Annotated in this window: 107 protein-coding genes, 2 tRNA genes, 1 pseudogene and 1 riboswitch (1 of these 111 cut by a window edge); of the genes and pseudogenes, 56 read left to right on the forward strand and 54 right to left on the reverse strand. The window is 67.2% G+C overall.

Features of this window, described 5'->3' with window-relative positions; genetic code table 11:
- The first annotated feature begins 388 nt into the window (after positions 1-388).
- From CY652_RS17280 to CY652_RS17295, 4 genes are all read left to right on the forward strand, one after another.
- A complete protein-coding gene (locus CY652_RS17280; protein WP_102131943.1) occupies positions 389-1,603 on the forward strand; it encodes a DUF2863 family protein in 1,215 nt (404 codons plus the stop codon).
- A 179-nt stretch (positions 1,604-1,782) separates the two neighbouring features.
- A complete protein-coding gene (locus tag CY652_RS17285; protein ID WP_102131944.1) occupies positions 1,783-2,658 on the forward strand; it encodes a helix-turn-helix transcriptional regulator in 876 nt (291 codons plus the stop codon).
- A 49-nt stretch (positions 2,659-2,707) separates the two neighbouring features.
- On the forward strand, positions 2,708-3,382 hold the full coding sequence (locus tag CY652_RS17290) for an energy-coupling factor ABC transporter permease (protein ID WP_102131945.1): 675 nt from the start codon (positions 2,708-2,710) through the stop codon (positions 3,380-3,382).
- Between the two features lie 180 nt (positions 3,383-3,562).
- On the forward strand, positions 3,563-4,222 hold the full coding sequence (locus tag CY652_RS17295) for a BspC domain-containing protein (RefSeq protein ID WP_102131946.1): 660 nt from the start codon (positions 3,563-3,565) through the stop codon (positions 4,220-4,222).
- A gap of 110 nt (positions 4,223-4,332) precedes the next feature.
- Here the strand turns inward: CY652_RS17295 and CY652_RS17300 are convergent, their stop codons facing one another.
- Both CY652_RS17300 and yaaA read right to left on the reverse strand, forming a co-directional pair.
- Positions 4,333-5,499, reverse strand: a complete 1,167-nt coding sequence (locus tag CY652_RS17300) for a M14 family metallopeptidase (RefSeq protein WP_102131947.1) — start codon at positions 5,497-5,499, stop codon at positions 4,333-4,335.
- Between the two features lie 30 nt (positions 5,500-5,529).
- Positions 5,530-6,321: a peroxide stress protein YaaA gene (yaaA, locus tag CY652_RS17305; protein ID WP_102131948.1), complete on the reverse strand. Its 792-nt coding sequence runs from the start codon at positions 6,319-6,321 to the stop codon at positions 5,530-5,532.
- Between the two features lie 67 nt (positions 6,322-6,388).
- Here yaaA and CY652_RS17310 point away from each other — a divergent pair, with 67 nt between their 5' ends.
- The 3 genes from CY652_RS17310 (at position 6,389) to CY652_RS17320 (ending at position 8,856) form a co-directional block, all read left to right on the forward strand.
- Positions 6,389-6,886 (forward strand): putative toxin-antitoxin system toxin component, PIN family, encoded by a 498-nt coding sequence (locus CY652_RS17310; RefSeq protein ID WP_102131949.1) that lies wholly within the window; start codon positions 6,389-6,391, stop codon positions 6,884-6,886.
- A 64-nt stretch (positions 6,887-6,950) separates the two neighbouring features.
- Entirely contained in the window at positions 6,951-8,123 is a 1,173-nt protein-coding gene (locus CY652_RS17315; protein WP_102131950.1) for a pyridoxal phosphate-dependent aminotransferase, read from the forward strand.
- A 31-nt stretch (positions 8,124-8,154) separates the two neighbouring features.
- Entirely contained in the window at positions 8,155-8,856 is a 702-nt protein-coding gene (locus tag CY652_RS17320; protein WP_102131951.1) for a glutathione binding-like protein, read from the forward strand.
- Between the two features lie 13 nt (positions 8,857-8,869).
- Here CY652_RS17320 and CY652_RS17325 read toward each other — a convergent pair whose 3' ends face one another.
- From CY652_RS17325 to rpsO, 24 genes are all read right to left on the reverse strand, one after another.
- Positions 8,870-9,340 carry a MaoC family dehydratase gene (locus tag CY652_RS17325; protein ID WP_102131952.1) on the reverse strand — a complete coding sequence of 157 codons (471 nt, stop codon included), beginning with the start codon at positions 9,338-9,340 and terminating at the stop codon, positions 8,870-8,872.
- 86 nt (positions 9,341-9,426) lie between these two features.
- A complete protein-coding gene (locus tag CY652_RS17330; RefSeq protein ID WP_102131953.1) occupies positions 9,427-9,852 on the reverse strand; it encodes a DUF1178 family protein in 426 nt (141 codons plus the stop codon).
- Between the two features lie 246 nt (positions 9,853-10,098).
- The gene (locus CY652_RS17335) at positions 10,099-10,692 is read right to left on the reverse strand and encodes an NUDIX domain-containing protein (protein ID WP_102131954.1); all 594 of its coding nucleotides are present in this window, start codon (positions 10,690-10,692) and stop codon (positions 10,099-10,101) included.
- 49 nt (positions 10,693-10,741) lie between these two features.
- The gene (locus CY652_RS17340; RefSeq protein WP_102131955.1) at positions 10,742-11,038 is read right to left on the reverse strand and encodes a DUF2818 family protein; all 297 of its coding nucleotides are present in this window, start codon (positions 11,036-11,038) and stop codon (positions 10,742-10,744) included.
- 2 nt (positions 11,039-11,040) lie between these two features.
- The gene (gene nuoN, locus CY652_RS17345; protein ID WP_102131956.1) at positions 11,041-12,525 is read right to left on the reverse strand and encodes an NADH-quinone oxidoreductase subunit NuoN; all 1,485 of its coding nucleotides are present in this window, start codon (positions 12,523-12,525) and stop codon (positions 11,041-11,043) included.
- Between the two features lie 25 nt (positions 12,526-12,550).
- The gene (locus CY652_RS17350) at positions 12,551-14,041 is read right to left on the reverse strand and encodes an NADH-quinone oxidoreductase subunit M (RefSeq protein ID WP_102131957.1); all 1,491 of its coding nucleotides are present in this window, start codon (positions 14,039-14,041) and stop codon (positions 12,551-12,553) included.
- Positions 14,042-14,057: 16 nt separating this feature from the next.
- Positions 14,058-16,097 (reverse strand): NADH-quinone oxidoreductase subunit L, encoded by a 2,040-nt coding sequence (nuoL, locus tag CY652_RS17355; protein ID WP_102132057.1) that lies wholly within the window; start codon positions 16,095-16,097, stop codon positions 14,058-14,060.
- 19 nt (positions 16,098-16,116) lie between these two features.
- A complete protein-coding gene (gene nuoK, locus CY652_RS17360) occupies positions 16,117-16,422 on the reverse strand; it encodes an NADH-quinone oxidoreductase subunit NuoK (protein ID WP_102131958.1) in 306 nt (101 codons plus the stop codon).
- 17 nt (positions 16,423-16,439) lie between these two features.
- Positions 16,440-17,114: an NADH-quinone oxidoreductase subunit J gene (locus tag CY652_RS17365; protein ID WP_102131959.1), complete on the reverse strand. Its 675-nt coding sequence runs from the start codon at positions 17,112-17,114 to the stop codon at positions 16,440-16,442.
- Positions 17,115-17,260: 146 nt separating this feature from the next.
- Positions 17,261-17,749: an NADH-quinone oxidoreductase subunit NuoI gene (gene nuoI, locus CY652_RS17370; protein ID WP_102131960.1), complete on the reverse strand. Its 489-nt coding sequence runs from the start codon at positions 17,747-17,749 to the stop codon at positions 17,261-17,263.
- A 13-nt stretch (positions 17,750-17,762) separates the two neighbouring features.
- Positions 17,763-18,827: an NADH-quinone oxidoreductase subunit NuoH gene (nuoH, locus tag CY652_RS17375; RefSeq protein ID WP_102131961.1), complete on the reverse strand. Its 1,065-nt coding sequence runs from the start codon at positions 18,825-18,827 to the stop codon at positions 17,763-17,765.
- Entirely contained in the window at positions 18,828-21,164 is a 2,337-nt protein-coding gene (gene nuoG / locus CY652_RS17380; protein ID WP_102131962.1) for an NADH-quinone oxidoreductase subunit NuoG, read from the reverse strand.
- Positions 21,165-21,291: 127 nt separating this feature from the next.
- On the reverse strand, positions 21,292-22,620 hold the full coding sequence (gene nuoF / locus CY652_RS17385; protein WP_102131963.1) for an NADH-quinone oxidoreductase subunit NuoF: 1,329 nt from the start codon (positions 22,618-22,620) through the stop codon (positions 21,292-21,294).
- Entirely contained in the window at positions 22,617-23,102 is a 486-nt protein-coding gene (gene nuoE, locus CY652_RS17390; protein ID WP_102132058.1) for an NADH-quinone oxidoreductase subunit NuoE, read from the reverse strand. Before nuoE ends, nuoF begins: the two co-directional genes overlap by 4 nt.
- 125 nt (positions 23,103-23,227) lie before the next feature.
- Positions 23,228-24,481, reverse strand: a complete 1,254-nt coding sequence (locus CY652_RS17395; protein ID WP_102131964.1) for an NADH-quinone oxidoreductase subunit D — start codon at positions 24,479-24,481, stop codon at positions 23,228-23,230.
- Between the two features lie 9 nt (positions 24,482-24,490).
- Positions 24,491-25,093: an NADH-quinone oxidoreductase subunit C gene (locus CY652_RS17400; RefSeq protein ID WP_102131965.1), complete on the reverse strand. Its 603-nt coding sequence runs from the start codon at positions 25,091-25,093 to the stop codon at positions 24,491-24,493.
- Positions 25,094-25,114: 21 nt separating this feature from the next.
- Entirely contained in the window at positions 25,115-25,594 is a 480-nt protein-coding gene (locus tag CY652_RS17405; RefSeq protein ID WP_027819582.1) for a NuoB/complex I 20 kDa subunit family protein, read from the reverse strand.
- Positions 25,595-25,655: 61 nt separating this feature from the next.
- Positions 25,656-26,015 carry an NADH-quinone oxidoreductase subunit A gene (locus CY652_RS17410; RefSeq protein ID WP_102131966.1) on the reverse strand — a complete coding sequence of 120 codons (360 nt, stop codon included), beginning with the start codon at positions 26,013-26,015 and terminating at the stop codon, positions 25,656-25,658.
- A gap of 154 nt (positions 26,016-26,169) precedes the next feature.
- A tRNA-Leu gene (locus tag CY652_RS17415) sits at positions 26,170-26,254 on the reverse strand.
- Between the two features lie 116 nt (positions 26,255-26,370).
- A complete protein-coding gene (secG, locus tag CY652_RS17420) occupies positions 26,371-26,754 on the reverse strand; it encodes a preprotein translocase subunit SecG (protein ID WP_102131967.1) in 384 nt (127 codons plus the stop codon).
- A gap of 69 nt (positions 26,755-26,823) precedes the next feature.
- On the reverse strand, positions 26,824-27,606 hold the full coding sequence (gene tpiA, locus CY652_RS17425) for a triose-phosphate isomerase (RefSeq protein WP_102131968.1): 783 nt from the start codon (positions 27,604-27,606) through the stop codon (positions 26,824-26,826).
- A gap of 113 nt (positions 27,607-27,719) precedes the next feature.
- A complete protein-coding gene (locus CY652_RS17430) occupies positions 27,720-28,739 on the reverse strand; it encodes an NAD(P)H-quinone oxidoreductase (RefSeq protein ID WP_102131969.1) in 1,020 nt (339 codons plus the stop codon).
- 118 nt (positions 28,740-28,857) lie between these two features.
- Positions 28,858-31,017, reverse strand: a complete 2,160-nt coding sequence (gene pnp / locus CY652_RS17435) for a polyribonucleotide nucleotidyltransferase (RefSeq protein ID WP_102131970.1) — start codon at positions 31,015-31,017, stop codon at positions 28,858-28,860.
- Positions 31,018-31,296: 279 nt separating this feature from the next.
- Positions 31,297-31,566, reverse strand: coding sequence for a 30S ribosomal protein S15 (gene rpsO / locus CY652_RS17440; RefSeq protein ID WP_102131971.1), 270 nt, complete (start codon positions 31,564-31,566; stop codon positions 31,297-31,299).
- 233 nt (positions 31,567-31,799) lie between these two features.
- Here rpsO and CY652_RS17445 point away from each other — a divergent pair, with 233 nt between their 5' ends.
- Positions 31,800-32,357: a hypothetical protein gene (locus CY652_RS17445; RefSeq protein WP_258002348.1), complete on the forward strand. Its 558-nt coding sequence runs from the start codon at positions 31,800-31,802 to the stop codon at positions 32,355-32,357.
- 132 nt (positions 32,358-32,489) lie between these two features.
- Here CY652_RS17445 and CY652_RS17450 read toward each other — a convergent pair whose 3' ends face one another.
- From CY652_RS17450 to CY652_RS17475, 6 genes are all read right to left on the reverse strand, one after another.
- Positions 32,490-34,034, reverse strand: a complete 1,545-nt coding sequence (locus CY652_RS17450; RefSeq protein WP_102131972.1) for a 2-isopropylmalate synthase — start codon at positions 34,032-34,034, stop codon at positions 32,490-32,492.
- Positions 34,035-34,342: 308 nt separating this feature from the next.
- A complete protein-coding gene (gene pssA, locus CY652_RS17455) occupies positions 34,343-35,221 on the reverse strand; it encodes a CDP-diacylglycerol--serine O-phosphatidyltransferase (protein ID WP_102131973.1) in 879 nt (292 codons plus the stop codon).
- A gap of 21 nt (positions 35,222-35,242) precedes the next feature.
- Positions 35,243-35,881: a phosphatidylserine decarboxylase gene (locus CY652_RS17460; RefSeq protein WP_102131974.1), complete on the reverse strand. Its 639-nt coding sequence runs from the start codon at positions 35,879-35,881 to the stop codon at positions 35,243-35,245.
- Positions 35,882-36,027: 146 nt separating this feature from the next.
- The gene (gene ilvC / locus CY652_RS17465) at positions 36,028-37,044 is read right to left on the reverse strand and encodes a ketol-acid reductoisomerase (RefSeq protein WP_102131975.1); all 1,017 of its coding nucleotides are present in this window, start codon (positions 37,042-37,044) and stop codon (positions 36,028-36,030) included.
- Positions 37,045-37,136: 92 nt separating this feature from the next.
- On the reverse strand, positions 37,137-37,628 hold the full coding sequence (gene ilvN, locus CY652_RS17470; RefSeq protein WP_102131976.1) for an acetolactate synthase small subunit: 492 nt from the start codon (positions 37,626-37,628) through the stop codon (positions 37,137-37,139).
- Positions 37,629-37,732: 104 nt separating this feature from the next.
- A complete protein-coding gene (locus tag CY652_RS17475) occupies positions 37,733-39,508 on the reverse strand; it encodes an acetolactate synthase 3 catalytic subunit (protein ID WP_102131977.1) in 1,776 nt (591 codons plus the stop codon).
- Positions 39,509-39,850: 342 nt separating this feature from the next.
- Here CY652_RS17475 and CY652_RS17480 point away from each other — a divergent pair, with 342 nt between their 5' ends.
- From CY652_RS17480 to CY652_RS17525, 10 genes are all read left to right on the forward strand, one after another.
- A complete protein-coding gene (locus CY652_RS17480) occupies positions 39,851-40,414 on the forward strand; it encodes an RNA polymerase sigma factor (protein WP_102131978.1) in 564 nt (187 codons plus the stop codon).
- Positions 40,411-40,836 carry a DUF3619 family protein gene (locus tag CY652_RS17485; protein WP_102131979.1) on the forward strand — a complete coding sequence of 142 codons (426 nt, stop codon included), beginning with the start codon at positions 40,411-40,413 and terminating at the stop codon, positions 40,834-40,836. Before CY652_RS17480 ends, CY652_RS17485 begins: the two co-directional genes overlap by 4 nt.
- Positions 40,837-40,852: 16 nt before the next feature.
- Complete coding sequence (locus CY652_RS17490) at positions 40,853-41,587, forward strand: DUF3106 domain-containing protein (protein WP_102131980.1); 735 nt, start codon at positions 40,853-40,855, stop codon at positions 41,585-41,587.
- A gap of 65 nt (positions 41,588-41,652) precedes the next feature.
- Entirely contained in the window at positions 41,653-42,171 is a 519-nt protein-coding gene (locus CY652_RS17495; protein ID WP_102132060.1) for an RDD family protein, read from the forward strand.
- A 251-nt stretch (positions 42,172-42,422) separates the two neighbouring features.
- On the forward strand, positions 42,423-43,367 hold the full coding sequence (locus tag CY652_RS17500; protein WP_102131981.1) for a UDP-2,3-diacylglucosamine diphosphatase: 945 nt from the start codon (positions 42,423-42,425) through the stop codon (positions 43,365-43,367).
- Positions 43,368-43,474: 107 nt separating this feature from the next.
- Positions 43,475-44,506, forward strand: coding sequence for a glycosyltransferase family 4 protein (locus tag CY652_RS17505; RefSeq protein ID WP_102131982.1), 1,032 nt, complete (start codon positions 43,475-43,477; stop codon positions 44,504-44,506).
- 174 nt (positions 44,507-44,680) lie between these two features.
- Entirely contained in the window at positions 44,681-45,223 is a 543-nt protein-coding gene (locus tag CY652_RS17510; RefSeq protein WP_102131983.1) for a diacylglycerol kinase, read from the forward strand.
- A 198-nt stretch (positions 45,224-45,421) separates the two neighbouring features.
- On the forward strand, positions 45,422-46,162 hold the full coding sequence (locus tag CY652_RS17515) for a TetR/AcrR family transcriptional regulator (RefSeq protein WP_102131984.1): 741 nt from the start codon (positions 45,422-45,424) through the stop codon (positions 46,160-46,162).
- Positions 46,159-46,743: a TIGR00730 family Rossman fold protein gene (locus CY652_RS17520; RefSeq protein ID WP_102131985.1), complete on the forward strand. Its 585-nt coding sequence runs from the start codon at positions 46,159-46,161 to the stop codon at positions 46,741-46,743. The genes CY652_RS17515 and CY652_RS17520 overlap by 4 nt, the downstream gene beginning before the upstream one ends.
- A gap of 48 nt (positions 46,744-46,791) precedes the next feature.
- Positions 46,792-47,538 carry an SDR family oxidoreductase gene (locus CY652_RS17525; protein WP_102131986.1) on the forward strand — a complete coding sequence of 249 codons (747 nt, stop codon included), beginning with the start codon at positions 46,792-46,794 and terminating at the stop codon, positions 47,536-47,538.
- A 40-nt stretch (positions 47,539-47,578) separates the two neighbouring features.
- On the opposite strand, the gene CY652_RS17530 is transcribed toward CY652_RS17525, so the two are convergent.
- The 8 genes and pseudogenes from CY652_RS17530 to CY652_RS17565 form a co-directional block, all read right to left on the reverse strand.
- On the reverse strand, positions 47,579-47,989 hold the full coding sequence (locus CY652_RS17530; RefSeq protein ID WP_102131987.1) for a group II truncated hemoglobin: 411 nt from the start codon (positions 47,987-47,989) through the stop codon (positions 47,579-47,581).
- 96 nt (positions 47,990-48,085) lie between these two features.
- On the reverse strand, positions 48,086-50,596 hold the full coding sequence (locus tag CY652_RS17535) for an ABC transporter permease (protein ID WP_102132061.1): 2,511 nt from the start codon (positions 50,594-50,596) through the stop codon (positions 48,086-48,088).
- Between the two features lie 92 nt (positions 50,597-50,688).
- Positions 50,689-51,306 (reverse strand): DUF4126 domain-containing protein, encoded by a 618-nt coding sequence (locus tag CY652_RS17540; protein WP_102131988.1) that lies wholly within the window; start codon positions 51,304-51,306, stop codon positions 50,689-50,691.
- Between the two features lie 347 nt (positions 51,307-51,653).
- Entirely contained in the window at positions 51,654-52,352 is a 699-nt protein-coding gene (gene kdpE / locus CY652_RS17545) for a two-component system response regulator KdpE (protein ID WP_102131989.1), read from the reverse strand.
- Positions 52,349-54,097: pseudogene (locus tag CY652_RS17550) on the reverse strand (DUF4118 domain-containing protein); the annotation flags it as partial. The gene kdpE and the pseudogene CY652_RS17550, both read right to left, overlap by 4 nt.
- Positions 54,098-54,404: 307 nt before the next feature.
- Positions 54,405-55,379, reverse strand: a complete 975-nt coding sequence (locus CY652_RS17555) for a quinone oxidoreductase family protein (protein ID WP_102131991.1) — start codon at positions 55,377-55,379, stop codon at positions 54,405-54,407.
- Between the two features lie 75 nt (positions 55,380-55,454).
- Entirely contained in the window at positions 55,455-55,877 is a 423-nt protein-coding gene (locus CY652_RS17560) for a methylglyoxal synthase (RefSeq protein WP_102131992.1), read from the reverse strand.
- Between the two features lie 3 nt (positions 55,878-55,880).
- The gene (locus CY652_RS17565; protein ID WP_102131993.1) at positions 55,881-56,660 is read right to left on the reverse strand and encodes an SDR family oxidoreductase; all 780 of its coding nucleotides are present in this window, start codon (positions 56,658-56,660) and stop codon (positions 55,881-55,883) included.
- Positions 56,661-56,842: 182 nt separating this feature from the next.
- Here CY652_RS17565 and upp point away from each other — a divergent pair, with 182 nt between their 5' ends.
- From upp to rng, 9 genes are all read left to right on the forward strand, one after another.
- A complete protein-coding gene (upp, locus tag CY652_RS17570; protein WP_102131994.1) occupies positions 56,843-57,493 on the forward strand; it encodes a uracil phosphoribosyltransferase in 651 nt (216 codons plus the stop codon).
- Positions 57,494-58,024: 531 nt separating this feature from the next.
- The gene (locus tag CY652_RS17575) at positions 58,025-58,753 is read left to right on the forward strand and encodes a YebC/PmpR family DNA-binding transcriptional regulator (protein ID WP_102131995.1); all 729 of its coding nucleotides are present in this window, start codon (positions 58,025-58,027) and stop codon (positions 58,751-58,753) included.
- Positions 58,754-58,968: 215 nt separating this feature from the next.
- Positions 58,969-60,249 (forward strand): phosphoribosylamine--glycine ligase, encoded by a 1,281-nt coding sequence (gene purD / locus CY652_RS17580; RefSeq protein ID WP_102131996.1) that lies wholly within the window; start codon positions 58,969-58,971, stop codon positions 60,247-60,249.
- A gap of 275 nt (positions 60,250-60,524) precedes the next feature.
- Positions 60,525-61,448, forward strand: a complete 924-nt coding sequence (gene hemF / locus CY652_RS17585) for an oxygen-dependent coproporphyrinogen oxidase (protein ID WP_102131997.1) — start codon at positions 60,525-60,527, stop codon at positions 61,446-61,448.
- Between the two features lie 4 nt (positions 61,449-61,452).
- Positions 61,453-62,166: a nicotinate-nucleotide adenylyltransferase gene (locus CY652_RS17590; RefSeq protein WP_102131998.1), complete on the forward strand. Its 714-nt coding sequence runs from the start codon at positions 61,453-61,455 to the stop codon at positions 62,164-62,166.
- A gap of 3 nt (positions 62,167-62,169) precedes the next feature.
- Complete coding sequence (gene rsfS, locus CY652_RS17595; RefSeq protein WP_102131999.1) at positions 62,170-62,631, forward strand: ribosome silencing factor; 462 nt, start codon at positions 62,170-62,172, stop codon at positions 62,629-62,631.
- Between the two features lie 17 nt (positions 62,632-62,648).
- A complete protein-coding gene (gene rlmH / locus CY652_RS17600) occupies positions 62,649-63,119 on the forward strand; it encodes a 23S rRNA (pseudouridine(1915)-N(3))-methyltransferase RlmH (RefSeq protein WP_102132000.1) in 471 nt (156 codons plus the stop codon).
- Between the two features lie 127 nt (positions 63,120-63,246).
- Positions 63,247-63,900: a Maf family protein gene (locus tag CY652_RS17605; protein ID WP_180970651.1), complete on the forward strand. Its 654-nt coding sequence runs from the start codon at positions 63,247-63,249 to the stop codon at positions 63,898-63,900.
- Positions 63,901-63,929: 29 nt separating this feature from the next.
- Positions 63,930-65,399, forward strand: a complete 1,470-nt coding sequence (rng, locus tag CY652_RS17610; RefSeq protein WP_102132001.1) for a ribonuclease G — start codon at positions 63,930-63,932, stop codon at positions 65,397-65,399.
- 15 nt (positions 65,400-65,414) lie between these two features.
- Here the strand turns inward: rng and CY652_RS17615 are convergent, their stop codons facing one another.
- Positions 65,415-66,218: a GntR family transcriptional regulator gene (locus CY652_RS17615; protein ID WP_219723753.1), complete on the reverse strand. Its 804-nt coding sequence runs from the start codon at positions 66,216-66,218 to the stop codon at positions 65,415-65,417.
- 62 nt (positions 66,219-66,280) lie between these two features.
- Between CY652_RS17615 and CY652_RS24900 the strand changes: the two genes are divergently transcribed.
- From CY652_RS24900 to CY652_RS17635, 5 genes are all read left to right on the forward strand, one after another.
- Positions 66,281-66,415: a hypothetical protein gene (locus CY652_RS24900; RefSeq protein ID WP_258002349.1), complete on the forward strand. Its 135-nt coding sequence runs from the start codon at positions 66,281-66,283 to the stop codon at positions 66,413-66,415.
- A 15-nt stretch (positions 66,416-66,430) separates the two neighbouring features.
- A complete protein-coding gene (locus CY652_RS17620; protein WP_102132003.1) occupies positions 66,431-67,858 on the forward strand; it encodes an aldehyde dehydrogenase in 1,428 nt (475 codons plus the stop codon).
- 89 nt (positions 67,859-67,947) lie between these two features.
- Positions 67,948-69,273 (forward strand): MFS transporter, encoded by a 1,326-nt coding sequence (locus tag CY652_RS17625; RefSeq protein ID WP_102132004.1) that lies wholly within the window; start codon positions 67,948-67,950, stop codon positions 69,271-69,273.
- Between the two features lie 49 nt (positions 69,274-69,322).
- The gene (locus tag CY652_RS17630; protein ID WP_102132005.1) at positions 69,323-70,126 is read left to right on the forward strand and encodes an N-acyl homoserine lactonase family protein; all 804 of its coding nucleotides are present in this window, start codon (positions 69,323-69,325) and stop codon (positions 70,124-70,126) included.
- A gap of 122 nt (positions 70,127-70,248) precedes the next feature.
- Positions 70,249-71,142: an NAD(P)-dependent oxidoreductase gene (locus CY652_RS17635; protein WP_102132006.1), complete on the forward strand. Its 894-nt coding sequence runs from the start codon at positions 70,249-70,251 to the stop codon at positions 71,140-71,142.
- A gap of 109 nt (positions 71,143-71,251) precedes the next feature.
- On the opposite strand, the gene CY652_RS17640 is transcribed toward CY652_RS17635, so the two are convergent.
- From CY652_RS17640 to CY652_RS17655, 4 genes are all read right to left on the reverse strand, one after another.
- Positions 71,252-72,073, reverse strand: a complete 822-nt coding sequence (locus CY652_RS17640; RefSeq protein ID WP_374703672.1) for an aldo/keto reductase — start codon at positions 72,071-72,073, stop codon at positions 71,252-71,254.
- A gap of 297 nt (positions 72,074-72,370) precedes the next feature.
- Positions 72,371-73,180: a DeoR/GlpR family DNA-binding transcription regulator gene (locus CY652_RS17645; RefSeq protein WP_102132008.1), complete on the reverse strand. Its 810-nt coding sequence runs from the start codon at positions 73,178-73,180 to the stop codon at positions 72,371-72,373.
- A 60-nt stretch (positions 73,181-73,240) separates the two neighbouring features.
- Positions 73,241-74,590 (reverse strand): GntT/GntP/DsdX family permease, encoded by a 1,350-nt coding sequence (locus CY652_RS17650; protein WP_102132009.1) that lies wholly within the window; start codon positions 74,588-74,590, stop codon positions 73,241-73,243.
- An 84-nt stretch (positions 74,591-74,674) separates the two neighbouring features.
- Positions 74,675-76,078: a homoserine dehydrogenase gene (locus tag CY652_RS17655; RefSeq protein WP_102132010.1), complete on the reverse strand. Its 1,404-nt coding sequence runs from the start codon at positions 76,076-76,078 to the stop codon at positions 74,675-74,677.
- Positions 76,079-76,344: 266 nt separating this feature from the next.
- Between CY652_RS17655 and otnK the strand changes: the two genes are divergently transcribed.
- The 6 genes from otnK to CY652_RS17685 are packed head-to-tail and all read left to right on the forward strand — an operon-like array spanning position 76,345 to position 82,819.
- Positions 76,345-77,649 carry a 3-oxo-tetronate kinase gene (otnK, locus tag CY652_RS17660; RefSeq protein WP_102132011.1) on the forward strand — a complete coding sequence of 435 codons (1,305 nt, stop codon included), beginning with the start codon at positions 76,345-76,347 and terminating at the stop codon, positions 77,647-77,649.
- An 11-nt stretch (positions 77,650-77,660) separates the two neighbouring features.
- Positions 77,661-78,308, forward strand: coding sequence for a 3-oxo-tetronate 4-phosphate decarboxylase (gene otnC, locus CY652_RS17665; RefSeq protein ID WP_102132012.1), 648 nt, complete (start codon positions 77,661-77,663; stop codon positions 78,306-78,308).
- Between the two features lie 32 nt (positions 78,309-78,340).
- On the forward strand, positions 78,341-79,642 hold the full coding sequence (locus tag CY652_RS17670) for an MFS transporter (protein ID WP_102132013.1): 1,302 nt from the start codon (positions 78,341-78,343) through the stop codon (positions 79,640-79,642).
- Complete coding sequence (locus CY652_RS17675; RefSeq protein WP_102132014.1) at positions 79,639-80,562, forward strand: amidohydrolase family protein; 924 nt, start codon at positions 79,639-79,641, stop codon at positions 80,560-80,562. The genes CY652_RS17670 and CY652_RS17675 overlap by 4 nt, the downstream gene beginning before the upstream one ends.
- A complete protein-coding gene (locus CY652_RS17680) occupies positions 80,559-81,488 on the forward strand; it encodes an amidohydrolase family protein (RefSeq protein ID WP_102132015.1) in 930 nt (309 codons plus the stop codon). The genes CY652_RS17675 and CY652_RS17680 overlap by 4 nt, the downstream gene beginning before the upstream one ends.
- Positions 81,489-81,526: 38 nt before the next feature.
- The gene (locus CY652_RS17685; protein WP_102132016.1) at positions 81,527-82,819 is read left to right on the forward strand and encodes an MFS transporter; all 1,293 of its coding nucleotides are present in this window, start codon (positions 81,527-81,529) and stop codon (positions 82,817-82,819) included.
- Between the two features lie 201 nt (positions 82,820-83,020).
- On the opposite strand, the gene CY652_RS17690 is transcribed toward CY652_RS17685, so the two are convergent.
- A complete protein-coding gene (locus tag CY652_RS17690) occupies positions 83,021-83,311 on the reverse strand; it encodes a hypothetical protein (RefSeq protein ID WP_102132017.1) in 291 nt (96 codons plus the stop codon).
- 243 nt (positions 83,312-83,554) lie between these two features.
- Complete coding sequence (locus CY652_RS17695) at positions 83,555-83,827, reverse strand: hypothetical protein (protein ID WP_102132018.1); 273 nt, start codon at positions 83,825-83,827, stop codon at positions 83,555-83,557.
- 14 nt (positions 83,828-83,841) lie between these two features.
- Here CY652_RS17695 and CY652_RS25140 point away from each other — a divergent pair, with 14 nt between their 5' ends.
- A complete protein-coding gene (locus CY652_RS25140; protein WP_374703671.1) occupies positions 83,842-84,150 on the forward strand; it encodes a formate dehydrogenase subunit delta in 309 nt (102 codons plus the stop codon).
- 58 nt (positions 84,151-84,208) lie between these two features.
- Here CY652_RS25140 and CY652_RS17705 read toward each other — a convergent pair whose 3' ends face one another.
- The 3 genes from CY652_RS17705 to CY652_RS17715 form a co-directional block, all read right to left on the reverse strand.
- The gene (locus tag CY652_RS17705; protein ID WP_102132063.1) at positions 84,209-85,927 is read right to left on the reverse strand and encodes an FAD-dependent monooxygenase; all 1,719 of its coding nucleotides are present in this window, start codon (positions 85,925-85,927) and stop codon (positions 84,209-84,211) included.
- Between the two features lie 77 nt (positions 85,928-86,004).
- A complete protein-coding gene (locus CY652_RS17710) occupies positions 86,005-87,141 on the reverse strand; it encodes a cation diffusion facilitator family transporter (protein WP_102132019.1) in 1,137 nt (378 codons plus the stop codon).
- Positions 87,138-87,458 (reverse strand): ArsR/SmtB family transcription factor, encoded by a 321-nt coding sequence (locus CY652_RS17715; protein ID WP_258002350.1) that lies wholly within the window; start codon positions 87,456-87,458, stop codon positions 87,138-87,140. Before CY652_RS17715 ends, CY652_RS17710 begins: the two co-directional genes overlap by 4 nt.
- A 127-nt stretch (positions 87,459-87,585) precedes the next feature.
- Between CY652_RS17715 and CY652_RS17720 the strand changes: the two genes are divergently transcribed.
- Positions 87,586-89,475, forward strand: a complete 1,890-nt coding sequence (locus CY652_RS17720) for a tetratricopeptide repeat protein (protein ID WP_102132021.1) — start codon at positions 87,586-87,588, stop codon at positions 89,473-89,475.
- A 105-nt stretch (positions 89,476-89,580) separates the two neighbouring features.
- On the opposite strand, the gene CY652_RS17725 is transcribed toward CY652_RS17720, so the two are convergent.
- Positions 89,581-90,876 carry an MFS transporter gene (locus CY652_RS17725; RefSeq protein ID WP_102132022.1) on the reverse strand — a complete coding sequence of 432 codons (1,296 nt, stop codon included), beginning with the start codon at positions 90,874-90,876 and terminating at the stop codon, positions 89,581-89,583.
- A 566-nt stretch (positions 90,877-91,442) separates the two neighbouring features.
- Between CY652_RS17725 and CY652_RS17730 the strand changes: the two genes are divergently transcribed.
- Positions 91,443-92,393, forward strand: coding sequence for a hypothetical protein (locus CY652_RS17730; protein WP_146010131.1), 951 nt, complete (start codon positions 91,443-91,445; stop codon positions 92,391-92,393).
- Positions 92,394-92,491: 98 nt separating this feature from the next.
- Here the strand turns inward: CY652_RS17730 and CY652_RS17735 are convergent, their stop codons facing one another.
- The 3 genes from CY652_RS17735 to CY652_RS17745 all read right to left on the reverse strand — a co-directional run bounded on the left by CY652_RS17735 (position 92,492) and on the right by CY652_RS17745 (position 96,485).
- On the reverse strand, positions 92,492-93,142 hold the full coding sequence (locus CY652_RS17735; protein ID WP_102132064.1) for a DUF2968 domain-containing protein: 651 nt from the start codon (positions 93,140-93,142) through the stop codon (positions 92,492-92,494).
- 92 nt (positions 93,143-93,234) lie between these two features.
- Positions 93,235-94,617 (reverse strand): gamma-glutamyl-gamma-aminobutyrate hydrolase family protein, encoded by a 1,383-nt coding sequence (locus CY652_RS17740; RefSeq protein ID WP_102132024.1) that lies wholly within the window; start codon positions 94,615-94,617, stop codon positions 93,235-93,237.
- Between the two features lie 110 nt (positions 94,618-94,727).
- Positions 94,728-96,485 (reverse strand): cation:proton antiporter, encoded by a 1,758-nt coding sequence (locus tag CY652_RS17745; RefSeq protein ID WP_102132025.1) that lies wholly within the window; start codon positions 96,483-96,485, stop codon positions 94,728-94,730.
- A gap of 142 nt (positions 96,486-96,627) precedes the next feature.
- On the opposite strand from CY652_RS17745, the gene CY652_RS17750 reads away from it, so the two are divergent.
- From CY652_RS17750 to CY652_RS17820, 15 genes are all read left to right on the forward strand, one after another.
- Positions 96,628-98,010: an amidase gene (locus CY652_RS17750; RefSeq protein WP_102132026.1), complete on the forward strand. Its 1,383-nt coding sequence runs from the start codon at positions 96,628-96,630 to the stop codon at positions 98,008-98,010.
- Between the two features lie 154 nt (positions 98,011-98,164).
- On the forward strand, positions 98,165-98,695 hold the full coding sequence (locus CY652_RS17755; protein WP_102132027.1) for a disulfide bond formation protein B: 531 nt from the start codon (positions 98,165-98,167) through the stop codon (positions 98,693-98,695).
- Positions 98,696-98,902: 207 nt separating this feature from the next.
- A complete protein-coding gene (xdhC, locus tag CY652_RS17760) occupies positions 98,903-99,934 on the forward strand; it encodes a xanthine dehydrogenase accessory protein XdhC (protein WP_102132028.1) in 1,032 nt (343 codons plus the stop codon).
- Between the two features lie 69 nt (positions 99,935-100,003).
- Complete coding sequence (locus CY652_RS17765; RefSeq protein WP_102132029.1) at positions 100,004-101,131, forward strand: adenosine deaminase; 1,128 nt, start codon at positions 100,004-100,006, stop codon at positions 101,129-101,131.
- 48 nt (positions 101,132-101,179) lie between these two features.
- Entirely contained in the window at positions 101,180-102,493 is a 1,314-nt protein-coding gene (guaD, locus tag CY652_RS17770) for a guanine deaminase (protein WP_102132030.1), read from the forward strand.
- Positions 102,494-102,583: 90 nt separating this feature from the next.
- Positions 102,584-102,759, forward strand: a riboswitch (yybP-ykoY riboswitch).
- A gap of 52 nt (positions 102,760-102,811) precedes the next feature.
- Positions 102,812-103,384, forward strand: a complete 573-nt coding sequence (locus tag CY652_RS17775) for a TMEM165/GDT1 family protein (protein WP_102132031.1) — start codon at positions 102,812-102,814, stop codon at positions 103,382-103,384.
- Positions 103,385-103,584: 200 nt separating this feature from the next.
- The gene (gene pepN, locus CY652_RS17780; RefSeq protein WP_102132032.1) at positions 103,585-106,275 is read left to right on the forward strand and encodes an aminopeptidase N; all 2,691 of its coding nucleotides are present in this window, start codon (positions 103,585-103,587) and stop codon (positions 106,273-106,275) included.
- Between the two features lie 255 nt (positions 106,276-106,530).
- A complete protein-coding gene (locus CY652_RS17785) occupies positions 106,531-107,547 on the forward strand; it encodes a class 1 fructose-bisphosphatase (RefSeq protein WP_102132033.1) in 1,017 nt (338 codons plus the stop codon).
- A gap of 175 nt (positions 107,548-107,722) precedes the next feature.
- Positions 107,723-107,798: transfer RNA gene (locus CY652_RS17790), tRNA-Thr, on the forward strand.
- Positions 107,799-108,094: 296 nt separating this feature from the next.
- Positions 108,095-108,835 carry a HipA family kinase gene (locus tag CY652_RS17795; protein WP_102132034.1) on the forward strand — a complete coding sequence of 247 codons (741 nt, stop codon included), beginning with the start codon at positions 108,095-108,097 and terminating at the stop codon, positions 108,833-108,835.
- Positions 108,832-109,665 (forward strand): DUF3037 domain-containing protein, encoded by an 834-nt coding sequence (locus tag CY652_RS17800; protein WP_102132035.1) that lies wholly within the window; start codon positions 108,832-108,834, stop codon positions 109,663-109,665. The genes CY652_RS17795 and CY652_RS17800 overlap by 4 nt, the downstream gene beginning before the upstream one ends.
- A gap of 160 nt (positions 109,666-109,825) precedes the next feature.
- Complete coding sequence (locus tag CY652_RS17805; RefSeq protein WP_102132036.1) at positions 109,826-110,311, forward strand: hypothetical protein; 486 nt, start codon at positions 109,826-109,828, stop codon at positions 110,309-110,311.
- A gap of 71 nt (positions 110,312-110,382) precedes the next feature.
- Positions 110,383-111,581, forward strand: a protein-coding gene (locus tag CY652_RS17810) for an IS3 family transposase (protein WP_180970656.1) whose coding sequence is annotated in 2 segments (ribosomal slippage) — positions 110,383-110,698 and positions 110,698-111,581 — 1,200 coding nt in all. Because the reading frame shifts where the segments join, the coding sequence is not laid out codon by codon here.
- A gap of 219 nt (positions 111,582-111,800) precedes the next feature.
- Positions 111,801-112,397, forward strand: coding sequence for a hypothetical protein (locus CY652_RS17815; RefSeq protein ID WP_102132038.1), 597 nt, complete (start codon positions 111,801-111,803; stop codon positions 112,395-112,397).
- Between the two features lie 52 nt (positions 112,398-112,449).
- A protein-coding gene (locus CY652_RS17820) for an ATP-binding protein (protein ID WP_146010132.1) crosses the window boundary here: on the forward strand, positions 112,450-114,565 show its start. 2,840 nt of this gene lie beyond the right edge of the window; only the first 2,116 of its 4,956 coding nucleotides appear in the window; the start codon lies at positions 112,450-112,452; its stop codon lies off the right edge, out of view.

Consider the following 114,565-nt stretch of genomic DNA (forward strand, 5'->3'; position numbering starts at 1 on the left):
GACCCGGCCTCTTTCCTCCGGGTCCGCCGCCGCGTCTGCAGCAGAGAAGCGAGATTATGCGCACCAAACCAGAACCCGTCAACCCCCTTCTGATATCCCTCTCCATCCCCCCGCCCCTCTCCGCCTCACCCTCGGCTCCACACATCATCCGGCCACTACACGCTCCATCAGCAAACCAGCGCACAACGGCAAAACTACGCAGCCCGATGCCCGACAGAAAACCGGACAACCCGCTTTCCACCTCAACCCCGTAAAGCCGCGGCCGACCGCATTGCGTCGCTGCTACCCACCCCCGACCGCCGACAGGCCTGGTAGATTCCTCCTGCCCCGCACCACCGAACCGACTAGAATGAGGGATTCTTTGCATCCCAAATTCCCCGATTTATTTATGCGCTCGCGAATCGCCAAACGCCTTCCCCCCGATGCCGACAAACTGGTCGGTCTCTCGCTCGCCCTGTTTGCCTCGGGTAGCCGCACCGAAGACCGCTTCTGGGAAGCCAAGCTCGATACGCTACTCGCGAAGATCGTGCGCAACGGCAATCAGACCACGCTCGACGCGGCGCTCGACCATCTTCAGCAAAACCACCCCGACGCTTACGGCGCGCTCGCCGACATGGCCGAAACGCATAGCGAGTCGTTCAGCATCGAGCACGAAGGAACGACATACGAAGCACTGCTGATCGCTGCGCCCGTGCTTGCCTGGACCCGCTACCTCATCCCGTCCGGCCCGCTGAAGACGGACGCGGCGGAAGCCCTGCGCACGCATCTGCAGGCTCATGTGCTGGCGAACGGCGCGCGCGTCGCCATGGCGCCATACCTGTACAGCATCGACCAGTTGCCCCGCCATCACGTCGAGACCTGGCGTCTCGCGCAGCAACTCGCGCAATCGGCCATCAGCGGCGGCACCGCCCGGATCAACACCGGCGAGTTGCCGGAAACCTCCCCGATTCTCGCCGACCCGCGCTTTCTGCTGGCCGTCGCAGCCGCGCCCGTGGGCGCGCCGCTCTTTCGCTGGCAGGAAGAAGAGCACGGCACGCGCATCGAACGCGGCCAGTGCCTCGAGCAATGGACGGCCCAGGGCGGCGCCAACCTGGCTGTCGTCATGCCCGGCTGCGAATTCGAATGCCTGCTACCGGACGCCTACTATTCGGCCTGCCGCGACGCGGACGAGCGCGTGCGTCCGCACACGGTCCGCACCGCCGTGCGCTATCTGCTGGACACGCTCAGCACGACGGCCGACGATCTGCGCGCCGTCGTGGGGGGATTCGGCGAGCGGCGTATCGACGAATATCGGATCGGCTTCACCCGCCGGGGCAGCAACGACGTACTGTACGGCGTGGTCTGGCCGCTCTACGGCCGCGAAAACGGCGACGTGGACATCGACGAGGAGCCGACCGGGGAAAGTGTCGGAGAAGGTCCGCTAGAAGAGATCGTCATGCTCCTGAAAGATGCCGGCATCGTCGACATACGCCGCCACGCCGGCCGCTTCGAGCCCGAATATTGCGACGACTGCGGCGTTCCGCTTTATGCCGACCCGCTGGGCGAGATCGTTCACGCCGAAATGCCCGAGGACGCCGAGCCCGCCCAACCTCACTTCCATTGACCTCCCTCACCCTGGCCGCAAGGTTCGCGCTCTCAGGCGCGTTTTAAGCAGACTCCTATACCTTCCGGACAGGCGCCCTCCCGAAAGCTTTTTGTCATCATTCAGGCGGAGTACCCGGCGCAGACCGTCATCCCGTGCGCCGGGACCCACTTGAGACAGGCCAATCAGGAGGGCATGCCATGCGGTTTTCAGTTTTCAATCCGGACGCCGAGCGTCGCGAAGGACTCAAAGCCCTGCTGAGGCAAATTGACCGGCGCGCACGCTTCAACGACGCCCCGGACTGGCGCGCCGCCGATCGCGTCATGCAGCGCTTCATGCCCAACCTGTTCGTGATCGACTGGCACGACAGCATTCGCGTCGGCGAACTGCAGGCATTCACGTCCCGTTACCCGGATTTGCCGGTCGCCGCGCTGATCGACGAGGCATCGTCCCCCGTCGTGCTCGATCTGCTCGCCGAAGGCGCTCGCGGCGTCATCCCGCGCACGGCGGACGCGTGCCTGATCGTGCGGGTATTCGAAATCGTGCTACTCGGCGGCAACCATGTGCCGGCCGACGCGCTCCGCCCTATAGCCGCACCGCCGCGACGGGCTGCCGTACCCAGCCTCCCGCCACCGCAGACAAAACTGACCGGCAGTCTTTCGCCGCGTCAGCAGCAGATCATGCGTTGCGTCCACATGGGCAGCACGAACAAGATGATCGCCCGCACCCTCGGCATCAGCGAGGGAACCGTGAAAATTCATCTGGCAAGCATATTCCAGCAGCTCGGCGCGCCTAACCGCGCGGCGGCCGTCGCCATCTACAACGGGTGGCTCGCCAGCCAGCTACAGGTACTGCGCACTCGCGACGAACTGGCACCCAGGCCCGTTCCCGGCCAGCCTGGCCCGGTACCGCTGCGTGCCCGCAACGGTGCGACCTTCCGCTACCCGTTGTTGACAGACGACACCGCGGGCGCACTGCCGCTCGCCGCGGAACCCGCCACGCCGTTCGGCGAAGCCGCCCAAACGGAACAGGACACTGCCGAACCGATCGGCTCGCCGCTGCCGGACGATTGCTGATATGGCACATGCCCACACGTTTCGTTGCCCAACGAGTAATATTAAGCACATGGGATTCCTGTATACGCCGCTTCCATTCTGGATCGCCGTCGGTGGCTGGATCGTCGCCGCGGGGCTGATCGCGCTCGCCCTCTGGCGCAGCCCGTTCAGGCGCCTGCAGGATTCGACGCTGCAGCACGTCTGGCTCGCCATCATCGTGGCAATCTCCGTGCTGTGGGCAACCAACGCCTGGCTCGAAGACGGCACGGTGCTGCATCTGCTTGGCGCCACGCTGGTGGTCACGCTGTTCGACTGGGAGCTCGCGCTCGTGGCCATGGCCGTCGTCGCCATGCTGGCGGCGATGGTTTTCGATGCGCCCTGGGACGGCGTAGCCTTCACCTTCCTCGTGTTCGGGGCTTTTCCGGTGGGAATTTCAGCGTTGCTGCAGCGGGCGATCATCGCGTGGCTGCCTCGCAACCTGCTCATGTTTATCGTAGGCCAGGGCTTCCTGTCGCCCGCCATCGTCGTAGTTGCCGTCGCCTATCTCGCACTCGGCACGCACATCGCGCTGACGGGCAGATCGGCTCTCGTAATACCCGCCGGCTACGCATTCAGCGTATTTCTGCTGGCCTCGGGCGAGGTGTGGTTCACCGGCATGGCGACCGCACTGATCGCCGTCTACCGGCCAGCCTGGGTGACGACCTACGACGTGCGCCGCTACCGGCTCGGCGGTCCACGCACTTGAATCGGAAAGCGGCACCGCTATCCGCGCCGCGCTTCATCCCGCCTTTACGCGACTCGCCACCCTTCATCCAATCCTGCATTCTGTCCTAACGCCTGCACAGGCGAAATAATTCCGGTGGAATTGAACTCGTGCCGTCTACAGGCATCTTACGATGCCAGATGTCACCTGCTTTCAAATCCGATGGATTCCAACCAGGCATCCCGCCGGCTGCTGAAGGTGATCAGCCGACTGGCGGCATGCGTCGCGGGCGTCACGCTCGCCTGTACCCTACCCGCCCACGCCGATCAGCTCGAGCAGCACAACGAACTCGTCAGCAAATTCATCAACGAACTGCATGCCGATCCGCTAGTTGCCGATTGCGCCGCGCATGGCGACTTCGTGGCCAGCACGGTCAACATGTTCGACCACGTGGAGTTTCCGCCCGACTCGTTCGACAGCCCCCATGCGTCGGTCACGCCCTGGAACGACTCGTTCAACGAGAATAAGCAGCGCATCAAGGTCGATACCATCGTATCGGTCGACGGCATAGGCATCCCGTCGAACAGCAGCAACGCGCCGATCGATCTGAAATTCCGCTGCGGCTACGTCGGCAACCAGATGCTCGCCTTTAGCTGGAACGATCCCCAGCCTTCGGTGCGGGCTGTCAGCGAACGCGGTCCGGCCGCTCACGGCGCCCGCCGTCACCGGCGCGGCAAGCAGCCGGCGGCCAGCAAGCGAACCGGGAAAGGCAAACCGACGGGCAAGATCGGAAAGAGGCACGCGCCCGGCAAGGCCGCTGCGAACGGCAAAACCGGCACGAAAAAAGCGGCCCGAAAAAAGAAGGCCGCGTCCCACGACTGACGGCATACGGCAGATCGGCCCTATCACGCCGGGCGACATAGGCGATCTCAACAAGAACGGCGAAACCGCGAAAATGCCGGACGTCGTGCCTGCGAACGCGCGATCGCCTTTTAAGCGAACGTCTCGACGTGATGCAGGATCGCCTGCAACATCGCGGCTCCCAGCGCCGCGCTACGCTCACCGTTCCAGCCAACCCGCTCATCGGGCAGATTGGCATTGTCCTTGAACGGCATTTCGAGCGTCAGCGACAGACAGCCGAGCCGGTGACTCACGTATTTCGAGGCCAGCTTCAGCGCATCTTCACGATAGCGTCCGACCGGATAGCCGTGACGGTCCTGAAAATCCGGACTGGCCTGCTTGAATGCCTCGATGAAGACATGCTGTTCGCGCACCTGCTGCTCCGTGAACCCCGGCAGCATTTCCGAACCGGCGACGAACACGTACGGCAGCCCCTCGTCGCCGTGAATATCGAAGAAAAGATCGCAGCCCGTTTCGAGGATCGCGTTGCGCACGCCGAGAACCTCGGGGCTACGCTGCGCATCGGGCTCCATCCATTCCCGGTTCAGGTTGGCCCCTACGGCATTGGTGCGCAGGTTGCCGCGCACGCCGCCGTCCGGGTTCATGTTGGGCACGATGTAGAACACGGCCCGCTCGCCAAGCTTGCGCGCAACCGGATCGCCGGCCCAATCGCCCCAACCGGCCAGTCGCTTGACGAGCCCTTCGACGAACCACTCGGCCATCGTCTCGCCCGGATGCTGGCGCGCGATGACCCAGACTTTTCTCGCCGGCGCCGCGCCCGACGACCCGTCGTCGGGCAACATGCCGAGCCTCAGCATCGATACCGGTCGCCCTTCGACGGTCTGCGCGAGTTCGGTCACCGTCGCGTGCGGCATCTGCTGCACGGCGCCGAGAAACGCCGCGTGACGCTCCTCGCTATAAGGTTCGAAATACGCGTAGTAGATGCCGTCGAATTCCGGCGTGTGATCGATCGTCAGCACCTTGCCGTCATACGTGGTCGGCACGCGGAACCAGTTCACCCGGTCGTAGCTGGCCATCGCGCGGTAATCGCGCCAGCCGTCCGGAAATGCGCAGGCAGACGCGTTCTCGAAAGTCATGACGCAGCGCGCGCCGCGAGCGCCGGCCAGCCTGTAGTAGAACCACTGCGCGAATTCCGAGCGATTGTCGCTGCGTATGCGCAGCCGGATGTCGTCGGGATGCTCGCACGATACGATCTCGATCGCGCCCGCGTCGAAATTGCTTGTGATGGAAAGCGTCATGGCAGAGCCTCCGCGGCGGCGAGTGGCCGGCTAGTCGGCCACTCGCCGACGAAAAACGTAGGTGGAATCGTCCGAGGCGGCGGCATCGAACGCGTACGCTTCGGCATCGAAGCCCTTGAGCGCCTCGGGCGAGTCGATCCGGTTCGTCACCGCGTAACGCGCCATCAGCCCGCGCGCCCGTTTGGCGTGAAAGCTGATGATCCGGTAGCGGCCGCCCTTCCAGTCCTCGAAGACGGGCGTGACGACCGGCGCAATCAACCGCTTCGGCCTCACCGACCGGAAGTATTCGGTCGACGCGCAATTCACGAGCACGCGCGATGCCGCGCCGTCCCGCTCCAGTTGCTCGAACTGACCGTTCAGCGCGTCCGTGATGCGATCGCCCCAGAACGCGTACAGATCCTTGCCGCGCGCATTGCCGAAGCGCGTGCCCATTTCGAGCCGGTACGGCTGCAGCAGATCGAGCGGACGCAGCACGCCGTACAGGCCGGAGAGCACGCGCACATGCTGCTGGGCGTAGTCGAGATCGGCGGCCGACAGCGACTTCGCGTCGAACCCCTCGTAGACGTCGCCGTTGAACGCGAGCATCGCCTGCTTCGCGTTGCGCGTGTCGAAGCGCGGCGACCAGTCCGCGTAGCGCTGGAAATTCAGCCGCGCGAGCGGGTCGGAAATCCCCATCAGCGTGGCGATCTGCTGCGGCGACAGACGACGCAGGCCGTCGATCAGCTCGGTCGCATCGTCCACGAAGTCGGGCACCGTATGCCGCTCGATATGAGGCGGCGTTTCGTAGTCGAGCGATTTGGCCGGCGACAGAACGATTATCATAAGGGCTCGCAGGCACGTCCGTGCCCGATCTGCAAAAGCAAAAGCCCGATTGTAGCGAATGTAAAGAATGCCCGGCTCCCTGATCCCGCAAGCCCCGCTACCCGTCGTGCTCGACTCGAACGTATGGATCGACATTCTTGTGTTCGACGATCCCCATGCGCGCCCGATCCGCGCCGCGCTCGAAAACGGCGCGCTGCGCGCGCTGATCGACGCGCGGTGTCTGGCCGAACTCGCGCACGTGCTCGATTATCCGCAGTTCGTGCCGCGCGGCGTCGACAAGTCGGCCGCGCTGGCGATCGTGGCAAAGCTCACGCAGCAGATCGCGCCGCCCGAACCGGCCGCCGACGCGAGACCGCTGCCCCAATGCAAGGACCGCGACGACCAGAAGTTTCTCGAACTCGCGCACGCGGGCGGCGCGGCCTGGCTCGTGTCGAAGGATCGCGCGGTGCTGCGTCTGGCAAAGCGCGTCGCGCGCGACTTCGGCTTCCGGATCGCCGAGCCCGCGCCGTTCGTCTCCGCCTGCGGCCTCGACGCGCCCGCCTCGCCATCAAGCGAGACGATGTAAGAATCCGCCGATTTCCCTACAATCAGACTTTCGCCCTCAACCCGCACACTGCCGAATCCGCACCATGAATGCCCCGCACCCCACGCCTGTCGCGCCCACCGTCCTGTCCCGTCTGCCGAACGTCGGCACGACGATCTTCTCTGTGATGAGCGCGCTGGCCGCGGAAAAAGGCGCGGTAAACCTGGGCCAGGGTTTTCCCGATTTCGACTGCGACCCGCGCATCGCGGACGCGGTTTCCCAGGCCATGCGCGACGGCCACAACCAGTATCCGCCGATGCCGGGCGTGGCCGCGCTGCGCGAAGCCATCGCGGACAAGATAGCGAACCTGTACGGCCGCCGCTACGACGCCCATGCGGAAATCACCGTCACCGCCGGCGCGACCCAGGCGCTGCTGACGGCCATCCTTGCTACCGTGCATCCCGGCGACGAGGTCGTCGTCGTCGAGCCGACCTACGACAGCTACCTGCCGTCGATCGGGCTGGCCGGCGGCAAGCCCGTGTTCGTCACGCTCGAAGCGCCGGACTACGCCATTCCGTTCGACCGCCTCGCCGCCGCGATCACGCCGAAAACGCGGCTATTGCTGATCAACACGCCGCACAATCCGACCGGCACGGTATGGCGCGCCGCCGACATGGAGCGCCTCCAGGAGATCGTCCGCAACACCAACGTCCTCATCCTCTCCGACGAGGTGTACGAGCACATGGTCTACGACGGCGCGCGTCACGAGAGCATCGCGCGCTATCCCGAACTGGCCGCGCGCAGCTTCATCGTGTCGAGCTTCGGCAAGACCTATCACGTCACGGGCTGGAAGGTCGGCTACGTGGCCGCACCCGCCCCGCTGATGGCCGAATTCCGCAAGGTGCATCAGTTCAACGTGTTCACCGTGAACACGCCGATGCAGGTCGGCCTCGCGCAGTATCTGCGCGACCCGGCGCCCTATCTCGAACTGCCGGCGTTCTATCAGCGCAAGCGCGATTTCTTCCGCGCCGGGCTCGCGAATACGCGCTTCAAGCTGCTGCCCTGCGACGGCACCTATTTCCAGTGCGTCGATTACTCGGCCATCAGCGATTTGCCCGAGGCAGAGTTCTCGAAATGGCTGACGGCCGAGATCGGCGTCGCGGCCATTCCGGTGTCCGCGTTCTATCACGAGTCGCACGAATCCGGCGTCGTGCGCTTTTGCTTCGCCAAGCGCGAAAGCACGCTCGCGACCGCGCTCGAACGGCTCGCGCGCCTCTGAGCGCCGCCGGCCATCACGTCAAGGAGCCACGATGATCGACGTCTATAGCTGGGCCACGCCCAACGGCCACAAGGTTCACGTCATGCTCGAGGAAACGGGCCTCGAGTACGTTGCTCACGCCGTCGATATCGGTGCCGGCGACCAGTTCAAGCCCGAGTTTCTCGCCATCAGCCCGAACAACAAGATTCCCGCCATCGTCGATTCCGACGGCCCTCGGCGCGCGGACGGCAAGCCGTTCTCGCTGTTCGAGTCGGGGGCGATCCTGATCTATCTCGCGGAAAAGACCGGCCGCTTTCTGCCGGCCGATCCGGCCGCGCGTTATGAGACGCTGCAATGGGTGATGTTCCAGATGGGCGGTCTCGGGCCGATGCTGGGCCAGGCCCACCATTTCCGCATATACGCGCCGGAAAAGATCGACTACGCGATCAACCGCTATACCAACGAAGCGCGCCGGCTCTATGCGGTCATGGATACGCAGCTCGCGAAGACCGCTTACCTCGCCGGCGACGACTATACGATTGCCGACATCGCCGCGTTCCCATGGACGCGTTCGTGGCAAAACCAGGGAGTCGACTTCGACGCGCTGCCCAACGTGAAGCGCTGGCATGAAGCCATTGCCGCACGGCCCGCCGTGCAGCGCGGCGTGGAAGTGCTCGCATCGGCCCGCAAGCCGGTGATGGACGACAAGGCGAAGGAAATCCTGTTCGGCGCGACGCAATACGCGAAGCACTGAAGCCCGGTCGCCGTCACTGCGCGCGGGGCAAAGCGGCTCCCGGATGACGCAGCCCGAATATCACCGTCGAGCGCACCGTAACGACGGTTTCGCCGTGCTGGTTGATGCCGTCCCACTGCAGTTGGACGATCCCGCGATCGGGACGGCTCGTCGACACGCGCTTGTCGAGCACGGTGTTCTTCACCGTGAGCGTATCGCCGACCCTGACGGGTTTGATCCAGCGAATGTCGTCGATGCCGGGCGAACCCATCGACGTCGACTCGCCCATCACGCTGCGCACGAGCATCCCCATCATGACCGAGCAGGTGTGCCAGCCGCTCGCGATCAGGCCGCCGAACGGCGAGGCCTCGCCGCCGGCCTCGCTCAAATGGAAGGGCTGCGGGTCGAACTCCCGGGCGAAACGCACGATTTCCTCGCGCGTGAACGTGTGCGAACCGATTTCGTCGGTCTTCCCGACCTCCAGATCCTCGTAGCTGATTCTCATGATTTTGTGTCCCTCCATCGGTCTTGCGGCAGGTGTCTGCGCACCCGCTCACCGGTTGCCCGCGCGCCTCTCATGACGCGCGGCGGCTATTGAAGCGGCCCTTTCAGCGCGGCCGGAATCGGTAACGGCAGGACGTCGATGCCTTCTTCGACGAGCGAGCGCGTGTCCTCGGCCGACGCGACTCCACGGATGCCGCGGGCCGGCGCTTCGTTGTAGTGGATGCGCCGCGCCTCCTCGGCAAAGCGATCGCCCACGTTCTCGGTCTTCTCGATCACTTCGCGCACGGCCCGCATGACACGCGCCTGCCAATCGCCCGCATCGGGAATCGCCGGCGTCCCGGTCGCTCCCGAAAGATTCAGCCGGGGAGCGGAAGGCAGACGGCTGATTTGCGTCGCGCCGCAAATCGGGCATTCGACAAGCCTGCGGGACAACTGCGACTCGAACTCATCGGCGGAGGCAAACCAGCCTTCGAAACGATGGCCGTCCGGGCACTGTAAATCGAGGACCTTCATCTGGAGTCGGGCCTATGCGCATCAGCGGCGCAAGTGGGTAATTTATAAACGATCGTTCGGAATCGATCGGCAACCTGCCGGCCGACCGGCGTGTCAGCGATTCTAGCGTTCCGTGCGCGAAGCCGCTGAAACCGCCAGAATTCCCCGTTCGCCCGTGGCCCGTGTGGCCCGTGGCCGCCGGAGTTTCCAACGAAAACGGCGGCCGCAGGCCGCCGTTCCGGGAACATCCCCGGCCTTTGCGGCCAACTATTCCCGCACCGGCGCGCCCAGGGACCATGCGCCGGAGAGCACCTTCTCGAGCCAGAACGTGCCGATGATCGTCTTCACGTCCGTGATCCGCCCCGTCCTGACCCACTCGGACAAATCGGCCAGCGACGCCGTGAAAAGTTCGAGAAACTCGCCCTCGTCGAGCTTGCGCTCGCCCGAGGTCAGCCCTTTCGCCAGATAGAGGTCGATGAACTCGGTCGAATACGAAATGACCGGATGAATTCGCGTCAGGTAGAAGTATTCGCGCGCCGTATAGCCCGTCTCTTCGAGCAACTCGCGCTTCGCGCAAGCCAGCGCGCCCTCGTCCGGATCGAGCTTGCCCGCGGGAAACTCCGCCATCACGCGCGCGATCGGATAGCGGTACTGGCTTTCCATCAGCACGCGCCCGTCGTCGAAGAGCGGGATCACCATGACGGCGCCGGGGTGCTCCACGAACTCGCGCGTCGCATGCTTGCCGTCCGGCAGCGCGACGGTGTCGCTCTTCAAGGTCAGGAACGAGCCCGCGTAGATCGTCCTGCTCTCTACGCGCGTCTCGACCAGCGCAGCTTCGTGATCGGGAAGTTCGGCAGCCATCTTCAACCTCTGCAAAAAGGGGTCATGCGGCACGGCCCACGCCTTGCCGCTACCGGCGCTTGACGAGATATTGCCAGGTAAAGCCGGGAAAAGCGAACACGACGAAAAGGCTGAACGTAATCGCGTAGAACTGCCAGCCCTGCTCGAAGCGATTGCCGGCCCGCGCTTCGAGCAGAAAGCCGAACCCGCCCACCACGAAATACAGGGCGATCAGTTCGGCGATCCGCCACCACGCGCTTTTCCTGTCGGCTCGCAGGGGAACGAGGCCGAGCAGCCGCTGGTTCAGGAAAGGCAGGTTGGCGCACGCAAGCGCCAACAGCACGATAAACCAGCCGGCAGACGACATTATTACAGCGGCAGCGTAAACGGCAGCGTATGCGCGACAGCCTGCAGGCAGAGGGTCATCAAGGGACCGGGGATGATGCCGAGAATCAGCACGGCCACGCCGTTGAGCGCGAGCAGCGCCCGGTTGCAGGCATCGCCGCGTATCGGCGTCGTGTCCAGCGGCGCATCGAAGTACATGAGCTTCACGATGCGCAAATAGTAGAACGCGCCGAACAGCGACGTGATGACCGCGAGCACCGCGAGCCAGGTCAGCCCGGCGTTCATCGTCGCCTCGAGCACGGCGAGCTTCGAGTAGAAGCCGACCGTCGGCGGAATGCCGGCGAGCGAGAACATCATCAGCATCATCACGAACGCGAATACGGGACTGCGCTGGTTCAGGCCCTTGAAGTCGTCGAGCGTTTCCGCCTCGAAATCGCGGCGCGCGAGCAGCATGATGACGCCGAACGAGCCGAGCGTCGTGATCAGGTAGACGATGCTGTAGAACATCGCCGAGCTGTAGGCGCTCGCCGCGCCGCTCGCCTTGCCGTCGACGATGCCGGCGAGCAGCCCGAGCAGCACGAAGCCCATGTTCGAGATCGCCGAATACGCGAGCATCCGCTTGACGTTGCGCTGGACGAGACCGGTGATGTTGCCGACGATCATCGACAGGGCCGCGAGGATGATCAGCATCTCCTGCCAATCGGCGGCCAGCGGCAGCAGGCCCATCACAAGAAAGCGCACGGCCCAGGCGAACGCGGCCACCTTCGGGCCGCCGCCCGTGAGCAGCGTCATCGCGGTCGGCGCGCCCTGGTAGACGTCGGGCACCCACATGTGGAACGGCACGGCGCCCATCTTGAACGCGACGCCCGCGACGACGAACACGACGCCGAACAGCAGCACCACGTCGTTGATCTGCCCCGACGCGACGGCATGCAGCACGTCGTCGAGCTCCAGCGAGCCCGTCGCGCCGTACAGCATCGAAATGCCGTACAGCAGGAAGCCGGAAGCCAGCGCGCCGAGCACGTAGTACTTCATCGCCGCCTCGGTCGACGAGGTCACGTCACGGCGCAGCGCGATGACCGCATAGAGCGACAGCGACATCAGCTCGAGGCCGAGATAGAGCGTCAGGAAGTTGTTGCCCGAGATCATCACGAACTGGCCGAGCAACGCGAACATCCCGAGCAGGAAGAACTCGCCGCGGAACAGGTCCCGATCCTCGAGATACCGGCGCGAATAGACGATCGACACCGCGTACCCCAACGAAACCACCGCCTTCATCGCGCTCGCGAACGCGTCCACCACGTACATGCGGGAGAAAAAATAGTACGTGTGCGGATCGAACGCGTTCACCGCGAACCAGATGCCGGCCACGATTGTGGCGAGCAACGCGATGAAATAGGTCGTGCGCCGGCCGGCCTGGCCGACGAACGTATCGTTGAGCCACGCGACGACGACGGCGAGCATCACCAGCGCATCGGGCAGCAGAGCGTTCATAGGAGCGTTTTGCATGATTTTTGAGTCTTCCGCTCAGGCGTCACTGCGACAGCGGCAGCTTCGACTGCGCAACGTGGGTAAGAAGATTGTCCACGGAAACGTGCATCACATCGGTGAAGGGCTTCGGATAGATGCCCATGAACAGCGTCAATAGCGCCAGCATGGCCAGGATCAGGTACTCGCGGTGGTCGATGTCCTTGAGCAACTTCACATGGTCGTTGACGATCGCGCCGAAATAAACGCGCTTGTACATCCACAGCGTGTAACCCGCGCCGAGGATCAGCGTGAACGCCGCCCCGAACGCGATCCAGAAATTGAACCGCACGGCGGCCAGAATCACCATGAACTCGCCGACGAAGCCCGAGGTACCCGGCAAACCGCAATTGGCCATCGAAAACAGCATCGCGAGCGCGGCGAACTTCGGCATCACGTTGACGACGCCACCGTAATCCGCGATCTGGCGCGAGTGCATGCGATCATAAAGCACGCCGATGCAAAGGAACATCGCGCCCGACACGAAGCCGTGCGAAAGCATCTGGACGATCGCCCCTTCCACGCCGAGCTGGCTGAAGATGAAGAACCCGAGCGTCGCGAAGCCCATGTGGGCGATCGACGAATACGCGACCAGCTTCTTCATGTCCGCCTGCACCATCGCGACGAGCCCGATGTAGATCACGGCGATCAACGAGAGCGTGATGATCACCGGCGCAAGATAGCGGCTCGCGTCGGGCGTGACCGGCAGCGAAAAGCGCAGGAAGCCGTACGCGCCGAGCTTCAGCATGATCGCCGCGAGCACCACCGAGCCGCCCGTCGGCGCTTCCACGTGCGCGTCGGGCAGCCACGTGTGAACGGGCCACATCGGCACCTTCACGGCGAACGCGACGAAGAACGCGATGAACAGCAGGATCTGCGGCAGCATCGCCAGCTTCACGTCCTGCCATGCGGCGAGATCGAACGTGCCGGTCTGGTGATACAGATAAATCAGCGCGACCAGCATCAGCAGCGAACCGGCCAGCGTGTAAAGGAAGAACTTGAACGCCGCATACACGCGGTTCGGCCCGCCCCAGACGCCGATGATGATGTACATCGGGATCAGCGTGGCCTCGAAGAACACGTAGAACAGCAGCCCGTCCGCCGCGCAGAACACGCCCACCATGATCCCCGAAAGGATCAGGAACGCCGCCAGATACTGCGCGACGTTCTTCGTGACGACCTGCCAGCCCGCGATCACGACGATGACCGTGATCAGCGAGGTCAACACGACGAACCACATCGAAATGCCGTCCACGCCGAGGTGGTACGAGATGTGGAAGCGCTCGATCCACGTCGCCTGCTCGACGAACTGCAGCGCCGCCGTGCTGGAGTCGAAACCCGTGATGAGCGCGAGCGTGACCAGAAAGCTGAGCACGGCCCCGCCCAGCGACAGCCACCGGGCCGCCGCCGGGTGTCGGTCGGAACCCGTCGCGAGGACGAGGAGGCCAGATGCGATAGGCAGCCAGATGGCCGTGCTGAGTATCGGGTACGTGTTCATTCGGGGGTCCCCCGCCTTATTTGCCGCTCAGCGTGACAAATAGGGTTAGGAGCCCCAGCATCCCGATGATCATCGCGAATGCGTAATGGTAGATATAACCGGACTGCAGGAAGCGGATCACGCTCGCGAACCAGCCCACGAAGCGCGCGCTGCCGTTCACGATGCCGTCGATCACGACCTCGTCGCCCTCCTTCCAGAGGCCACGGCCGAGCGCCACCGCGCCGCGCGCGAACACCACGTCGTTGAACTTGTCGATGTAGTAGGCGTTGACCAGCAGCTTGTAGATCGGGGAGAACGTCTTCCGGATCGAAGCCGGCAGCTCCGGACGCTTCAGATACAGGAACCAGGCCACGACGACGCCGGCCAGCGCCAGCCAGACCGGCAGGCTTTCCACCGACTGCAGGCCCATCGCGCTCCAGCCGTGGAATTCGCCGGCCATGTCGGCCAGTGCCGGATGGTTCGCGCCGATGAAGATGACCTTGTCGAACACCACGCCGCTCTGGAAGAAGTTGCCGTACAGCAGCGGACCGATGGCGATCGCGCCGATCACGACGGACGGAATCGCCAGCAGCACGAGCGGCACCCAGACGACCCACGGCGACTCGTGCGGAACGTGGACTTGATGCGCCTCGTCATGAACGTGATGGCTGGCCGCCTCGGCGCCCATCGGCGACTCCGGATGCTTCGGCTTGCGGAAGCGCTCCTCGCCGTGGAACACGAGGAAGTACATGCGGAACGAGTAGAGCGCCGTCACGAACACGCTCGCCACCACGGCGAAAGACGCGAAGCCCGAACCCGGCAGTGTCGAAAGCCGGACCGCGTCGATGATCGAGTCCTTCGAGTAGAAGCCCGAGAAGAACGGCGTGCCGATCAGCGCCAGCGCGCCGACGAGCGTCGTGATCCAGGTGATCGGCATGTACTTGCGCAGGCCGCCCATGTTGCGCATGTCCTGGTCGTGGTGCATGCCGATGATGACCGAGCCCGCGCCGAGAAACAGCAGCGCCTTGAAGAACGCGTGCGTCATCAGGTGGAAGATCGCGACCGGATAGACCGACACGCCGAGCGCGACCGTCATGTAACCGAGCTGCGAGAGCGTCGAATAGGCGATCACGCGCTTGATGTCGTTCTGCACGACGCCGAGGAAGCCCATGAACAGCGCGGTGATGGCGCCGATCACGGTGATGAACGACAGCGCCGCATCGGAGAGTTCGAAGAGCGGCGACATGCGCGCCACCATGAAGACGCCGGCCGTCACCATCGTCGCCGCGTGGATCAGCGCCGAGATCGGCGTCGGGCCTTCCATCGAGTCGGGCAACCAGACGTGCAGCGGAAACTGCGCCGATTTGCCCATCGCGCCGATGAAGAGACAGATGCAGGCCACCGTCAGGAGGCCCCATTGCGTGCCGGGGAACGTCAGCCCGGCCAGCTCGTGGCTCTTCGCGAACACGTCGGTGTAGTCCAGCGAGCCGGCGTAGGCGAGCAGCAGGCCGATGCCGAGCAGGAAGCCGAAGTCGCCGACGCGGTTCACGATGAACGCCTTCAGGTTGGCGTAGATCGCGCTTTGCCGCTGGAAGTAGAAACCGATCAGCAGGTACGAGACGAGCCCCACCGCTTCCCAGCCGAAGAACAGTTGCAGGAAGTTGTTGCTCATCACGAGCATCAGCATCGAGAACGTGAAGAGCGCGATGTACGAGAAGAATCGCTGATAGCCGTCTTCGTCGGCCATGTAACCGATCGTGTAGATGTGCACCATCAGCGACACGAAGGTCACGACGCACATCATCAGCGCGGTCAGCGAGTCGACGAGGAAACCGATCTCGAACTTCAGGCCGCCCACCGACATCCACTCGTAGACGGTCGAGTTGAAGCTGGCGCCGCCGAGCACGTCGACGAGCACGATGACGGAAAGCACGAACGAGATCGCCACGCCGAGGATCGTGACCGTGTGCGCGCCGACGCGGCCCACGGTCTTGCCGAACAGCCCGGCGATCAGGGAGCCGACCAGCGGGGCGAGCGGTATCGCCACCAGCATGTTTTCGTTGAGTGTCGTTGACATCATTCAGTCTCCCCTGAAATTAGCCCTTGAGCTGATCGAGATCCTCGACGTTGATCGTATCGAGGTTGCGGAACAGGGTCACCAGAATCGCCAGGCCGATCGCCGCTTCCGCTGCGGCGACGGTCAACACGAAGAACACGAAAATCTGGCCATGCACATCGCCGAGGTAATGCGAGAACGCGACGAAATTGGTATTGACCGCCAGCAGCATCAATTCGATCGCCATCAGGATAATGATGACGTTGCGACGGTTCAGGAAGATGCCGACGATCGAAATGGCAAACAGGATCGCGCCGAGCACAAGGTAGTGGGCAAGGGTCAACATGGGTTCTTCTCCTTCGCTCAGCCGTTGCCGCCGGGCGCCGTTTGTGCTGCTCCGTCCGCCGTCACCGGTTCTTCCGGCGCGGGCTTTTCGGTCGGCATCTTCACGATGCGCACGCGATCCTCGCGGCGCACCCTGACCTGCTTCGACACGGACTGACGCTTGCGATCCTTGGGCTCGCGCACCGTCAGGCCGATCGCCGCGATGATCGCCACGAGCAGCACGAGGCCGGCGACTTCGAATGCGAAGATGTAATTCGTGTAGATGATGCGGCCGATCAACTGCGTGTTCGAGATCGCCGCGGACGGCGCGGCGCCGGCCGTCGCGTCGCGCACGGGGGAGGTGGTCGCGCCGTAGCCGTGCCAGAGGATCAGGGCCGTCTCGACCACGATGATCGCGCCAACCACGCTCGCCATCGGCACGAAGCGCCTGAAGTCGCGCCGCAGGATGTCGACGTTGATATCGAGCATCATCACGACGAACAGGAACAGCACCATCACCGCGCCCACGTAGACGAGCACGAGCAGGATGGCGAGGAACTCCGCCTCGAGCAGCATCCAGATCGCCGCGGCGTTGAAGAACGCGAGCACGAGGAAGAGCGCAGCCGTGACGGGGTTGCGCGACGTGATCACCTTCAGCCCCGACAGCGTCAGAAGCAGCGCGAAGATGTAGAACAGTACGGTCGTGAATTCCATGGTTACCAGTTCATCGTTAGGCCATCGTGAGGCCGTTGCGCGGCGTGCCCCGGTACAGGCTCGCCACGCCCTGACAGTCGGACTGCGGCCTCCCCTTCCCCCGCAGCCGGCCCGGACCGCGGGCCCATGCGGCGTCAAACCGAAAATCAGCGATACGGGGCATCCGCCGCCTTATTCGCCGCGATCTGCACTTCGTAGCGATCGCCGACGGCCAGCAGCATTTCCTTCGTGAAATACAGGTCGCCGCGCTTCTCGCCGTGATACTCGAGGATGTGCGTCTCGACGATCGAATCGACCGGGCAGCTCTCTTCGCAGAAACCGCAGAAGATGCACTTGGTCAGGTCGATGTCGTAGCGCGTCGTGCGGCGCGTGTTGTCGGCGCGCTTCTGCGACTCGATCGTGATCGCGAGCGCGGGGCACACGGCCTCGCAGAGCTTGCAGGCGATGCAGCGCTCCTCGCCGTTCTCGTAGCGGCGCAACGCGTGCAGCCCGCGAAAGCGCGGCGACATCGGGGTTTTTTCTTCGGGGAACTGCACCGTGACCTTGCGCTTGAACGTATAACGCCCCGTCAGCGCGAGCCCCTTGAGCAGCTCGGTCAGAAAAAACGTCTTGAAGAAATTCTGGATTGCGTTCATTCCCTTACGCCCCTTATTTCCAGATGTTCAGCGGCGACATGATCCAGAAGCCGACCAGCACCAGCCACACCACACAGACAGGTATGAACACCTTCCAGCCGAGGCGCATGATCTGGTCGTAGCGATAACGCGGGAACGTCGCGCGCGCCCAGATGAACACCGACAGCAGGAAGAACACTTTCACGAGCAGCCAGACGACGCCCGGCACGAACGACAGGAAGCCGAACGGCGCGCTCCAGCCGCCGAGGAAGAGCGTCGCCGCCAGCGCCGAGATCACGATCATGTTGATGTACTCGGCGAGGAAGAAGAGCGCGAACGCCATGCCCGAGTAATCGATCATGTGACCGGCGACGATCTCAGACTCGCCTTCCACCACGTCGAACGGATGGCGGTTCGTTTCGGCGATGCCCGAGACGAAGTAGACGACGAACATCGGCAAAAGCGGCAGCCAGTTCCAGGACAGGAAGTTCAGCCCCCAGCTCGCGAAGATGCCGCGCTCCTGCGAAGCGACGATGTCCGAGAGGTTCAGGCTGCCCGAGACCATCAGCACGACGACGAGCGCGAAGCCCATCGCGATTTCGTACGACACCATCTGCGCTGCCGCGCGCATCGCGCCGAGGAACGCGTACTTCGAGTTCGACGCCCAGCCGGCGAGAATCACGCCGTACACGCCGATCGACGAGATCGCCATCACGTACAGCAGCCCGGCGTTGATGTTGCCGAGCACCGCGCCCGCCTGGAACGGGATCACGGCCCACACGGCGAACGCCGGCACGACCACCATGATCGGCGCGACCATGTAGATCCAGCGGCTTGCCTGGGTCGGCTGGATCACCTCCTTGAGCAGCAGCTTCAGCACGTCGGCGATCGGCTGCAGCAGGCCGGCCGGGCCGACGCGGTTCGGGCCGAGCCGCACGTGCATCCAGCCGATCAGCTTGCGCTCCCAGAGGATCAGGTACGCCACGCACAGCAGGACCGCCACCGAGACCACGAGAATGCGCACCAGCGCCCAGACGGTGGGCCACGCCACGCCGAGCAACTGGCTGCCGCCTGCATTGATCGAATCGAACAAGCTCATTTACGCCTTCTCCACCCGCAGTTCACCGAACAGGCCGCCGAGCGCCGCGCCGGCAGGCGTGGCCGCCGACACCCGCACCACCGTCGGCGCCAGCCCCGCATCGCGCGCGGCCGGCGCCGTCACCGTCAGATCGCCCTGGCTCACGCGCACGGCGTCGCCGTCCTTCAGACCGAGCACATCGAAAAGACCGGCCGGCAGTCCGACCGTATGGGCCGCGCGCGCCGCCACCGTCAGATGCAGCGCGCCCGCGCGCCGCACGATCGGATCGGCGTGATAGATCGGCACGTCCGCGACGCGTTCGAAGCGGCCGTCCGACGCTTTCGCCGCGGCGTTGCCCCGCGCGAGCGCAACGCCCGCGACGTTGGACAGGCGCCCTTCGAGGCTGCCGTAGCCGAGCGCCTTGTTGCGCACTTCTTCCGCCGTCTCGAACGAGAAATCGGGCGCGCCGACCAGCGTGCCCAGCACGCGCAGCACCTTCCACGCGGGCCGCGTCTCGCCGAGCGGCCGCACGACGCCGTTGAACGTCTGCACCGTCGCTTCCGCGTTGACGAACGTGCCCGACGTTTCCGTGAACGGCGCGATCGGCAGCAACACGTCGGCGTAGTCGAGCCCGGTACGGTACGGCGAGAGCACGACGACCATTTCCGCCTGGGAGAGCGCGGCACGCGCCGCGGCCGGGTTCGCCGTGTCGAATTCCGGCTCGACGTTGAGCAGCAGATAACCCTTGCGCGGCTGCTCGAACATCTCGCGCGCGTTCAGTCCGTCGCGGCCCGGCACGACGCCCGCGAGCCATGCGCCGACGGTGTTCGCCGCCTCGGTCAGGAAGCCCAGCGTCGCGCCCGTCGTTTCGGCGATCCATTGCGCGGCCGCATGCAAGCTCGAAAAGTCCGGATGCTGGACGGCGCTGTTGCCCAGCAGCACGAAACGGCGTTCGCCGCTTTCGAGCGAGGCGGCCACCTGCTTCGCGGCTTCCGTGGCCTGGGCCGACGCGAACGCGTCGGGCAGTGCCACGCCCTTCGATTCGGCCACGGCGGCGGCGATCGCCGCCAGCTCGTCGAACCAGGCCGACGGCGCAGCGACGAGACGCTGTGCGGACGGAATCAATGCGTTGTCGTCGCTCGCCTGCAGCAGCGTCAGCGCGGCGCCGCCCTTGGCCGCCTGGCGCAGACGCGCGGCGAAGAGCGGATGGTCGCGGCGCAGGAACGAGCCGACGACGAGCGCGGCATCGGTCGCCGAGAGATCGGCGATCTTCGCTCCGAGCCACGGTGCGCCGGCCGGGGTTGCCCGGAAGTCGCTCTGGCGCAGCCGGAAATCGACGTTCGGCGTGCCGATCGCGTTGGCGAACTGCTTGAACAGAAACAGTTCTTCGACGGTGCTGTGCGGGCTCGCGAGCGCGCCGATCGCATTCTCGCCGTGCTGCTGGCCGATGCCCTTGATGCCCTTCACGACGTAATCGAGCGCCGTTTGCCAGTCCGTCTCGATCCACTCGCCGCCCTGCTTGAGCATCGGCTTCGTGAGGCGCTCCGCGCTGTTGAGGCCTTCGTACGAGAAACGGTCCTTATCCGAGATCCAGCATTCGTTGATCTCCTCGTTCTCGAACGGCAGCACGCGCATCACACGATTGTTCTTCACCTGCACGACGAGGTTCGCGCCGACCGAGTCGTGCGGGCTCACCGACTTGCGGCGCGACAGCTCCCAGGTCCGCGCGCTGAAGCGGAACGGCTTGCTCGTGAGCGCGCCGACCGGGCACAGGTCGATCATGTTGCCCGAGAGCTCGGAGTCGACGGTCTTGCCGACGAACGTCGTGATTTCCGAATGCTCGCCGCGGCCCAGCATGCCGAACTCCATCACGCCGGCGATTTCCTCGCCGAAACGCACGCAGCGCGTACAGTGGATGCAGCGCGACATCTCTTCCATGGAGATCAGCGGGCCGACGCTCTTGTGGAACACGACGCGCTTTTCCTCGTTGTAGCGCGAGGCCGACTTGCCGTAGCCGACGGCCAGATCCTGCAACTGGCATTCGCCGCCCTGATCGCAGATCGGGCAGTCGAGCGGGTGATTGATCAGCAGGAACTCCATCACGGCTTGCTGGCCCTTCACCGCCTTCTCGGACGACGTGCGCACGATCATGCCGGCCGACACGGGCGTCGCGCAGGCCGGCACGGCCTTCGGCATCTTCTCGACGTCGACGAGGCACATACGGCAGTTGGCCGCGATGGACAGCTTTTTGTGATAGCAGAAGTGAGGAATGTACGTATCGACCTTGTGCGCAGCCTGGATCACCATGCTGCCTTCGGGCACCTCGACCTTCTTGCCGTCTATTTCAAGTTCAACCATGATGGTCAATCATCCTTAACCTGTTACCGCCCAACCGTTCGCCCCCGACCCATCGCGCGACTGCGCGATGGGTTGCGCGGTGCCTGCCCCGTGATTCGCGATTCCCGCGCGAGGCCGGAACCGGCGGTTACGCGGCCACCGTTTCCGCCGCGGCATGCGCGCCGGCGGGAGCGTCGACGAGACAACGCTTGTTGGTCACGTGATATTCGAATTCGTCCCAGTAGTGCTTGAGCATGCCGCGCACCGGCATGGCCGCCGCGTCGCCGAGCGCGCAGATCGTGCGGCCCATGATGTTCTCGGCGACCGAGTTCAGCAGGTCGAGGTCTTCCTTGCGCCCGAGCCCGTGCTCGATGCGGTTGACCACGCGGTACAGCCAGCCCGTGCCTTCGCGACACGGCGAGCACTGGCCGCACGATTCCTCGTGATAGAAGTACGACAGGCGCAGCAGCGAGCGCACCATGCAGCGCGTCTCGTTCATGACGATCACGGCGCCGGAGCCGAGCATCGAACCCGCCTTCGCGATCGAGTCGTAGTCCATGTCGATCTGCATCATCATGTCGCCCGGAATCACCGGCGCGGAAGAACCGCCCGGAATCACGGCCTTCAGCTTCACGCCGCCGCGCATGCCGCCGGCCAGTTCGAGCAGCTTCGCGAACGGCGTGCCGAGCGGCACTTCGTAGTTGCCCGGCAGCTCGACGTCGCCCGACACCGAGAAGATCTTCGTGCCGCCGTTGTTCGGCTTACCGAGTTCGAGATAATTCTGCGGGCCGACCGTGAGCAGGAACGGCACGGCCGCGAACGTCTCAGCGTTGTTGATCGTGGTCGGCTTGCCGTACACGCCGAAGCTGGCCGGGAACGGCGGCTTGAAGCGCGGCTGGCCCTTCTTGCCCTCGAGCGATTCGAGCAGCGCGGTTTCCTCGCCGCAGATGTAGGCGCCGTAGCCGTGGTGCGCGTTGAGCTCGAACGAAAAGTCGGTGCCGAGAATGTTCCGGCCGAGCAGGCCGGCGGCGCGCGCTTCGTCGAGTGCCGCCTCGAAGCGCCTGTAGACTTCCCAGATTTCGCCGTGGATATAGTTGTAGCCGGCCGTGATGCCCATCGCGTAGGCGCCGATCGTCATCCCCTCGATCAGCGCGTGGGGATTCAGGCGCAGGATATCGCGATCCTTGAACGTGCCGGGCTCGCCTTCGTCCGAATTGCAGATGAGGTACTTCTGCCCCGGAAACTGGCGAGGCATGAAGCTCCACTTGAGACCGGTCGGAAAACCCGCGCCGCCGCGGCCGCGCAACCCCGACGCCTTGACGTCGGCGATGACCTGCTCGGGCGGAATCTTTTCCTCGACGATGCGGCGCAGCTGCTTGTAGCCGCCGCGCGCGACGTAGTCTTCGAGATGCCAGTTCTCGCCGTTCAGGCCGGCCAGAATCAGCGGTTTGATGTGACGATCGTGCAGGGCTGTCATTTCGAAAGCTCCTCGAGCAGCTGGTCGATCTTTTCGCGGCTCATGAAACTGCACATGCGGTGATTGTTCACGAGCAGCACGGGCGCGTCGCCGCAGGCCCCCATGCACTCGCCCTCTTTCAGGGTGAAGCGGCCGTCGGGCGTCGTCTCGCCGAAGTCGATGCCGAGCTTCTGCTTCAGATATGCGGCCGTGCTTTCGGCGCCGCCGTGCGGGCCCAATTGGCAGGGCAGATTCGTGCAGAGCGTAATCTTGTGTTTGCCGACCGGCCGCGTCTCGTACATCGTATAGAAGGTCGCCACCTCCTGCACCGCGACGTCCGGCATGCCCAGATAGCTGGCGACGAACTGCATGAGCTCGGGCGAGAGCCAGCCGTGCTCCTCCTGGGCCACGGCCAACGCCGTCATCACGGCGGACTGTTTCTGATCGACGGGATACTTCGCGATCGCGCGATCAATTTCTTTCAGGCCTTCAGCTGAGATCATTTTCAGACACGACTCTTTCAATTCCTGCTGAACGAAAACCTGCCGCATGCTGCATGCCGCGACAGACGTGGCGTTCCGTGCAATGCGCGACGCGCCCCGACGCGCCCTGTTCCAGCCGGTGCCGCCTAGCGGTCGATTTCCCCGAACACGATGTCCTGCGTGCCGATGATGGTCACCGCATCGGCAATCATGTGACCCCGCGCCATTTCGTCGAGCGCCGACAGGTGCGCATAGCCCGGCGCGCGAATCTTGAGCCGGTACGGCTTGTTCGCGCCGTCCGACACGAGATAGATGCCGAACTCGCCCTTCGGATGCTCGACGGCCGCGTAGGTTTCGCCTTCGGGCACGTGAAAGCCTTCGGTGAAGAGCTTGAAGTGGTGAATCAGCTCTTCCATGTTCGACTTCATGTTCACGCGCGAGGGCGGCACCACCTTGTGGTTGGCGACCATCACCGGCCCCGGATTCTTGCGCAGCCATTCGATGCACTGCTTCGCGATCCGCGTGGACTGGCGCATCTCCTCGATGCGCACGAGATAGCGGTCGTAGCAGTCGCCGTTCACGCCGACCGGGATGTCGAAATCGACCTGGTCGTACACCTCGTACGGCTGCTTCTTGCGCAGATCCCATTCGACGCCCGAGCCGCGCAACATCGCGCCCGTCAGACCCAACTGCAGCGCGCGCTCGGGACTCACCACGCCGATGCCCACGAGCCGTTGCTTCCAGATCCGGTTGTCGGTGAGCAGCGTCTCGTATTCGTCGACGCAGCCCGGAAAACGCGTGAAGAAGTCGTCGATGAAGTCGAGTACCGAGCCCTGGCGCGCCTCGTTCATCTTCGCGAGCGCCTTCTCGTTGTGAATCTTCGACGCCTTGTATTGCGGCATTGCGTCAGGCAGGTCGCGATAGACGCCGCCCGGACGGTAGTAGGCTGCGTGCATGCGCGCGCCCGAGACCGCCTCGTAGATGTCCATCAGGTCTTCGCGCTCGCGGAACGCGTAGAGGAACACGGCCATCGCGCCGACGTCGAGCCCGTGCGAACCGATCCACATGAGGTGGTTCAGCACCCGCGTGATCTCGTCGAACAGCACGCGGATGTATTTCGCGCGGATGGGCACGTCGATGCCGAGCAGCTTTTCGATGGCGAGCACGTAGCCGTGCTCGTTGACCATCATCGACACGTAGTCGAGCCGGTCCATGTACGGCACGGACTGAATGAACGTCTTGTTCTCGGCCAGCTTTTCGGTGCCGCGGTGCAGCAGGCCGATGTGCGGATCGGCGCGCTGGATCACTTCGCCGTCGAGTTCGAGCACGAGGCGCAGCACGCCGTGCGCGGCCGGGTGCTGCGGTCCGAAATTGAGCGTGTAGTTTTTGATCTCTGACATGCGACCCTCTCAGTGTTTCAGACCGCCGTACCGATCTTCCCGGATGACGCGAGGCGTAATCTCTCTGGGCTCGATCGTCACCGGCTGGTAGACAACACGCTTTTGCTCCGGGTCGTAGCGCATCTCGACGTAGCCCGAAATCGGAAAGTCCTTGCGGAACGGATGGCCGATGAACCCGTAGTCGGTCAGGATCCGCCGCAGGTCCGGATGGCCCTCGAACACGATGCCGAACAGGTCGAACGCCTCGCGCTCGTACCAGTTCGCCGAACTCCAGACGTCGACGACCGACGGGATGATCGGCACGTCGTCGTCGGGCGCGAACACGCGCACGCGCAGGCGCCAGTTGTGCGTGATCGACAGCAGATGCAGCACCGCAGCAAAACGCGGCCCCTCGTAGGCACCGTCGCCGTAGGTCTGGTAGTCGATACCGCACAGGTCGCTTAGCTGCTCGAAACGCAGCGACGGATTGTCGCGCAGCTCGCCTGCAATCTTGAGAAATTCGCCCGATTTGACGACAATCGTCAAATCGCCGAGAGATTCCGTTAGGCTCGTGAGGCGCTCGCCGAACACCGCTTCGAGGTTCGCTTTCAGGGTCTCGAGTTTGCTTGCCATATTGTGGGGAACGCTGTGGCCTTATTGACGGGCGATGGTGCTGGTTCGGCGGATCTTCGCCTGTAGCTGGATCACCCCGTAGACCAGGGCCTCCGCTGTGGGCGGACAACCGGGCACGTAGACGTCGACGGGCACGATGCGATCGCAGCCGCGCACGACCGAGTACGAGTAGTGGTAGTAACCGCCCCCGTTCGCGCACGACCCCATCGAGATCACCCAGCGCGGCTCGGCCATCTGGTCATACACCTTGCGCAGCGCGGGCGCCATCTTGTTGCACAGCGTTCCGGCGACGATCATCACGTCGGACTGGCGCGGGCTCGGACGAAACACCACGCCGAAACGGTCGAGGTCGTAGCGGGCGGCGCCCGCGTGCATCATCTCGACAGCACAGCATGCAAGGCCGAACGTCATGGGCCAGAGCGACCCTGTGCGCGTCCAGTTGATCAGTTTGTCGGCCGTGGTGGTGACAAACCCTTCCTTCAAGACCCCTTCGATACTCATGTGCTTTCCACTCCAGACGGACGGCAGACGGCGCCGCCCATGCTAACCGGCGATTGACCCGTCATTCCCAGTCGAGGCCACCTTTCTTCCAGATATAGGCAAAGCCCAGCAGAAATTCGAGCAGGAAAACCATCATTGCCAAGAAGCCGGGCCAACCGATGCTGCGCAGGGCGACACCCCACGGAAACAGGAAGGCGGTTTCAAGATCGAAAATGATGAAGAGAATGGCGACGAGATAGTAGCGCACGTCGAACTTCATGCGCGCGTCTTCGAACGCCTCGAAGCCGCACTCGTAAGGTGAATTCTTTTCGCCGTAGGGGCGATTGGGACCGAGGATTCTGCCGATGCTGACCAGCGCTATGCCCAGACCAACACCCACGATGAGGAACAGCAAGACGGGGAAATAGGCTGCGAGGTTCAAGACTATCCTCTATCGGTTGGTTCCGGGCTCCGCAGGAACGCTCGCGCTCCGCGGGAATCACTTCAATACTTCGCGCTGCGAACAACCCCGATGCACGGCGCCAGAAGCAAAAATGCCAGCCGAAGCGAAGCAAGCGGCTGGCATATCGAATCATTGGTGCCGACGGCGAGACTCGAACTCGCACAGCTTTCGCCACTACCCCCTCAAGATAGCGTGTCTACCAATTTCACCACGTCGGCACTACTGTATGCAATCCGGGAAACAGTTCGTTAAAACACCCGCGAATCGCTTCAAGACTTGAATTCTAACCCGATCCATCGGATTGTTCAACGCACAATAACGTGCGCTCCCAAATTTATTTCGGCACGTCCGCGCCTGCGCCCGAGGCCGGTGCGACGGTCGAAGCACCTGCAGCAGGCGTCGACGCGGCGCCGGCCGACGAAGCCGCCACGACGGGCGCCGATGCCAGCGAGCCCAGCACGCCGGCCGATGGCTTCGAATGATACGAGCCGAGGTAGGTCAAAGCGAGCGTCGATGCGAAAAACACTGTTGCCAGAATGGCGGTCGAGCGCGAAAGGAAGTTGGCCGAACCGCTTGCGCCGAACAGGCTGCCCGATGCACCGCTGCCGAACGCGGCCCCCATGTCGGCGCCCTTGCCGTGCTGCAGCAACACGAGGCCGATCACCCCGAGAGCCGACAGCAACTGGACTACGATAATCAACGTCTTCAAATACAGCATCACACTCACCTGAATTCCTGTTAAGCGCGACCCGAAGGTCGCCTGCACGACGCCGGCCCGCGGCCGGATTTATTTCGTCGCGCGCCCGGCTTGCGCCGCGGCATTGCAAATCGCAAGAAAATCCGCGCTCTTGAGCGAAGCGCCGCCGATCAGCCCGCCGTCGATATCGGCCTGACCGAAGAGCTCCGCCGCATTATCCGGCTTTACGCTGCCGCCATAAAGCAACGGCACGTCCGCCACGCCGGCGCCCTTGCCCGCGAGACGCGCGCGTAGCAGCGCGTGCACCTGCTGCGCCTGCTCCGCCGTCGCGCTGCGGCCCGTGCCGATCGCCCAGACCGGCTCGTAAGCCACGACGATGCGCGCCGCCTGCTCCGGCGACAGAGAAGCCAGCACCGCGTCGAGCTGCCCGGCTACGACCACATCGGTCGAGCCCGACTCGCGCTGTTCGAGCGTTTCGCCGACGCAGACGATCGGCGTGAGGCCCGCCGCCAGCGCGCGCTGCGTCTTGATCGCAACCAGCCCGGAGCTCTCGGCGTGCCCGGCGCGCCGCTCGGAGTGGCCCACGATCGCCAGCGCCGCGCCGAAGTCGGCCACCATCGCGGCGGCCACTTCACCGGTGTAGGCTCCTTGCTCATGGGCCGAAACGTCCTGCGCTCCCCACGCGACAAGGCTTTCCGCCAGCAGCGCCTGCGCCTGCGGCAAATACGGATACGGCACGCACACGCCGACCCGCACGTCGGCCGGCAACGCCCGGCTGCCGTCGGCAACGGCCCGCAGCAACGCGGCGTTCTCCGCAAGACGGCCGTGCATTTTCCAGTTTCCGACTACCAGTTTGGCTCGTTGTTTCGACATTGTTCCGATTCGCAGAGTCGCGGTTTTAAAAACGGGAGCAAAACGCGCAATTTTACCGCGGCGAGTCCGGCCCGGTCAAACCGACCCGGCAAAAACGCTCGCGCATCAAGCGCTTAAGCGCCGGTTGCGCCCCAGTCCAGCACGATCTTGCCGATGTGGGCGCTGCTCTCCATCAACGCGTGCGCCTCGGCGGCCTGCGCGGCCGGAAACACGCGAAACACGACGGGCCGGATGCGGCCCTCTTCAAGCAGCGGCCAGACGCGCGCCTTCAACTGCGCCGCGATCTTCGCCTTGAACTCGACAGGCCGCGCACGCAGCGTCGAACCCGTGATCGTCAGCCGGCGGCGCATGATCTGGTTCAGGCTCACCTCGGCCTTCGACCCGCCCAGCATCGCAATCAGCACGAGACGGCCGCCATCGGCGAGCGCCGACAGTTCGCGCGGCACGTAGTTGCCGCCGACCATGTCGAGAATCACGTCGACGCCTCGGTCGTTCGTCAGCGCCTTCACGACCTCGACGAAATCCTCGCGGCGATAGTCGATCGCGCGCTCCGCGCCGAGCGCCTCGCACGCGCGGCACTTTTCTTCGGAGCCCGCGGTCGCGAACACGCGAAAGCCCAGCGCGTGCGCGATCTGGATCGCCGTCACGCCGATTCCGCTCGAGCCGCCCTGCACGAGCAGCGTCTCGTTCGCCCCGCCCTCGCCCGCACCGAGTTGCGCACGGTCGAACACGTTGCTCCAGACCGTGAAAAAAGTCTCGGGCAGCGACGCCGCCTCGACGTCGGACAGCCCTTTCGGCACAGGCAGGCACTGCGCGAGCGGCGCAGCGACGTATTCGGCGTAGCCGCCGCCCGCGATCAGCGCACAGACACGATCGCCGAGCTCAAGACCGAACGGATTGTGCTTCGCGTCGAGCGCGCCGCCGACGATCTCGCCCGCCACCTCGAGCCCCGGCAGATCGGAGATGCCCGGCGGCGGCGCATACGCGCCCTTGCGCTGAAACACGTCGGGCCGGTTGACGCCTGCGGCCGCCACCCGGATCAGCACCTCGCCCGCCTTCGGTTCGGGTGTCGGCCGCTCGGCCAGCGCCAGCACCTCGGGCGCGCCGAATTCGGTAATCTCGATCGCTCTCATCCGCGCCTCCCCAAGTCCGGATTGCGTTGCGCCCGCCTTCGGCACGCGCAACGCAATCCATCCTCCATGAAAAACGGCCGGCACGCGTCTCGCGTTGCCGGCCGTCGTGCCTGCCACGTTACTGCTGCGGCGTCGGCTCGCCCTGCGGGGCGCCGCCTTCACCGCCGGCCGCCTCGTTCAGCAACGCCTTGGCGGACAGACGCACACGACCCTTCTCGTCCGTCTGGATGACCTTCACCTTCACCTGCTGGCCTTCCTTCAGGTAGTCGTTGATGTCCTTGATGCGCTCGTTCACGATTTCCGAGATGTGCAGCAGGCCGTCCTTGCCCGGCAGCAGGTTCACGATCGCGCCGAAGTCCAGCAGCTTGAGCACCGTGCCCTCGTAGACCTGGCCCACCTCGACATCGGCCGTGATGTTCTCGATGCGCTTCTTCGCCTCGGCCATCCCTTCGCTCGACGTGCTCGCGATCGTCACGACGCCGTCGTCGGAAATGTCGATGGTCGTGCCGGTTTCCTCGGTCAGCGCGCGGATCACCGAACCGCCCTTGCCGATCACGTCGCGGATCTTCTCCGGGTTGATCTTGATGGTGATCATGCGCGGAGCGAACGCCGACAGCTCCGTGCTCGCGCCCGACACCGCGCCCTTCATCTTGCCGAGAATATGCAGGCGGCCTTCCTTCGCCTGCTCGAGCGCGACCTGCATGATTTCCTTCGTGATGCCCTGGATCTTGATGTCCATTTGCAGCGCCGTCACGCCGTCAGCCGTGCCGGCCACCTTGAAGTCCATATCGCCGAGGTGATCCTCGTCGCCGAGGATGTCGGTCAGCACGGCGAACTTGTTGCCGTCGAGGATCAGGCCCATCGCGATGCCCGCGACGTGCGCCTTCATCGGCACGCCGGCGTCCATCAGCGCGAGACAGCCGCCGCAGACCGACGCCATCGACGACGAACCGTTCGACTCGGTGATTTCCGATACGACGCGGATCGAGTAGCCGAATTCGTCGGCGCCGGGCAGGCACGCGACGAGCGCGCGCTTGGCGAGGCGGCCATGGCCGATCTCGCGGCGCTTCGGCGAGCCGACGCGGCCCGTTTCGCCGGTCGCGAACGGCGGCATGTTGTAGTGGAGCATGAAGCGGTCGCGGTATTCGCCTTCGAGCGCGTCGATGATCTGCTCGTCGCCCTTCGTGCCGAGCGTCGCGACGACGAGCGCCTGCGTCTCGCCGCGCGTGAAGAGCGCGGAGCCGTGCGTGCGCGGCAGCACGCCCGTGCGAATCTCGATCGGACGCACGGTGCGCGTGTCGCGGCCGTCGATGCGCGGCTCGCCGTTCAGGATCTGCGAACGGACGATCTTCGCCTCGAGGTCGAACAGCACGTTGCCGACGGTCGCCTTGTCGGCGGCCGTGGTGCCCGCCGTCGCCGCTTCGGCTTCGAGCTTCGCGGACGTCGTCGAGTAGACTTCCTTGAGCTTCGTCGAGCGGGCCTGCTTGTCGCGCAGTTGGTAGGCGGCAAGCAGTTCGTTGTAGGCGATGTCGGTGATGCGCGCGATCAGCGCCTCGTCCTTCGGCGCCGGCTGCCAGTCCCACTCGGGCTTGCCGCCCTCGCGCACGAGTTCGTGGATCGCGTCGATCGCGGTCTGCATCTGCGCGTGACCGAACACCACGGCGCCGAGCATCACGTCCTCGGGCAACTGGTCCGCTTCCGATTCCACCATCAGCACCGCGCGCTCCGTGCCGGCGACGACGAGGTCAAGACGCGACGCCTTGATCTGCGCGCGCGTCGGATTGAGCACGTACTCGTTGTCGATGTAGGCGACGCGCGCGGCGCCCACGGGACCGTTGAACGGCAGGCCCGACACGGCGAGCGCGGCCGACGCGCCGATCAGCGCGGGGATGTCGGCCGGGATATCCGGGTTGATCGACAGCACGTGCACGACGACCTGCACTTCGTTATAGAAGCCTTCCGGGAAGAGCGGGCGCAGCGGACGGTCGATGAGGCGCGAGATCAGCGTCTCGCCTTCGGACGGACGGCCTTCGCGGCGGAAGAAGCCGCCCGGGATCTTGCCGGCCGAGTAGGTCTTCTCGATGTAGTCGACGGTAAGCGGGAAGAAATCCTGGCCGGGCTTGGCCGTCTTCGCGCCGACGACGGTCGCGAGCACGACGGTGTCCTCGACGTCGACGAGCACGGCGCCACCCGCCTGACGGGCGATCTCACCCGTCTCGAGCCGCACCGTGTGCTGGCCCCATTTGAATTCCTTCACGACTTTGTTGAACATGGACATGGTCACTCCTTCATTCTCGTTCATTGATTGTCACGCCGTGCCCCGCCGGGGCGGCACGGCCGGTCGTGACCGGACGTCGCGGGAAGAGGAGTGTTATGCCATTCCAGAGGATCGCCCCGTTTCGACGACCCGCTGGAATGACACAAAGCTCTGCCCCGAAATCCGGCCAGCCTGCGTACTGCATGCCCGGCGCGCACCACATGAAGCGCACCGTTCAAAAACAAAATGCCTGCATCAGTGATTGACTGACACAGGCATCTTGTTGAGACGACCGTCCGGTTACTTGCGCAGACCCAGTTTCTCGATCAGCGAGCGGTAACGATCAGCGTCCTTGCCCTTCAGGTAGTCGAGCAGCTTGCGGCGGCGGCTCACCATGCGCAGCAGGCCGCGGCGGCTGTGGTGATCCTTCGCGTGGGACTTGAAGTGAACGGTCAGTTCGTTGATGCGGGACGTCAGCAACGCCACCTGGACTTCGGGCGAACCCGTATCGTTGGTGCCACGCGCGAATTGCGCGACGACGTCGGACTTCTTGATATCTGCTACGGACATTTAAGTTTCCTTTGAATCGACAGGCGGTCACGGAAGAAAGGCCGTGCCGTGGGTTACGACAAGACGCGCATTGTAGCACAGGGCGCGAGGGCCGCGAACAGGGGCGTAAGCCCGGCTCCGGAAGCCGCCCGGCCCGTCCGCCGGCAGCATTGCGTGGGCGTTTGGCGCCGGCCGTGTCAAAATGGGGGCCAACCATGACGGCGCCCGCCGGATTCTCGCCTTCAGGAGCATTCATGACCCGCTTATCCGCCGCCGCCCGCGCCCTGCGCTCGCTGTCCGTGCGCCGCGGCACGAAGACCTGCGCGGCCCTGCTGGCCTGCGCCGCCACGCTGGCGCTCACGGGCTGCGCCCAGCCATGGCAGGAGTTCCACGCCGGCGACGACGCTTCGGCGGTCGTCGCCCGCTTCGGCCCGCCGCACGAAACCTACGACCTGCCCGACGGCGGCCGGCGCCTGATGTGGCCGACGCAGCCGATGGGCGAGACCACGGTCGCGGCCGACATCGACGCGGCCGGCAAGGTGATCAACGTGCGCCAGGTGCTGCAGCCGAACGAGTTCTACCGTGCCGATATCGGCAAGTGGACGCGCACCGACGTGCTCGTGAACTTCGGCCGCCCCGAGGAAACGTCCTACTTCCCGCTGATGCACCGCGACGTCTGGACCTACCGGTACGAGGAAGCCGGCATCTGGTACATGCTCTACAGCTTCTACTTCGACGAGAACGGCATCCTGCGCATCACGCAGAAGACGCCGGACCCGCTGCACGACCAGGAAGACCGCAACCTGCGCTGAACGGCCCGGTTAACGCCGGCATAAAGCCAGGCCCCGAGCCCGACTCCGCGTCTGCCCGGACCCGGGGCTGGTATGACGCGGAACCCGGCGAGGCCTGCCCGCGGCATAGCGCGGCGGGCCTCGCCGGCGCGATTACGGACGTTGCGGATTGAGCTTGTCGGCGTTCGAATGGAGCTTGTTCAACGCCGAGATGTACGCCTTCGCCGATGCCGCGACGATGTCCGGATCGGTGCCGACGCCGTTCACGATGCGCCCGGCCTTCGAGAGCCGCACCGTCACCTCGCCCTGCGCCTGGGTGCCCGTCGTGATCGCGTTCACCGAGTAGAGCAGCAGCTCGGAGCCGCTGCCCACCTCGGTTTCGATCGCGTTCAGCGTCGCATCGACGGGCCCGTTGCCGGCCGCCTCGCCCGTCACTTCCCGGCCCGCCACCGAGAACACGATCCGCGCGTGCGGACGTTCGCCGGTCTCCGAATGCTGTGCGAGCGACACGAACTTGTAGTGCTCGTGATCCTGCGCCTCGGCCGACTCTTCGCCGACGATGGCGATGATGTCCTCGTCGAAAATCTCCGCCTTGCGGTCGGCCAGTTCCTTGAAGCGCGCGAACGCGTTGTTCAGGTCGTGCTCGCTGTCGAGCGTGATGCCGAGTTCCTGGAGACGCTGCTTGAACGCGTTTCGCCCCGACAGCTTGCCGAGCACGATCTTGTTCGCGGTCCAGCCCACGTCTTCCGCGCGCATGATTTCATAGGTGTCGCGCGCCTTCAGCACGCCGTCCTGGTGGATGCCCGACGCGTGCGCGAACGCGTTGGCGCCGACCACTGCCTTGTTCGGCTGCACGACGAAGCCGGTGATCTGCGAGACGAGCTTCGAGGCCGACACGATCTGCGTCGCGTCGATGCCGAGTTCGAGACCGAAATAGTCCTTGCGCGTCTTCACGGCCATCACGATTTCCTCGAGCGACGTGTTGCCCGCGCGCTCGCCGAGACCGTTGATCGTGCACTCCACCTGGCGTGCGCCGCCGATCTGCACGCCGGCCAGCGAATTGGCGACCGCCATGCCGAGGTCGTTGTGACAGTGCACCGAGAAGACGGCCTTGTCCGAGTTCGGAATGCGCTCGCGCAGCGTCTTCACGAGGTTGCCGTAGAGCTCGGGCACGCCGTAGCCGACCGTGTCGGCGATGTTGATCGTGGTCGCGCCTTCGGCGATCACGGCCTCGAGCACGCGGCACAGAAAGTCGATGTCCGAGCGGCTGCCGTCCTCGGGCGAGAACTCGACGTCGTCGGTGAACTGGCGCGCGAAGCGCACCGCGAGCTTCGCCTGCTCGAACACCTGGTCCGGCGTCATGCGCAGCTTCTTCTCCATGTGCAGCGGCGAGGTCGCGATGAACGTGTGGATCCGCGAGCGTGCGGCCGGCTTGAGCGCGTCGGCGGCCCGCTGGATGTCCTTGTCGTTCGCGCGGGCAAGCGAGCAGACCGTGCTTTCCCTGATCTGCGAGGCGATCGTCTGGATGGCGTCGAAGTCGCCGTTCGAGCTGGCCGCGAAGCCCGCCTCGATCACGTCGACGCGCAGCCGTTCGAGCTGCTTCGCGATGCGGATTTTTTCTTCCTTCGTCATCGACGCGCCGGGCGATTGTTCGCCGTCACGCAGCGTCGTGTCGAAAATGATCAGTTTGTCTGCCATTTCTGGTCTCCAGGGGGACTCGTTCAATGTCGGGAAGATACCAACGGAATTCGGGTATTCGCGCCACCGCTGGCGACGCTGAACAACGAACGAGGCAGACGCGGAGGGCGAAAACGGTCAGCGCGGCAGGCGCGCTAGCGCTAGCACGCGTAGCGGCGCGCCGGCTTGCGGGAGAAGGAGGGAGAGCGTGAAAGTCACCATGCCGGCGAATATAGCGGGATTCGGCCGAACGCGCAATCGGGGGCGCTCCGCGCCGGGGAACCCGGCGCGCGCCACCGCAACGACGGCGTGCACCGGCCGCGCCGCACCTACCGCTCTCGCGGCGAGGTCCGCGCCGGGTTGCCGCGTCCGCGCAGCACCTGGTAAGCCCAGAACACGTAGCCCGACAGCCCGTACAGCACGAACAGCCCAAACAGCATCAGCGGCGGATCGGAGGACACCAGCACGAAGGCCACCACGACGAGCAGGATCGCCGCGAACGGCACGCGATGGCGCACGTCGAGCGCCTTACCGCTGTAGAACGGCGCGTTCGACACCATCGTGACGCCCGCATAGATGGTCAGCACGAACGCGACCCACGGCAGCCAGACCAGCCTGACGGGCACGCGGTTGTCGGTCGCGAGCCAGACGAAGCCCGAAATGAGCGCCGCCGCGGCCGGGCTCGGCAGCCCCTGGAAGAAACGCTTGTCCACGACGCCGATGTTCGTGTTGAAGCGCGCGAGCCGCAGCGCCGCGCCCGAGCAATAGACGAACGCCGCGAGCCAGCCCCAGCGGCCGAGGTCCTTGAGCACCCATTCGTACATCACGAGCGCGGGCGCGACGCCGAACGACACCATGTCGGAAAGGCTGTCGAACTGCTCGCCGAACGCGCTCTGCGTATGCGTCATGCGCGCGACGCGGCCGTCCATGCCGTCGAGCACCATCGCGACGAAAATCGCGATCGCGGCAATCTCGAAGCGCACGTTCATCGCCTGTACGACGGCGAAGAAGCCGCAGAAGAGCGCGGCGGTCGTGAACGCGTTGGGCAGCAGATAGATGCCGCGCCGCTTGAGAAACTGCTGGCGGACCGCGCGGCGACTCGCGTCGACGGCCACCGCCTCCTGCACGACGGACTTGTTGCGCCGGAACGGCCGCGGCAGTTGAGCGCCGGCGGGACTACGGGGACGACGCGATTTCAGGCCGGCCATCGAAATACCTCCTGTACCGGGTTACAGCTCAGCGAGGATCGTCGACGATGCGGAGACCTTCTCTCCGATCGACACGCGCGGCCGGCTGCCAACGGGCAGATACACGTCGACGCGCGACCCGAAACGGATGAAGCCGTAGCGCTGCCCGCGCGAAAGCGGCTCGCCCGAGCGCACGTAGCAGAGGATGCGGCGCGCGACGAGCCCGGCGATCTGCACCGACGTGACCGTGGCGCCGCCCGTCGTCGTGATGACGAGCGCGTTGCGCTCGTTTTCGAGCGAGGCCTTCTCGAGCGACGCGTTCAGATAGGCGCCCGGAAAATACTCGACCTTCGAGACGACGCCGTCCACGGGCGAGCGCTGCGAGTGGACGTTGAACACGTTCATGAACACGCTGATCTTCAGCGCCTCGCGATCGGCATACGGATCCCTCGTCGTTTCCACCGCCACGATGCGGCCGTCGGCCGGGCAGAGCACCGCGTTGGCCTGCTGCGGAATGGGACGCGGCGGATCGCGGAAGAACTGCACGACGAAAATCAGGAGCAGCCAGAACGGCCAGGCAAGACCCAACCCCGCGACGGCATGGATCAACAGCGCCACGACGGCCGCAATGGCGATGAACGGCCAGCCTTCGCGCGCGATGATCGGATGAGGGTAATTCATGGTGATTTGGGTATTCTTGTAAAACCGTAGGATAGCAAAAGCCGCCCAGGGTTCATCACGCCTGGGCGGCTTCTGTCATGCGACACGGCGCACCGAACGGCCCGCGGCGAACGCGGGCCAGGCGCCGTCGGCACGGTGTGCCGGCCTCAGTTCTTCGACTGGTCGACGAGCTTGTTCTTCGCGATCCACGGCATCATCGCGCGCAGCTTCGCGCCGACCTGTTCGATCTGGTGGTCGGCCGTCAGGCGGCGGCGCGATTGCAGCGTCGGCGCGCCCGCGCGGTTTTCGAGGATGAAGCTCTTCGCGTACTCGCCGGTCTGGATGTCCTTGAGGACTTCCTTCATCACTTTCTTCGTCTCTTCGGTGATGACGCGCGGACCCGTCACGTATTCGCCATATTCGGCGTTGTTCGAGATCGAGTAGTTCATGTTCGCGATGCCGCCTTCGTAGATCAGGTCGACAATCAGCTTCAGCTCGTGCAGGCACTCGAAGTACGCCATTTCCGGCGCATAGCCCGCTTCGACCAGCGTTTCGAACCCGGCCTTGATCAGGTCGACGGTGCCGCCGCACAGCACGGCCTGCTCGCCGAACAGGTCGGTCTCGGTTTCTTCGCGGAAGTTCGTCTCGATGATGCCGGCACGGCCACCGCCGTTGGCCGCCGCGTACGAGAGCGCGATGTCGCGCGCCGCGCCCGACTTGTCCTGCGCGACCGCGATCAGGTGGGGCACGCCGCCGCCCTGCGCGTAGGTGCTGCGCACTGTGTGGCCCGGCGCCTTCGGCGCGATCATGATGACGTCGAGATCGGCGCGCGGGATCACCTGGCCGTAGTGCACGTTGAAGCCGTGCGCGAACGCGAGCGCCGCGCCCTGCTTGATGTTGGCCTGCACTTCCTTCGCGTAGACCTCGGCGATCTGTTCGTCGGGCAGGAGCAGCATCACGACGTCGGCGCCCTTCACCGCTTCCGCGACTTCCTTGACCGTCAGACCGGCATTCTCGGCCTTGCTCCACGATGCGCCGCCGCGGCGCAGGCCGACGGTGACCTTCACGCCGCTTTCTTTCAGGTTCAGCGCGTGCGCGTGGCCCTGCGAACCGTAACCGATGATGGTGACCTGCTTGCCCTTGATGAGAGAGAGGTCGGCGTCCTTGTCATAGAAAACTTTCATGTCTGTTCCCTGGCGAGATTCAAAAAAGGTTCAAAATTCGCTGCTGCACTTCGTACGGCAAAACCGGGCGCTAGGCAGCCCGGCGCCGGGCGTTACACTTTCAGGATGCGTTCGCCGCGCCCGATCCCCGAACTGCCCGTGCGGACGGTCTCGAGAATGGCCGTGGCGTCGAGCGCCTCGATAAATGCGTCGAGCTTGTTGCTCGCCCCCGTCAGTTCGATCGTGTAGGTCTTTTCCGTGACGTCGATGATGCGGCCGCGGAAAATGTCCGCCATCCGCTTCATCTCCTCCCTTTCCTTGCCGACCGCCCTTACCTTGATGAGCATCAGCTCGCGCTCCGTGTGGGCGCCCTCGGTCAGGTCGACCACTTTGACCACCTCGATCAGGCGGTTCAGGTGCTTCGTGATCTGTTCGATCACTTCGTCGGAGCCGATGGTGACGATAGTCATGCGCGAGAGCGAATGGTCTTCGGTCGGCGCCACCGTCAAGGTTTCGATGTTGTAGCCGCGTGCCGAAAAGAGGCCGACCACGCGCGAGAGCGCGCCGGGCTCGTTTTCCAGCAGAACGGAAATGATGTGTCTCATGGTGTTTCCCGCAGATTTATCCAGATAGGGTCGTGGCGACGGACCGCCCCGCGCCGGCTACGCCCTTCGTGAGGACGCGCGCCGCGAAGCCGTCCGGCCGCCGCTCACAGGTCTTCCGAGCCGAGCAGCATCTCCGTGATGCCCTTGCCGGCCTGGACCATCGGCCAGACGTTTTCGGTCGGGTCGGTCTGGAAGTCGAGAAACACCGTGCGATCCTTCAGACGCAGCGCCTCCTTGAGCGCCGGCTCCACGTCCGCCGTCTTTTCGATGCGCATGCCGACGTGGCCGTAGGCCTCGGCAAGCTTCACGAAGTCGGGCAGCGCGTCCATGTACGAATGCGAATAGCGCTTGCTGTACTCGATCTGCTGCCACTGGCGCACCATGCCCAGATAGCGGTTGTTCAGCGAAATGATCTTGACCGGCGTGTTGAACTGCTTGCAGGTCGACAGCTCCTGAATGCACATCTGGATCGAGCCTTCGCCCGTGATGCAGACGACGTCGTCGTCCGGATGCGCCATCTTCACGCCCATCGCGGCCGGCAGGCCGAAGCCCATCGTGCCGAGCCCGCCCGAGTTGATCCAGCGGCGCGGCTTGTCGAAGCGGTAGAACTGTGCGGCCCACATCTGGTGCTGGCCGACGTCCGAGCAGACGAACGCGTTACCGCCCGTCAGCTCCCAGAGCTTCTCGACCACGTACTGCGGCTTGATGATCTCGCTGCCGCGGTCGAATTTCAGGCAGTTCTTCTCGCGCCAGCCCTCGATCTCCTTCCACCAGCCCTCGAGCGCCGGCGCATCCGGGCCATGCTCGGCGTGCTGGAGCTGCTCGATCATTTCGCGGAGCACTTCCTTCACGTCGCCGACGATCGGGATGTCCACCTTCACGCGCTTGCTGATCGAGGACGGGTCGATGTCGATGTGGATGATCTTGCGCGGGTTCGAGGCGAAGTGCTCCGGCGAGCCGATCACGCGGTCGTCGAAGCGCGCACCGATGGCGATCAGCACGTCGCAGTGCTGCATCGCCATGTTCGCCTCGTAGGTGCCGTGCATGCCGAGCATGCCGAGGAACTTGCGGTCGCTCGCGCGATAGCCGCCGAGCCCCATCAGCGTGTTCGTGACCGGATAGCCGAGCAGGTCGGCGAACTGGTTCAGCTCGCGCGCGGCGTCGGCGAGGATGATGCCGCCGCCGGTATAGATATAGGGGCGCTTCGCCGAGAGCAGCAGCGACACGGCCTTGCGGATCTGCCCCGAATGGCCCTTCGTGACCGGGTTGTAGGAGCGCAGCGAGACGCTCTGCACCGGCTCGTATTCGCACGGCGCCTTCGAGACGTCCTTCGGAATGTCGATCAGGACGGGACCGGGCCGGCCGGTGCGGGCGATATAGAACGCCTTCTTGACGGTGGCCGCGAGATCGCGCACGTCGCTCACGAGGAAATTGTGCTTGACGCACGGGCGCGTGATGCCAACCGTGTCGCACTCCTGGAACGCGTCCTGGCCGATCGCCGCTGTGGGCACCTGGCCGCTGATGATGACGAGCGGGATCGAGTCCATGTACGCAGTCGCGATGCCCGTCACCGCATTGGTGACGCCGGGACCGGAGGTGACGAGACAGACGCCGACGTTGCCCGTCGAGCGCGCGTAGGCGTCGGCGGCATGCACGGCGGCCTGTTCGTGGCGCACGAGCACGTGCTGGATCTTGTCCTGCTTGTAGAGCTCGTCGTAGATGTACAGCACCGATCCGCCGGGATAACCCCAGATGAATTCGACGTCCTCGTCGGCCAGTGCCTTCATGAGCACGGTGCCGCCGATCGAGCCGGTTTCAGGAACGGATTCGGGAGAAAGAGGGGGAACCGACGTGGAGAATTCCGCGCTGGGCATGTTCATCACTCACCTTTCGAATTTTCGGCAAAAAATTGATCGGGTGCTCTCTGCCGGACTTGTGGCCCGGGTTCAAGCGGCGCGTCCAGTTGACAGGCGAGCTTCATGGGCTGCGCCTCAATCGAGACAGGTCACTTATGTTGCGAACCCGTGACGATAGTCGCTTGCGCTCGCCGGGTCAAGTAAATATTGCCCCATCGCTCCTTTTCTGGGCACGGGCGGAAAAAATACACGAGGGACGCTCCGGCCCGATTCGTTCCCTGGCTGGACCCAAAATTTGTTAGCATCCGCGAGTTTTACGACACTTTTCAAACGATTACGCGCACTGGCTGCGCCGACCCGCAACGGATGGCTTCAGACAAGGAACTCGCCGATTTTCTGGCGGGCGTCGAAAGACGCGCGTTCAAGCAGACGGTCTACGCCGTACGGGACGACGACGCTTCGCTCGACATCGTGCAGGACGCGATGATCAAGCTGGCGGAAAAATACGGGGACCGCCCCGCCGCCGAGCTGCCGCTGCTGTTCCAGCGCATCCTCCAGAACGCGACGCACGACTATTTCCGCCGGCAAAAGGTGCGCAACACCTGGGTCAGCCTGTTCTCGTCGCTCGGCAATACCGACGACGACGAATTCGACCCCCTCGAGACGCTCAGCGCCGAAGCGGGCGGGGCCGGCGTGGAAAGCGGCGAGGAACAGCTCGAACGCGAACAGATCCTCCAGCTCATCGACGACGAGATCCGGAAATTGCCGGCGCGTCAACGAGAGGCGTTTCTGATGCGTTACTGGGAAGACATGGATGTCGCCGAGACTGCCGCCGCGATGGGCTGCTCCGAAGGCAGCGTGAAAACGCACTGCTCGAGAGCCACCCATACGCTGGCCCAAGCGCTCAAGGCCAAAGGAATCACGCTATGAGCTCCGCTCTCGAAACCAAAGAACTCGAGTTTGCGCGGGAGCTGCGCCGTGCGCTCGACGAGAACGCCGCCCGCATCGCTCCCGCAGCCGCTGCCCGCCTCGCCGCCGCGCGCCAGGTCGCGCTGACGCGCAAGAAAACCGCACCGGAAAGCGTGCGCGTCGCCGCGCCCGTTTTCGTCATGGCCGGCGTCCCGGCGGGCCTGCCGGCGCAACTGCCACGCCGCCGGTCGCCGCTCGCGCGCTTCGTGCTGGCGTGGCCGCTCGTCGCCCTCGTCGCGGGCATTTTCTTTATCGCCTATTGGGAAAACCAGCAACGCGCCGCGGAACTCGCCGATATCGACGCCGCCATGCTGAGCGACGACCTGCCGCTCACCGCGTATCTCGACCACGGTTTCAACGCGTACCTGTCGCGCACGCACTGACCGGGAGACCTGCCGGGTGAATTACAAGCGAGGGCTCGCCGTGGTCGTGGGATGCGTGACTGCCGCGCTCGTCTCGTTTGCGGCCACCTATCCGCGCTTCCATCCCGCCGCGCCGGCGGGCGTCGTCGCACCCACGCCGGCCGCCTCCGACGCGTCCGCCGGCAAGACCGCCACGCCGTCGGAACCGTCGCTCGTGGCCGGCCTGAATCCGCTGCGGCACAACGGTAGTCCGCTCGCCTGGGCGCGCCTGACCGACGCCCAGCGCGCGGCGCTCGCGCCGTTCGCCGGCCAGTGGGACCGATTCAGCGAGGCTCGCCGGCGCAAATGGCTGAGGATCGCGGCGCGTTACCCGAGGATGTCGCCCGATGCGCAAAAGCGGCTCCACGATCGCATGAACGAGTGGGTCCGCATGACGCCCGATCAGCGGCGCATCGCGCGGGAGAACTATCAGGCCTCGAAGTCGCTGCCGCCGCAGGCGCGCCAGAAGGCGTGGAAGGCCTACCAGCAGTTGCCCGAGGACCAGAAGGAACGACTCGCCGCCAGCGAGCGCCGGCGCCGGACCGTCGTCAGCGCGCCGCCGACGGGCAAGCCCGAGATTCGCGACATCGAGCGCCTCGTCGACGGACGCGAGCACCGCGCCGGGCACGCGCCCGTCGCCCTTTCGCCTGCCACGGCGAGCGTTCCGGCGTCGGGCGTCGCCCCCGCTGCGCCGTTGCCGCCGGCCACGCCGACCGGCGCCCGTCCGGGCTGAGCCAGCTCCCGGGCGCCCGCGGACCATCGTCATCGTTGGACGACGCCGACACGCCCGGAACCGCCGTGCCAGACCGTCGGCCTTCCGCCCCCGTCCACCGTTCCGAACCGGCAAGCCTCCGGCGCCGGCTTGCCGCGCTCGCCTACGAGACCGTGCTGCTATGCGGCGTCGTCTTCATCGCAGGTCTCGCCTTCAGCCTGCTGGCGCACCCGCACAACGGGTTCGTCCATCGCCGGCTCATGTCGGTCTGGCTTGCCCTCGTGATCGGGCTCTATTTCGTCGGCTTCTGGCATCACGGCGGCCAGACGCTGCCGATGAAAACGTGGCGGCTGCGCGTGGCCGGCCCGGACGATGCCTCCCCATCGACCGGCCGCGCGACGCTGCGCTACCTGGCCGCCTGGCTGTGGTTCCTGCCCCCGCTCGCGCTGCACCCGCTGCTGCGCCTGCCGCTGCCGGCCACGCTCGCGCTCGAAGCCGTCTGGATCGCACTCTGGGCCGCCGCCGCGCGCCTTGACCGCGACCGGCAATTCCCGCACGACCGGCTTGCGGGCACGCGAATCGTCGTCGTGCCACACTTGCGCTAAAGCGAGCGGCCCGACCGCGCCCGACTCTCGCAACACCCCCGACAGTGTGGCAATCACACAACGCCGGCCTGTCATACCGACGTCACATCGACCTCGCTCAAAGTCGGCTCCGGCCGGCAACCCGCGCCGCACCAGGGCCTGCCGGCGCAGGCTCGCGATCCGAAACGCCGTAACAAGAACTTCTCGTGACTGTCATGGCTCCGTCACGCCCGAATGGCGGAATGCGCCTATCGCAACCTGCCGCGCGAGCCATGGCACCCAAAACGTCCGTGACCTCATTCTTCCGACAGACGACTGGCCAGGACACCGACCCCGTCGCGTTCCACCCGAGTCCGCCGGCCGGTTCACCGCCTTCTCCGCCTTTCGTGCAACAGGACCCGTCCCCCCCCGCCCAGGACGACGATCACCCCACCCCGAATCGCTACCGCACCATCTGGCTGTCCGACATCCATCTGGGTTCGGGCGGTTGCCAGGCCAACTACCTGCTCGACTTCCTCCGCCACAACGAATCCGAGTACCTCTACCTCGTCGGCGACATCATCGACGGCTGGCAGTTGAGGAAAGGCTGGTACTGGCCGCAGGCCCACAACGACGTCGTGCAGAAAATTCTGCGCAAGGCGCGCAAGGGCACCCAGGTCGTCTACATTCCGGGCAATCACGACGAGGTCGTGCGCCAGTTCTGCAACCTCGCGTTCGGCGACATCCACGTGCGCGAGGAGGCGTTCCACACGACGCTGACGGGCAAGCGCCTGTGGGTCGTGCACGGCGACCTGTTCGACGGCGTGATCCAGCATGCCAAGTGGCTCGCCTACCTCGGCGACTCCGCCTACACGCTGATCCTGCTGCTCAACCGCTGGTTCAACCGCATCCGCAGCCGGCTCGGCTTCCAGTACTGGTCGCTCTCGCAGTACCTCAAGCATCAGGTCAAGAACGCCGTGAACTTCATCTCGTCGTTCGAGCGGGTCATGACCGACGAGGCGCGCCGCCGCGGCTGCGACGGCGTGGTCTGCGGGCACATCCACAAGGCCGAGATCCGCGACATCGACGGGCTGCTCTACTGCAACGACGGCGACTGGGTCGAAAGCCTCTCGGCGCTCGTCGAAACCTTCGAGGGCGAGCTGCGCATCGTCTACTGGACCGTCATGCAGTCGCCGGCGGAGAGCGCGAAGCGCGGCAAGACGAAGGTCAATGCCTAGCCGAACGACAGTCGCTCCGCCGGCGCCCGTTTCGCGCGCCGATGCCATCGACGCTTGACCGCCGATTAATTAATCAATCAACTGACCGATCAGAGGACCGACGCGCAATGAAAGTAATGATCGTGACCGATGCATGGGAGCCGCAGGTCAACGGCGTGGTACGCACCCTCAAGAGCACGATCCGCGAACTGACCGCGCTCGGCCATCAGGTGGATCTGCTCACGCCGCTCGAATTCCGCACCATACCGTGCCCGACCTACCCGGAAATCCGTCTGTCGCTGTTGCCGAAACGGCATCTGCGCGAGCGCATCGACAAATTCGCGCCCGACGCGCTGCACATCGCGACCGAAGGGCCGCTCGGTCTCGCCGCGCGCGCCTATGCGATCGAGCACAAGCTGCCGTTCACGACGGCCTACCACACGCGCTTTCCCGAGTACGTGCAGGCACGCTTCGGCATCCCGCTCTCGGCCACCTACCGCTTCCTGCACTGGTTCCACAAGCGCTCGCTCGCGGTGATGGCGCCCACGCCCGTCGTGAAGCACGATCTCGAACAGTTCGGCTTCACCAACGTCGTGCTGTGGACGCGCGGCGTCGATCTCGACATCTTTCATCCGATGGAATCGAAGGTGCTCAACACGGCGCGGCCGATCTTCCTCTACGTGGGACGCGTCGCTGTGGAGAAGAACGTCGAGGCGTTCCTGAAGCTCGACCTGCCCGGCTCGAAGTGGGTGGCCGGCGAAGGCCCCGCGCTCGCCGAGCTGAAGTCGCGCTATCCCCAGGCCAACTACCTGGGCGTGCTGAACCAGGCCGAGCTCGCGAAGGTCTACGCGGCCGCCGACGTGTTCGTGTTCCCGAGCCGCACCGACACCTTCGGGCTCGTGCTGCTCGAGGCGCTGGCCTGCGGCACGCCGGTCGCCGCCTACCCGGTGACGGGGCCCATCGACGTGCTCGGCACGGGCACCGCCGGCGCGATGAACGAGGATCTGCAGGAGGCCTGCCTCGAAGCGCTGAAGATCGACCGCGCGACCGCACGCGCCTGGGCCGAGCGCTTCTCGTGGCGCGCCGCGTCCGAGCAGTTCGTCTCGCATCTGAAACCGCGCCCGCGTCCGGCGATGCAGGAATCGGGCGCCACGGCCTGAGCCCTCTACCCCCTCGCCGATTTTCCGCAGGCTCCGATGACACAGCCCTCGACGGCGCGCCGCGCCGACGGCGACGCGGCGCGCGACGAAGCGGTTCTATCGCGCCCGGGTGACACCTCCGGTTCATCCGTCCCCGCCGCGTGCGATACTGTGCGCTCAACGCGCACCGCCGCCATGTCACATCGACTGCCCTCCTCCCCTCCTTCGCCGGGCAACCCGCCGCCGGACGCCCGGGCGCGCGCGGCCGAGGCCGCCGACGCGCCCGAGCCGCTCGGGCCCGACGATCCGCTCGCGCCGCTGCCGTTCAATCCCTACAAGGGCAACCGCGGGCTGACCCGCGCCTGGCACGCGCTGAAGTATTCGCTGGCCGGCCTGCGCGTCGCCATCCGCGAGGAAAGCGCCTTTCGCCAGGAGCTGACGCTCGCCGCGATCCTGCTGCCGATCGGCGCCATCGTGCCCGTCGAGCCCGTCTCGCACGTGCTGCTGCTCGGCTCGGTGTTGCTCGTGCTGATCGTCGAGCTGCTCAATTCGAGCGTCGAGGCCGCCATCGACCGCATCTCGCTCGAGCGGCACGAGCTGTCGCGCCGCGCGAAGGATCTCGGCAGCGCGGCCGTGACGATCGCGCTGCTCGCCTGCGTGATGACGTGGGTGCTGCTGCTCGTGCCGGTGTTCGGTCCGCCGTTCGTCAACTGGTTGCGCACGCTCTCCTCGCACTGACCGCCCTCGCTGCCCCGCCCCGTCGTCCCCGGGACGATCCCCGACTCCCGGACAATCCCGTGCGCGCCGCGCCGATTGCGCAAAAAAGGCCGGTTTATAATCGGACGACACCTTCAGAAGAAAACCAACCGCATCCGGGCAGCTCACGCAGCAGCAGTGCCGCCGCGCGGACCGCCCAGCATTTCAGGGCCGGACGACATGGAAGCCAAACCTCCCCGACGCACCCGCGAACGGATCCTTGAACTGTCGTTGAAACTGTTCAACGAAATCGGCGAGCCGAACGTCACGACGACGACGATCGCCGAGGAAATGGAAATCAGCCCAGGCAACCTGTACTACCACTTCCGCAACAAGGACGACATCATCAACAGCATCTTCGGCCAGTTCGAGCAGGAGATCAGCAAACGATTGCGCTTCCCGGACGATCACCGCGCGACGATCGACGAGATGTGGTCCTATCTGCAGTACATGATCGACTTCACCTGGCGTTACCGCTTCCTCTACCGCGACCTGAACGATCTGCTCGCGCGCAACCGCACCCTCGAAACGCAGTTCAAGCAGATCATCAGCCACAAGGTGCGCTTCGCCGGGCAGTTCTGCGAGCAGCTCGTCGCCGACGGGGAAATGGTCGCGACGCCGGAGGAAATCGGCGTGATCGGGACCAACATCGGCGTGATCGCGACCTACTGGCTCTCGTACCAATACGTGATGAACCCGCGCAAGTACAACGAGCAGGAGACGATCCGCGCCGAGCTGCACCAGGTGAGCGTGCAGATCGTCTCGCTGATGGCGCCGTACCTGCGCGGCCGCTCGCGGCAGTTGTTCGACGACCTCGTCTCGGGCCGGCTGCCGGGACGCGCGTTCCACGACTACCTGCCGCCGCGCGAGAACGCCGACGGCGCGCTCCGCTCAACCGGCACGAAGGACATCCGCGAATGAAGGCAGTGTGCGTTTACTGCGGCTCCGCCCGCGGCGCCAATCCCGTCTACGCGCAGGCCGCGAAGGCGTTCGGCCGCGCGCTCGTCGGCGCCGGGCTCGCGCTCGTCTACGGCGGCGGCAAGGTCGGCCTGATGGGCGCGATCGCCGACGAGGTCATGGCGGGCGGCGGCCGCGCGATCGGCGTGATCCCCGAGCTGCTCGTCGACCGGGAAGTGGGACACGACGGCCTCACCGAGCTCCACGTCGTGCCCGACATGCATCACCGCAAGAAGATGATGGCCGACCTCTCGGACGCGTTCGTCGCGCTGCCGGGCGGCGCGGGCACGCTCGAGGAACTGTTCGAGGTCTACACGTGGGCGCAGCTCGGCTATCACCGCAAGCCGATCGCCGTGCTCAACATCGACGGCTACTACGACCCGCTCGTCGCGATGCTGCGGCACACCGTGGACGAGGGCTTCATGCGTCCGGACTGCCTCGACCTGCTGCAATTCGCTGCCGATCCCGACGCGCTGATCGCGACGCTGCACGATTACCGGCCGGCCATGCAGGACAAGTGGTCCGGAATGCGCGACGCGGTATAGACCGGCACGGCGGCAGGTCTCGACAAACGACGAACGGAGGAGACGACGATGAGCAAGGTGGTCCTGATCACGGGCGCGAGCCGCGGCATCGGCCGCGCCAGCGCGAAACTGCTCGGCGAACGCGGCTGGACCGTGGGCGTCAACTATCGGCACAACGCGCGCGCGGCCGAAGAAACGGCCGACGAAGTCGCCCGCGCCGGCGGCACGGCGCATCTGCTGCCCGGCGACGTCGCGAACGAGACCGACGTGATCGCCATGTTCGAGGCGCTCGAAAAAATCCACGGCCGGATCGACGCGCTAGTCAACAACGCGGGCATCGTCGCGCCCTCGGTCCCGCTCGCCGAAATGAGCGCCGAACGGCTCAGGCGAATGTTCGACGTGAACGTCTACGGCGCCTTCCTCTGCGCGCGCGAAGCCGCCCGGCGAATGTCGAAGGATCGCGGCGGCAGCGGCGGCGCGATCGTGAACATTTCGTCGGCGGCCTCGCGCCTCGGCTCGCCGAACGAATACGTGGACTATGCGAGTTCGAAAGGCGCGATCGACACGATGACGATCGGCCTCGCCAAGGAGCTCGGCCCCCAGGGCGTGCGCGTGAATGCCGTGCGGCCCGGCCTGATCGACACCGAAATCCACGCGAGCGGCGGCCGTCCCGACCGGGCGGCGGCGCTCGGCGCGCAGACGCCGCTCGGCCGCGCGGGCGACGCGGTGGAAGTCGCGCAGGCCGTCGTCTGGTTGCTCGGCGACGCGGCCTCGTACGTGACGGGCGCGCTGCTCGACGTCAGCGGCGGGCGCTGAGGTCTGCCCGCGCGTCCCGGCGCTCTACGCTCTACGCCGCCTAACCGGCGCGATTGCGCATCCAGTCGGCCGTCTCGAAGAACGAGGTCAGCAAGCGCTCGCGCAACGGTTCGGCGAGCCCGACGTCCTCCATCGCCCACGCCATGCAGCGCAGCCACTGGTCGCGCTCGCCCGAAGCGATCGCGAACGGCAGATGCCGCGCCCGCAGCCGGGGATGGCCGAAGCGGCTGATGTAGTGATCCGGGCCGCCGAGCCAGCCGCAAAGAAACCAGAACAGCTTGTCGCGCGAGCCGTCGAGGCTCGGCGGATGCAGCGCCCGAATGCCGGCGAAGTCGGCTTCGAGATCCATGAGATCGTAGAAACGGTCGATGAGCTCGCGCACGCGCGCCTCGCCGCCCACGAGCTCGAAGGCCGTCGGCTCGGCGGACGCTTCGTCGGTCGGGTCGGTCATGCTGTCGATGCAAAAGGGAAAAAACGGAAAACGGGAACGCCGCGCCGGCCTGCTCCGGCCGGCGCCAGGCAGCAAAACCCGGGCGAAGCGCGCATTCTACGCGTCGCGCAGCGACTGCAGCGCCGGCCGGGCCAGCACGTGCCGCAGGCCCAGCCAGCCGCCGATGCCCGCGCACGCGACGCCGGCCGCGATGCCGGCGGGAACGAGCCACGGGTCGAAGGCGAGATAGAAATCGAAAACCTCGGTGGCCAGCACCCAGCCGACCGCCTGCGCGCCGACCGCGGCCATGAGCCCGGCAAGCGCGCCGACCGCGATGAACTCGGCCACCTGCACCGCGCGCACCTGCTGATGCGACGCGCCGAGCGCGCGCAGCAGCGCGGACTCGCGCATGCGTTCGTCGCGCGTGCCCGCCAGCGCCGCGTAAAGCACCAGCACGCCGGCCGCGAGCGTGAAGATGAACAGGAACTGCACGGCGTCGATCACCTGCTCGAGCACGTGCTCGATCTGCGCGAGGATCGGCCCGACGTCGATGGCCGTCACGTTCGGCCAGGCGCCGACGAGGCCATCCACGACGCTGCGCTGCGAGGCCGGCAAATGGAAGCTCGTGATGAACGTCGCCGGGAAGTCGTGCAGCAGCGCGGGCGGCATCAGCACGAAGAAGTTGACCCTGAACGAGCCCCAGTCGAGCTTGCGCACGCTCGTCACGGGCGCCTCGACCTCGAGCCCGGTCACGTCGAAGCGCAGCACGTCGCCGGGCTTCACACCGATCAGCTTCGCGAGCCCCGCCTCGATCGACAGCGCCGGCGCGCTCGCGTCGCCGTACCAGCTACCCGCCGTGATCCGGTTGTCGTCGGGCAAATGCGTCGTGTACGACAGGTTGAACTCGCGGTCCACGAGGCGGCGCGCCTGACTGCTCGTGTAGTCGTCGGGATTGACCGGCTTGCCGTTGATCGCGATAAGCCGGCCGCGCACCATCGGCTCCAGGTCGACGTTCGCGATGCCGTGCGCGTGCAGCCAGGCGGCCACCGCGTCGCGCTGGTCGGGCTGGATGTCGATCAGGAACTCGTTGGGCGCGTCGGGCGGCGTCGACTGGCGCCAGCCCGCGATCAGGTCGTTGCGCGTCATCGCGATCAGCAGCAGACACATGAGGCCGATGGCGAGCGCCGTGATCTGCAGCGCACTCGCGCCGGGGCGCCGTTCGAGCGAGGCGAGCGCGTAGCGCCAGCCGATGCCCGCGTTGACGCCGCCGCCGAGCCGTCCGCGCGCGGTGCGCGCCGCCGCCCAGAGCGCGAGCCGCGCGAGGCCCGCGAAGAGGAGCAGCCCGGCCGCGAAGCCGCCCGCGACGATGCCGCCGAGCTTGAGCTCGCCGGCCGCCGCCACGAGCAGCGCGGCGAACAGTACGATGCCGACGGCATAGGCAAGCCAGGCGGTGCGGCCCGCCTCGCCCCACTCGCGCCGCAGCACGCGCACCGGCGGCACGCGTGTGAGCGGCAACAGCGGCGGCAGGGCGAAGCCGACGAGCAGCACGAGCCCCGTCGCGATCCCTTCCAGCGCGGGCAGCACGCCCGGCCGCGGCAGTTCGACGTCGATCAGGCTGCCGAGCCCGTCGAGCAGCAACAGATGCCCGCCGTACCCGAGCACGACGCCGATCGCGCCGCCCACGAGGCCCAGTGCCGCGAACTCGAGCACGAACAGCGCGCGCAGCGTGCGCTGGCTCGCGCCGAGGCAGCGCATCGCCGCGCAGCCGTCGAGGTGGCGCCGCGTATAGCGGTGCGCGGCCATCGCGATCGCCACGGCCGCAAGCAGCGCGGTCAGAAGCGAGACGAGCGTGAGGAAATGATGGGCGCGGTCGAGCGTCTGCCGGACCTGCGGCTGGCCGTCCTGCATCGATTCGAGTCCGACGCCGCGCATCTTGCCGCCGTCGACGCGCGCGTGCGCCCAGGCGGCAAAGCGCGCGACGGTGGGGTCCGAGCCGGCCACGAGGAGCCGGTAGGTCACGCGGCTGCCGTAGGTGACGAGGCCCGTGGAGGGCAGATCGTCGGCGCGCATCATGACGCGCGGAGAGAAGCTCACGAAGGCGAAGCCGCGGTCGAGCTCCCGCGTGATGATCGCGCCGATCCGGAAGCCGTGCGTGCCGACCTGCACCGTGTCGCCGACGTGCAGCTTCAGCGCGTCGAGCAGTTGGCTATCGACCCAGACCGTGCCGGACGGCGGAATGCCGTCGGCCGCGTGGTCCGGCGCGCCGGGCGCCGGCGCGATCCGCAGCGCGCCGCGCAGCGGGTAGCCCGGCGAAACGGCCTTGATCGCCGCGAGACGCGATACGTTCTGCGCGGCCTGGCCCGGCGCGGCCGTGCCGACCATGCTCGGGAAGATCGCCGTCGTCGCGGTGCGCAGGCCGAGCAGGCGGGCCTCGTCGCCAAATTCCGCCTCGACCGGATGGTCGGCCCGCACGATGAAATCGGCGCCGATCATCTGCCGCGAATCGCGATCGAGCCCGCGCTGCAGGCGGTCGGCGAGGAAGCTGACGCTCGCGAGCGCCGCCACGGCCAGCACCAGCGCAAGCAGCAGCATCGTGAGCTCGCCCGCGCGCCAGTCGCGCAAGGTCATGCGGGCGGCCTGCCCGACGAGATCGCCCCAGCGCATGCGGCGCGACGGCGGAACGGCGGGGGCGGACGCCCCGGCGGGCAAAGTGCGCGGATTCAATCGTGCCGGCTCCTCAACGAACCAAAACGCGAGACCATGTGGGTCGCCATGCCCCGGAAGCCGCCCTGCACCCCGCGCCAGAGAAGCGGCAGCGCCCAGGCCGCGAGCAGCAGGAAGCCCGCGAGCAGCACGAGGAACAGCAACGGGACGAACATCGCGAGCAGCAGGCCGACGAACGTCAGGCCGTCCTCGGCGCCCGAGGCCACGACGTTCGACACCGGCTCGGGCGAAAGGTTGATGAGCGCGCGCGTGCCGGCCTTCGCGAGATGCGCGGTGCCGGCGAGCGTGCCGCCCGCCAGCGCGGCGACGGCGAGCAGCACGGGGTCGGCATGACCCAGGGCGCCCGCGGCGAGCACGGCGCCGGCAGGAATGCGGATGAAGGTGTGCAGCGCGTCCCAGAGCGAATCGAAGGCGGGGACCTTGTCGGCAAGGAACTCGAGCACCGTGAGCGCGGCGGCGAGGCCGATCACCCAGGGCGAGGCGAGGCCCGACAGCGTGTCGGGCAGATGGATCAGGCCAAGCCGCTCGAGCACGCCGGCCATCAGGACGGTGAGATAGAGCCGCAGGCCGCTGCCCCAAGACAGGCCGGCTGCAACCGATAGGGATTCGAGCATGGCTGCCTCCTCGCGCGACGCGGGCCGCCCTGGCGGGGATCGTGCCGCGCGCGGCGCGAATCGGCGCCGCGGCCGCCGGCCCCGTCGTGCCAGCGGCGCGGAGTGAGTGTGACGATGATGGTGATGCGCTCCATTATAGCCACGCCCTGCGATGGGCCGCAGCCGCATGCACCGGCAAAGGCGGCCCGTGCGGCCGCCGGGACGGAACGTGGTCGTTACGGGGGATTACCGGCTGCCGTCGGCGCGGCCGGTCGCGGCCCGCTTAGCGGCTCGCTTCCTGCGCTCGTCCCTGCCCCGTTTCCCGTCCTTTACGGTCATTTCGCGGCCCTTCCCCGCCGCCATGCCCTTCACAATGCCCCGACGAGCCGGTATCCGACGCCCGTTTCGGTCACGATGTGCTCGGGCTGGGCCGGATCGTGCTCGAGCTTCTGCCGCAGGTGGGCCATGTAGATGCGCAGATAGTGGCTGCTCTCGACGTGCGACGGCCCCCACACCTCGCGCAGCAACTGCCGGTGCGTAAGCACGCGGCCGGCGTCGCGGACCAGCGTGGCGAGCAGCCGGTACTCGATCGGCGTCAGATGGACGGGCTCGCCGTCGCAGGTGACAAGGCGCTGCGCCAGGTCGACGCTCACGGCGCCGAAGCGCACCACCGGGGTCGCGTCGGCGCCGCCCCGGTTGCGGCGGCGCAAATGCGCCCGAATCCGCGCGAGCAGTTCCGAGACGCCGAACGGCTTGGTCAGATAGTCGTCGGCGCCGGCGTCGAGCGCGGCCACCTTCTCGCTCTCCTGGGTGCGCGCGGACAGCACGATCACCGGCACGTCGCTCCAGCCGCGCAGTTCGCGAATCACGTCGAGGCCGTCGGTGTCGGGCAGGCCGAGATCGACGATCACGAGGTCGGGCTTGCGCGTCGCCGCCTCGACGAGCCCCGCCTTGCCGGTTTCCGCGTCGAACACGTCGATCCCCTCGCGCTCGAGCGACACGCGCACGAAGCGGCGAATCTGCTTCTCGTCTTCGATCAGCACGACGGCAAGGCCTGGATCACTCATGGGCGGATTTCCGGGTCATGGGGCAAAGGGACGCGCGGCGGCGCGCCGGCGGGAAGCGTTTGCGCTTCGGCAGCTTCGGCAGCAAGGCCCGGCCCGACGTTCAGCCCGGCCGATTCCTCCGGGTCCTCCGCGCCGTCGGGCGACGGCGGCTCGGCCGCGGCGGGCAGCGTGAACCAGAACGTCGCCCCCTCCACCCGGCCGTCGGCGGCCGTGCGATTGACGGCGCCGATCGCCCCGCCATGCGCCTCGACGATCGCCCGGCAGATCGCGAGCCCGAGGCCGATGCCGGGTGTCGCCGATTCCCGTTCGCCGCGCGTGAATTTCTCGAACAGGTGCCCGCTCATGCCCGGCGGCAACCCCGGCCCGCTGTCCTCGAGGCTCACGCGCACGAAACCGCCGGTCGCCGTGCCCTGCGCCGCAACGCCATCGGCCGTGCCGGCGTAATACGCGCGGATCACGAGCGGCGAGCCCTCGGGCGTATATTTCGCCGCGTTTTCGAGCAGGTTCGCGAAGAGCCGCTCCATCAGCACGGCGTCGAGCTGCAGCAGCGGCAGCCCCGCGTCGAGCCTGACCTGCACCGGATGCCGCGCGAGCACGCGCCGGCAGGCGCGCAACGCGGCGCCGACGGTCTCCTCGACGAGCGTCCACTGGCGGTTCAACTGCAGCGTGCCCGACTGCAGGCGCGCCATGTCGAGCAGGTTCGTGACGATGCCGGTCATGCGCAGCGCCTCGTCGTGGATCGCCTCGGCCAGCTCGTCGCCGGGCTGCGGCTCGGGGGCGCCCGCGCGCGACTGGGCCAGCGTCGAGGCGAGCCCGACGATGGCCGTGAGCGGCGTGCGCAGATCGTGCGAGATCGCCGACAGCAGCGAATTGCGCAGCCGTTCGGACTCCATGTCGACGAGCGCGTCGCGCGCGACCTCGACGTAATGCACGCGTTCGAGCGCCAGCGCGATCTGCGCGGCGAAGGTCTCGAGCATGCGCAGTTGCTCGGGCACCTGCAGCTCGACCGGATCGCGCACGGCCACGGCCAGCACGCCGCGCGTGCGCATCGGCGCCTTCAGCGGCAGATAGCGCGCCGCGGCGCCCGGCAGCGTATCGGTGCCGCGCCCGGCCGGCTTTTGCTGGTCGTACACCCACTGGCCGACGTCGAGGTCGAGCGCCGCGTCGTCGAGCATCGTCCGCGGATCGGCCTCGCCGGACCCGCCGGTTCCGCGCCCAGCGCGCCCGACACGCCCCGCGCCGTCCGGCAGAAGGATCGCGACGCGCGCGCCGAACACCGCGCCGACGTGGCGGCTGCCGGTCGCGACGATCTCCCCGACGGCGAGCGCCGCCGCCAGCTCGCGCGCCATCGCGTACATCGCGCTCGTGCGCTGCTCGCGACACCGCGCGGCGCCCGCCTCGCGGCGCAGGCTCGAGGTCAGGTGGCTGATGACAAGCGAAGTCAGCAGCATGACGGCGAAAGTCAGCAGATACTGCGTATCCGACACCGACAGCGACAGGCGCGGCGGCACGAAGAAGAAATCGAACGCCGCGACGCTCGCGAACGAGAGCACCACGCCGGGCCCCCGGCCGAGCTTCGCCGCGGCGAACACGACGCCACCCAGATAGAGCATGACGAGGTTCGCGAGGTCGATCCGGCCGAGCAGCGCATCGGCGAGCAGCGTGATGGCCGCGCCGATGCCGAGCGCGAACGCGTAGGCGCGCGGCGGCGAACGGCGGGCGAGCGCCGTCAGCGCGCCGCGCCGGCGCTTCGCGTCGTCGCCCTGCCGGCGGTCGGGCAGGGCGTCAGGATCGGGTCGGTTCATGCCTCGTCTGGGGGTTGGATCGCGCGCGTCGGCAAACACGTACCGGATCGTCGCACCGGAACCCGCCGATGGCAACCGCACCGGGCGCGGCCGGCCGGCGCGATAGCCGCAACGGTAAGCGCTCGCGCATCAAGAACGGATTAAAGGAGCCGGGCCCGGCATAAAAAAATCGTAAACGGGCACGGTGCGTGCCGATCGGGCAAGGCCGTCCGCCTGGCGAAACGCCCCGAAGCGGAGCGGGAAAACGCTACGGCACGAGGATGGTCGAGCCCGTCGTGCGGCGCGCCTCGAGGTCGGCATGCGCCTTCGCCGCGTCGGCGAGCGCGTAGCGCTGGTTGATCGCCGTCTTCACCTTGCCCGACGCGACGACCTCGAACAGCTCGGCCGACATCGCCTCGTAGTCGCCGCGCTTCGCGATGTAGGTGAACGCCGTCGGCCGCGTGAAGAACAGCGAGCCGCGCCCGGCGAGTTCCGACGCGTCGATCGGCGGCAGCGGTCCCGACGCGGCGCCGAACGAGACGAACATCCCGAGCGGCGCGAGGCAGTCCAGCGAAGCCGTGAAGGTGTCCTTGCCGATCGAGTCGTAGACGACGAGCACGCCGGCGCCGTTCGTGATCTCGCGCACGCGCGCCGCGAGGTCCTCGCGCGTGTAGACGACCGGGTAATCGCAGCCGTGCGCCTGCGCGATCCGCGCCTTCTCGTCGGAGCCGACCGTGCCGATCACGGTCGCGCCGAGCGCCTTCGCCCACTGGCAGACGAGCAGGCCGACGCCGCCCGCGGCCGCGTGGATCACGATCGTGTCGCCGGCCTTCACGCGATAGGTGCGGCGCAGCAGGTATTGCGCCGTGAGCCCCTGCAGCATGATCGAGGCGGCCGCCTCGTCGCTCAACGCGTCGGGCACCTTCACGACCTTCTCCGCGGCCAGCACGCGCGCCTGCGCATAAGCGCCCGGCGGCCGCGCGACGTAGGCGACGCGGTCGCCCGCGCGCAGGCCGGCAACGTCCGGCCCCACCGCCGTCACCTCGCCGGCCGCCTCCACGCCGAGCCCGCCCGGCAGCGGCTGCGGATAGAATCCGTTGCGGAAATAAACGTCGATGTAATTGAGCCCGACGGCGGTCTGCCGGATGCGGACCTCGCCCTCGCCCGGCTCGCCCACCTCGACGTCGACCCACTTCATGACCTCCGGGCCGCCGGCCCGGTCGTAACGGATTGCCTTGCTCACGACGTCTCCTCCCGTATTGGAATCGGTGAAATCGGGCCGGCCGCACGCCGCGCCCGTCGTGCCCCATGCCCGGCGTCAGATCGAGCCGGCAAGCCTCAGCGCCAGCACGTCCAGAATCATCCGTGCGGTCGAGACGTTCGTCGCGCACGGCACGTTGTGCACGTCGCAGGCGCGCACGAGCGCGTTGATGTCGGGCTCGTGCGGCTGCGGCGTCATCGGATCGCGCAGGAAGATCACCATGTCCACCTTGCCCTCGGCGAGCTGCGCGCCGATCTGCAGGTCGCCGCCGTGCGGCCCCGACAGCATGCGCTCCACGACGAGGCCGTGCGCCGCGGCCACGCGCGCGCCCGTCGTGCCCGTGGCGACGAGCCGGCAGCGGCGCAGCGTGTCGAGATACCCGCCCGCGAGCGCCACGATCTCGTCCTTCATGCGGTCGTGGGCGATCAGCGCGATGCGCGCGTTCGCGGCCTGCTGCCGCGCCGTGTCGTTGCCGCTCATGGCTCAGTACGTCCCCGGGTAGGTGCCGCCGTCGATGAGCCAGTTCTGCCCCGTGATGTAGCCCGCGTGGACGCTGCAAAGAAACGCGCAGGCGCGGCCGAACTCGTCCGGCGTGCCGAAGCGGCCGGCAGGAATGCCGGAGAGCCGCCGCCGGCGGGCCTCCTCGACGGGAATGTTCTGCGCCTTCGCCTGGGCGGCGAGCGTGCCGACGACCCGGTCGGTCTCGAACGAGCCCGGCAGCAGGTTGTTGATCGTCACGCCGGTCGCGGCGACCTTGCGCGCGATGCCGGCGACGAAGCCGGTCAGCCCCGAGCGCGCGCCGTTCGAAAGGCCGAGCACGTCGATGGGCGCCTTCACCGACGAACTCGTGATGTTGACGATGCGCCCGAAGCCGCGCGCGATCATGCCGTCGAGCGTCGCGCGGATCAGCTCGATCGGCGTGAGCATGTTCGCGTCGAGCGCGCGGATCCAGTCGTCGCGCGAGAACTCGCGGAAGTCGCCCGGCGGCGGACCGCCCGCGTTGTTCACGAGAATGTCGGGCTGCGGACAGGCGGCGAGCGCCGTGGCCCGGCCTTCGGGCGTGGTGATGTCGCAGGCCAGCGTACGCACCTCGACGCCCGTTTTCGCGCGAATCTGCGCGGCGCACTCCTCGAGCGTCTGCGCCGTGCGCGCGACGATCGTCAGGTTCACCCCTTCCGCCGCGAGCGCCTCGGCACAGCCGCGTCCGAGCCCCTTGCTGGCCGCGCACACGAGCGCGGTCCGTCCTGCGATACCCATGTCCATCGATTCAGGCTCCTCTCCAGTCTGTGTCGTGCGCGTCGATCGCGCCGCCGGTCTTTCCCGATTCTAGAAGAATCGGCGCCGCCGCGCCCGCCGACGTTTTTGGCGCCCGGCCTTCGGCTTCCTCTCGCTTCCCTTATACTCGGTCTCGAGCCGCCGCCTCGCATCCGGTCCCCCGCCCCGCCATGAAACAGGACAGCCGCTTCCCGAACCTCGTCATCCTCGATCACCCGCTCATCCAGCACAAGCTCACGCACATGCGCGACAAGGACACGTCCACCCGGGCGTTCCGCGACCTGCTGCGGGAGATTACGCTGCTCATGGGCTACGAGATCACGCGCGCGCTGCCGATGACGACGCGGCGCGTGCAGACTCCGCTCGTCGAGTTCGACGCGCCCGTGATCGCCGGCAAGAAGCTCGCGATCGTGCCGGTGCTGCGCGCGGGCGTGGGCATGTCCGACGGGCTGCTCGAGCTGATTCCGTCGGCGCGCGTCGGGCACATCGGCGTCTATCGCGACGCCGACCACCGCCCCGTCGAATATCTCGTGCGCCTGCCCGACGTCGAGGACCGCACGTTCATCATCTGCGACCCGATGGTGGCGACGGGCAACTCAGCCGTGCATGCCGTCGACGTGCTCAAGCGGCGCAACGTGCCCGGCTCGCGCATCCTGTTCCTCGCGCTCGTCGCGGCGCCCGAGGGCGTCGAGGTGTTCAGCCGCGCGCACCCGGACGTGAAGCTCTACGTCGCGGCGCTCGATTCGCACCTGAACGGGCACGCCTATATCGTGCCGGGTCTCGGCGACGCCGGCGACCGGCTGTTCGGCACCAAGAACTGAGGCCAGCAGACCGGCAAACGGCATCATGACCCCGACCCGCCTTGCGCTGCGCGGCCGCCCGGGAAAATGCCCGCCGAAAACCGTCCCGACCATACAGGGGGCGCAGTCGCCGGGTCCCGGCGTGATAAAATTCGAATCCACCTGAAAAATCGCGCCGAGGCCGGCATGGCTCCCGTCATGGAACCGTAGCGAGAGAAGTGGTAGCGGGACAAGGACGTGGCAACAGCCGGGACAACGGCGTGGGCAACGGCGCCGGCCGCTCTCCCCCGCCGCGGTTCGGGCCGGTCCTGGGCCCGACGGCGCCGGCACGGAACCCCGATCGGTCGCGAACCGCCGGCCAGCATGGGTCGCACAGGGGCGATCCGCGCGACGGGCGCGCAGGCGGATACACGGACGAAACCACGCGGACGGCACCCCGAACGGAACCGAGGCCGGCATTGCCTGCGCGCGGCGCGTTCGCGACGGCGGCGACAATCGCAACGATACTTGCACTATGCGTGCGCCCCGCTGGCGCATGCGACGGAGAAAGGTATGGCGGGTCATAGCAAATGGGCCAACATCAAGCACAAGAAAGCAGCCGCTGACGCGAAGCGCGGCAAAGTCTGGACCCGGCTCATCAAGGAAATCCAGGTGGCGGCGCGCCTCGGCGGCGGCGACATCGACACGAATCCGCGCCTGCGCCTCGCCGTGGACAAGGCGACCGACGCGAACATGCCCAAGGACAACATCAACCGCGCGATCCAGCGCGGCGTGGGCGGCGTGGACGGCGCGAGCTACGAGGAAATCCGCTACGAGGGCTACGGCATCGGCGGCGCCGCGATCATCGTCGACACGATGACCGACAACCGCACGCGCACCGTCGCCGAAGTGCGGCACGCGTTCTCGAAGTTCGGCGGCAACATGGGCACGGACGGCTCGGTGTCGTTCATGTTCGATCACGTCGGCCAGTTCCTGTTCGCGCCCGGCACGCCGGAAGACACGCTGATGGATGCCGCGCTCGAGGCCGGCGCCGACGACGTCGTGACCCACGACGACGGCAGCATCGAGGTGGTCTGCCCGCCCAACGACTTTCCGAAGGTGAAGGCCGCGCTCGAAGCCGCCGGCTTCAAGGCCGAAGTGGCCGAGGTCACGATGAAGCCGCAGACCGAAGTCGAATTCAGCGGCGAGGATGCGATCAGGATGCAGAAGCTGCTCGACGCGCTGGAAAATCTCGACGACGTGCAGGAAGTGTTCACGAACGCGTCGATCGACGACGAGTGAAGGGCCGGATGCCGCGAGACGCGACGGGCACGGAAGGCCCGGCGCGGAACACCGCGACGCGGCGCGCGCGGGACTGCGCCGCGCGCACGGCCTGAACGCCGCGCCGGGTCGCGCACACGCCGGGGTCGGGCTTTGCGCGCATCATGCACAATTGCGCGGCCGATACGCTCGCTGAGCCGTCGGCCGTCACTGTTTTCAAGTCTTCGGGGAATCACATGAAGTTACTCGTCGTCGGTTCTGGCGGCCGTGAACATGCGCTCGCGTGGAAGCTCGCGCAGTCGCCGCGCGTGCAGCTCGTCTACGTCGCGCCGGGCAACGGCGGCACCGCGCTGGACGAGCGGCTCGCCAACGTCGAAATCACCGATCCGGACGCGCTCGCCGACTTCGCCGAGCGCGAGCAGGTGGCGTTCACGCTCGTCGGGCCGGAAGCGCCGCTTGCCGCCGGCCTCGTCAACCGCTTCCGCGCGCGCGGCCTGAAGGTCTTCGGGCCGACGAAGGAAGCGGCGCAACTCGAAAGCTCGAAGGACTTCGCCAAGGCGTTCATGAAGCGCCACGGCATTCCGACCGCCGCCTACGAGACGTTCTCGGACGTCGCCGCCGCGCACGCCTACGTCGACGCGCAGGGCGCGCCGATCGTCGTCAAGGCCGACGGCCTCGCGGCCGGCAAGGGCGTCGTCGTCGCGACGACGGCCGACGAGGCGCACGCGGCCATCGACATGATGCTCGCCGACAACAGGCTCGGCGACGCCGGCGCGCGCGTCGTGATCGAGGAGTTCCTCGCGGGCGAAGAAGCCAGCTTCATCGTGATGGTCGACGGCATGCACGTGCTGCCGCTCGCGTCGAGCCAGGACCACAAGCGTCTCGCCGACGGCGACCAGGGCCCGAACACGGGCGGCATGGGCGCCTACTCGCCCGCGCCCGTCGTCACGCCGCAACTGCACGCGCGCGTGATGCGCGAGATCATCCTGCCGACCGTCAACGGCATGGAGAAGGAAGGCATCCGCTACACCGGCTTCCTTTACGCGGGCCTGATGATCGACGCGCAGGGCAACCCGAGGACGCTCGAATTCAACTGCCGGATGGGCGACCCCGAAACGCAGCCGATCATGGCGCGGCTCAAGGGCGACTTCTCGAAGGTGGTCGAGCAGGCCATCGCGGGCACGCTGAACACGGTCGAGCTCGACTGGGACCGGCGCACGGCGCTCGGCGTCGTGCTTGCCGCGCACAATTACCCCGACACGCCGCGCAAGGGCGACCGCATCAGCGAGATTCCGGCCGAAACCGCCGACTCGGTGACGTTCCACGCGGGCACGACGCTCACGGACGGCAAGCTCGTCACCTCGGGCGGCCGCGTGCTCTGCGTGGTCGGGCTCGCCGACTCGGTGCGCAGCGCCCAGTCCGTCGCCTACGAAACGGTCAACCAGATTTCGTTCGACGGCATGCAGTACCGTCACGACATCGGCTACCGCGCGGCGAACCGCAAGCAGCAGGGTTGACGGGGCTCCGCGCGCCCGGCGGCGACCCGTTCGCGCCGCCGGGCGCGCGTCCGGACACCCTCCTGCGCTACGCGCCCTCGCCCGGAACGATAGGCAAGCCTGAAAAGGCGCGTCCGGCGCCGGCTCCCGGTGCGAGCCCGACATGCGACTCCGCCCCCGGCCGGGGTCCGATCGGCGCTACACTGCCGCTGTCGGCGCGCCCTCGCAGGCGGACAGTCTCCCGCCGGCGATCCGAACGATTCCGCGACGCTCAAGGCGCCGCCCCCTTCTCACCGATGACCGACTCGACTCACGACAGCGCAGCCGTGCGCACCTGGCTGCAGGGCCTGCAAACGCAGATCGCCGACACGCTCGGCGCGTTCGACGGCACCACGTTCGCCGCCGACGCCTGGCAGCGCCCCGACGGCGGCGCGCTGCGCGGCGGCGGCTGCACGCGGATTCTCGAGGGCGGCCAGTTCTTCGAGCGCGCCGGCATCGGCTTCTCCGACGTGTCCGGCGCCGCGCTGCCGCCGTCCGCGAGCGCCGCGCGGCCGCAGTTGGCCGGCCGCGGTTTCGAGGCGATGGGCGTGTCGCTCGTGCTGCACCCGCGCAACCCGTACTGCCCGACCGTGCACATGAACGTGCGCCTCTTCGCGGCGACGCGCGAGGGCGAGGCGCCCGTCTTCTGGTTCGGCGGCGGCATGGATCTCACGCCCTACTACGGCTTCGAGGACGACGCGCAGCATTTCCACCGCGTCTGCCGCGACGCGCTCGCGCCGCACGGCGCGGACCTGTACCCGCGCTTCAAGCGCGGATGCGACGAATACTTCTTCCTCAAACATCGCAACGAAGCGCGCGGCATCGGCGGGATTTTCTTCGACGACTTCTCCGAGCCCGGTTTCGAGCGCGCGTTCGCGACGACGAAAAGCGTCGGCGAGGCGTTTCTCGACGCGTATCTGCCGATCGTCGAGAAGCGCCGTGCGCTGCCGTACGGCGAGGCCGAGCGCGCGTTCCAGGCCTACCGGCGCGGGCGCTACGTCGAATTCAACCTCGTCTGGGATCGCGGCACGCTGTTCGGTCTGCAGAGCGGCGGACGCGCCGAGTCGATCCTGATGTCGATGCCGCCCGGCGCGAGCTGGCGCTACGACTGGCAGCCGCAGCCGGGCTCGCCCGAGGCGCGGCTCTACACCGACTTCCTGCCCCCGCGCGACTGGGTCTGACGCCGTGACGACGCCCTCCGCTCGCGCCCTCCCGCCCCGCGCCCGCCGCATCGGCCTGCTCGGCGGCACCTTCGACCCGATCCACGAAGGCCACCTCGCGCTCGCGCGGCGCTTCGCCGACGTGCTCGAGCTGACCGAGCTCGTGCTGCTGCCGGCCGGCCAGCCCTGGCAGAAGCCCGACGTGTCGGCGGCCGAACACCGGCTCGCGATGACGCGCGCCGCGGCCGCCTCGCTCGCGCTGCCGGGCGTCACGGTCAGCGTCGACACCGACGAGATCGAGCACGACGGGCCGACCTACACAGTGGACACGCTGCGCCGCTGGCGGGAACGCGAAGGCGACGACGCCTCGCTCACGCTGCTGATCGGCGCCGACCAGCTCCTGCATCTCGATTCGTGGAACGACTGGCGGCGGCTCTTCGACTACGCGCACATCGGCGCCTCCACCCGCCCCGGCTTCGAACTGGCCTCAGTGCCGCCGGCCGTCGCGGCCGAGGCCGCCGCACGCGGCGCCGCCGCCGACGTGCTGCGCTCGAGCGCGCACGGCCATCTGCTGATCGACACCGCGCTCGCGCTCGACGTCTCGGCCACCGACATCCGCCGGCAATTGCGCGAACGCGTCGCCGAGCATCATCGCGGCGGCCCGGGCGCGAGCGCCGCCGACCATATTCCCGCGGCGGTGTGGGACTATATTCTTCAACATCATCTGTACCACGGGTAATTCATGGACATCCGCAAACTGCAGCGCGTCATCATCGACGGCCTCGAAGACGTCAAGGCACAGGACATCAAGGTGTTCAACACGAGCCACCTGACCGAACTGTTCGACCGCGTCATCGTCGCGAGCGGCACCTCGAACCGGCAAACCAAGGCGCTCGCCTCGCACGTGCGCGAGAAGGTCAAGGAAGCCGGCGGCGAGATCGTCAGCACCGAGGGCGAGGACACCGGCGAATGGGTGCTCGTGGATTGCGGCGACGCGGTCGTCCACATCCTGCAGCCGGCGCTGCGCCAGTACTACAACCTCGAGGAAATCTGGGGCGACAAGCCGGTGCGCGTGAAGCTCTCGGGCCCCGGCGGCTTCAGGCTCGCGCAGCCGGCCGAGCCGCTCGACGACGACGAGGACGACGAAGCCGCAGCCGCGCCGGCCGCGAAGCCCGCGCGCAAGAGCGCGGCGCGGCGCCGCTAAGGGACGCGCTGCTCGCCATGAAGCTCCACGTCGTCGCCGTCGGCCACCGGATGCCGGACTGGATCGCGGCGGGCTTCGACGAATACGCGAAGCGCATGCCGCCCGAGCTGCGCATCGAGCTACGCGAGATCAAACCCGAACTGCGCTCGTCGGGCCGGTCCGCCGAGAGCGTGATGGCCGCCGAGCGGCAACGCATCGAGGCGGCGCTGCCGAAGCAGGCGCGCATCGTCGCGCTCGACGAGCGCGGCAAGGACTGGACCACCCTGCAGCTCGCGACCGCCCTGCCCGAGTGGCAGCAAGACGGACGAGACGTCGCGTTCCTGATCGGCGGCGCCGACGGGCTCGACCCGCCGTTGAAGGCGCGCGCCGACCTGCTGCTGCGCCTCTCGAGCCTCACGCTGCCGCATGCGATGGTGCGCGTGCTGCTCGCCGAGCAGCTTTATCGCGCCTGGACCATCACGCAGAACCATCCGTACCACCGCGTATGAGCGTACCGCGCGCCCGGTCCCGTCCCGCCGCCGACGACGTCGTCGGCACCGCGCAACGCCGCGCGACCGCGGCCGGGCCGACGCGCTCCTTTCGTCCGCTTTCATCCGCTTCCGCCGAGACCGACTGATGCCCCTGCCCCTGGCTCCCGCCGCGACCTTCCCCTTCGTCTATCTCGCCTCGCAAAGCCCGCGCCGCCGCGAACTGCTGCAGCAGATCGGCGTGCGCTTCGAACTGCTGCTGCCGCGGCCCGACGAAGATGCCGAGGCACTCGAAGCCGTGCTGCCCGGCGAAGCCGCAGCCGACTACGTGGTACGCGTTTGCGTGGCGAAAGCGCAGGCCGCGCGCCGCCGGCATGCCGAGGCCGCCGTGCTCGACGGCGCCGCGCGGCCGGACGCGCCGATCCTCTGCGCCGATACCACCGTGACGATCGACGGCGCCATTCTCGGCAAACCCGCCGACGCCGACGACGCGCTCGCCATGCTCGCGCGCCTCGCCGGCCGTGAGCACGAAGTACTCACGGCCGTCGCCGTGATCGACGCGCGGGGCACGCTGCTGCCGGGCGCGCTCTCGCGCTCGCGCGTGCGTTTCGCCGCCGCGAAAGCCGAGGCGCTCGCGCGCTACGTGGCGAGCGGCGAGCCGTTCGGCAAGGCCGGCGCCTACGGCATCCAGGGCCGCGCCGCCGAATTCGTCGAGCGGATCGACGGGTCCTATTCGGGTATCATGGGTTTGCCCCTTTTCGAAACGGCCGCCCTGCTGCGCGCGGCCGGCATCGACTTCTAGTCCCGCCTGGACCCGCCAAGAACGACACCATGAACGAAGAAATCCTGATCAACGTCACCCCGCAGGAGACGCGCGTCGCGCTCGTCCAGCAAGGCGCAGTCCAGGAGCTTCACGTCGAGCGCACGCTTTCGCGCGGACGCGTCGGCAACGTCTATCTCGGCAAGGTCGTGCGCGTGCTGCCCGGCATGCAGTCCGCCTTCATCGACATCGGGCTCGAACGCGCGGCCTTTCTGCACGTCGCCGACATCTGGCATCCGCGCATCGGCGAGGACACGCATCATCCGGTCGCCCATCAGCCCATCGAAAAGACCGTCTTCGAAGGACAGTCGCTGATGGTGCAGGTCATCAAGGATCCGATCGGCACCAAGGGCGCGCGGCTGTCCACCCAGGTCAGCATCGCGGGACGCACGCTCGTCTATTTGCCGCAGGAGCCGCACATCGGCATCTCGCAGAAGATCGAAAGCGAGGCCGGACGCGAGGCGCTGCGCGCGCGGCTCACGGCCTTGCTGCCGCCCGACGAGAAAGGCGGCTACATCGTGCGCACCATCGCCGAGGACGCGACGGTCGACGAGCTCGCGGCCGACGTCGCCTATCTGCGCAAGACCTGGTCGACGATCATCGCGCAGGCCCAGCGCCTGCCCGCCACGAGCCTGCTCTACCAGGACCTCAACCTCGCGCAGCGCGTGCTGCGCGACTTCGTCAACGACGAGACGATGCGCATCCAGGTGGATTCGCGCGAGACGTTCCAGAAGCTCGGCGAATTCGCCGCCGAGTTCACGCCGGCCGTCTCGTCGAAGCTGCACCACTACAGCGGCGAGCGGCCGCTCTTCGAGCTCTACAGCATCGAGGCCGAACTCCAGCGCGCGCTGTCGCGCCGGGTCGACCTGAAGTCGGGCGGCTACCTCGTGATCGACCAGACCGAGGCGATGACGACGATCGACGTGAACACGGGCGGCTACGTCGGCGCGCGCAACTTCGACGACACGATCTTCAAGACCAACCTCGAAGCCGCTCACACGATCGCGCGGCAGTTGCGGCTGCGCAACCTCGGCGGCGTGATCATCATCGATTTCATCGACATGGAGAACGCCGAGCATCGCGACCAGGTGCTCGGCGAACTGAAGAAGGCGCTCTCGCGCGACCGCACGCGCGTGACGGTCAACGGTTTTTCGCAGCTAGGGCTCGTCGAGATGACGCGCAAGCGCACGCGCGAATCGCTCGCGCACGTGCTCTGCGAACCCTGCCCGATTTGCCAGGGCAAGGGCCAGGTGAAGACGGCGCGCACCGTCTGCTACGACATCCTGCGCGAGGTGCTGCGCGAGTCGCGCCAGTTCAATCCGCGCGAATTCCGCGTGATCGCCTCGCAGCAGGTCGTCGATCTGTTCCTCGAGGAAGAGTCGCAGCATCTGGCGATGCTGATCGACTTTATCGGCAAGCCCGTGTCGCTGCAGGTGGAGTCGAATTTGAGTCAGGAGCAGTACGACATCGTGCTGATGTAACGCCCGCCCGATCAATCACCGCACCAGAAACTTCTTCACGTAGATCGACCTGGCCCGCTCCATGTGAGCCTGGGACAGCCAGTCGAGGCGTTCGCGATCCGCGTTGCGCACCGCCTCGACCATGTCCGCGTGCTCGCGGCAAGCCTGTTCGAGCGCGCCGGCGTCGGCGACGCCGTACGCGCGCACGGGAAAGCTGATCCAGTCGTGCAGGCGGATCGAATCCGCCAGATAAGGGTTATCGCAAAGCCCGTACAGTTCGCGGTGAAACGCCATATTGGTACGGTGAATCGCGATCAGGTCGCCGGACGCGGCGGCATCGGCATGCGCACGCATCGTCGCTTCCAGCAGCGCGAAACGCCCGGGCGGCAACGGCAGCCGGATCATCGCGACCGCGGCGTGATGCAGCACGCTGCGCATCCGGTACAGATCGTCGAGTTCCTGTTCATCGAACCGGCGAATCTGCGCGCCCACGTGCGGCGGCTTGACGACCACGCCGAGCCGCTGCAACTCCAGCAACGCCGCGCGAACCACATGGCGCTTCGCGTTGTAGTCCTCCATCAGATGATCTTCGATCAACCGGGTGCGCGGCAGGATCCGGCTGCGAATGACGTCGGTTTCGATCGCCTCGATGACCGCCTGTACCTGCTCCGGCAAGCCGTCCTCGAAAACGGAGCGCGGTCCGTTGGCGAAAGGATTTCTACTCATCTGGAAGGGGGCATCCGGTCCTCCGCGAACGGATAGCCGGCAGCGCGGCGGTTCGCGTGAGATCACAAAAACGCCATTGTACCGCCGCATCGACATCGTTCCCGACCCGCTCACGCACATCGCCGCCCGATCAGGGGAAACCCTGTATCGCCCACATCGCTGCGGAATCGACGCCGATGGCACGTCCTTCTGCGCCGATTTCGCGCCGATCCGGCCGCTTCGTTATCGATAATCTTATTGCCATTAATGCCGACAACGCGCTGGTTGCCAGCGGCGAAGCCGCGGATACAGACTGGCGATCTGTCATCTGAAATGAGGATCGCTTCATGACCGCGAACGACTATCTTGTCAGCATCAATCCGGCAACCGGCGAAGAAGTCGGCCGGGTCCGCACGACTACGCTGCCCGAGCTCGATGCCGTCGTGGAGCGGGCGTGGCACGCCTTCCGTCACTCGGGCTGGAAATCCCTGTTGCCACATCGCCGCGCCGCGGTGCTGCACGCGATCGCCGACGGCCTCGCCGCCGAGAAGGAATCGCTCGCGCACCTGCAGATGCGAGACAACGGCAAGCCGCTCGGCGAATGCCGCGGCATGGTCGACTCGGCGATCGGCACGTTCCGCTACTACGCGTCGGTCTGCGAAACGATCGAAACCGACGTCACGCCGCGCCGCGGCGACTACGTGTCGTTCACCGTGCTCGAACCGTTCGGCGTCGTCGCGGCCATCACGCCGTGGAACTCGCCGATCATGAACGACGCGACCAAGGTCGCGCCCGCGCTCGCGGCCGGCAACGCGGTGCTGCTCAAGCCGTCCGAGGATTCGCCGCTGCTCGCGCCCGAGCTCGCGCGCATCGCGCTCGCGGCCGGTTTGCCAGAAGACCTGCTGCAGGTCGTGCAGGGCCGCGGCGCCGAAATCGGCGCGGCCCTCGTCGCCCACCCCGGCGTGCGGATGATCTCGTTTACCGGCGGCACGGTGTCCGGCCGCGCGATCGGCCGCATTGCCGGCGAACGGCTCGTGCCGGCCGCGCTCGAACTCGGCGGCAAGTCGCCCCACGTCGTGTTCGCCGACGCGGATCTCGATCACGCGGTGGCCGCGGTCGTCGCCGGCATCTTCGGTTCGGCCGGGCAATCGTGCGTGGCCGGCTCGCGTCTGTTCATCGAACAACCCATCTACGACGAGGTGCTCGGGCGCGTGGTCGAGCGCGCGAAGCGCCTGCGCGTCGCGCCGCCCGACGCAGACGGCGTCGAAATGGGTCCGCTCGCCTCGCTCCACCATCGCGAACGGGTCGTCCGCTTCGTCGAGCGCGCGCGCGCCGAGGGCGGCCGCATCCTGTGCGGCGGCGGCATTCCCGAAGGCGCCGAATACGCGCGCGGCGCGTTCTTCCAGCCGACGGTGATCGACGGCCTCGGCCCGCACGCCGCGTCGTGCCAGGAAGAGGCGTTCGGGCCGGTGCTGGTCGCGCTGCCGTTTCGCGACGAAGCCGATCTCGTCGAGCAGGCCAACGGCACCGCGTTCGGCCTCGCGTGCGGAATCTGGACCGAGAGCTTCAAGCGCGCCTGGCGGATCGGCCGCGCGATCGAAGCCGGTTCGGTATGGATCAACACGTACAAACAGTCCGTCACCAGCACGCCGTTCGGCGGCTTCAAGAACAGCGGCATCGGCCGCGAAAAGGGCATCGACGGGCTGCGCCTCTACGCGCAGGTGAAGAGCCTGTACTTCGGCCTGCACGACGCGCCGCTCGCGGTCGCGAAGTAACCCGCCACGCCGCCTGCCGCGAGCCATCGCGGACCGATGCGCCGCGCTCGGCGCAACAGAACAACGACGCAGTTTCCAGGAGATACCCAATGTCCACCCAGAGCGACGCGCTCGAACGCCGGACGATGACGCGCGTGATGCTGCGCGTCGTGCCCTTGTTGATGGTCTGCTACATCGTGTCGTACCTCGACCGCGTCAACGTCGGCTTCGCGGCGCTGACGATGAACCGCGAACTCGGCCTGTCCGAGCAGATGTACGGGCTCGGCGCCGGCATTTTCTTCGTCACCTACTTCCTGTTCGAATTGCCGTCGAACCTGATGCTGCACCGGTTCGGCGCGCGACTGTGGATCGCGCGGATCATGCTGAGCTGGGGAATCGTCTCCGGCGCGATGGGCTTCATCCCGCAGATCGCCGCGCTGACGGGCCTGTCGAACGTGACCGTGTTCTACGGCCTGCGTCTGCTGCTCGGCGCCGCGGAAGCCGGCTTCTTTCCGGGCGTGATCTTCTACCTGACGCTGTGGTTCCCGAACGCGTACCGGGCGCGCGTGGTCGGTTATTTCATGACGGCGCTGCCGCTCGCCAGCGTGATCGGCGGGCCGCTGTGCGGCTGGCTGCTCGGTGTCGGCGGCACCCACGGCATGTCCGGCTGGCAATGGCTGTTCGTGATCCAGGCTGTCCCGGCCATCGTGCTGTCGGTCGTACTGCTCGTCTGGCTCACCGACCAGCCGGCAAAGGCCGCGTGGCTCGCCGACGACGAACGCCGCTGGCTGACCGTCCAGCTCGCGCGCGAGGCGGCGGCCCTACCCGCCGACGCGCACGCGAGCGTCTGGCGCACGCTGGCGAATCCGCTCGTCATCGCGCTGGGGCTCGTCTACTTCAGCGTCGTCTACATGAACTACACGGTCGGCTATTTCCTGCCGCAGATCATTCACGCGTTCGGGCTCGGCAATTTCGAAACCGGCTGTCTCGCGGCGCTGCCGTCGGCCGTCGGCGCGCTCAGCATGGTCCTGTGGGGTCGCCGCTCCGATCGCCTCGGCGAACGCAAGTGGCATCTGGTGTTCCCGCTCGCGGTCGGCGCGGCGAGCTTCGGCGCGGTTTCGCTCATGCATGCGCCGCTCTTCGTCGTACTGACGTTCTCGTTCGCGGCATTCGGCATCTACGGCTGCCAGCCCGTGTTCTGGACGCTGCCCGGCGCGTTCCTCACGGGCGGATCGGCCGCGGCGGGCATCGCCGTCATCAACGCGGTGGCGAACCTCTCGGGCTTCGCCGGTCCCTACCTGATGGGCTGGATCAAGTCCGCCACCGGCAGCTACACGCCGGGCCTGCTGATCGCGTCCGCGATGGCGGCAATCGCGACGCTGCTCGTCGCCGGCGTGAGCCAGCGCCGCTTCCCCATGAAGACGCGCGCGGCCTGAACCGACGCGCTCGCGGCGCCGGGCAAGGACATCGAAAAAGGAAAGCATCATGCAATGGGAAATCTACGCGCTCCGCTACGGCATCCAGGAACGGCGGGTGCGCGACAACTTCATCCATCCGCCCGGACCGCGCGACGCCCACGACGCGCCGATGCCGCTCGACTACTTCGTGTGGCTGCTGCGCGCCGGCTCGCGGCAGATTCTCGTCGATACGGGCTTCGGCCGCGAAGTCGCCGAGCGGCGGATCCGGACCATCCTGCGTCCGGTCGAAGACGCGCTGCGCGCGCTCGGCTGCGAGCCGGCCGCCGTCGAGGACGTCGTGATCACGCACCTGCATTACGACCATGCGGGCAACCTCGATCTGTTCCCGAACGCGCGCATCCACGTCCAGGACCGCGAGGTCAGCTTCGCGACCGGCCGGCAGATGTGCTTCGCCTGTACGCGCGCGGCGTTCGAAGTCGAGGACGTCGTGCGGATGGTGCGCGCGGTCTACGCGGAGCGCGTCGTGTTCCACGACGGCGACGGCGAAGTCGCGCCGGGCGTCAGCGTGCATCACGTCGGCGGACACACGGCCGGGCTGCAGGTCGTGCGGGTCGAGACGGCGCGCGGCCCGGTCGTGCTCGCGAGCGACGCGAGCCACTACTACGCGAACATGGAGCGTCGGGAACCGTTCCCGATCTGCTTCAACCTCGGCGAGATGACCGCCGGCTGGCTCGCGGCGCAGCGGCTCGCCGGCGGCGACGCAAACCGCGTGGTGCCCGGCCACGACCCCGAAGTGCGGCGCCGCTATCCGGCGCTGCCGGGCTCGGACGGCGAAACGGTACTGCTGCACGTCGCCCCGCTCACGCGCTGAGCGCCCGACACCGCCGGCCGCTGAGGCGCCGGCCCGTTTTCGAGGGCGGCCCGCGTTCGCGGCGGCCGCCCCGGCTTCACCGGACAGCGCTCGCCGCGCCGTCCGCTCATCAAGGAGCAGCCATGCAAAACCATCAGGATGTGGCCGTCTACGGCCTCGGCAACATGGGTTATCTGGTCGCGCAGCGCATCGCGAAGGCCTTTCCGGTGCGCGCGTTCGATCCGGACGAGACGCAACTGGCCCGCGCGAAGCAGGCGTTCGACGCGACCCCGATCGGCCGGCCGGAGGATCTGAAGAATACGAAGATCGTCGTGCTGTCGCTGCCGAGCCCCGCGGTCTCGCAGGCAGTGATGCGGCAAATCGCGCCGGTGCTGCCAAAGGGCAGCGTCGTCGTCGAAACGAGCACGGTGAACCCCGCCGACATGCACGCGAGCGAGAAACTGCTCGCGCCGTACGGCATCGGCCTCATCGACGCGTCGGTGATGGCCGGCGTCAGCCAGATGGCCGCGGGCACCGCGGCGCTGCTGATCGGCGGCGCCGAGGAGCACGTCGCGGCCTGCCGGCCGGTGCTCGACGCCATCGCGGGGAAGCAGGTCTATTTCGGCGCGCTCGGCGCGGGCGCGGCCGCCAAGGTCATCAACAACGCGGTCGCGCACGCGGTGATGGTGGTCGTCGCCGAAGCCGGCTCGATGGCGACCGCGACCGGCGTCAGCCACGAAAAGCTGGTCGCGCTGCTGGCCGACCCGCAGATGGGCCTGCACCGACCGCTTACGCACCGGTACGCAGAACGCATCGTGAGCGGCAACTACGCCGGCGGGATGCCGCTCGACGCGGCCCGGAAAGACTCGGTGCTCGCGCTGCAGCTCGCGCAGACGGCCGGCGTGCCGATCTTCGCGATCCAGGCGTCGCACAGCGTGTACGAGATGGCGGCCGCCGCCGGCCACGGCCGCGACGACTACGCGGCCATCGCGAAGCTGTGGGCCGATTGGGGGCGCCCGGCGGCACCGGCGGCATAACGATCGGCAATGCGGCGGCACGCGGCACGTCGCCCGGCGCCGACGAACAGTCGGGTCGGCTCGCTCCGGGCAAACACCCGCCCACACGCGCCCGGCCGAAGGCCTGCCGTCACCCGCCCACCGCCGCCGCGATCCGGCCGAGCAGCGCTGCATCGGGATACGGCCCGACGCCCGCCCGCACGTTCTCGAGCATGTAATCGGGCCGCCCCGTGCCCGGAATCACGGCGGTCACGGCCGGATGCGCAAGCACGAACTTCAGCAGGATCTGCGCCCAGCTCGTGCAGCCCAGTTCGGCGGCCCAACCCGGCAGCGGCTGCCGGCTCACCCGCGCGAGCAGTCCGCCGCCGCCGAACGGCTGGTTGATCAGCACGGCGATGCCGAGGTCCTGCGCGAGCGGCAGGATGCGCGCGGCGGCCTCGCGGTCGTCGGCCGCGTAATCGACCTGCACGAAGTCCGGCCGCTCGGCACGCATCACTGCCTCGACCTCGGCGAACGCGCTCGACGTGTAATGCGTGATGCCGATATAGCGAATCCGTCCGGAGGCCTTCCATTCGCGCAGCGTCGCAAGCTGCGTGCGCCAGTCGAGCAGGTTGTGCACCTGCATCAGGTCGATGCGGCCGGTCCGCAACCGCTGCATCGACTGTTCCATCTGCGCGATGCCGGCCTCGCGTCCCTCCGTCCACACCTTGGTCGCGACGAATGCCTTGTCGCGCGCGTCGAGACGCGCGAGCAGCGTGCCGACGACGGCCTCCGACGAGCCGTACATCGGCGACGAATCGATCACCGAGCCGCCCGCCGCGAACAGTGCGCGCAGCACGTCGGCGAGGCGGTCGAGCGCGGCCGCGTCGGTGCCGACGTCGAACGTGCGCCATGTGCCGCAGCCGACGACGGGCAACCGTTCGCCGGTCGCGGGAATGCGGCGGCGGTCGATTGCGACCGGCAACGACGCGTCAGCGGACGAATCGGCGGACGCGGCCGTCGCCGCGCCGGCGCCGGGCGCGCGCGGCTGCGCGCGCAACGGACCCGAAAACGGCGCGAACGCGGCAACGCCCGCCAGCAGCAAACGCCGACGCGTGCGCCGCGACGCATCCGAAAGAGACGGGCGGTCGGGACGATGAAAGCGCATGGTCGATCCGGGGCAACGAGAAAGGACGCCCGTCACGATAGCGCATCGGCCCGTTTCGCGTGCCGCCGGACGGGCGCCCGCCTCCGCCCATGCCCCAGCGCGTCAGCCGGCCGTCGCCAGCGCCAGTTCGACGCCCGACTGCCTGATCGCGACCGCGGCGCCCGGCGTCAGGGCGCTGTCGGTGATGACCAGGTCGAACGATTCGAGCCCCGCGACCTTGTACAGTCCCACGGTCCCGTACTTCGAGCTGGCCGCCGCGAGCACGGTGCGCGAGGCGGCGTCCATGGCCGCGCGCTTCACCTCGACTTTCGGCGCCGACGGCGTGGTGACGCCGCGGCGCAAATCCCACGAACTCGCCGAGATGAACGCAATGTCGAGCACGACGTGGCGCAGCGTGGCCGCAGCAAGTGCGCCCACGCTCGACAGGTTCGCGTGATCGAGCTGGCCGCCCGTATGGACCACGTTGACGTGCGTCGCGCCCGCAAGCTCGCGCACGATTTCGAAGTCGTTGGTCACGACCGTCATGTCGCTGAGCGCAACGACGTACGGCACGATCGACAGCATCGTCGTGCCCGCGTCGAGATAGATGGACATGCCCGCGCGCAGATCCCCGGCCGCGCGCTGCGCGATGGCCTGCTTCTGCGGCTGCTCGACCACGGCCTTCAACTGGTGGCTCGGCTCGCTGTTCAGATGGCTGGCGATACGCACGCCGCCCGGCACCGTGTAGACGAGACCGGCCTCCTCCAGCACCGCGATGTCGCGCCGGACCGTCATGTGCGAGCACCTGAGCGACTCCATCAGCTGATGCACGGAGAGCACCTTTTCCCGGCGCAACTGACGCAGCATGGCCTCGCGCCGCTGATCGGGGATCAGCGGCGTGCCGGATTCGTCGGGGTTGACTCTGCTCGACATGAAGGTTCTCTGAAGCGCGGGGCTGCCCAGCGGCCTCGCGGACGCGGAAACGCCGCTATCTTAGCCGATGAATCTGCCGAGCAGAACGACGCCCGCCAGCCCGACCAGCGACTGCACCGAGAGCATGAGCGTCCACGTCCGCAGCGTCTGGGCGATCGTCAACTGGAAGTATTCCTTGAACAGCCAGAAGCCGGAATCGTTGACGTGCGAGAGCATCACGGCACCCGACGCGGTCGCGAGCGCCATCAGCTCGGGCGACACGCCGGGATGCGAGAGCAGCAGCGGCGCGACGATGCCGCTCGCGGCAACCGTCGCGACCGTGGCCGAGCCCACGCAGACGCGCAGCAGCGCCGCGATCGCCCACGCGAGCACGAGCGGGCTCACGGACCAGTGCGCGGAATGCTGGACGATGATCGCGTCGAGATGGATCGACGTGAGCATCTGCCGGAAGCCGCCACCCGCGCCGAGAATGAGCAGAATGGCGCTGAGCGGCGCGATGCCCTTGCCGATCATCTTTTGCAGGTCCGCGAGCGGATGGCCGCCGCGCACGCCGAGGGCGAAATAGGCGAACACCACGGCGGCGAGCAGCGAAAGGATCGGGTCGTTGAGCGCCTGGAAGAAGACGAACGCGGCGCTGCCCTTCGCGGCATGAGCCATGCCCAGGGTGCCGCCCAGCATCAGGCCGGGCGGAATCAGCAGGCACAGCACGGACAACGGCAACGACGCCGTGGATTCGCGTGCGTCCTCGCCGCGCGTGCCGCCCGGACCGGCGGCAAGATCGGGCGCGGGGCCGAAGAAGTGCTGGGCCAGCCGGGTGAAGAGCGGCCCGGAAAGCACGGCGCCGGGAATCGCGACGATGAGTCCGTAAAGCAGCGTGAGCCCCGTATTCGCGCGATAGGCGGTGACGGCCAGCGTCGGCGCCGGATGCGGCGGCAGCAGACCGTGCGAGACGTACAACCCCGCCGCGACCGGCAGGCCGATGTAGAGCAGATGGCTGCCGGTGCGCCGCGCGATCGTGTAGACGAGCGGCGCCAGCATGATGAAGCTGACGTCGAACAGATGGGGCATGCCGACCAGCAGGGCCGCGGCGCAGATCGTCCACGGCGCGAGCCAGAGCGGCCGATTGCCGACGAACGCGTTGGCGATGCGATCCGCGCCGCCGGTGCCGATCAGAATGCCGCCGAGCACGGCGCCGAGGCCCACGACGGGACCGGTATGCGAGAGCGCGTCGCCGAACCCCTTCGCGAAGCTGTCCACGACCTGCGCGGGCGCGACGCCGGCGGCCAGCCCGAGCCCGATGGCCGACACGGTGAGCGCCACGAACGGGCTCAGCCGCACGCGCGCAATCAGGATGATCAGGATCGCGATGGCGCTCACGGCCATCGCGATCGTCGCGGCGTCTCCCCGCATGGCGTCTTCTGTTCGGTGTCTTTTACGGTGTTTCGGTGAGCGAACCCGCGCGCGCCGCATGCACCGCGCACGGGTCGAACGGCATCAGGCGCAGCCTGCCTGCCAGGCGCCGAGCAGGGCTTCGTCGACGCCGCGCAGGTCGTCGATCGTCAGCAGCGTGCCCGCCTCGACGTCGCGCGCGAGCGTCGCGTGCGCAGCCAGGTAGAGCGGCGCGACGTTCGCGGGCGCGTCCTTGCGGTCGAGCAGCACCGCCTGCACGCCGGTCACGTCGTGGTGGTGGCCGCCCATGTGCAGCGTCGTGCCGGCCGCGATGGCGGTCGTCGTGCGTCCCGCCAGCACGACGCACTGGCCCGGGTTCGCGGCGCCGGACGGCCGGCCGTGCAGCACGGCCTCGAACAGCGTGACGGGCGTCTCGACGCCCATGAAGTGATACGGCAGATAGAGGCACGCATAGCGGCCGTTGCGGCTCACCACGTGGCCCTTCTGCGCGAGCAACTCCCACGTGGGCGCGTCGTGCGTGCGGACCACGACGAATACGCCGCCCGCGAAGCTGGCCTCGTCCGGACGGCGCAGCATGTTGAACACGTCGATCACGCCCGCGCGCGACAGCACGCCGCCGTCTTCGCGCAACGCGTAGACGTCGGCGAGTTCCGTGGTGCGCGCGACCGGATAGTGCATCAGTTCCACGTCGGACACGAGGCCCGTGCTGGTCGCGACCACGCTCATTTCGCAGTAGTCGGCGGTGGCGGACGTCTTGTGTCCGCCCAGCGCGCGGCGGCGCGCCGCGAGCGTGGCGGGCACGTCGCTGCCGAGCGACATCAGGCCGGCCAGCTCCGGCGCCGCAAAGCGCTGGTCGAGTTGCGTCACGTAGCCGGTGGCTTCGTCGAAGACCAGGTCGTACTCGCTCGACTTGCCCGCGGCCACGACCTCGAGCCCCAGCATCCGCGCCCACGTGACCCAGCCGATGAGATTCGACGGCTGGTCGCCGTCGGCGGTCGTATACACGACGCCCCGGCTGGCGGCGAAACGGGCCAGCGCCACGCCCGTGACGGAATCGACTTCCTTGCTGACCATGGCGACGTGGCGCTTCGCCTCGAGCGCGGTCCGGGCGGTGCGATAACCGACCGAGGGGTTGCCCGTGGCTTCCACGAGGATGTCGAAGCGGGCCGGATCCAGCAGGCTCACGTCGGCGACGAGCGCGATCTGGCCGGGCGCGAGCGCGCCGACGCTCGCGGCGTCCGCGCAGTCGACCAGCGTGCCGGCGTCGTAGCCCAGCTCGATGCACAGCGCGCGCAGCCCCGCGAGGTCGAGGTCGCACAGGATGGTCGGCGCGAGACGGTCGACGATGAGCCGGGTCTGCGCGAGCAGCGTGCGGGCGAAGCCGCCCCGCGCGCCCGTGAGCGCATAGCGCACGACGGCCGGCGCGCGGTTCGCGGCGCCGGCATGGGCGCGATCGGCGCCCGGGCGGAATAGCAATTCGAAATTCATAGAGCGGATGTCCCCAGAGTTGTAGTGGCCGCCGCCGGCAACGACGCCGGCCGGGGCGGCCAGCGTCGCACGTCGTTCAGCGGGCGCGGCCCGGGCGCCGCGCATGGCGCGCCGGATCGCCGGCCGTTTGCGTTGGCTGTCCGTTGGCTATCGGGAGCCTCGGCACGAATTTAACGTCGTTTATCACTTACGTCAAATTTATTATCATGAGTTACCATATCAGAACATTGCCGTTATAATCGGCCGGCATCGAGGAAGAAAAAAGCATGTCAGACATTCAGGAGAACGCCGGCCGCCCGGCGCCCGCCGTGCCGCTGCTCGGCTGCATCGCGGACGATTTCACCGGCGCGACCGATCTCGCCAGCATGCTCGTGCGCGGCGGCATGCGCACCGTGCAGCTCATCGACGTCCCGCACGGCGTCGAACCGATCGCCGCGGACGCGCTCGTAATCGCGCTGAAGTCGCGCACGATTCCCGCCGCGCAGGCCGTCGGGCAGTCGCTGGCCGCGCTCGCCTACCTGAAGGCGCAGGGTTGCCGCCAGTTCTACTTCAAATACTGCTCCACCTTCGACTCGACGGCCGCCGGCAACATCGGCCCCGTGGGAGAGGCGCTGATGGAAGCGCTCGGCGCCGATTTCGCGATCGCCTGCCCGGCCTTCCCCGAGAACGGCCGCACCGTGTATCGCGGCCATCTGTTCGTGGGCGACGGGCTGCTCAACGAATCGGGCATGGAGAAGCATCCGCTCACGCCGATGACCGACGCCAATCTCGTGCGCGTGCTGGCGCAGCAAAGCACGGTGCGAACCGGCCTGCTGCGCTACGACGCCATCGCCGCCGGCGTGGCGAAGACGCGCGACGCGGCCGCCGCCCTGCGCGCGGACGGCGTGCGCTTCGCCATTGCCGACGCCGTTTCCAACGACGACCTGCGCACGCTCGGCAGCGCGTTCGCCGATGCGCCGCTGCTCACCGGCGGCTCGGGGCTCGCCCTCGGCCTGCCCGACAACTTCCGCCGCGCCGGGCTGCTCGCGCACGCCGGCGAGGCCGCGCATCTGCCCGCCGTCGGCGGTCGCGCGGTCGTGCTGGCCGGCAGCAGTTCGCGCGCGAGCCAGGCGCAGGTCGCGCACTGGCGCGCGGAGCGCCCCGCGCTGCGCATCGATCCGCTCGCGCTCGCGGCGGGCGAGCCCGTGGTCGAGCAGGCGCTCGCCTTCTTCGAGCGCCATGCGGGCGAGACCGTGCTGATCTTCGCGACGGCCGCCCCCGACGAACTGCACGCCGTCCAGGCGCGGCTCGGCGTCGAGCGCGCGGGCCAGCTCATCGAAGACGCGCTCGCCGGCATCGCGCGTCAGCTCGCGCAACGCGGCGTGCGCCGCTTCGTGGTGGCGGGCGGCGAAACCTCGGGCGCCGTGGTGCGCGCGCTCGGCGTCTCGCGTCTGCTGATCGGCGCGCCGATCGATCCGGGCGTGCCGTGGACGATCGGCGACGGACCCGCCGGCGACGTCGCGCTCGCGCTCAAATCCGGCAACTTCGGCGGCACGGACTTTTTCGCGAAGGCCCTCGCGCTTCAGCACTGAAAGGAATGCCCATGAGCAAGGAAAGCGCGCTGCGCGAACACGTGGCAAGCGTCGGCCAAAGCCTGTTCGAGCGCGGCTACGCCAGCGGCACGGCCGGCAACATCAGCGTGCGGCTCGACGACGGCTGGCTCATCACGCCCACCGACGCCTGCCTCGGCGACCTCGATCCCGCCCGCATCGCGAAGGTGAACCTGGCGGGCGAATGGGTGGCCGGCGACAGGCCCTCGAAGACGCTCGCCCTGCACCGCGCGGTGTACGACCACCAGCCGGACATGAACGCCGTCGTGCACACGCACTCGACGCATCTCGTCGCGCTGACGCTCGCCGGCGTCTGGCGCGAAGACGACGTGCTGCCGCCCATCACGCCCTACTACGTGATGAAGGTCGGGCACGTGCCGCTCGTCGCCTACCGGCGTCCCGGCGACCCCGCCGTGGCCGAACGCGTGCGCGAACTCGCGGGCTCGGTGCGCGGCGTGCTGCTCGAGCGGCTCGGCCCGGTGGTGTGGCATCGCAGTCTTCGCGAAGCGTCCGCGGCGCTCGAAGAGCTCGAGGAAACGGCACGGCTCGTGCTCCTCATGCAGGCGCAGGGCAAACGCGTCGAACCGCTCGACGCGCAGCAGATCGAAGAACTCAAAACGGTGTTCGGCGCGCGCTGGTAAGCCGCGACAGCCGGACGATCCGCGGAGGAGACATGCAGGCAGACATTCAGGCCGGGACCGGCCGCCAGTCGATTCGCTCGCTGCTTGCGAGCACGCGCTGGCGCATGATCCTGATGCTTTTCGCGCTCTACACGGTGAACTGCATCGACCGCATGTCGCTGTCGGTCGGCATGCCGTCGATCGTGCGCGACTTCCATCTGAGCCCGACGATGCAGGGGCTCGTCCTCTCCGCGTTCTTCTGGACCTACAGCACGTGCCAGATTCCCGCGGGCTGGGGCGCCGACCGCTTCGGCGCGCGCCGCATGATCGGCTTCTCGGCCGTGCTGTGGGGCGGTCTGCAATGCGTCGCGGGCTTCGCGGCGAACGGCGTCGTGCTACTGCTCACGCGCATCGGGCTCGGCGCGTTCGAGGCGCCCTACATGCCCGCCGCGACCCGGCTGACCGCCACGTGGCTGCCGCCGCGCGAACGCGCGCGCGGCGTGACGCTCATCGACAGCGGCGCGCCGCTCGGCTCGGCGATCGGCGGCCTCGCGATCAGCGCGCTCATCGCGACGACCGGCTCGTGGCGCACGGCCTTCGTCGTCGTCGGCGTGTCGACCGTCGCGCTGGGCTACGCCGTCTACCGGATGCTGCGCGAAACGCCCGACCAGCACCCCGGCATCTCGCCCGATGAAGCGCGGCACATCCGCGAAGCGAAGCTCGCCGCCGGCGAAACGCGCGCGGCGCGCAGCGCCCCGCTCTCGCGCGCGACCCTCGCGGCGATGGTCGTCGGCCGCATCGGCTGGACCACCGTGTTCTACGGATTCGTCACGTGGGGCCCCAACTATCTCTCGGCCGGCCGCGGGCTCGACATTCGCAGCATGGGCGTCGCCACGTTCGCCATCTTCCTCGCGGGCACGCTGGGCGAGGTGTTCTCGGGCGTGATCGCCGACTGGCTGCAGCGGCATCTCGCGCGCGGCCCCGCGTTCAAGGTGCTGTTCGGCCTTTCGGGCGGCGTTTCGCTCCTGTGCCTGCTCGCGCTGCCGTTCGTCGCGGACGTCCGCCTCGCCGTGGCCGTGCTCGCGCTCGGCCTGTTCTTCCATCTGTGGGGCGGCCTGCACTGGCTGATTCCCGCGCTGCTCGCGCCGCGCGAACAGGTCGGCTTCGTCGGCGGCGTCATGAACTTCGCGGGCACCGGCGGCGCGATCGCCGTGCCGATCGCGGTCGGCGTCATCGTCGACATGACGGGCGGCTATCACGCGGTGCTGCTGTTCCTCGCCGCGGGCGCCTTCACCTATCTGGTCGGCTCGCTGCTGATCGACTTCGGCGCGCGCGCCGCGGAGGAACGCGCATGAGCACGCGCTACGACGGCCCGATCGTCGACGCCCACCAGCATTTCTGGACGCTGGCCGGCAACCGCCATCCGTGGCTCGCGCCCGGCGTGCTCGTGCCGCACCGCTACGGCGACTATTCGGCGATCAAGCGCGACTACCTGCCCGCCGATTACCGGCGCGACGGTGCCGACCACCAGGTGGTCGGCACCGTCTACGTGGAAGCGGAATGGGACCCGGCCACGCCGCTCGACGAAACGCGCTTCGTGACCCGGCTCGCGCAATTGACCGGGCTGCCGAACGCGATGGCGGCGCAGGCCTGGCTCGACCGCGACGACGTGGCCGACCTGCTCGCGGCGCAGTGCCGCTTCGCGCTCGTGCGCAGCATCCGGCACAAGCCGGCCCACGCCGGCGACGGGCCCACGCTGATGTCGGACGCCCGCTGGCGCGACGGCTACGCTCAGCTTGCGCAGCACGGCCTGCACTTCGAGCTGCAGGCGCCGTGGCGCCATCTTCACGAGGCGGCAGCGCTCGCGCGCAACTTTCCGCAGACGCTGCTGATCGTCAATCACGCCGGCGTGCCCGGCGACCGCTCGGACGCGACGTTGAACGGCTGGCGCGACGGTCTCGCCGCGCTCGCCGCGCTGCCCAACACGGCCGTCAAGGTGTCGGGCCTGTGCGAAACCGGCAAGCCGTGGAGCGTCGAGGCGAACCGCGCCGTGCTCGAGACGCTGCGCGCGCTCTTCGGCGCCGACCGGCTCATGTTCGGCAGCAACTTCCCCGTCGACGGCCTGTTTCTTTCGCTCGACGCGCTGATCGCCGGCTTCGGGACGCTCGTGTCGGCATGGCGACCGTCGGAACAGCGCGCGTTCTTTCACGACACGGCGATGCGCGTCTATCGCCCCGTCGATCTCTCGAACCCGACCTCAAGGACTCTTTCATGAACGCTCCGGCCCGCAACGCGCTCGGCTTCGACCTGCCCATCTTCGACGCCCATCACCACTTCTGGGATCTCGACGACGGCCACTTCCCCTGGCTCACCGACGACTACGACGAGCACTTCTTTCTCGGCGACTACCGGCGCATGTGCAAGAACTTCCTGCCGCCGCAATATCGCGAGGCGACGGCCGGCTTCGACGTGATCGGCACCGTTCACGTCGAAGCGGAACGTTCGCGCCGCGAGCAGGTGCAGGAGACCGAATTCCTGACCCGCCTGAACGCAGCGACGGGCCTGCCTTGCGCCATCGTCGGCCACGTGTTTTTCGTGCAGCCCGATTGCGAGGCGGTGCTCGCGGGACACGCGAAGAGCCCGCTCGCGCGCGGCGTGCGCTCGAAGCCCGAAACCTCCGGCGGCCCCGGCGAATCGGTGCGCGGCCAGCCCGGCACGATGCAGGACGACGCCTGGCTGCGCGGCCTCGCGCTGCTCGAGCGTTTCGGCTTCTCGTGGGATCTGCGCGTGCCTTACTGGCACCTCGAGGAAGCCGCCGAAGTCGCGCGCGCGTTCCCGGACACGCCGATCGTGACGAACCACCTGGGCCTGCCGCTCGACCGCTCCGACGCCGGCCTCGCCATCTGGCGCCGCGGCATGCAGGCGCTCGCGGCCTGCCCCAACGTGTATCTCAAGGTGTCGGAACTGGGCCTGCCCAACGGCACGTGGGACAGCGCGAGCAACCGCCGCGTGATCCGCGAAGCCGTCGACCTGTTCGGCTACGAGCGCTCGATGTTCGCGAGCAACCTGCCCGTCGCCAATCTCTCCGCGAGCTTCACGGCAGTCGTCGCCGACGTGCTGGGCGCCCTGCCCGGCGCCACGGAAACCGAATTGCGCGCGCTCTTCGCGGGCACCGCGCAGCGGTTCTACCGCGCCGGCTGACGCCGACCGCCGCCCATAACGACAATTCAGGAGACACCATGTCGACCATCGACGAAAACGCCCTCTTCCGGAAGGTCTCCCTGCGCATCCTGCCCGTGCTGATGCTGGGATTCTTTTTCTCGTACCTGAACCGCGTCAACGTGGGATTCGCGAAACTGCAGATGGCGAGCGACCTGCAGTTCAGCGACGCCGTCTACGGTTTCGGCGCGGGCATCTTCTTTCTCGGCTATTTCCTGCTCGAAGTACCGAGCAACGTGATGCTGCATCGCGTGGGCGCGCGTCGATGGATCTCGCGCATCATGATTTCGTGGGGCCTGCTCTCGTGCGCGACGGTGTTCGTGCGCACGCCCATGCAGTTCTACGTCATGCGCTTCCTGCTCGGCCTCGCCGAAGCGGGCTTCATTCCCGGCGCGATCTACTACATGTCGCAATGGTTTCCCGCCGCGCGGCGCGGCCGCGCCTGGGGCACGTTCTACATCGCGCTCGCCTCGTCGGGCGTCGTCGGCGGCCTCGTGTCCGGGTCGATCCTCGAGTTTTTCTCGGGCCTCGGCGGCCTGCGCGGCTGGCAATGGCTGATTCTCTGCGAAGGCGTGCCGACCGCGCTGCTCGGCGTCTACGTCTACCTGCGCATGAGCGAGGACATCCGCAAGGTGAACTGGCTGAGCGCCCAGGAAAAGGACTACCTGGGCAGCCTCATGGCGGCGGAAGCGCGCACGAAGGTCGCGCACGGCTTCGGCGCGCTGCTCGTCGACGGCTACGTCTGGGCGCTCGTCGCGATCTACTTCCTCTACAACGTGGGCCTGTACGCCATCAGCTTCTGGATGCCGACGCTGATCCAGCGAATGGGCGTCGCCGACGCGTTCACCATCGGCCTGCTGAACGCCGTGCCCGGCCTCTGCGCGATCGTGAGCATGCTGGCGTTCGGCTATAGCGCCGACCGCTTCCGCGAGCGCCGATGGCATCTGGTCGTCGCGTTCTCGATGGCGGCCGCGGGCTTCGTGCTGAGCGTCGTCTGGCAGGACAACCGGGTGCTCGGCATCGTCGCGCTGTGCCTCGCCAACATGGGCGTGCTGTCGATTCCCTCGCTGTTCTGGGCCGTGCCGACCTCGTTCCTGAGCGGCGTGACGGCCGCCGCCGGGATCGCGATGATCAATTCGATCGGCAATCTGGCGGGCTTCGTTTCGCCCTACATGATCGGCTATCTGGAGGCGATGACGGGCCGCACCGACGTTGCGCTGTACACCGTGGCGGGCGGCCTCGTCGTCGGCGCGCTGCTCGTGGCCGGCGTGCTGCAAAGCCGGAAGTACCGGCGCCATCTGGCCGCTTCGTGATGGGAGAGCGCGGGTTCAGGGCCCGCGCGAACCCCGGGAGAAACTTGCCCGCTCCGGACATGCCCGAAGATGCGCCCGTCGCCGGGCTCGCCGCCAAAGCTCGCTTCAAAAAAACGGGCGGCCTCGTCATGGCCGCCCGCATCGTTGCCTCGCCCGCCCCTTGCCGACGCGCACGGCGACGACGGACGGCACGCGAAGCCATCACCAGTGACGATGGCCGTACCACTCCCTGCGGCCCCACCAGCGGCGGCCGTCCCAATACTGATCCCCGTGCCAGCCGATCACGACGGCGGGCGCCACGACGGGCACGACGGGCTGATAGGCCACCACGGCCGGCGGGGGCGGAGGCGGTGCATAAACAGGCGCGGGCGCGACATAGACCGGCGCCGGCACGCCGAGGTTCAGGCCGACCGACACACCGGCCATGGCGGCCTGCGAGGCCGTGAAAACGACAGCGCCCAACCCCAGCGCGGCAAGCAGTTTGGTCTTCATGGAAGTCTCCTTCGGAACGAAATGGACGACTTCAATTTAGCGAGTTGCCGGCTTCCTTGAGTTACATAAGTGCAACAATCGTATCTCCGGAAGGCCCGCGCGCTGCGGGCGCAATGAACGATCGGCACGAGGGCAACCGCGCGTTGCCGTCATGCCGATGCGCTTTCGATCCGGACTTGCCTGATGCCCACTGCGAAGCTGACGCGCCCCGCCCGATACTTCGGAAGACTTGACGAGCGCTGATTAGCTGCCGCCGCCCAGAGGACACTTCAGGTTGCAACCGTTGGGGTCGCCGTTGTCGCCGCGCAGCCGGGCCGCCGACGGCGCGCCGTGCTGATACTTGCTCGACGGCGCGGAAGCCGCGAACGGCATATCGGGATGCGAGTCCAGGTGAAACTGGTCGGTCAGGATACCGCCCGGCACGCCCGGCGAATCCTGGGCGAAGGCGAGCGAAGCGGTGGCGAAGAGCGCCCCCGCGGTGGCGGCGGCAACACAGACATTGAGCAGAAATTTCATGGCGGATCGGCGCGTTGCCCGCATTCAACCGCCATGCAGGCCCGCGACATCAAACGGGAGCAGAACCGAAAGTATCGCAAAAAGCGTCGCCGGCTGCAGCGCGATTCCATTGCTCCGTATTACAGCGGCGCAAGCTGGCCGCCGTTCATCCTCCCGAACGAGACCGCGACGAGGCGCTGGCCGGCATCGCCGATCATATCCGCCGCTTCCGGGCGCCGCGCATGCGGCGCGCGCTGCTCGCGAAGCTTCTCGACCACGCGCCCGCCGAAGCGGCCTCTCCGGAATCGTTCTGGCCGCGCCCCTTGCGCATCGCGATGCGTTGACGCCCGCGCCCGGGGTTGCCTGAGCCTGAATCGCCGGCCCGGCTGACCCGACTGACCGTTACGTCTGCGTCGGAGCAGCGAACGGCATGCCGCCCCGCGCGAACCAGGTTTCGCAGTGCCGCGCCAGCGCATGCAGATCCGATGCGGGGCGGCCGCGCGCGCAAATGTATCCGTCCGGCCGCACGAGGTAGAACGCCGGCCGCGCGCGTCCGTAAGCCTCGCTGAGCGAGGGCGCGCCGCCCCCGGCAGCCTGGGCGCCCGTGCCGGAAGCGACGTCGCTGAGCCGCCAGACCCGCACGACTTCCGGCAGAAGCCGCTCCACCGCCTGCGCGAAGCGCGTCAGCTCCTCGTCGACCGCGATGTCGGCCGGCGTGCGCGCCGCCGCAACGCCCTCGGCCGCCGTCTCCGCTTTCGCATCGACGAGCAGGAACAACGAGAAGCTGGCCGGGTCGTGCAGATCGAACATCCGCCCCTTGCCCGGCGCCTTGCCGAGCGGACCGTCCACCACGCGAACGAGCGCGTCGGGCGCGCGTTCGCCCGCGCGCGGCCCGCCATCGAGCACGCGCTCGAGCGTGAGCGGACTGCGCCGGTACTGGATCGACAGCTCGCTCACGGCCTGGCGCGCGGCGTCGCGCAGCGGTCCCAGCGCGACGAGCGCCGGCATCACGCGCTCGCGCAGCAGTTTCAGCGGCCCGCGGTCGGCCTCGACCAGTTGCGTGACGAAACTCGTCTGCCGCAACACGATGCGCTCGATCGGATGGCGTTCGGCGTTGTAAGTGTCGAGCAGACGGTCCGGCGCGCCGCCGGCAAGCACCCGCGCGATCTTCCAGCCGAGATTGAACGCCTCCTGAATGCCGGTGTTCATGCCCTGCGCGCCGGCGGGGCTGTGCACGTGCGCCGCGTCGCCCGCGAGAAACACGCGCTGCACGCGCAACTGCCCCACCATCCGGCTGTTCACGTGGAAATACGACGACCAGCTCAGGTCCGAGAGCGCGACGGGATGATGGACGCGCTGCTCGACGATCGCGCGGCACGCGTCGAGCGAAGGCACGGGCATGACGCCCTCGGGCACGGCAGGCAGCACGACCCGATGGTCGGCGACGAGCCGGTAGCGCCCCTTGCCGAACGGAAACAGCGCGGCCAGCCCGTCGCCGGAAGCGAAGATGTGAAACTCGTCCTCGGGCCAGGGCGTCTGCGCGCCGACGTCGGCCAGCAGGAACGATTGCTCGAGCGTCTGGCCATCGAACTGCATGCCGAGCTGGTGACGGACAGTGCTATGCGCGCCGTCGGCCGCGACGAGATATGACGCGCGCTGCGCCCCGGTATGCCCGTCGGCATGGCGCAGCACGGCGCTCACGCCGTCCGGGTCCTGCTGGCATTCGAGCAGCTCGACACCGCGCTCCACTTCCACGCCGAGCGTCGCAAGCTGCGCGCCGAGCAGTTGCTCCGTGACGGTCTGGTCGAGAAACAGCAGATACGGATAGCGCGTGAGCAGGGGATCGAAGTCGAGCCGCGCGCGGCGCTGCCCGTTCGAATAGAGATTCGCCGCGTGCGCGCGATGCCCGAGTTCGAGAAACGGCTCGACGACGCGATGTTGCTCAAGCAGCTCGAGCGTGCGCGCCTGCAGACCGATGGCGCGCGTATGCCGGCCGGGCTGCGGCGCGCGGTCGATCAGCCTGACCGGGACGCGCGCGCGGGCGAGGCTCATCGCGGCGGCCAGCCCGGTCGGCCCGGCTCCGACGACGAGTACGGGCAACGTGGCGGAGACATCGGTCATGCAGACCTCCATAAGGCCGACATGCCGTCTAGTGTACGCCGGCGCACCGCGCGGCCGCGGTGCGCTGTCCCACGCAGTCAGTGCGCGTGGTGATGGTGCGATGCGTCGTGGTCGTGACCGCGGTGGTTATGACCGCCGTGGTCGTGACCGCCGGGATCGGGATCGTCGAGCGCGCAACGGTGGGTACTCGTGCCGAGATCGACCTGCAGCGTAACGTGATGCATCCGGAAGCGTTCGCGCAGCGCGCTCACGAGCCGGTCGAGCACGGCGTCGCCGGGATGGCCCGCCGGCATCACGAGATGCGCGCTCAGCGCGTTGCCCGTGGTCGAGAGCGCCCAGACGTGCAGGTCGTGGACGTCCGTCACGCCGTCCTGCCCGGCAAGAAAGCGCTGAATGCGTTCGACCTCGACGCCCGAGGGCACGGCGGCGAGCGCGAGACGCACCGACTCGCCGAGCAACCCCCACGTGCCGCGGACGATCACGAGCACCACCACGATACTCATGACGGGGTCGATCCATACCCAGCCGGTCGCGAGAATCACGAGCCCGCTCACGGCGACGGCCGCGGAGATAACCGCATCGGCCGCCATGTGCAAAAACGCGCCGCGAATGTTGAGGTCCTCCTCCTGCCCGCGCATGAAGAGCCATGCGCAGAACGCGTTCGTGATCATGCCGATGGCGGCGACCACGAACACGTCGAGGCCCATGACCGGCGTGGGATGCAGCATCCGGTTGATCGCCTCGGCGAGGATCGCGCCGCACGCGAACAGCAGCAGCGTGGCGTTCGCCAGCGAGGCGAGGATCGACGAACTGCCGAAGCCGAACGTGTAGCGCCCCGAGGGACGCCGCATCGTGAGACGCGCCGCGCCCCAGGCCAGCAGCAGACCGAGCACGTCCGAGAGGTTGTGGCCTGCGTCGGCAAGCAACGCGGTGGAATGCGCCATCACGCCGTAAATGGTCTGCGCGACGACGATCACGACGTTCAGCGCGACAGCCAGCGCAAACGCCTGCCCGCGACCCGGCGCGGGCAGGTGGTGATGATGGTGATGGCCGGCGTGGTCGTGCCCATGCTCGTGCCCATGCTCGTGCTCGTGCTCGTGCTCGTGCTCGTGCTCGTGCTCGTGCCCGGCATGATCGCCGCCGGACGCGAAATGTCCAGACGTCGTCTCGTGTTCGTCCAGCGGGCGGCGGTCTGCCGGAGTGCGGTTCATCATGCGTCCCTCTGCCAGTCGGCGACCGGCTCCTCTACGTGCTCGAGCATGCCGGCAAGCATCTCGCTGATGTGCTGGTCGGCGGCCGTATAAAACACCTGCTTGCCTTCGCGCTCCGCCCTCACGATCCGCGCCGCACGCAAAAGCCGCAGATGATGGCTGACGAGCGACGGCGACAATCCCAGCGATTCGGCAATCGCGCCGACGGCGCTGCGCGCCGACACGCAGGCGAGCACGATGCGCAACCGCGTCGGGTCCCCGAGCAGCCGGAACAGGTCGGCCAGCAGCGCGACGCGATCGTCGTTGAATGGCGTATTCACGGTTCCCAACATATGAACAAATGTTCAAATGTTATAGGCATGGAGATATCCCGTCAAGCTTCGGGATCGCCCGGGCAAGTATGGGAAAATGCGGCCCTTGCTCCCTTCACGCTTGACGCCCCGCCCCATGAAACAGGCTTTTGTCCGCGCCTACGCCGCCCATCGCGACGGCCGGCTGGACGACGCCGAGCGCGACTACCGCGCGACGCTCGCCGCCGACCCGGCGCACGTCGACGCGCTGCATCTGCTGGGCGTGCTGCGCCATCAGCAGGGGCAGCACGCCGAGGCCGTCGCGCTCGTGCGCCGCGCGGCCGACCTGCGTCCGGACGACGCCGCGCTGCAGCTCAATCTCGGCAACGCGCTGAAGGCCATGGGCAAGCTGGAGGGCGCGATCGAACGCTTTCGCAACGCGCTCACGCTCGCGCCGACGTTCGCGCTGGCCCACTACAACCTCGGCAACGCCTACGCGGCGCTCGGCCGTCACGAAGACGCGCTGTTCTCGTTCAGCCACGCGGTGCGGCTGCAGCCCGCCGACGCGGCGTCGCACAACAATCTCGGCAACGCGCTGCATGCGCTCGGCCGCCACGCCGAGGCCGTCGAGTCGTTCCGCATGGCGCTGCGGCTGCATCCCGGTCACGCGGGCGCGCACAACAATCTCGGCATGGCGCTCAATGCCCTCGACGATCACGAGGGTGCGATCGAACAATTCCGCGCCGCGCTCGCGCTGCAGCCGCGCTTCGTGGCGGCGCAGTTCAACCTGGCGAACACGCTCGATGCCACGGGCCGGCACGACGAGGCGATCACCGCGTTCGAAGCCGTGCTTGCGCTGCAGCCGCGTCTCGCGCCCGCGCTGCTCGGTCTCGGCAACGCGCTCGCCGCGCGAAACCGGCACGAGGAAGCGTCCCCCGCGCTCGAACGGGCCGTGGGCATCGACCCGAAATTCGCGCTGGCCTGGCTCGCGCTCGGCACGACGCGTCACGCGCTCGGCCGCCACGAAACGGCGCTGCGCGCCTTCGGCGAGGCGCTGCGCGTGCGCCCGGATCTCGCCGCTGCGCACTTCAACCGCGCCCTCGTCTGGCTCACGCTCGGCGACTTCCGGCGCGGCCTGCCCGAATACGAATGGCGGCTCGATCCCGCCTCGCGCCGGGGTGCTTCGCCCGCAGCAACCGACAACGACGCCACACAGACCGCCGCCTCGCCCGCGCGCTGGAACGGCGAGCCGCTCGCCGGGCGCACGCTCCTCGTGCAGGCCGAGCAGGGCTTCGGCGACACGCTGCAGTTCATGCGCTTCGTTCCGCTTCTCGCGCAGCGCGAGCCCGGCGCGCGCATCGTATTCGAAGTGCAACCGCCGCTGCTCCCGCTCGTCGCGCCGATGGCCGCCGACTGGCGCGTCACGGTCGTCGCCCGCGGCGGCGCGCGGCCGCGGGCCGCTCTGCACTGCCCGCTGCTCAGCCTGCCTCTCGCGCTCGGCACGACGTTCGACACGCTGCCCGGCCCCGCGCCCGGCCTCGCCGCGCCGCCCGCCTACAGGCGCAAGCGGCGCGGCTCGCTCGGCGGCCAGGCGAAACGCAAGATCGGCCTCGCGTGGTCGGGGCGTATCCAGCGCAACGAGAACCGCGCGCTTCCGCTCGCCGCGCTCGAGCCGCTGTTCGCGCTCGACGGCATCGACTGGATCGTGCTGCAACCGGAACTCGACGCGGCCGACGCGGCGGCGCTCGACCGCCATCCGTGCCGGCGCCGGATTCACCGCCCCGGCAAGCCGCTCTCCGACTTCGCGGATACGGCGGCCGTCATCGAGCGCCTCGACGCGGTCGTGTCGGTCGATACCTCGATCGCGCACCTTGCCGGTTCGCTCGGCTGTCCGCTGTGGCTGATGCTGCCGTTCGCTGCCGACTGGCGCTGGTTCGCCGGCACCGACGACAGCCCCTGGTATCCGCGCGCGCGGCTCGTGCGCCAGCCGCGCCCCGGCGCGTGGGCCGACGTGGTCGAGCGGATCGCGCGGGCGCTGCGCGCATGAAAATGCAGGCGACGGACCGACGGGCCCGCGACCGACGATAACCGGCGATAAAAACGAAACAGCCCCTTTTCAGGGGCTGTTTCGTTTCCTGTGGGGACCGGCCGATCAGGCCGTCTTGTACTGATTGCGCGCTTCGGCCGTCCGGTACAGCACCAGCGTGGCGATCAGCCCGCAGATCGCGGCCACGCCCATCCAGACGCCGGGCGCCGCCTTGTTGCCGCTCACGTGGATCAGCAGCGTCGAGATCGCGGGCGTGAAGCCGCCGATCGTCGACGCGAGACTGTAGGCAAGCGAGAAGCCCGCGGTCCGCACCTCGACCGGCATCACCTCGGTCAGCGCCACCACCATCGCGCCGTTGTAGCAGCTATACAGGAACGACAGCCACAGTTCGACGGCGAGCAGCCGGCCGAACGACGGCTCCGCGACCAGCCACTGCACGGCCGGATAGGCGGTGAGGATCGTGAGGACCGTGAAGGCGATCAGCACGGGCCGGCGGCCCAGGCGGTCGGACACCGCGCCCGAGACCGGCAGCCAGATCAGGTTCGACACGCCGATGCAGATCGTGACGACGAGGGCGTCGAGCTCGTCGAGCCGCAGCACGACGCGACCGAACGTCGGCGTATAGGCCGTGATCATGTAGAACGACACGGTCGTCATGATGACCATGCCCATGCCCGCCAGCACGACGCCCCAGTTCTCGGCCATCGAGCGCACGATCTCGCCCATCGACGGGTGATGCTGGCGGCGGCTGAACTCCTCGGTTTCCTGCAGCGAGCGGCGAATCATGAAGAGGAACGGCACGATCAGGCAGCCGATGATGAACGGCACGCGCCAGCCCCAGGCCGACATGTCGCCGGCCGGCAGGATGTGGTGCAGCACGACGCCGAGCAGCGCCGCGAACACCACCGCGACCTGCTGGCTGCCCGACTGCCAGGAGCAGTAGAAGCCCTTGTTGCCCTTCGTCGCGATCTCCGACAGGTAGACCGACACCCCGCCCAGTTCGACGCCGGCCGAGAAGCCCTGCAGCAGGCGTCCGCACAGCACGAGAATCGGCGCGAGCACGCCGATCGTCGCGTAGCCGGGCACGGCGGCCACGGCGAGCGTGCCGAGCGCCATCAGGCAGAGCGTGAGCATCAGCCCCTTGCGGCGGCCGTGGTGGTCGATGTAGGCGCCGAGCACGATCGCGCCGATCGGGCGCACGAGGAAACCGGCGCCGAACACCGAGAGCGACAACATCAGCGAGGCGAACGTGTTGCCGTTCGGAAAGTAGGTCCGGGCGATCGCCGAAGCGTAGTAGCCGTAGACCATGAAGTCGTACATTTCGAGGAAGTTGCCGCTGACGACGCGGAAAACAGTCCGGACTTTCGATTCGCGGGAAGATGCGGGAGACGCTGTAGACATGACACTCTCTGGAGAGCCTGCCGCCGCACCGAGGCTGGCGGAACGGGCAGTTGAAACGGTGCCCCAAAGGTGCGGCGCGCTGGTCTGCAGACACCGTGGCGCGCCAGAATGGGCGGCGGTGGGGCGCGTCATTATGGGAGGAATGATCGCCGTCTGGTATCGGGTTTACACCTGGGGAGGATATCCCTGGTGCCGACCGGCACCGACCGCGTTCCGATGCGATTTACGCCGTCTTTCCGGGCAACAGGGACACACCGCGGACCGGGAGAGCGATCCGGCCCGAACACTCGTGCGCGCACCGTTGCGTCGATCCCGTGGCGGCAATGACGAAGCTCGTGCTTTTAGAGCAATTGCGAAATACACTTTGACAGTCTGCCTGCCATGATCCGATCATTTGACCGAAAATAGCGCGGTTGCCCGGCGGGACGCCCGAGTCGTCCCGGGCGGGTAAACTACGCTACGCGACAATTGTGGCAAGGCGCACCCGGCATCTGAAGATGGCCGCGAAAGCATCAGTCGTCCGGTATTCGCGGCTGTCCGGGAGATTACGGCGAAGGAGAAATTTGATGGCAAGTGTTCTATCGATTCCAGTAGCGGTGGCCGTGGAGGGCTCCATTGCCTTGCCGCGCATGCGGCCGCTCGACCGCCTTCCGCCGCCGTTCGGCAAGGAATGGGCGCTGCTGCCGCCGCGCTTCAACCTGCGCGCCGAGATCATCGCGCTGTATGCGGCGATTCTGCACACGGTCTACCGGAGCACGCGCGTGCTCGACGCCTCGTATCGCCGGAACCGTCCGGGCCGCGACGACGCCTATGCGGCCGCGGCCGCGAACCTGGCGAGGTTCGGTTCGCCGGCGGGCGCTTACGCGCCCGGCATGGCCGCCGCGCCTCATGCGCCGATATTCCGGCAGCGGGTCCTCCTCGGCGGCGTGTGCGTGCTGGGCAGCGCCGCGCTGATCGGGTGGATCGCGGCCGGCCATCTGCAGCATCGCGAAAACGAGGCCCCGGCGGCGCAATCGGCGGCGGTGCACCGCAACGCACCGGCCGTCGTCCCCGTGCAGCCGAGTCAGCAGGCGCTGGAACAGGAGCCGCCGCTGCCGCCCGGCATGGCCGGCACCGACGACGCATCCGCCGCTCCCCGCGCGGCGATCGCTCCCACGCAAACCGCGCTTCGCACGGCCCGGGCGCACGAAGACCCGCGCGTTTCGTCGGCGCACAGCGAGTCGCGCGGCCGGACGGCCTCGGCCCATCGGGCGCATGGCCGCCGGCACGAGTTCGCGGCTCCGCATCACGAACGCCGCGCCGGGCGCCGGCATCACGCCTCGTCGGAACCGGGGCTTTACTCGTCGCGCCGGTCGGCGTCCGATCTCGACAGCCAGTACAGCTCGATCCTGAGTTGGGCCGCGCACGCGTATCGGCCCGCCGCGGGTCGTCCGATGGTCCCGGCCGACAGCACCGACTGGGAAAACCATATGTCGCAGCGGCGCCTCACCGACGTGCCCGACGAGTTTTCGAAGTAAAACGGAAAACGTGTGCGCCCGGCCTTGCGCCGGACGCCACGAACGAAAAGCCCGGCACAAAGGCCGGGCTTTTCATTTTCTGCGCACGGAAATCAGTTTCACCCCGCCGGCAATCCCGCCTCGGTCGCGCGCTGCAGGTCGAGCACCTGCCGTTGCAAATCTCGCAGCCGCGCCCGGGCCTGTGCCGCCTCGACGCCCAGCCCGGCAGTCTCGCCCCGCAGTTGCCGCTGACGTTCGGCCACCTGTGCCTGCTGCGCACGCGCCACGTCGAGATCGGCCTGCAAACGTCTCGCCTGCACCCCGGCCCACGCAATGCCCAGCTCGATCTGTGCCTTCTGCGCCTGCAACTGCGTGCGCTGAATCTCGATACTTGCGAGCTGCTCGGTCTGGCTGACGAAATTCGCGTAGATGGCGTTCGCGCGCGTGTCGTCCTGAGAACGGACGACACGCCAGAAATGCCTGTGCTGGAACAGGGCGACGTAGTACGTCATCTCGGGCGCGTAGAAGAACAGGCTCGCCCCGTAGCTGCCGTTGTACGTCGTGCGCAGTTCGGCAAGCTGATGATCGTGGAGCAGTTGCAGCAGTTGCTCGACGTCGCCCGACACGTTGCCGGCCGGCGCCGCCACAGCAGCCGCAGAGGCAACCGGGCCCGCCGGGCCGTCGGCGGCCAACACGGGCCCGCCATACTGCAGCAGCAGGAGAACCGCTGCACCCGGCAAGCTGCGACGCAGCGGGATCGAAAACTTCATACGCGGGCGCGCCTCCATCGCAAACCAGAAAACGCCCGATTATCGCCGCCGCCTCCCACCCTCCGTCTCAAATTTGGACGCGAGGGTTCCGGCTAGAAGCGTGTCTCCCGCGCCGACCGTAGAAAGGTATCGAGCAGCGGCGTGCAGTCGAGCAGCTCCGGCCCGCCGGCCCGATGAAACTCGGGATGCCACTGCACGCCGACGACGAACGGCGAGCGCCGGTGTCGCACGGCCTCGACGAGGCCGTCGCCGGCCGAAACGGCCTCGATGCTCAAGTCGCGCCCGAGATTCTTGACCGCCTGATGGTGAATCGAATTGACGATTGCCTTGCGCTGCCCCGCGAACAGGCTCGCGAACGTCGAACCCTCGGGAAACTGGATCGCGTGACGATGCTGGTCGTATTGCTCGTTGACGTGCACGCCGGCGGTCGGCACGTCGGTGGCGATGTCCTGGTACAGCGTGCCGCCGAACGCGACGTTGATGAGCTGGCATCCGCGGCACACGCCGAGCACGGGCTTGCCCGACTCGACGAACTCATGCAGCAGCTCGAGCTCGTACATGTCGCGCACGCGGTCGCCGGGCCACTCGGGACGCGCCGACGCCTCCGCATAAGTCTGCGGCGACACGTCCGCGCCGCCCTGCAGGAGCAGGCCGTCGAGATGCTTCGCGTAATCGCGCAAGCGGATGTTGCTCGGATGCAGCATGCCCTGATGGCCGACGGTCGGGATCATGAACACGATCACGTCGCGCGACATCACCCAGTGCGCGATCGATTCCTCGAGATACTGCAGCGTCTTGCCGCGCAAACCGAGCGCGCCCGGCTCCGGATGGAAGATCCGCGCCGACACGCCGATGCGCAGCGTGCGTTGCGTGATGCGCCGCCCGGCGCGGTCGAAGAGCTGCCGCGCGCGCGCCGCGACGATGCGGCCGAACACGGACCACGCGGAATCGCCGGGACGCAGGTAGCGCGGCGGATTCGGCGGCAGCGAGCCCGGCGGCGGCGGGTTCTGCGCCGTGAAGTCGGGCGGCTGGCCGAACCCGGGCGGGACCGACGACGCCTCCCCCATGCTGCCCACCCCGACTCCGCCGGCCGCTGCTGCGGCAGCTTCCTGCGCGTCGGCGGCCTTCGCCGCCTCGCCCCCGGACTGCGCCCCCCCGCCCGCGGCCTTCTCCGCCTCGGCCTCCTGCCGGGCCACCGTCTGCGCGGCCTCCGCCCTCGCCTCGGCGGCCTCGTCGCCGCGCGGCGGCGGATTCTCGGGCGTCAGCGCCGACGCGCTCGCCGGCGCGTCGGTCGCCGCCCGTTGCGCCGCGCCGGCATCGGCCGGCAGTCCGCTCGCGCCGTGCGCGGACGTCGGGACCGGCACGTCGTCCGCGGGATGCGCCGGGCCGGCGTCGCCCGACGGCGTACCGGGTGCGGCGCCGGAAGCGGGCCGGGAAGTATCGGGAGATTCGGTATCTGGCTTGTTTTCGCTCATGACGGAAGGTCAGACGCGCAGCGCACGCGAACGGATGGACACGTTTCGATTATCCGCCTGCCCCCACCCGCCCGCAAACCCGCGCGGACCCGGCGGACGACCCGATGCCGTCACGACTCCGGGCGCTCGTCGAACGTCTCGCGCAGCGCGATCTGCATGCTCGCGTGAATGCGCACGCACCAGCGCCAGAGCAGCATCGCGAGACAGGCCGCGCATACCAGCACGGCGGCCAGCAGCCCGACGGGCGGCAGGATCGCGCCGGACAGCGCCGCCACCAGCAGGAACACGCCGATCATCGAGACGACCGGCACGAGCTGCGCGATCGCGTGACGGATCGCATGCGAGAAGCGCCCCGCTTTCGCGGGCTGCACGCTCACCTCGGCAAGCAGCATCGCGAGCGACTTGCTCTTGCGCCACACGGCGACGAGAAACGGCATCGCGAGCACGAGCGCCACGCCCCAGAGCACCGCGCGCTGCAGCGACTCGTCGGGCAGCCAGCCGGCGAAAAGCGGCCCGGCATAGCCGGCGCCGTACGACACGCCGAGAAAGATCGCCGACACCACGGCGAGATTCACGCCGATCGGCACGACGATGCCGCGCACGAGCACGAACAGCGACGGCCCGTCCGACTGCGTGCCGAGGCTGCCGAGCCATTGGCCGTAGAGCCCGAACACGTTCGCGACGGGCGCCGGCACGGCCTTCGCGAGGCGCTGCGAGAGCGGGTCCGCGAGACGGATCAGGTACGGCGTCGTCAGCGTCGTGATGGCGGAGACCGACACCGCGATCGGATAGAGAAAGCTGCTCGTCACCTTCAGCGTGAGCCCGAGCGAGGCGATGATGAACGAGAACTCGCCGATCTGCGAGACGGTCATGCCCACGCGCATCGCGGTACGCCCGTCGCGGCCGGCGAGGAACGTGCCGAGCCCGCACGACACGAGCTTGCCGAGAATCACGGCGATCGAGATCGAGGCGATCGGCCAGGCGTAGTCGACGAGCACCGCCGGGTTGAGCATGAGCCCGATCGTGACGAAGAAGATGGCCGAGAACGCGTCGCGCAGCGGCGCGACGAGATGCTCGATGCGGTACAGGTGACGCGATTCGGCCATGATCGCGCCGATCAGGAACGCGCCGAGCGCGATGCTGTACCCGAGCTCGACGACGAGCAGGCAGAAACCGAAGCAGAAGCCGAGCACGGCGACGAGCAGCATCTCGTCGCTGTCGGTGCGCGCCACGTAGTCGAGCACGCGCGGCACGACGAGGATGCCGACGAGCAGCGACACGACCATGAAGAGCAGCAGCTTGCCGAGCGTGACGAACGCGACGCCCGCGCTCAGCTCGCCCGTCTGCGCGATGCCCGAGAGCAGCACGAGCATCGCGATCGCGAGAATGTCCTCGACGATCAGGATGCCGAACACGAGCTGCGCGAACGGCTCGTGCTTGACGCCCAGCTCGGACAGCGCCTTGACGATGATGGTCGTCGACGAGATGGCGAGGATCGCGCCGAGAAAGAGCGCGTCCATCGCGCTCCAGCCGAACGAGCGGCCGATCTCGTAGCCGATCCAGAGCATCATCACGATCTCGGAGAGCGCCGCGACGATCGCCGTGAGGCCCACGCGAAAGAGCTTGCGCAGGCTGAACTCGAGGCCGAGCGAGAACATCAGGAACACGACGCCGAGTTCGCCGAGCGTCTGGATGGTGTCCTGGTCGTGGATCAACTGGAACGGCGGCGTGTAGGGGCCGATGATGACGCCCGCGGCGATGTAGCCGAGCACCACGGGCTGTTTCAGCCGGTGAAAGAGCACCGTGACGATGCCGGCCAGCGCCATGACGACGGCCAGATCGTGAATGAAGCCAATGCCGTGATGCATGCGTCGGTTCCTTACAGAAACATTAAAGAGGCATGTTACCCGATGCGAAGGTCCGTCCAGACTACCTGCAGCGGACGCCGCGCGCTCTATACGCGCTCTACAATGCGCCATGCCCTTTCCACCCTCCCGACCGACGACCGCCATGACCGCCTCCGCCCCGACGCCCTTTGCCCCGCTCGCCGAACTCGCGGCCGACCTCGCCGCCGGCCGCACGACGAGCCGCGCCCTCGTCGAAACCGCGCTCGAACGCATCGCCGATCCCGCCGGTCAGGGCGCGACGGTCTTCATCGAAGTGGACGCCGAACGCGCGCGGGCCGCCGCCGACGCGCACGACCGCCTGCGCGCGGCCGGTACCGTGCTCTCGCCGCTCGCGGGCCTGCCCGTCTCGGTGAAAGACCTGTTCGACGTGCAAGGCCAGGTGACGCGCGCCGGCTCGCGCGCGCTCGCCGACGCGCCGCCCGCCGCGGCGGACGCGGTCACGGTCGCGCGGCTGCGCCGCGCCGGCGCCGTCCTGATCGGCCGCACCAACATGAGCGAGTTCGCCTTCTCGGGCCTCGGCCTCAACCCGCACTACGGCACGCCGCGCTCGCCCTACCGGCGCGGCCAGCCCGGCGACGAACGCGTGGCCGGCGGCTCCTCGTCGGGCGCGGCCGCGTCGGTCGCCGACGGCATGGCCGCCATCGCGCTCGGCACCGACACCGGCGGCTCGATCCGCATCCCCTCCGCCTTCTGCGGGCTAACCGGCTTCAAGCCGACCGCCGCGCGCATTCCGAAGGCGGGCGGCCTGCCGCTTTCGTCGACGCTCGACTCGTTCGGGCCGCTCGGCCGCTCGGTGACGTGCTGCGCGCTCGTGGACCGGCTGCTCGCCGGGCTCGCGCCGCGCGTGCCCGCCGCCCGGCCGCTCGCGGGCGCGCGCATCGGCGTGCTCACGAATTACGTGACCGACGGCGTCGAGCCCGAGGTGGCGAACGCCGTCGACGCCGCGCTCGGCCATCTCGGCGCGGCCGGCGCGATCCTGACCGACGTGCGCTTCGACGCGCTCGAGCGGCTGCCCGACATCAACCGCTTCGGCTTCTCGCCGATCGAGGCCTGGGCCTGGCACCGGCCGCTCGTCGAGCGGCATCGCGACGTCTACGATCCGCGCGTGCTCGCCCGCATTCTCAGGGGCGAAGCCGCGAGCGCGGCCGATTATCTCGACCTGATCGCCGCGCGCGCGGCGCTGATCGAAGAGGCCGGCGCCGCGCTGTGGCAACGGTTCGACGCCGTGATCGCGCCGACGGTGCCCATCGTGCCGCCGCGCCTCGCGCCGCTCGTGGACGACGACGAGGCCTTCGCGCGGACCAACGCGCTCGTCCTGCGCAACCCGAGCGCCTTCAATTTTCTCGACACCTGCGCGCTATCGCTGCCGTGCCACCGGCATGGCGACGCGCCCGTCGGGCTGATGCTCGTCGGCGCGCCGCACGACGACGATGCCCTGCTCGCGCTCGGCCTCGCCGTCGAAACCGGGCTCGCCTCGCGGCGCTGACCGCGGCATGACGCTTCGGCGAACCCGCCCGCCGCTTCTGCCCCACGGCAAACCAGCCGGACGCGAAATACGGCGGCCGGAGCGTTCGCGCTAGAATCGCGGACACCGCCGCTGTGGCCTCGGGCCGCCCAGGCACGACACCCAAGACTGCAACATGACTGACGACAACGCGTTACTGCGCCACGAGCGCGGCTTGCTGTTCCTGCTCGGCCTGATCTGTCTCGCGCTGCTGGCGGGCGCCCTGTGGATGCAGTACGGAAAAGGCGAAGACCCGTGTCCGCTCTGCATCATCCAGCGTTATTTCTTCCTGCTGATCGCGATCTTCGCGTTCATCGGCGCGCGGTTCGGCAGTTGGCGCGGCGTGCGCGCCGCCGAAGCGCTCGTCGTGCTGTCCGCGCTCGGCGGCATCGTCGCCTCGGCGCGCCACGTCTACGTACAGGCCCACCCGAGCTTCAGTTGCGGCTTCGACGCGCTCGAGCCCATCGTCGACGGCCTGCCGCCCGCGCACTGGCTGCCCAGCGTATTCAAGGTGGCGGGGCTCTGCGAAACGCAATATCCGCCGATCTTCGGCATCTCGCTGCCGGGCTGGGCGCTCATCGGATTCGTCTGCGCGTTCGTGGCCGTCGCCACGAGCCTGTGGCGCAATCGCAACCGCCAGGTCTCCTGGCCGGGCCTGCGGGGCTGATCGCGGCCGCCCCGGCCTCTTTCTGCTCCATTGCTCCCGTGACGGTGCCCGCGGGCGGGCGCCGCGGCGGGCGCCTCAATCGCGCCCGCGACACACGGCGCCGCCGCGCGCGGTGTTATCTTCGGGCATGACGGGCCGATCGCCCGCCTGCCGCCGACGGGCGGCAGCCTGCCTCGCGCGCGGCACCGTCTCCGGGAGAACCCTCCGATGCAAGCCTGGCTGTCCGATCTCCAGCACCTGCTCGCGCACGGCGACGCCGCCGTGCTCGTGACGGTCGCGCGCGTCGAGGGCGTCGCGCCGCGCGAGGCTGGCACGAAGATGATCGTCACGCGCGACAGCGCGCGCCACACCATCGGCGGCGGACGCTTCGAAGAGAAAGCCGTCGAAATCGCCCGCCAGGTGCTGCGCGACGGCATGCGCGAGCCGCGTCTGCGCCGGCTCGAACGGCTCGTGCTCGGGCCGGCGCTCGGCCAGTTCAGCGCCGGCGCCGTCGTGCTCGCGTACGAACGGCTCGACGTGGGCGACCTCGGCTGGCTCGCCTCGCTCGCGCGGCGTCTCTCGGCGGGACGCTCGACCGTGCGCAGCGTGTCGTTCGGCAGCGCGACGGATGCCGTCATGCTTTCGGAACCCGAGCCGGGCGTCGAAGCGCCCGACTGCCTGCTCTGGGACAGCACGGGACCGGGCGGCGACGCGCTCCTCACCGAAACGATCGCGCCGAACACGTTTCCCGTCGTGCTGTTCGGAGCCGGGCACGTCGCCACGGCGCTCGTGCGCGTGCTCGCGGCACTGCCATGCCGGGTGCGCTGGGTCGACCGCAGCGACGCGCCGTTCCCCGCGCCGGAGACGCTGGCCGCGCTGGGCGCGGCGAACGTGGCCGTCGAGGCGACCGACCGGCCCGCCGAGGCCGTCGACACCGCTCCCGCCGGCGCCTGCTTCGTCGCGATGACGCACGACGACGCGCGCGACCTCGAACTGGCCGGCCGCATCCTGCGCCGCGCCGACTATGCATTCTTCGGCCTGCTCGGCTCGCACGCGAGACGCCGCCAGTTCGAGCAGCAGCTCGCCGCGCGCGGCATCGACCCGCTGCAGATCGCGCGGATGCAATGCCCGCCCGGCGTGGAAGGCATCGCGGGCCAGGCGCCCGAGATCGCGGCCGTCGCCATCGCCGCCCGGCTGTTGCAGGCCGTGGAGACGCACGCCGCGCATGCGCGCAGCGCGCCGCCCCAGCCGTTCCCCTGACGCGCCGTCGCCTCGACGGCAACCCGATTCCGCCGCCCCTTCATCGCCCCAGCCCATCCGACACGCTCCATGAACACGACGACGCCCCCCGCCGCCACGCCGCTCGCGCGCAAGATCGCCGGCGCGCCGAAGGCCGAACTGCACATTCACATCGAGGGCTCGCTCGAACCCGAACTGATCTTCCGGCTCGCGCAACGCAACGGCGTGAAGCTCGCCTACGACTCGGTCGAGGCGCTGCGCGACGCCTACGCGTTCACCGACCTGCAGTCGTTCCTCGACATCTACTACGCGGGCGCGAGCGTCCTGCTGACCGAGCGGGATTTCTACGACATGACGATGGCGTACTGCGAGCGAGCGCGCGCCGACGGCGTGGCGCATGCCGAAATCTTCTTCGATCCGCAGACGCACACCGAGCGCGGCGTCGCCATCGAGACCGTCGTGGCCGGGATCGACCGGGCGCTCGCCGAGGCGCAGACGCGCGGCCTCTCGAGCCGGCTGATCCTCTGCTTCCTGCGCCACCTGCCCGAGGAAGACGCGCTCGCGACGTTCGAAGCGGCCCGGCCGCTTTTCTGGCAGTACGCGCACCGGCTGATCGGCGTCGGGCTCGACTCGTCCGAACGCGGGCATCCCCCGTCGAAGTTCGCGCGCGTGTTCGAACGCGCGCGCGCCGAGGGCCTGAAGCTCGTCGCCCATGCCGGCGAGGAAGGCCCGCCCGCCTATGTCCACGAGGCGCTCGACACCCTGAAGGTGGACCGCATCGACCACGGCGTGCGCAGCGCCGAAGACCCGGCGCTCGTCGAGAGGCTGGCCCGCACGCGCGTCGCGCTGACCGTCTGTCCGCTCTCGAACCTCAAGCTGCGCGTGTTCGACGACCTCTCGCAACACACGCTGAAGACGCTGCTCGACGCGGGCGTCGCGGTCACGGTCAACTCCGACGACCCCGCCTACTTCGGCGGCTACGTGAACGACAACTACGTCGCGACGATCGAGGCGCTCGGCCTGACCGACGACGACGTCTACCGGATCGTGCGCAACGGTTTCGAGGCGTCGTTCATCGCGCCCACGGAACGGGACGCGCTGATCGCGAAGCTCGATGCCTACTGGCACGGCGGGCATAGCGGCGAACATGACGGACGCAGCGAGCAGCGCGACAACGGAAGCGGAAGCGGACGCCATGAGCCGGCCGGCGCAGCCTGAGCGGCAGATCATGTCCGACTCGCCGCGCGTACGGCACGCGGGGCACGCATGACGAAGCAACGGGCGCTGCGCGCGAAACTACTGACGTTTACGGGCGACCCAGCGCAATCGCAGGACGCCGTCGTATTTCACGAAGACGGCGGCGTGATCGTCGAGAACGGACGCGTGCTCGCCTCGGGCGCATGGACTTCGCTCGCGGCGCAGCTCGCGCCGGATGCGAACGTGCGCGAGCTGCGCGACAAGCTGATCGTGCCCGGCTTCATCGACACGCACGTGCACTATCCGCAGACGGAGATGATCGCCTCGCCGGCGCCCGGCCTGCTGCCCTGGCTCGAAACGTGGACGTTCCCGGCCGAGCGGCGCTTCGAAGACCCGGCACATGCCGGGGACGTCGCGCGCTTCTTTCTCGACGAGCTGCTGGCATGCGGCACGACCACGGCCCTCGTCCATTGCACCGTGCATCCGCAGTCCGTGGACGCATTCTTCGCCGCCAGTCACGCACGCAACCTGCGCATGGTCGCGGGCAAGGTGCTGATGGACTGCCGCTGCCCGGCGTTCCTGCGCGACACCGCGCAATCGGGCCACGACGAAAGCGCCGCGCTCATCGCGCGCTGGCACGGCCGCGGCCGCCAGCTCTACGCCCTCACGCCGCGCTTCGCCATCACGTCGAGCGAGGCGCAGCTCGAAGCGTGCGGCGCGCTCGCCAAACAGCATCCCGACGTCTTCATCCAGAGCCACGTCGCCGAGAACCGCGACGAAGTGCGCGAGGTCGCCGCGCTGTTTCCGGACCGCCGCAGCTATCTCGACGTCTACGACCACTACGGGCTGCTGCGTCGCCGCGCCGTCTACGGCCATTGCATCCATCTCGACGACGGGGATCGCCGGCGCATGGCGGCAACCGGCGCGATCGCCGCGCATTGCCCGAGTTCGAACCTGTTCCTCGGCAGCGGCCTGTTCGACCTCGGCGAGGCGACGCGCGCCGGCATGGCCGTGACGCTCGGCACCGACGTGGGCGGCGGCACCTCGCTCTCGATGTTGCAGACGATGAACGAAGCGCACAAAGTCGCGCGCCTCTCGGGTCATCACCTCGACGCGACGCGGATGTTCTGGCTCGCCACCGCGGGCGCGGCGACGGCGCTCGATCTCGCGGACCGCGTCGGCACGCTCGCGCCGGGCACCGAGGCGGACTTCGCGATCCTCGACCCGGCCGCTACGCCGCTGCTTGCCCGCCGCACGGCACGCGCCACGTCGCTCGAGGAACTGCTGTTCGCGTTCGCGCTGCTCGGCGACGATCGCGCGGTGTTCGAAACCTGGGCGGCCGGCCAGTGCGCGCATCGCCGCGACGCCGCCGTCCGGCACTAGTGATAGTGACGACCGTCCGGCGGCACACCTCGGGCAGCCTGCGGCCGACCCCGTCGGCAGGATTGGCCGCACGACGCCCCATGCTATAATCCGCCCCTCATTGGGGAGTAGCCGCCCCGCGTTCCGCGACTATCCGGCCAACAAGCCGGATTTCTTTTGCGCGGCAACCGCGGGGGCGCCTGTCAACAGACTTGGCCGCAAGGCCATGGCAGGTGCAGCCTCGGGCCTGGCGAGACCGATGACTCATGACCGCCGCAATAGGGCCCGGCGGATCGTGGGTCGTCGCTCGCACTCATCCGGCCCGGGGAACATCACGACGTGGAACAAGCCTTTCTGGTCTCGACCAGCGCAGTCGCCCTTGCCGAGATCGGCGACAAAACCCAACTGCTCTCGCTCGTACTCGCCGCCCGCTACCGCAAGCCGCTACCCATCATCCTCGGCGTGCTGGCCGCCACGATGGTCAACCATGCGTGCGCCGGCGCGCTCGGCGACTGGCTCGGCTCGCTCGTCACGCCGACCATCATGCACTGGGCGCTGGCCGCGTCGTTCATCGCGATGGGGCTCTGGATACTCGTGCCCGACAAACTCGACGACGAAGAAGCCAACGTGAGCCGTTCGCGCTTCGGCGTATTCGGCACGACCGTCGTGACCTTCTTCGTCGCCGAGATGGGCGACAAGACGCAGATCGCAACCGTCGCGCTCGCCGCGCGCTTTCACGACTTTTTCGGCGTCGTGGCCGGCACGACCCTCGGCATGATGATCGCGAACGTGCCCGCGATCCTGCTCGGCGACCGCTTCGCGCACCGGCTGCCGACGAAGCTCGTGCACGCCATCGCGGCCGTGATGTTCGTCGTGCTGGGCTCGCTCGCGCTGCTGCACGTCGGACTGTAGTCCGTGTCCGCGGCGGCGCGGCGGACAGCGGCGCGGCGAACCGGGCACTGACGCGCGGACAAGCGCGGAATAATGTCCGCGCCGGACAACCGCCGCGAGCCTTTGTACAATGGGCCGATCTGCCCGCGCGCGGCCTTGCAGCCGGCCTGCGCGCAGTCGGTCCCATTTCTCCCTCTTTCGCGTCCCTGCCAGCCTGAGCCATGACCGATACCGCCACGTCCACCGCGATCCGCCGCGCGGATTACACGCCGCCCGCCTTCCTGATCGACACTGTCGCGCTCGAATTCGACCTCGTGCCCGAGCGCACTGTGGTCAGGAGCACCCTGCGCATCCGCCGCAATCCGGCCGCCGCGCATGCGCCGCATCTGGAGCTGGTCGGCGAGCAGCTCGAATTCCTCGGCGCCACGCTCGACGGCGCGCCCTATGCCGCGGTGCGCGCCCACGAGCACGGCCTGAGCGTCGAGAACGTGCCCGACCGCTTCGAGCTGACGCTCACGGGCGCGTGCGATCCGTCGGCCAACACGACGCTCTCGGGCCTCTACGTCTCGGGCGGCAACTTCTTCACGCAATGCGAGGCCGAAGGCTTTCGCCGCATCACCTGGTTCCTCGACCGCCCCGACGTGATGGCGACCTACACGGTCACGCTGCGCGCCGACAAGGCCGCGTATCCGGTGCTGCTCTCGAACGGCAATCTCGTCGAGGAAGGCGTGCTGCCCGACGGCCGCCATTACGCGCGCTGGGAAGATCCGTTCCGCAAGCCCTGCTATCTGTTCGCGCTCGTCGCGGGCAAGCTCGTCGCGCTCGAGGAGCGCATCCGCTCGGGCTCCGGCAAGGAAAAGCTGCTGCAGGTCTGGGTCGAGCCGCACGACCTCGACAAGACGCGCCACGCGATGGACTCGCTGATCCACGCGATCCGCTGGGACGAAAGGCGCTTCGGGCTCGAGCTCGATCTCGACCGCTTCATGATCGTCGCGGTCAGCGACTTCAACATGGGCGCGATGGAGAACAAGGGGCTCAACATCTTCAACACGAAGTACGTGCTGGCGAACCCCGAAACCGCGACCGACACCGACTTCGCGAACATCGAGGCCGTGGTCGGCCACGAATACTTCCACAACTGGACCGGCAACCGCGTCACCTGCCGCGACTGGTTCCAGTTGAGCCTGAAGGAAGGGCTCACGGTGTTCCGCGACCAGGAGTTCTCGGCGGACATGGCCGGCGGGGAAACGGACGAGGCCGCGCGCGCGACCAAGCGCATCGAGGACGTGCGCGTGCTGCGCCAGGTGCAGTTCGCCGAGGACGCGGGCCCGATGGCGCACCCGGTGCGCCCGGAAAGCTACGTCGAGATCAACAACTTCTACACGGTGACCGTCTACGAAAAGGGCGCGGAAGTCGTGCGGATGTATCAGACGCTGTTCGGCCGCGACGGCTTTCGCAAGGGCATGGACCTGTACTTCCAGCGCCACGACGGCGAGGCCGTGACCTGCAACGACTTCCGCGCCGCGATGGCCGACGCGAACGGCCGCGACCTCGCGCAGTTCGAGCGCTGGTACAGCCAGGCCGGCACGCCGCGCGTGACGGTGACGACGCGTTACGACGAGGCCGCGCGCCGCTACAGCGTGAGCGTCGCGCAGAGCTACGGGCCCACGTCGCCGGCCGCGCGCGAGACGCAGAACGGCCCGCTGCTGATCCCGTTCGCGATCGGCCTGATCGGCCCGGACGGCGCCGACCTGCCGCTGCGCCTCGAAGGCGAACGCGAGGCGCAGGGCACGACGCGCGTGCTCGACGTCACCGGATCGCAACAGACGTTCACGTTCGTCGACGTGCCGGCGAAGCCGCTGCCCTCGCTGCTGCGCAATTTCTCGGCGCCGGTCATCGTCGAGTACGACTACAGCGACGACGAGCTCGCGTTCCTGCTCGCGCACGACAGCGATCCGTTCAACCGCTGGGAAGCGGGCCAGCGGCTCGCCACCCGCGAGCTGCTCGCGCTGGCGGCGCACGCGGCCACCGGCCGGACGCTGCAGCTCGACGACGCCGTGGTCGGCGCGTTTCGCCGCGTCCTGACCGACGAGACGCTATCGCCGGCATTCCGCGAGCTCGCGCTGATGCTGCCCTCCGAGACCTATCTCGCCGAGCAGATGGCCGAATCGGACCCGGCCGCGGTCCATGCCGCGCGCCAGTTCGTGCGCCGCCGGCTTGCCCAGGCGCTCAAGGCCGACTGGCTCGCCGTGTACGAGCGTCACCGCACGCCGGGCGCCTACGAGGCGACGTCGACCGCCGCCGGTCATCGCGCGCTGAAGAACCTTGCGCTGTCGTATCTGGCCGAACTCGACGATCCGGCCGACGCCGTGCGGCTCGCGAGCGCGCAATACGACGCGGCTGACAACATGACGGACCGCGCCGCGGCGCTCTCGGCGCTTCTGAACGCGGCCGCCGGAAGCGGCAGCGACTTCGCGCAGGGTCCGCTCGACGACTTCTACCGCCGCTTCGAGAAGGAGCCGCTCGTCATCGACAAGTGGTTCGCCCTGCAGGCCACCCAGCGCGGCCGAAAGGGTCGTCCCGTGATCGCGGAAGTGCGCCGCCTGATGGCCCATCCCGCGTTCAACCTGAAGAACCCGAACCGCGCACGCTCTCTGATCTTCAGCTTCTGCGCGGCAAATCCGGCCCAATTCCATGCGCCGGACGGCTCGGGCTACGCGTTCTGGGCCGAACAGGTGATCGCGCTCGACGCGCTCAACCCGCAAGTCGCCGCACGGCTGGCCCGTTCGCTCGAGTTGTGGCGGCGCTTCACGCCGGCGTTGCGCGAGCCGATGCGCGCCGCGCTCGAAAAGGTCGCCGCACAGGTGAAGTCGCGCGACGTGCGCGAGATCGTCGAAAAGGCGCTGGCCTGAAGACGCGGGACACGCTGGCGTCGTCCGGCAATACACAACACAATCCGCTGACGCACGAAACCGGCCCGCCGTTCACGTGGGCCGGTTTTTTTCGATACATCGGGACGGAAGCGAAACGTATTGCGGAACCGGCACGAACCCGACCGCAAAAACCGGCGGCCGCTACCCCGGACGCCCGGGCACGGCACCGATCCGGTGCGGCCGAATGTCAGGCAGGTAGAATCTCGTTATTCCCCAGCCTACCGGAGCATCGCAATGGCCTTGCAACGTCGCACCACCCTTACGAAATACCTGATCGAGCAGCAGCGAAAAACCCATAACCTGCCCGCCGATCTGCGCCTTCTGATCGAAGTCGTCGCCCGCGCCTGCAAGGCGATCAGCTACAACGTCAGCAAGGGCGCGCTCGGCGACGCGCTCGGCAGCGCCGAAAGCGAGAACGTGCAGGGCGAGGTGCAGAAGAAGCTCGACATCCTCTCGAACGAGATCCTGCTCGACGCGAACGAATGGGGCGGCAACCTGGCCGCGATGGCGTCGGAGGAGATGGAAACGTATTTCCCGATCCCGGCCAACTATCCGAAGGGCGAGTACCTGCTGCTGTTCGATCCGCTCGACGGCTCCTCGAACATCGACGTGAACGTGTCGATCGGCACGATCTTCTCGGTGCTGCGCTGCCCGGACGGCCAGCAGGCCACGGAGCAGTCGTTCCTGCAGCCGGGCACGCAGCAGGTCGCGGCCGGCTACGCCGTGTACGGCCCGCAAAGCGTGTTCGTGCTGACGACCGGCGACGGCGTGAACTGCTTCACGCTCGACCGTGAAGTGGGCTCGTGGGTGCTCACGCAGAGCGACATGCGCATCCCCGAAGACACGCGCGAATACGCGATCAACGCGTCGAACGCGCGGCACTGGTACGAGCCGGTGCAGAAGTATGTCGGCGAGTTGAACGCAGGCAAGGACGGAGCGCGCCAGCAGGACTTCAACATGCGCTGGATCGCGTCGATGGTGGCCGACGTGCATCGCATCCTGAACCGCGGCGGCATCTTCATGTACCCGGCCGACCGCCGCACGCCGGACCGACCCGGCAAGCTGCGCCTCATGTACGAGGCGAACCCGATGGCATTCATCGTCGAGCAGGCGGGCGGCGCCGCGACCAACGGCGAAAAGCGCATCCTCGAAGTTACGCCGAAGGGCCTGCACGAACGCGTCGCCGTGTTCCTCGGCTCGAAGAACGAGGTCGATCGCGTGACGCGCTACCACCTCGAAGCGAAGGGCTAACGGGAGAAGGATCTGCTGCGCCGGTCCGGGCCGATCGGCCCGGACCTCAAGCCCAGGGGGACGATTTTCAGCGAGGGGCTTCCCAAGGCCTGAAATGCCCGATAGAATAGCGGGCTCTATCTGATTGCACGCCAAGCTGGCTTCGCCGGACAAAAGCAACGCAATTCAGAAGTGGGCCGGAATAGCTCAGACGGTAGAGCAGCGCATTCGTAATGCGAAGGTCGGGGGTTCGATTCCTCTTTCCGGCACCAAGAAATTCAAGGGGTTACAGGCGATTCGCTTGTAACCCCTTTCTCGTTTCTATGGTCATGTAACCACCATGTAACCGGATTCGATCAACAGGCTGCCCTTTGATCACGGTTGCACTATCGATCTCTCCGTTGCCCCATCCATCGCGAAAACGATATGGTCTGCGGAGAGCCATGCCTGCCCCGGCACTGTGTAAAATCGTCCCTAATTCGCGTCGAGGCAGCGCTTGCGCACAACGAGCGTCGGGTGTCTTGCCGCCGGGCGACACACCACACTCGATGCCGCGAGCCCCTAAAATATGATCAACGGGCAGGTCATACAGATTGTCGAAGTTTTGCAGCGAGCCATCCAGGGACGAACTCAACCGTTCCTGTGTCGAGGGGAAGACGAGCGGCTCTATTACGTGAAAGGTCGAGGCGCCGGCCGTCAAGGCCTCATTGCCGAATGGCTCGGCAGCAACATGGCCATTGCATTTGGCTTGCCCGTGGCAGAGTGCCGGATTGTCGAAATTCCGGATGTTTTGCGCCATGCCGGCATCCAGGATTTTCATGATCTGGGCGTCGGATATGCTTTCGGGTCGCGGGTGCATGACAATGTGATCGACCTGCCCTATACATATGTATCCCGGGTCGATCGCGAGCTTCGCAAGGACGTGGCCGTCTTTGACTGGTGGGTTCGCAATGAAGACCGAACGCTCACAGACCTCGGTGGCAACGTCAACCTGCTCTGGAATGTCGTCCGGCAGGAACTCATCGTCATCGACTACAATCTTGCGTTCGATAGAACCTTTAATGAGGGACAGTTTCTCAGCGGCCATGTCTTTGCTGCCGCCTGGAACGAGGTCTATCAAGATTTCCTCGCGCGTCCAGCCTACGAGGAACGCATGCGCCAGGCGCTGGCCCATTTTGAGGATGCATGCGACAAAATGCCTGACGAATGGCTCGAAGCTGGACCGGGCGTCCCGGCACTTCTGATGCCGGCGGACGTCAAACTGATGTTGGAACGGGTGAATCTACCCGCCTTTTGGGACAAGTCATGAAGCACGCGTGCAGATATGCGCTTATCCGGTTCATGCCCTATACGGAAACCGGAGAATTTGCGAACGTAGGCATCGTTCTGATGAGCCCTACAGCGCATTTCTTTGGCTTCAAGCTGCTTGATCGCGTGGGGCGAATCACCGCATTTTTCGAAGAACTCGACGCCAGCGTCTACAAGCGTTCACGCGATACGTTTCGCGCGGAATTGGCCCGCGTCTGTGACATGACGCAACGCGCTTTCATCGGGGCGGTCAACGGTCCTAGCACGGACTATGCAAATTTCGTGTTTGACGAGCTCGTTCGCCCGCGCCAGGCGATCATTTACGCTGACGTACCTCGTGCTATGGTCGAGGACGATCCCGCTCGCGCCCTCGACAAGCTCTACAATCATTACGTGGGCCGATCCTTTGTGACGTCGGTTTATCAGGAGCGAATCGTCGAGCAGCGCGTGCGCAACATCCTGAAAGCCGCCGACCTGCAACGAACGTATCAAACCAAAGTGCTGGGCACCGAATATCAGGCTCGGATTCCGTTCGTGCGGCTGAATGACGAGGGCATAGCAACCCGACTTATCAAGCCGCTTGATCTTGATCGAAAAGATCCAACGCGCCTCTATGACCACGGCTGGGAATGGCTTGGAAAGGTGAAACGCCTCCGGTACGACCAGCAGCTACGAGGCGACGCGATGTTCGTGGTGCGGCCACCAGAGAAAAACTTCGATACGGTTGCCAGCATCTATGCTGATCTCAAGCACGAACTTGAGCATGCCAACATTGAGGTTGCCGAGGAAAGCGATCAGGACAAGATTCTCGAATTCGCGGCTCACGGTTAAACGCACACTCCAGCCCCGCTCTTGCGGGGCTTTCTATTTCGCCGTCGCACACGAAAATCGACGATCTGGGCTGGACGATCTGCCATTCTGGCGACTGACAGGAGAACCACTCGCGAGGAGGTTCGCAACTGAACATCTGCTCGCATGGCGACAGCACTCCATGGAGCAACAGATGGGCGAGGAGCGAGTTGAATTGCGCAGCGTGCCTGACTTGCAACGTCGAGTTTTCGACGTTGCAAGCGGACTCGTTACTTTTGACGGCGACCTGCATGCGGGCAAAACGACGCTTGCCCGCAAGATCGGCGAAGCGCTTGGTCACCCCGTACTCGACCTAGATGGCTACCTGCTACGCGAGCAAGGTAATTTCGTCAACGCTTTGCGTATCACTGAACTTACTCGCGACATTGGTAAGGCGCTGGATAGTTCGTCCGTCGTGCTCCTGTCCGGCGTGTGCATGCTGCGGGTCCTGGAAATCGCGAAGCTGGACACATCGTTAAGCATCTATGTGCGACGACTGTCACCTATGGGCATTCCCAACGACCTGGATACCACTGACGCCGAGAACGGAAAACCGTTTGATGACGATCCGGACATACCAGCGATATTCAGAGAAATTCATGTATATGGAGTAGCCCCACGTATCTGAGGACACAAGGACTCTCTTAAAATACGGATAGTCTTGTGACCATCACGAAGCCTAGTCATTACGTGGAAAGCATCGAAATTCTGAGCGGACCGGAGCGTCGTCGGCGACGCACGGTGCAGGAAAAAATCGCCATCGTGCAGGAGACGTTAGCTCCCGGCGCGTCGGTATCGGCAGTGGCTCGACGGCACGGCGTCAATCCGAACCAGGTGTTCGGCTGGCGCAAGCAGTACCAGGAAGGCAGCCTGGCGGCAGTCAAAGCGGGTGAGACAGTCGTGCCTGCGTCGGAACTGGCCGCCGCCATCAAGGAAATCAAGGAACTGCAACGGCTGCTCGGGAAGAAGACGATGGAGAACGAGATTCTCCGCGAGGCAGTCGAATGGGGCCGCTCAAAAAACCTGATTGCGCGCTCGCCCTTGCTGCCGGGGGACGACCATTGAAAACGGTCTGCGAAGTTCTCGGTGTGGCGCGCTCTGGTGTGGCGGTGAAGCAGGTTCGCGAAGCTGGCTGGCAAGATGGCCGCCGTGCACGGATGCCCAACGACACGGGCCTGCTCGATGAAATCCGGGCGCATGTGGCAGGTCTGCCGAGCTACGGCTACCGGCGAATCTGGGCACTGCTGCGGCGCAGCCGCGAGATGGCCGGTGCGCCGTGCGTCAATCACAAAAGGGTCTACCGTGTGATGCGCGAGCACCAGTTGCTGCTGCATCGGCCTGGTGTGCGGCGAGACAAGCGACGGCATGATGGTCGCGTGGCCGTGGACCGGAGCAATACGCGCTGGTGTTCGGATGGCTTCGAGTTCCGATGCGACGACGGCCAGCCGCTGCGTGTGACGTTCGCGCTGGACTGCTGCGACCGGGAAGCGATTAGCTGGGCAGCGACAACAGGCGGCCACAGCGGCGATGTGGTGCGCGATGTGATGCTGGCTGCTGTCGAGCAGCGCTTCGGCACCATGCAGGCCGCGCAGCCCATCGAGTGGCTGACGGACAACGGTTCAGCCTATATCGACCATCGCACGCGCCGCTTCGCGCGAGAGTTGGGTCTGGAGCCGCTGACCACGCCCGTGCGCTCGCCGCAGAGCAACGGCATGGCCGAGCGGTTCGTGAAAACGATGAAGCACGATTACGTCGCCTTTATGGACAAGCCCGATGTGCCCACGGCGCTCACGCATCTGGCCGCTGCCTTCGAGCAGTACAACGAGCGCCACCCGCACAAAGCCCTGAAATACCGCTCGCCTCGCGAGTTCAGACGGGCTGCGGCATCATCAACCTAATGATGTCCGCGTGTCCTGAGTTGCAGGGGCAACTACAGTATACCACGCGGACTATCGACCGCTGGCCCATGCTGACATCATCTTTCTGAGAGTGGCAGATTGACTGATCCGCAGTCAGGCACGTGTAGTCGGCCACATGGACTCGCGAAATCTAACGATTCACGTGTGCTAGGATCGTGTCAGTGATTCAAATAACGATAAGTAGACGGGGTATGCCAAATGGATTTCTGGACATTCGTTTCCAAGTTGATCGAAGCCTTGGCATGGCCCGGCGTTGTTTTATACCTGATACTGAAATTTCGTGACCGGTTTGAATCCCTGTTGGGCCGACTCACTGAAGCCACTCTCCCCGGAGGCATCACGGGGAAATTCTCTCTAGATATCGAGAAAGCCCAAGAAGTAGTTAACGAGATCCCAGAACCGGAACCCGCAGTGATTGCGGAGATAGAACGCGGCAACCCGATCGAAATGGACAACCGCGCACTGAAGATCAACCCCAGCGGGGTCATCATGGAGATGTGGCAAAAGGTCCTCGGGCAAGCCAAGGAACTATTGGAAAGTGGTGGTGCCCTGCAGGAGCCAAGCACAGCCGGACGCCCCCTGCCTCCTCAAACTCTTTTCCGGATGCTTGAGACGCGCAATCTGGTTACACCCGAAGAGATGAAACTGGTTAATCAATTGCATTCCATTCGGAATGCAGTCGCGCACAGCCAAACGCAAGCGACACCTGCCGATGCCGACAGGTATCGCGCTTTCTCCGAAAAACTGATTCTCACGTGGGTCGTGAGAATCGCAAATGGAGAGCCGCGGCAATAGCTTTGATCGATCTGCAGTCAAACGACCATTCGGGACAACGTCAACGACCAAGATGGCATCGAATCGCGGATCAGCCGGAGGTAGAGCAGAAGCGGCAGGCGGAAGCTATGAAACCCTGGTTGCCGCCTGGTACTGCGTCCGTATTCTGCTCGGCCGTCTCGCACACCCACTATTTGACCTACCTGCGAACACCCGTCTGCTCACCTTGCGCTCTCAGAGCGGAGAAGACGTCGACGACGTAAACTGTCGGACGAGCGACGATGGCATCGTCCTCGTACAGGTGAAGCGTACCGTCGGACTGACTACTGGCGCGACATCACCACTGGCGAAGGCCCTGGACCAGTTTGTCCGCCAGCAGAAGGCGGCATCCGAACACCTGTCCAACGCAGCAGCTCCTGGGCGCCCCCTTGATCCTGCGCGCGACCGGCTTGTGCTCGCGACCAGGAGCACCGCGCCGGCCAAGATCAGAGGCGCACTGACCCGGCTTCTTCGAGGACTTCGAGATCAGCCCGACAGGGCCTTGCTTTCGGAGATCGCGCTGAACGAGAAGGAGCGCGAAGTAGCCAGTGTTGTTGAGGCTCACATTCGACGCTCATGGCTGGTAGCCTATGGATCCGCGCCCACATCCCCCGCGATCGGCACGCTACTTCGCTTGATTCACCTTCAGTTCATCGACGTCGAGCCGGGTGAGCGCGACCGGCTCTCGGCGATGGACGACCTGCGTTCCCAGCTACTCACGGCCCCAGATCAAGCCGAGGCGGCCTTCTCGCATCTGGTCACTCATTGTGCGCGCCTGCGTTCCGATCAATCGGGTGCGGACGCCTCAACACTGCTCAGCACGCTCGTTCAAGCCGGAATCAATCTTCAGGCTGCACCCGACTACCGCGCCGACATCGCTGCCCTCCGCGCATGGACGGCCCGCCGCCTGACGACAGCTGTGCGTTTCACCCGCCTCATCGAAGGCAATCCCGCGTCGATCGTTGAACGGGCCGTCTGGCCGAACACCGTCGAGGCTGCACGACAAAATTCCGTGCTGCTCGTCGGCGAACCGGGCGCTGGCAAAACCAGTATCACCTATCGTCTCGCAGAGACCGAGAAGGCCACGGGTCGTGACGTCATTTTTATCCCTGTCGACATATTGATGGTGGATGGCCTTGCGGCGCTACGCGCAGAGCTCGGCATTTCACACGACCTGGGGGAAGTCCTCGCGAACTGGCCTGGCGCACAGCACGGTCTCCTGATTGTCGACGCGCTGGATGCCGCCCGGAAATCCGAAACCCAAACCGTGCTGCGCGTGACGATTGAGGATGTTCTAAGGCAAGCCGGAGGCAGGTGGAATGTCGTTGCCTCGGTCCGAAGCTACGACCTGCGCCAGGGCGCTGAGTGGGCTCGCCTCTTTAGAGGCCGTCCGCCAACTCCCGATCACGCAGACCCGGGATTTCCAAACGTACGACACATTCTCGTGGCGCGCCTGACCGAGCCAGAGCTTGCCCAGATCGCTGCGTTTTCACCGGAACTGAAGAGTCTTTATGACGCCGCCTCGGCTCCATTGCGCGGCTTGCTGCGCAACATTTTTAACCTCAAGCTCCTCGCCGAACTGGTCGAAGATGGCATCGTGACAAGCGAACTTGCAGATATCACGACCCAGTCTGAACTGCTTGGCACCTACTGGAATCACCGCATCCGCCGTTCCGACGGAAATCACGATCGTCGTGAACTCGCCCTTCGCTCGGTTGTTGACTGCATGCTGACGTCCAGATCCCTCCAGGCCTTTCGCGTTGACGTCCTGGCGCAGGCTGATCCCGGAGCGATCGTCGAGCTCGAGGAGCTCGACATACTGCGAGCAGAGGACGAGCACGGCCAAAATGAGGACGCGCTCCTTTTCTCGCACCATATCCTGTTTGACTACGCCGTGGCACGTCTCGTCTTTCGGCGCGGCCGGGACCCCTCGGATCTGGTCGACAGGTTGATCCAGGAGCCCGCTCTCGCCTTGATGCTCAGGCCAAGCCTGTCTCTGACGTTCAGCGAGGTGTGGAGCGACGGCCAATCCGGCCGACCTCGCTTCTGGAATCTGGCCTTCGCAGTCGCGCGCGAGGCCCGGGTGTCGCCCGTTGGTCAGCTTGTCGGCCCTGTCGCGATCGCAGAGCAGGCAGAAACCTTGACGGATC

The sequence above is a fragment of the Burkholderia sp. WAC0059 genome (assembly GCF_002870125.1).
Classification (GTDB): Bacteria; Pseudomonadota; Gammaproteobacteria; order Burkholderiales; family Burkholderiaceae; genus Paraburkholderia.

Bases quoted from the DNA above. Each gene is read 5' to 3' on its own strand.
- CY652_RS24900 (WP_258002349.1), top strand. From the start codon at position 66,281: ATGGCACGTCCTTCTGCGCCGATTTCGCGCCGATCCGGCCGCTTCGTT.
- CY652_RS17755 (WP_102132027.1), top strand. From the start codon at position 98,165: ATGACTGACGACAACGCGTTACTGCGCCACGAGCGCGGCTTGCTGTTC.
- CY652_RS17450 (WP_102131972.1), bottom strand. From the start codon at position 34,034: ATGGCAGACAAACTGATCATTTTCGACACGACGCTGCGTGACGGCGAA.
- CY652_RS17620 (WP_102132003.1), top strand. From the start codon at position 66,431: ATGACCGCGAACGACTATCTTGTCAGCATCAATCCGGCAACCGGCGAA.
- CY652_RS17405 (WP_027819582.1), bottom strand. From the start codon at position 25,594: ATGAGTATCGAAGGGGTCTTGAAGGAAGGGTTTGTCACCACCACGGCC.
- CY652_RS17315 (WP_102131950.1), top strand. From the start codon at position 6,951: ATGAATGCCCCGCACCCCACGCCTGTCGCGCCCACCGTCCTGTCCCGT.
- CY652_RS17300 (WP_102131947.1), bottom strand. From the start codon at position 5,499: ATGACGCTTTCCATCACAAGCAATTTCGACGCGGGCGCGATCGAGATC.
- CY652_RS17655 (WP_102132010.1), bottom strand. From the start codon at position 76,078: ATGAATTTCGAATTGCTATTCCGCCCGGGCGCCGATCGCGCCCATGCC.
- CY652_RS17650 (WP_102132009.1), bottom strand. From the start codon at position 74,590: ATGCGGGGAGACGCCGCGACGATCGCGATGGCCGTGAGCGCCATCGCG.
- tpiA (WP_102131968.1), bottom strand. From the start codon at position 27,606: ATGTCGAAACAACGAGCCAAACTGGTAGTCGGAAACTGGAAAATGCAC.
- purD (WP_102131996.1), top strand. From the start codon at position 58,969: ATGAAGTTACTCGTCGTCGGTTCTGGCGGCCGTGAACATGCGCTCGCG.
- pssA (WP_102131973.1), bottom strand. From the start codon at position 35,221: ATGGCCGGCCTGAAATCGCGTCGTCCCCGTAGTCCCGCCGGCGCTCAA.
- CY652_RS17295 (WP_102131946.1), top strand. From the start codon at position 3,563: ATGGATTCCAACCAGGCATCCCGCCGGCTGCTGAAGGTGATCAGCCGA.
- guaD (WP_102132030.1), top strand. From the start codon at position 101,180: ATGACGAAGCAACGGGCGCTGCGCGCGAAACTACTGACGTTTACGGGC.
- CY652_RS17625 (WP_102132004.1), top strand. From the start codon at position 67,948: ATGTCCACCCAGAGCGACGCGCTCGAACGCCGGACGATGACGCGCGTG.
- CY652_RS17285 (WP_102131944.1), top strand. From the start codon at position 1,783: ATGCGGTTTTCAGTTTTCAATCCGGACGCCGAGCGTCGCGAAGGACTC.
- otnC (WP_102132012.1), top strand. From the start codon at position 77,661: ATGAGCAAGGAAAGCGCGCTGCGCGAACACGTGGCAAGCGTCGGCCAA.
- nuoK (WP_102131958.1), bottom strand. From the start codon at position 16,422: ATGTTGACCCTTGCCCACTACCTTGTGCTCGGCGCGATCCTGTTTGCC.
- CY652_RS17670 (WP_102132013.1), top strand. From the start codon at position 78,341: ATGCAGGCAGACATTCAGGCCGGGACCGGCCGCCAGTCGATTCGCTCG.
- CY652_RS17395 (WP_102131964.1), bottom strand. From the start codon at position 24,481: ATGTCAGAGATCAAAAACTACACGCTCAATTTCGGACCGCAGCACCCG.
- nuoI (WP_102131960.1), bottom strand. From the start codon at position 17,749: ATGAACGCAATCCAGAATTTCTTCAAGACGTTTTTTCTGACCGAGCTG.
- kdpE (WP_102131989.1), bottom strand. From the start codon at position 52,352: ATGAGTGATCCAGGCCTTGCCGTCGTGCTGATCGAAGACGAGAAGCAG.
- nuoH (WP_102131961.1), bottom strand. From the start codon at position 18,827: ATGAGCTTGTTCGATTCGATCAATGCAGGCGGCAGCCAGTTGCTCGGC.
- CY652_RS17320 (WP_102131951.1), top strand. From the start codon at position 8,155: ATGATCGACGTCTATAGCTGGGCCACGCCCAACGGCCACAAGGTTCAC.
- CY652_RS17740 (WP_102132024.1), bottom strand. From the start codon at position 94,617: ATGAGCGAAAACAAGCCAGATACCGAATCTCCCGATACTTCCCGGCCC.
- CY652_RS17645 (WP_102132008.1), bottom strand. From the start codon at position 73,180: ATGTCGAGCAGAGTCAACCCCGACGAATCCGGCACGCCGCTGATCCCC.
- CY652_RS17510 (WP_102131983.1), top strand. From the start codon at position 44,681: ATGTCACATCGACTGCCCTCCTCCCCTCCTTCGCCGGGCAACCCGCCG.
- hemF (WP_102131997.1), top strand. From the start codon at position 60,525: ATGACCGACTCGACTCACGACAGCGCAGCCGTGCGCACCTGGCTGCAG.
- rng (WP_102132001.1), top strand. From the start codon at position 63,930: ATGAACGAAGAAATCCTGATCAACGTCACCCCGCAGGAGACGCGCGTC.
- CY652_RS17635 (WP_102132006.1), top strand. From the start codon at position 70,249: ATGCAAAACCATCAGGATGTGGCCGTCTACGGCCTCGGCAACATGGGT.
- nuoG (WP_102131962.1), bottom strand. From the start codon at position 21,164: ATGGTTGAACTTGAAATAGACGGCAAGAAGGTCGAGGTGCCCGAAGGC.
- CY652_RS17445 (WP_258002348.1), top strand. From the start codon at position 31,800: ATGACCCGCTTATCCGCCGCCGCCCGCGCCCTGCGCTCGCTGTCCGTG.
- CY652_RS17735 (WP_102132064.1), bottom strand. From the start codon at position 93,142: ATGAAGTTTTCGATCCCGCTGCGTCGCAGCTTGCCGGGTGCAGCGGTT.
- CY652_RS17330 (WP_102131953.1), bottom strand. From the start codon at position 9,852: ATGAAGGTCCTCGATTTACAGTGCCCGGACGGCCATCGTTTCGAAGGC.
- CY652_RS17340 (WP_102131955.1), bottom strand. From the start codon at position 11,038: ATGTCGTCTGCCGGCTGGTTTATCGTGCTGTTGGCGCTTGCGTGCGCC.
- CY652_RS17805 (WP_102132036.1), top strand. From the start codon at position 109,826: ATGGAGCAACAGATGGGCGAGGAGCGAGTTGAATTGCGCAGCGTGCCT.
- CY652_RS17500 (WP_102131981.1), top strand. From the start codon at position 42,423: ATGGCACCCAAAACGTCCGTGACCTCATTCTTCCGACAGACGACTGGC.
- rlmH (WP_102132000.1), top strand. From the start codon at position 62,649: ATGAAGCTCCACGTCGTCGCCGTCGGCCACCGGATGCCGGACTGGATC.
- CY652_RS17705 (WP_102132063.1), bottom strand. From the start codon at position 85,927: ATGACCGATGTCTCCGCCACGTTGCCCGTACTCGTCGTCGGAGCCGGG.
- CY652_RS17335 (WP_102131954.1), bottom strand. From the start codon at position 10,692: ATGGCTGCCGAACTTCCCGATCACGAAGCTGCGCTGGTCGAGACGCGC.
- pnp (WP_102131970.1), bottom strand. From the start codon at position 31,017: ATGTCCATGTTCAACAAAGTCGTGAAGGAATTCAAATGGGGCCAGCAC.
- CY652_RS17535 (WP_102132061.1), bottom strand. From the start codon at position 50,596: ATGACCTTGCGCGACTGGCGCGCGGGCGAGCTCACGATGCTGCTGCTT.
- CY652_RS17730 (WP_146010131.1), top strand. From the start codon at position 91,443: ATGGCAAGTGTTCTATCGATTCCAGTAGCGGTGGCCGTGGAGGGCTCC.
- CY652_RS17480 (WP_102131978.1), top strand. From the start codon at position 39,851: ATGGCTTCAGACAAGGAACTCGCCGATTTTCTGGCGGGCGTCGAAAGA.
- CY652_RS17430 (WP_102131969.1), bottom strand. From the start codon at position 28,739: ATGAGAGCGATCGAGATTACCGAATTCGGCGCGCCCGAGGTGCTGGCG.
- CY652_RS17725 (WP_102132022.1), bottom strand. From the start codon at position 90,876: ATGTCTACAGCGTCTCCCGCATCTTCCCGCGAATCGAAAGTCCGGACT.
- secG (WP_102131967.1), bottom strand. From the start codon at position 26,754: ATGCTGTATTTGAAGACGTTGATTATCGTAGTCCAGTTGCTGTCGGCT.
- CY652_RS17720 (WP_102132021.1), top strand. From the start codon at position 87,586: ATGAAACAGGCTTTTGTCCGCGCCTACGCCGCCCATCGCGACGGCCGG.
- CY652_RS17675 (WP_102132014.1), top strand. From the start codon at position 79,639: ATGAGCACGCGCTACGACGGCCCGATCGTCGACGCCCACCAGCATTTC.
- rsfS (WP_102131999.1), top strand. From the start codon at position 62,170: ATGGACATCCGCAAACTGCAGCGCGTCATCATCGACGGCCTCGAAGAC.
- CY652_RS17575 (WP_102131995.1), top strand. From the start codon at position 58,025: ATGGCGGGTCATAGCAAATGGGCCAACATCAAGCACAAGAAAGCAGCC.
- CY652_RS17605 (WP_180970651.1), top strand. From the start codon at position 63,247: ATGCCCCTGCCCCTGGCTCCCGCCGCGACCTTCCCCTTCGTCTATCTC.
- xdhC (WP_102132028.1), top strand. From the start codon at position 98,903: ATGCAAGCCTGGCTGTCCGATCTCCAGCACCTGCTCGCGCACGGCGAC.
- CY652_RS17520 (WP_102131985.1), top strand. From the start codon at position 46,159: ATGAAGGCAGTGTGCGTTTACTGCGGCTCCGCCCGCGGCGCCAATCCC.
- nuoL (WP_102132057.1), bottom strand. From the start codon at position 16,097: ATGTCAACGACACTCAACGAAAACATGCTGGTGGCGATACCGCTCGCC.
- nuoE (WP_102132058.1), bottom strand. From the start codon at position 23,102: ATGATCTCAGCTGAAGGCCTGAAAGAAATTGATCGCGCGATCGCGAAG.
- CY652_RS17400 (WP_102131965.1), bottom strand. From the start codon at position 25,093: ATGGCAAGCAAACTCGAGACCCTGAAAGCGAACCTCGAAGCGGTGTTC.
- CY652_RS17525 (WP_102131986.1), top strand. From the start codon at position 46,792: ATGAGCAAGGTGGTCCTGATCACGGGCGCGAGCCGCGGCATCGGCCGC.
- CY652_RS17795 (WP_102132034.1), top strand. From the start codon at position 108,095: ATGATCAACGGGCAGGTCATACAGATTGTCGAAGTTTTGCAGCGAGCC.
- CY652_RS17310 (WP_102131949.1), top strand. From the start codon at position 6,389: ATGCCCGGCTCCCTGATCCCGCAAGCCCCGCTACCCGTCGTGCTCGAC.
- ilvN (WP_102131976.1), bottom strand. From the start codon at position 37,628: ATGAGACACATCATTTCCGTTCTGCTGGAAAACGAGCCCGGCGCGCTC.
- CY652_RS17505 (WP_102131982.1), top strand. From the start codon at position 43,475: ATGAAAGTAATGATCGTGACCGATGCATGGGAGCCGCAGGTCAACGGC.
- yaaA (WP_102131948.1), bottom strand. From the start codon at position 6,321: ATGATAATCGTTCTGTCGCCGGCCAAATCGCTCGACTACGAAACGCCG.
- ilvC (WP_102131975.1), bottom strand. From the start codon at position 37,044: ATGAAAGTTTTCTATGACAAGGACGCCGACCTCTCTCTCATCAAGGGC.
- CY652_RS17475 (WP_102131977.1), bottom strand. From the start codon at position 39,508: ATGAACATGCCCAGCGCGGAATTCTCCACGTCGGTTCCCCCTCTTTCT.
- CY652_RS17530 (WP_102131987.1), bottom strand. From the start codon at position 47,989: ATGACCGACCCGACCGACGAAGCGTCCGCCGAGCCGACGGCCTTCGAG.
- pepN (WP_102132032.1), top strand. From the start codon at position 103,585: ATGACCGATACCGCCACGTCCACCGCGATCCGCCGCGCGGATTACACG.
- CY652_RS17815 (WP_102132038.1), top strand. From the start codon at position 111,801: ATGGATTTCTGGACATTCGTTTCCAAGTTGATCGAAGCCTTGGCATGG.
- CY652_RS17290 (WP_102131945.1), top strand. From the start codon at position 2,708: ATGGGATTCCTGTATACGCCGCTTCCATTCTGGATCGCCGTCGGTGGC.
- upp (WP_102131994.1), top strand. From the start codon at position 56,843: ATGAAACAGGACAGCCGCTTCCCGAACCTCGTCATCCTCGATCACCCG.
- nuoF (WP_102131963.1), bottom strand. From the start codon at position 22,620: ATGACAGCCCTGCACGATCGTCACATCAAACCGCTGATTCTGGCCGGC.
- CY652_RS17785 (WP_102132033.1), top strand. From the start codon at position 106,531: ATGGCCTTGCAACGTCGCACCACCCTTACGAAATACCTGATCGAGCAG.
- CY652_RS17690 (WP_102132017.1), bottom strand. From the start codon at position 83,311: ATGAAGACCAAACTGCTTGCCGCGCTGGGGTTGGGCGCTGTCGTTTTC.
- CY652_RS17560 (WP_102131992.1), bottom strand. From the start codon at position 55,877: ATGAGCGGCAACGACACGGCGCGGCAGCAGGCCGCGAACGCGCGCATC.
- CY652_RS17695 (WP_102132018.1), bottom strand. From the start codon at position 83,827: ATGAAATTTCTGCTCAATGTCTGTGTTGCCGCCGCCACCGCGGGGGCG.
- CY652_RS17750 (WP_102132026.1), top strand. From the start codon at position 96,628: ATGACCGCCTCCGCCCCGACGCCCTTTGCCCCGCTCGCCGAACTCGCG.
- CY652_RS17485 (WP_102131979.1), top strand. From the start codon at position 40,411: ATGAGCTCCGCTCTCGAAACCAAAGAACTCGAGTTTGCGCGGGAGCTG.
- CY652_RS17365 (WP_102131959.1), bottom strand. From the start codon at position 17,114: ATGGAATTCACGACCGTACTGTTCTACATCTTCGCGCTGCTTCTGACG.
- CY652_RS17630 (WP_102132005.1), top strand. From the start codon at position 69,323: ATGCAATGGGAAATCTACGCGCTCCGCTACGGCATCCAGGAACGGCGG.
- CY652_RS17685 (WP_102132016.1), top strand. From the start codon at position 81,527: ATGTCGACCATCGACGAAAACGCCCTCTTCCGGAAGGTCTCCCTGCGC.
- CY652_RS17515 (WP_102131984.1), top strand. From the start codon at position 45,422: ATGGAAGCCAAACCTCCCCGACGCACCCGCGAACGGATCCTTGAACTG.
- CY652_RS17680 (WP_102132015.1), top strand. From the start codon at position 80,559: ATGAACGCTCCGGCCCGCAACGCGCTCGGCTTCGACCTGCCCATCTTC.
- CY652_RS17745 (WP_102132025.1), bottom strand. From the start codon at position 96,485: ATGCATCACGGCATTGGCTTCATTCACGATCTGGCCGTCGTCATGGCG.
- CY652_RS17565 (WP_102131993.1), bottom strand. From the start codon at position 56,660: ATGGACATGGGTATCGCAGGACGGACCGCGCTCGTGTGCGCGGCCAGC.
- CY652_RS17710 (WP_102132019.1), bottom strand. From the start codon at position 87,141: ATGATGAACCGCACTCCGGCAGACCGCCGCCCGCTGGACGAACACGAG.
- CY652_RS17350 (WP_102131957.1), bottom strand. From the start codon at position 14,041: ATGAACACGTACCCGATACTCAGCACGGCCATCTGGCTGCCTATCGCA.
- CY652_RS17280 (WP_102131943.1), top strand. From the start codon at position 389: ATGCGCTCGCGAATCGCCAAACGCCTTCCCCCCGATGCCGACAAACTG.
- CY652_RS17325 (WP_102131952.1), bottom strand. From the start codon at position 9,340: ATGAGAATCAGCTACGAGGATCTGGAGGTCGGGAAGACCGACGAAATC.
- CY652_RS17800 (WP_102132035.1), top strand. From the start codon at position 108,832: ATGAAGCACGCGTGCAGATATGCGCTTATCCGGTTCATGCCCTATACG.
- CY652_RS17765 (WP_102132029.1), top strand. From the start codon at position 100,004: ATGAACACGACGACGCCCCCCGCCGCCACGCCGCTCGCGCGCAAGATC.
- CY652_RS17460 (WP_102131974.1), bottom strand. From the start codon at position 35,881: ATGAATTACCCTCATCCGATCATCGCGCGCGAAGGCTGGCCGTTCATC.
- otnK (WP_102132011.1), top strand. From the start codon at position 76,345: ATGTCAGACATTCAGGAGAACGCCGGCCGCCCGGCGCCCGCCGTGCCG.
- nuoN (WP_102131956.1), bottom strand. From the start codon at position 12,525: ATGCAAAACGCTCCTATGAACGCTCTGCTGCCCGATGCGCTGGTGATG.
- rpsO (WP_102131971.1), bottom strand. From the start codon at position 31,566: ATGTCCGTAGCAGATATCAAGAAGTCCGACGTCGTCGCGCAATTCGCG.
- CY652_RS17540 (WP_102131988.1), bottom strand. From the start codon at position 51,306: ATGCTCGAATCCCTATCGGTTGCAGCCGGCCTGTCTTGGGGCAGCGGC.